Origin of the sequence: Congzhengia sp. (assembly GCF_037235575.1) — a bacterium.
GTDB classification, from domain to species: domain Bacteria; phylum Bacillota; class Clostridia; order UBA1381; family UBA9506; genus Congzhengia; species Congzhengia minquanensis.
Genome location: NZ_JAXUNN010000006.1, coordinates 1 through 94,475 on the forward strand (window position 1 = coordinate 1; position 94,475 = coordinate 94,475).

The 94,475-nt window shown below is 43.6% G+C and carries 78 protein-coding genes, 4 tRNA genes and 4 pseudogenes; 57 read left to right on the forward strand and 29 right to left on the reverse strand.

The features are described from left to right. Window positions 1-364: hypothetical protein (locus WIG73_RS00370; protein ID WP_337398786.1), on the reverse strand; the 364-nt coding region annotated here is incomplete at its 3' end. Between the two features lie 116 nt (window positions 365-480). Here WIG73_RS00370 and lexA point away from each other — a divergent pair. Both lexA and WIG73_RS00380 read left to right on the forward strand, forming a co-directional pair. Beyond that, the gene (lexA, locus tag WIG73_RS00375) at window positions 481-1,077 is read left to right on the forward strand and encodes a transcriptional repressor LexA (RefSeq protein WP_177678322.1); all 597 of its coding nucleotides are present in this window, start codon (window positions 481-483) and stop codon (window positions 1,075-1,077) included. 14 nt (window positions 1,078-1,091) lie between these two features. Further along, entirely contained in the window at window positions 1,092-2,264 is a 1,173-nt protein-coding gene (locus WIG73_RS00380) for an amidohydrolase (RefSeq protein ID WP_337398789.1), read from the forward strand. Here the strand turns inward: WIG73_RS00380 and WIG73_RS00385 are convergent. From WIG73_RS00385 to WIG73_RS00400, 4 genes are read right to left on the reverse strand one after another with little or no spacing between them, the layout of a single operon-like run. After that, window positions 2,251-3,081: a metal ABC transporter permease gene (locus WIG73_RS00385; RefSeq protein ID WP_337398791.1), complete on the reverse strand. Its 831-nt coding sequence runs from the start codon at window positions 3,079-3,081 to the stop codon at window positions 2,251-2,253. The two genes, WIG73_RS00380 and WIG73_RS00385, sit on opposite strands and share 14 nt — an antisense overlap. 2 nt (window positions 3,082-3,083) lie before the next feature. Continuing rightward, window positions 3,084-3,788 (reverse strand): ATP-binding cassette domain-containing protein, encoded by a 705-nt coding sequence (locus tag WIG73_RS00390; RefSeq protein ID WP_337398793.1) that lies wholly within the window; start codon window positions 3,786-3,788, stop codon window positions 3,084-3,086. Continuing rightward, complete coding sequence (locus WIG73_RS00395; protein WP_337398795.1) at window positions 3,788-4,762, reverse strand: metal ABC transporter substrate-binding protein; 975 nt, start codon at window positions 4,760-4,762, stop codon at window positions 3,788-3,790. Before WIG73_RS00395 ends, WIG73_RS00390 begins: the two co-directional genes overlap by 1 nt. Further along, entirely contained in the window at window positions 4,759-5,184 is a 426-nt protein-coding gene (locus WIG73_RS00400; protein ID WP_337398797.1) for a transcriptional repressor, read from the reverse strand. The genes WIG73_RS00395 and WIG73_RS00400 overlap by 4 nt, the downstream gene beginning before the upstream one ends. A gap of 187 nt (window positions 5,185-5,371) precedes the next feature. Between WIG73_RS00400 and WIG73_RS00405 the strand changes: the two genes are divergently transcribed. From WIG73_RS00405 to WIG73_RS00420, 4 genes are all read left to right on the forward strand, one after another. Beyond that, window positions 5,372-5,447 (forward strand) — tRNA-Val (locus WIG73_RS00405). A 12-nt stretch (window positions 5,448-5,459) separates the two neighbouring features. Then, a tRNA-Asp gene (locus WIG73_RS00410) sits at window positions 5,460-5,536 on the forward strand. 6 nt (window positions 5,537-5,542) lie between these two features. Next, a tRNA-Phe gene (locus WIG73_RS00415) sits at window positions 5,543-5,618 on the forward strand. Between the two features lie 26 nt (window positions 5,619-5,644). After that, window positions 5,645-5,719, forward strand: a tRNA-Gly gene (locus WIG73_RS00420). An 81-nt stretch (window positions 5,720-5,800) separates the two neighbouring features. On the opposite strand, the gene WIG73_RS00425 is transcribed toward WIG73_RS00420, so the two are convergent. Further along, a complete protein-coding gene (locus WIG73_RS00425) occupies window positions 5,801-6,478 on the reverse strand; it encodes a TrkA family potassium uptake protein (RefSeq protein ID WP_337398799.1) in 678 nt (225 codons plus the stop codon). Between the two features lie 25 nt (window positions 6,479-6,503). Continuing rightward, entirely contained in the window at window positions 6,504-7,802 is a 1,299-nt protein-coding gene (locus WIG73_RS00430; protein ID WP_337398801.1) for a potassium transporter TrkG, read from the reverse strand. A 243-nt stretch (window positions 7,803-8,045) separates the two neighbouring features. Between WIG73_RS00430 and WIG73_RS00435 the strand changes: the two genes are divergently transcribed. From WIG73_RS00435 to WIG73_RS00475, 9 genes are all read left to right on the forward strand, one after another. Next, a complete protein-coding gene (locus WIG73_RS00435; RefSeq protein WP_177678198.1) occupies window positions 8,046-9,098 on the forward strand; it encodes an inorganic phosphate transporter in 1,053 nt (350 codons plus the stop codon). A gap of 32 nt (window positions 9,099-9,130) precedes the next feature. Beyond that, window positions 9,131-9,751, forward strand: a complete 621-nt coding sequence (locus tag WIG73_RS00440) for a DUF47 family protein (RefSeq protein ID WP_337398802.1) — start codon at window positions 9,131-9,133, stop codon at window positions 9,749-9,751. 151 nt (window positions 9,752-9,902) lie between these two features. Continuing rightward, window positions 9,903-12,005, forward strand: a complete 2,103-nt coding sequence (locus WIG73_RS00445) for a hypothetical protein (protein ID WP_337398804.1) — start codon at window positions 9,903-9,905, stop codon at window positions 12,003-12,005. A 32-nt stretch (window positions 12,006-12,037) separates the two neighbouring features. Next, window positions 12,038-13,774, forward strand: a complete 1,737-nt coding sequence (locus WIG73_RS00450; RefSeq protein WP_337398805.1) for an S-layer homology domain-containing protein — start codon at window positions 12,038-12,040, stop codon at window positions 13,772-13,774. Then, on the forward strand, window positions 13,774-17,922 hold the full coding sequence (locus WIG73_RS00455; protein ID WP_337398806.1) for an S-layer homology domain-containing protein: 4,149 nt from the start codon (window positions 13,774-13,776) through the stop codon (window positions 17,920-17,922). Before WIG73_RS00450 ends, WIG73_RS00455 begins: the two co-directional genes overlap by 1 nt. A gap of 30 nt (window positions 17,923-17,952) precedes the next feature. Continuing rightward, window positions 17,953-20,460, forward strand: a complete 2,508-nt coding sequence (locus WIG73_RS00460; protein ID WP_337398808.1) for a hypothetical protein — start codon at window positions 17,953-17,955, stop codon at window positions 20,458-20,460. Window positions 20,461-20,567: 107 nt separating this feature from the next. Continuing rightward, window positions 20,568-22,013, forward strand: a complete 1,446-nt coding sequence (locus tag WIG73_RS00465; protein WP_337398810.1) for a GGDEF domain-containing protein — start codon at window positions 20,568-20,570, stop codon at window positions 22,011-22,013. Further along, the gene (locus WIG73_RS00470) at window positions 21,979-22,194 is read left to right on the forward strand and encodes a GGDEF domain-containing protein (RefSeq protein ID WP_337398812.1); all 216 of its coding nucleotides are present in this window, start codon (window positions 21,979-21,981) and stop codon (window positions 22,192-22,194) included. Before WIG73_RS00465 ends, WIG73_RS00470 begins: the two co-directional genes overlap by 35 nt. Window positions 22,195-22,200: 6 nt before the next feature. Then, window positions 22,201-22,707 (forward strand): topology modulation protein, encoded by a 507-nt coding sequence (locus WIG73_RS00475; protein WP_249311263.1) that lies wholly within the window; start codon window positions 22,201-22,203, stop codon window positions 22,705-22,707. A 119-nt stretch (window positions 22,708-22,826) separates the two neighbouring features. Here WIG73_RS00475 and WIG73_RS00480 read toward each other — a convergent pair whose 3' ends face one another. The 5 genes from WIG73_RS00480 to WIG73_RS00500 all read right to left on the reverse strand — a co-directional run bounded on the left by WIG73_RS00480 (window position 22,827) and on the right by WIG73_RS00500 (window position 26,997). Continuing rightward, window positions 22,827-23,177 carry a type II toxin-antitoxin system PemK/MazF family toxin gene (locus WIG73_RS00480; protein ID WP_177678215.1) on the reverse strand — a complete coding sequence of 117 codons (351 nt, stop codon included), beginning with the start codon at window positions 23,175-23,177 and terminating at the stop codon, window positions 22,827-22,829. 1 nt (window position 23,178) lies between these two features. After that, on the reverse strand, window positions 23,179-23,454 hold the full coding sequence (locus WIG73_RS00485; protein ID WP_249311262.1) for a ribbon-helix-helix protein, CopG family: 276 nt from the start codon (window positions 23,452-23,454) through the stop codon (window positions 23,179-23,181). A gap of 171 nt (window positions 23,455-23,625) precedes the next feature. Then, complete coding sequence (gene alr / locus WIG73_RS00490) at window positions 23,626-24,792, reverse strand: alanine racemase (RefSeq protein ID WP_249311261.1); 1,167 nt, start codon at window positions 24,790-24,792, stop codon at window positions 23,626-23,628. Between the two features lie 19 nt (window positions 24,793-24,811). Then, complete coding sequence (locus WIG73_RS00495; RefSeq protein ID WP_337398814.1) at window positions 24,812-25,450, reverse strand: hypothetical protein; 639 nt, start codon at window positions 25,448-25,450, stop codon at window positions 24,812-24,814. Between the two features lie 8 nt (window positions 25,451-25,458). Then, on the reverse strand, window positions 25,459-26,997 hold the full coding sequence (locus WIG73_RS00500) for an NAD(P)H-hydrate dehydratase (protein ID WP_337398815.1): 1,539 nt from the start codon (window positions 26,995-26,997) through the stop codon (window positions 25,459-25,461). 215 nt (window positions 26,998-27,212) lie between these two features. Between WIG73_RS00500 and WIG73_RS00505 the strand changes: the two genes are divergently transcribed. Next, on the forward strand, window positions 27,213-27,650 hold the full coding sequence (locus WIG73_RS00505) for a small multi-drug export protein (protein ID WP_337398816.1): 438 nt from the start codon (window positions 27,213-27,215) through the stop codon (window positions 27,648-27,650). Window positions 27,651-27,669: 19 nt separating this feature from the next. Next, on the forward strand, window positions 27,670-28,209 hold the full coding sequence (locus WIG73_RS00510) for a phosphatase PAP2 family protein (protein ID WP_337398819.1): 540 nt from the start codon (window positions 27,670-27,672) through the stop codon (window positions 28,207-28,209). Window positions 28,210-28,231: 22 nt separating this feature from the next. On the opposite strand, the gene WIG73_RS00515 is transcribed toward WIG73_RS00510, so the two are convergent. Next, entirely contained in the window at window positions 28,232-28,762 is a 531-nt protein-coding gene (locus WIG73_RS00515; protein WP_177678224.1) for a nucleoside recognition domain-containing protein, read from the reverse strand. Then, a complete protein-coding gene (locus tag WIG73_RS00520; RefSeq protein ID WP_249311256.1) occupies window positions 28,763-29,338 on the reverse strand; it encodes a nucleoside recognition domain-containing protein in 576 nt (191 codons plus the stop codon). A gap of 415 nt (window positions 29,339-29,753) precedes the next feature. Between WIG73_RS00520 and mgtE the strand changes: the two genes are divergently transcribed. The 8 genes from mgtE to WIG73_RS00560 all read left to right on the forward strand — a co-directional run bounded on the left by mgtE (window position 29,754) and on the right by WIG73_RS00560 (window position 39,911). Next, window positions 29,754-31,100, forward strand: coding sequence for a magnesium transporter (mgtE, locus tag WIG73_RS00525; RefSeq protein WP_177678241.1), 1,347 nt, complete (start codon window positions 29,754-29,756; stop codon window positions 31,098-31,100). A 13-nt stretch (window positions 31,101-31,113) separates the two neighbouring features. Then, entirely contained in the window at window positions 31,114-31,800 is a 687-nt protein-coding gene (locus WIG73_RS00530; protein ID WP_177678228.1) for a zinc metallopeptidase, read from the forward strand. A 2-nt stretch (window positions 31,801-31,802) separates the two neighbouring features. Next, entirely contained in the window at window positions 31,803-32,321 is a 519-nt protein-coding gene (locus WIG73_RS00535; RefSeq protein ID WP_337398820.1) for a cob(I)yrinic acid a,c-diamide adenosyltransferase, read from the forward strand. Window positions 32,322-32,470: 149 nt separating this feature from the next. Further along, complete coding sequence (locus WIG73_RS00540) at window positions 32,471-34,294, forward strand: S-layer homology domain-containing protein (protein ID WP_337398821.1); 1,824 nt, start codon at window positions 32,471-32,473, stop codon at window positions 34,292-34,294. Between the two features lie 64 nt (window positions 34,295-34,358). Then, the gene (locus WIG73_RS00545; protein WP_337398822.1) at window positions 34,359-35,177 is read left to right on the forward strand and encodes a histidinol-phosphatase HisJ family protein; all 819 of its coding nucleotides are present in this window, start codon (window positions 34,359-34,361) and stop codon (window positions 35,175-35,177) included. Between the two features lie 27 nt (window positions 35,178-35,204). Beyond that, window positions 35,205-36,809: a citramalate synthase gene (gene cimA, locus WIG73_RS00550; RefSeq protein WP_337398824.1), complete on the forward strand. Its 1,605-nt coding sequence runs from the start codon at window positions 35,205-35,207 to the stop codon at window positions 36,807-36,809. After that, on the forward strand, window positions 36,803-37,978 hold the full coding sequence (locus WIG73_RS00555; protein WP_337398826.1) for an iron-containing alcohol dehydrogenase: 1,176 nt from the start codon (window positions 36,803-36,805) through the stop codon (window positions 37,976-37,978). Before cimA ends, WIG73_RS00555 begins: the two co-directional genes overlap by 7 nt. Window positions 37,979-37,991: 13 nt before the next feature. Beyond that, on the forward strand, window positions 37,992-39,911 hold the full coding sequence (locus WIG73_RS00560) for a hypothetical protein (protein WP_337398828.1): 1,920 nt from the start codon (window positions 37,992-37,994) through the stop codon (window positions 39,909-39,911). A 33-nt stretch (window positions 39,912-39,944) separates the two neighbouring features. On the opposite strand, the gene WIG73_RS00565 is transcribed toward WIG73_RS00560, so the two are convergent. The 3 genes from WIG73_RS00565 to WIG73_RS00575 all read right to left on the reverse strand — a co-directional run bounded on the left by WIG73_RS00565 (window position 39,945) and on the right by WIG73_RS00575 (window position 41,998). Next, complete coding sequence (locus WIG73_RS00565) at window positions 39,945-40,622, reverse strand: D-lyxose/D-mannose family sugar isomerase (protein WP_249311247.1); 678 nt, start codon at window positions 40,620-40,622, stop codon at window positions 39,945-39,947. Further along, a complete protein-coding gene (locus WIG73_RS00570) occupies window positions 40,619-41,311 on the reverse strand; it encodes a GDSL-type esterase/lipase family protein (RefSeq protein ID WP_337398831.1) in 693 nt (230 codons plus the stop codon). Before WIG73_RS00570 ends, WIG73_RS00565 begins: the two co-directional genes overlap by 4 nt. 102 nt (window positions 41,312-41,413) lie before the next feature. Then, a complete protein-coding gene (locus WIG73_RS00575) occupies window positions 41,414-41,998 on the reverse strand; it encodes a DUF308 domain-containing protein (protein ID WP_337398833.1) in 585 nt (194 codons plus the stop codon). A 208-nt stretch (window positions 41,999-42,206) separates the two neighbouring features. Here WIG73_RS00575 and WIG73_RS00580 point away from each other — a divergent pair, with 208 nt between their 5' ends. Together WIG73_RS00580 and WIG73_RS00585 are read left to right on the forward strand one after the other, a co-directional pair. After that, complete coding sequence (locus WIG73_RS00580; RefSeq protein ID WP_337398835.1) at window positions 42,207-43,274, forward strand: hypothetical protein; 1,068 nt, start codon at window positions 42,207-42,209, stop codon at window positions 43,272-43,274. A 2-nt stretch (window positions 43,275-43,276) separates the two neighbouring features. Then, entirely contained in the window at window positions 43,277-46,126 is a 2,850-nt protein-coding gene (locus WIG73_RS00585) for a YhgE/Pip domain-containing protein (RefSeq protein ID WP_337398836.1), read from the forward strand. A 30-nt stretch (window positions 46,127-46,156) separates the two neighbouring features. Here the strand turns inward: WIG73_RS00585 and WIG73_RS00590 are convergent, their stop codons facing one another. Next, on the reverse strand, window positions 46,157-46,717 hold the full coding sequence (locus WIG73_RS00590) for a TetR/AcrR family transcriptional regulator (RefSeq protein ID WP_177679727.1): 561 nt from the start codon (window positions 46,715-46,717) through the stop codon (window positions 46,157-46,159). A 259-nt stretch (window positions 46,718-46,976) separates the two neighbouring features. Between WIG73_RS00590 and WIG73_RS00595 the strand changes: the two are divergent. The 3 genes and pseudogenes from WIG73_RS00595 to WIG73_RS00605 all read left to right on the forward strand — a co-directional run. Then, window positions 46,977-47,321, forward strand: a pseudogene (locus WIG73_RS00595) (TnpV protein); the annotation flags it as partial. A 76-nt stretch (window positions 47,322-47,397) separates the two neighbouring features. Further along, window positions 47,398-47,577 carry a hypothetical protein gene (locus tag WIG73_RS00600; protein ID WP_337398883.1) on the forward strand — a complete coding sequence of 60 codons (180 nt, stop codon included), beginning with the start codon at window positions 47,398-47,400 and terminating at the stop codon, window positions 47,575-47,577. Beyond that, window positions 47,570-49,114, forward strand: coding sequence for an N-6 DNA methylase (locus WIG73_RS00605; RefSeq protein ID WP_337398837.1), 1,545 nt, complete (start codon window positions 47,570-47,572; stop codon window positions 49,112-49,114). The genes WIG73_RS00600 and WIG73_RS00605 overlap by 8 nt, the downstream gene beginning before the upstream one ends. A 338-nt stretch (window positions 49,115-49,452) precedes the next feature. Here the strand turns inward: WIG73_RS00605 and WIG73_RS00610 are convergent, their stop codons facing one another. Further along, window positions 49,453-50,100 carry a hypothetical protein gene (locus WIG73_RS00610; protein ID WP_177679719.1) on the reverse strand — a complete coding sequence of 216 codons (648 nt, stop codon included), beginning with the start codon at window positions 50,098-50,100 and terminating at the stop codon, window positions 49,453-49,455. A gap of 22 nt (window positions 50,101-50,122) precedes the next feature. Next, on the reverse strand, window positions 50,123-50,332 hold the full coding sequence (locus WIG73_RS00615; protein WP_249311240.1) for a helix-turn-helix transcriptional regulator: 210 nt from the start codon (window positions 50,330-50,332) through the stop codon (window positions 50,123-50,125). Between the two features lie 1,132 nt (window positions 50,333-51,464). Between WIG73_RS00615 and mobC the strand changes: the two are divergent. The 5 genes and pseudogenes from mobC (at window position 51,465) to WIG73_RS00640 (ending at window position 54,266) form a co-directional block, all read left to right on the forward strand. After that, window positions 51,465-51,865: pseudogene (gene mobC, locus WIG73_RS00620) on the forward strand (plasmid mobilization relaxosome protein MobC). Continuing rightward, window positions 51,837-52,469: pseudogene (locus tag WIG73_RS00625) on the forward strand (relaxase/mobilization nuclease domain-containing protein); the annotation flags it as partial. The pseudogenes mobC and WIG73_RS00625, both read left to right, overlap by 29 nt. A gap of 67 nt (window positions 52,470-52,536) precedes the next feature. Next, complete coding sequence (locus WIG73_RS00630; RefSeq protein ID WP_337398840.1) at window positions 52,537-52,668, forward strand: hypothetical protein; 132 nt, start codon at window positions 52,537-52,539, stop codon at window positions 52,666-52,668. A 21-nt stretch (window positions 52,669-52,689) separates the two neighbouring features. Further along, window positions 52,690-52,905: pseudogene (locus tag WIG73_RS00635) on the forward strand (DUF4368 domain-containing protein); the annotation flags it as partial. 653 nt (window positions 52,906-53,558) lie between these two features. Continuing rightward, a complete protein-coding gene (locus WIG73_RS00640; RefSeq protein WP_337398842.1) occupies window positions 53,559-54,266 on the forward strand; it encodes a VTT domain-containing protein in 708 nt (235 codons plus the stop codon). A 32-nt stretch (window positions 54,267-54,298) separates the two neighbouring features. On the opposite strand, the gene WIG73_RS00645 is transcribed toward WIG73_RS00640, so the two are convergent. From WIG73_RS00645 to WIG73_RS00660, 4 genes are all read right to left on the reverse strand, one after another. Continuing rightward, window positions 54,299-55,063, reverse strand: a complete 765-nt coding sequence (locus tag WIG73_RS00645; RefSeq protein ID WP_337398844.1) for a M15 family metallopeptidase — start codon at window positions 55,061-55,063, stop codon at window positions 54,299-54,301. 73 nt (window positions 55,064-55,136) lie between these two features. Continuing rightward, entirely contained in the window at window positions 55,137-55,880 is a 744-nt protein-coding gene (locus WIG73_RS00650; protein ID WP_337398846.1) for a hypothetical protein, read from the reverse strand. Next, a complete protein-coding gene (locus WIG73_RS00655) occupies window positions 55,877-57,283 on the reverse strand; it encodes an ATP-binding protein (protein ID WP_337398848.1) in 1,407 nt (468 codons plus the stop codon). Before WIG73_RS00655 ends, WIG73_RS00650 begins: the two co-directional genes overlap by 4 nt. Further along, window positions 57,280-57,939, reverse strand: a complete 660-nt coding sequence (locus WIG73_RS00660) for a response regulator transcription factor (protein ID WP_177679702.1) — start codon at window positions 57,937-57,939, stop codon at window positions 57,280-57,282. Before WIG73_RS00660 ends, WIG73_RS00655 begins: the two co-directional genes overlap by 4 nt. A gap of 130 nt (window positions 57,940-58,069) precedes the next feature. On the opposite strand from WIG73_RS00660, the gene ytaF reads away from it, so the two are divergent. Continuing rightward, window positions 58,070-58,711: a sporulation membrane protein YtaF gene (ytaF, locus tag WIG73_RS00665; protein WP_177679700.1), complete on the forward strand. Its 642-nt coding sequence runs from the start codon at window positions 58,070-58,072 to the stop codon at window positions 58,709-58,711. Window positions 58,712-58,838: 127 nt separating this feature from the next. Here the strand turns inward: ytaF and WIG73_RS00670 are convergent, their stop codons facing one another. Further along, window positions 58,839-59,651 (reverse strand): GNAT family N-acetyltransferase, encoded by an 813-nt coding sequence (locus tag WIG73_RS00670; protein WP_337398852.1) that lies wholly within the window; start codon window positions 59,649-59,651, stop codon window positions 58,839-58,841. Between the two features lie 150 nt (window positions 59,652-59,801). Here WIG73_RS00670 and WIG73_RS00675 point away from each other — a divergent pair, with 150 nt between their 5' ends. Both WIG73_RS00675 and WIG73_RS00680 read left to right on the forward strand, forming a co-directional pair. Next, entirely contained in the window at window positions 59,802-61,709 is a 1,908-nt protein-coding gene (locus WIG73_RS00675; RefSeq protein WP_249311232.1) for a beta-glucoside-specific PTS transporter subunit IIABC, read from the forward strand. A 3-nt stretch (window positions 61,710-61,712) separates the two neighbouring features. Continuing rightward, window positions 61,713-63,125 carry a glycoside hydrolase family 1 protein gene (locus WIG73_RS00680; protein WP_337398855.1) on the forward strand — a complete coding sequence of 471 codons (1,413 nt, stop codon included), beginning with the start codon at window positions 61,713-61,715 and terminating at the stop codon, window positions 63,123-63,125. A 187-nt stretch (window positions 63,126-63,312) separates the two neighbouring features. Here the strand turns inward: WIG73_RS00680 and WIG73_RS00685 are convergent, their stop codons facing one another. Both WIG73_RS00685 and WIG73_RS00690 read right to left on the reverse strand, forming a co-directional pair. Continuing rightward, window positions 63,313-64,566 carry a Gfo/Idh/MocA family oxidoreductase gene (locus WIG73_RS00685; protein WP_337398857.1) on the reverse strand — a complete coding sequence of 418 codons (1,254 nt, stop codon included), beginning with the start codon at window positions 64,564-64,566 and terminating at the stop codon, window positions 63,313-63,315. A 14-nt stretch (window positions 64,567-64,580) separates the two neighbouring features. Then, on the reverse strand, window positions 64,581-65,438 hold the full coding sequence (locus WIG73_RS00690) for a hypothetical protein (protein ID WP_249311229.1): 858 nt from the start codon (window positions 65,436-65,438) through the stop codon (window positions 64,581-64,583). 154 nt (window positions 65,439-65,592) lie between these two features. On the opposite strand from WIG73_RS00690, the gene WIG73_RS00695 reads away from it, so the two are divergent. The 3 genes from WIG73_RS00695 (at window position 65,593) to WIG73_RS00705 (ending at window position 68,893) form a co-directional block, all read left to right on the forward strand. Next, on the forward strand, window positions 65,593-66,381 hold the full coding sequence (locus tag WIG73_RS00695; RefSeq protein WP_337398860.1) for a helix-turn-helix transcriptional regulator: 789 nt from the start codon (window positions 65,593-65,595) through the stop codon (window positions 66,379-66,381). A gap of 245 nt (window positions 66,382-66,626) precedes the next feature. After that, the gene (locus tag WIG73_RS00700) at window positions 66,627-67,643 is read left to right on the forward strand and encodes a Tim44-like domain-containing protein (RefSeq protein ID WP_337398862.1); all 1,017 of its coding nucleotides are present in this window, start codon (window positions 66,627-66,629) and stop codon (window positions 67,641-67,643) included. A gap of 20 nt (window positions 67,644-67,663) precedes the next feature. Continuing rightward, window positions 67,664-68,893, forward strand: coding sequence for an SPFH domain-containing protein (locus tag WIG73_RS00705; RefSeq protein ID WP_337398863.1), 1,230 nt, complete (start codon window positions 67,664-67,666; stop codon window positions 68,891-68,893). A gap of 203 nt (window positions 68,894-69,096) precedes the next feature. Here WIG73_RS00705 and WIG73_RS00710 read toward each other — a convergent pair whose 3' ends face one another. After that, window positions 69,097-70,206, reverse strand: a complete 1,110-nt coding sequence (locus tag WIG73_RS00710) for a GGDEF domain-containing protein (protein ID WP_337398864.1) — start codon at window positions 70,204-70,206, stop codon at window positions 69,097-69,099. Between the two features lie 455 nt (window positions 70,207-70,661). On the opposite strand from WIG73_RS00710, the gene WIG73_RS00715 reads away from it, so the two are divergent. The 13 genes from WIG73_RS00715 (at window position 70,662) to WIG73_RS00775 (ending at window position 91,011) form a co-directional block, all read left to right on the forward strand. Next, window positions 70,662-71,873, forward strand: coding sequence for an ATP-binding protein (locus WIG73_RS00715; RefSeq protein WP_337398865.1), 1,212 nt, complete (start codon window positions 70,662-70,664; stop codon window positions 71,871-71,873). A gap of 21 nt (window positions 71,874-71,894) precedes the next feature. After that, entirely contained in the window at window positions 71,895-75,512 is a 3,618-nt protein-coding gene (locus tag WIG73_RS00720) for a hypothetical protein (RefSeq protein WP_337398866.1), read from the forward strand. A 276-nt stretch (window positions 75,513-75,788) separates the two neighbouring features. Continuing rightward, window positions 75,789-76,583, forward strand: coding sequence for a helix-turn-helix domain-containing protein (locus WIG73_RS00725; RefSeq protein ID WP_337398867.1), 795 nt, complete (start codon window positions 75,789-75,791; stop codon window positions 76,581-76,583). 220 nt (window positions 76,584-76,803) lie between these two features. Further along, complete coding sequence (mobP3, locus tag WIG73_RS00730) at window positions 76,804-77,925, forward strand: MobP3 family relaxase (protein ID WP_337398869.1); 1,122 nt, start codon at window positions 76,804-76,806, stop codon at window positions 77,923-77,925. 24 nt (window positions 77,926-77,949) lie between these two features. Further along, window positions 77,950-78,306 carry a hypothetical protein gene (locus tag WIG73_RS00735; RefSeq protein ID WP_337398870.1) on the forward strand — a complete coding sequence of 119 codons (357 nt, stop codon included), beginning with the start codon at window positions 77,950-77,952 and terminating at the stop codon, window positions 78,304-78,306. Between the two features lie 78 nt (window positions 78,307-78,384). Then, window positions 78,385-79,002, forward strand: a complete 618-nt coding sequence (locus WIG73_RS00740) for a DUF6088 family protein (RefSeq protein ID WP_337398871.1) — start codon at window positions 78,385-78,387, stop codon at window positions 79,000-79,002. Continuing rightward, a complete protein-coding gene (locus tag WIG73_RS00745) occupies window positions 78,999-79,997 on the forward strand; it encodes a nucleotidyl transferase AbiEii/AbiGii toxin family protein (RefSeq protein WP_337398872.1) in 999 nt (332 codons plus the stop codon). Before WIG73_RS00740 ends, WIG73_RS00745 begins: the two co-directional genes overlap by 4 nt. A 50-nt stretch (window positions 79,998-80,047) precedes the next feature. Continuing rightward, complete coding sequence (locus WIG73_RS00750) at window positions 80,048-81,022, forward strand: restriction endonuclease subunit M (protein ID WP_337398873.1); 975 nt, start codon at window positions 80,048-80,050, stop codon at window positions 81,020-81,022. Between the two features lie 10 nt (window positions 81,023-81,032). After that, window positions 81,033-85,073 (forward strand): Eco57I restriction-modification methylase domain-containing protein, encoded by a 4,041-nt coding sequence (locus tag WIG73_RS00755; RefSeq protein WP_337398874.1) that lies wholly within the window; start codon window positions 81,033-81,035, stop codon window positions 85,071-85,073. A 35-nt stretch (window positions 85,074-85,108) separates the two neighbouring features. After that, window positions 85,109-88,099, forward strand: coding sequence for an N-6 DNA methylase (locus tag WIG73_RS00760; protein WP_337398875.1), 2,991 nt, complete (start codon window positions 85,109-85,111; stop codon window positions 88,097-88,099). Between the two features lie 7 nt (window positions 88,100-88,106). Further along, window positions 88,107-88,778, forward strand: a complete 672-nt coding sequence (locus tag WIG73_RS00765; protein ID WP_337398876.1) for a hypothetical protein — start codon at window positions 88,107-88,109, stop codon at window positions 88,776-88,778. A gap of 555 nt (window positions 88,779-89,333) precedes the next feature. Continuing rightward, window positions 89,334-89,504: a helix-turn-helix transcriptional regulator gene (locus tag WIG73_RS00770; protein ID WP_337398877.1), complete on the forward strand. Its 171-nt coding sequence runs from the start codon at window positions 89,334-89,336 to the stop codon at window positions 89,502-89,504. 520 nt (window positions 89,505-90,024) lie between these two features. Beyond that, a complete protein-coding gene (locus tag WIG73_RS00775; protein ID WP_337398878.1) occupies window positions 90,025-91,011 on the forward strand; it encodes an RES family NAD+ phosphorylase in 987 nt (328 codons plus the stop codon). A 296-nt stretch (window positions 91,012-91,307) separates the two neighbouring features. On the opposite strand, the gene WIG73_RS00780 is transcribed toward WIG73_RS00775, so the two are convergent. Then, window positions 91,308-92,012, reverse strand: coding sequence for a DUF6076 domain-containing protein (locus WIG73_RS00780; RefSeq protein ID WP_337398879.1), 705 nt, complete (start codon window positions 92,010-92,012; stop codon window positions 91,308-91,310). 337 nt (window positions 92,013-92,349) lie between these two features. Here WIG73_RS00780 and WIG73_RS00785 point away from each other — a divergent pair, with 337 nt between their 5' ends. From WIG73_RS00785 to WIG73_RS00795, 3 genes are all read left to right on the forward strand, one after another. Then, entirely contained in the window at window positions 92,350-92,508 is a 159-nt protein-coding gene (locus WIG73_RS00785; RefSeq protein ID WP_337398880.1) for a hypothetical protein, read from the forward strand. A gap of 81 nt (window positions 92,509-92,589) precedes the next feature. Further along, window positions 92,590-94,212 (forward strand): recombinase family protein, encoded by a 1,623-nt coding sequence (locus WIG73_RS00790; RefSeq protein WP_337398881.1) that lies wholly within the window; start codon window positions 92,590-92,592, stop codon window positions 94,210-94,212. A 4-nt stretch (window positions 94,213-94,216) separates the two neighbouring features. Then, the gene (locus WIG73_RS00795; protein ID WP_337398882.1) at window positions 94,217-94,366 is read left to right on the forward strand and encodes a hypothetical protein; all 150 of its coding nucleotides are present in this window, start codon (window positions 94,217-94,219) and stop codon (window positions 94,364-94,366) included. Window positions 94,367-94,475 lie beyond the last annotated feature (109 nt).

Below are 94,475 nucleotides of genomic sequence, written 5' to 3' on the forward strand. Positions count from 1 at the left end.
GGCCGGCGGATACGTCTGTCTGCACAACGGGGGAAAGCTGCACCTGGGCAAAAAAGTCCAGCGTGTTGCTTTCAGGATAGAAACACAAAACATTTGCATAGTGGTTTTCCATAGGCTTTTCATAGCCATAGTCCCCGCCGGGGCACACCGGCCCGGTTGCGGCAAAATTGCCGTTTACCCACAAACGGAATTTTGTGTCCCCGCTTACCGTAATACTGGCTTTTATCACGCGCTTTTGAAAGGTATATGTTCGGAAAAAATCCGCCACTGCGTATGAATAGCCGTCTTTATCACAAAATTGTGTGCAGAAAGTCGTTTGAATTTCCGGGTAATCTTGTTGATTGAGCCAAATCCATTTTGCCATATTTTCCCCTCCCTGATGGAGAATATTCTACCATAATTTGTGTAGAAAAGTCAATGAGAACAAATGTTTGATTTTTTGGAAGAAATGTGCTATACTGAAAAAAAGAGGTGATTGCCATGCCAAAAGAGAACAAAGAACAGCTTGTTTATGAATACATCCGCACCCAAATTGAGCAGATGGGCTATCCGCCCTCCATTCGAGAAATTTGTGCCGCGGTGGGGCTGTCTTCGCCGTCTACGGTGCACGGATATATCAAACGGCTGGCGGAAAAGGGCCTGATTTTGCAAAACGGCTCTAAAAAGCGCGCCATCAGCCTGCCGGAACGCAAGGAAACAGGCGGGGTGCTGTCTGTGCCCGTTGTGGGCACGGTGGCGGCGGGCACGCCTATTTTGGCCACCCAGAACATAACGGATGTGTTCCCCGTGCCGGAAGCGTTATTTAGCGGCGGCGAGCTGTTTATGCTAAAGGTGAAAGGAGACAGCATGATAAACGCCGGTATTTTAGACGGCGATTTTGTCATTGTAAAACGGCAGGCAACCGCAGAAAACGGGCAGATGGTGGTGGCGCTGCTTGCCGACAGCGCCACGGTGAAAACCTTTTACCGGGAAAACGGGCATATCCGCCTCCAGCCGGAGAACGACGCGCTGTCACCCATCATTACAAACGACGCCGTTATTTTGGGCGTTGTTTCCGGTGTTTTCAGAAAATATTAAGGGGGCGTTTTAAAATGGAACTTTCAATCAAACAACTGTCAGAGGAAATCAGCGCCGAGGCGATTATGCTTCGCCGCAGGCTGCACCAAATGGCGGAGCTTTCGTTTTGCGAAGAAAAAACCGCGGCGTTTATAAAAAAATATTTGGAGAACTTAGGGCTATCGGTAAAATCCGGCATAGCGGGAACGGGCGTTACCGGCTTTTTAAACGCGGGCAAAAAAAACACGCTGCTGATTCGGGCAGACATGGACGCGCTTCCCCTTGACGAACCCCATGATTTTGACTATAAGTCGGCAACCCCCGGCGTTATGCACGCCTGCGGGCACGATGCACATATGGCGGTGGCGCTGTGCAGTGCAAAACTTTTAGCGCAGCTGAAAGAGGAGCTTTCTGTTAACGTTTTGTTTGTGTTCCAGCCCGGGGAGGAAACCGAGGGCGGCGCAGAACCCATGATAAAGACGGGAATTTTAGAAGAATACCACGTGACAAACGCGGTGGGGCTTCATGTGATGAACGACGTGGAGACCGGAAAAATTCTGCTGAAAAAGGGAGCGTTAATGGCCTCGCCGGACGATTTTGATTTATATATCCACGGCCGGGGCGGCCACGGGGCATATCCCCATGAGTGCATTGACCCCATTGCGCTGTCGGCGCGGATCATTGCAGCGTTCGACATGATTGGCGCGCGTTTTATTTCGCCCTTTGCACAAAAGGTGATTTCCGTCTGTGCAATCAACGGCGGCACCTTTTACAATATCATTCCCGACACGGTGCACATGCGTGGCACGGTACGGTCGTATGAGGAGACTGTCCGCAGAAAGGTACCGGAGCTGATGGAAAAAGCTGTGGACGGAATTTGCAATATTGCCGGCGCAAGCTATGATTTTCAATATAACTTCCGTTATCCGCCTTTAATCAACAATGATGCGGCGGCAGACCGATTCGAGCAGGCCGTCACCGGTGTTCTTGGAAAAGACAGTGTGGTGCATGGCAGCGAGCCCTCCATGGCGGGGGACGACTTTTCTTATTTTGCACAAGCTGTGCCCTCGGTTTATTTTTACCTGGGCTCGGGAAACAAAAAAAGAGGCATTACAATGCCTCTTCACAGCTCAAACTTTGATATTGATGAAGATTGTTTAAAAACCGGCGTCGCAGCCATGACGGCCTATGCTGTCAGCGTGGGCTGAAGCGGTTTAACACGGCTCCGGCAACAGAAAACAGCAAAAAGGCGGCCATGTGCACCATAACCACGCTGGCGCCTGTTGGCGCCGCGTAAAAGTAAGACGCCAAAATTCCGATAAAAAAGCATATGACGGAGAGAATGACAGAGCACACCGTAACCCCTGCAAAGGATTTGAACACCCGCATGGCGGAAAGGGCGGGAAAAATCACCAAAGCGGAAATGAGCAAAGCGCCCATCATGCGCATGCCCAGCACAATGGTCACCGCGGTTAGGGCGGCAATCACCGTGTTATAGAGGGACGTTTTTTTGCCCGTTGCCTTTGCAAAGGTTTCATCAAAGGTAACGGCAAAAATTTTGTTGTAGAAAAATAAGTAAAGCACCAGCACGGCAAGGCTTAAACAAATGCTCAGCACTACGTCGCCGGTGCTCATGGCTAAAATGCTTCCGAACATATAATTTAATAAATCGGTATTGGCGCCGCGGCTAAGTGAAATAATCAGCACGCCGGCGGCCAGTGCACCGGTGGAGATGAACGCGATTGCGGCATCTCCTTTTATTTTGCCGGATTCGCTTAAGCGCAGCAATAAAATTGCTGCGGCCACCACAATGGGAATGGCAAGCGTAAGCGGCGCAACCCCGGCCACCTGCGCGCAGGCCAAAGCGCCAAACCCCACATGGGAGAGTCCGTCGCCAATCATGGAATAGCGCTTTAAAACCAGGCTCACGCCAAGCAGCGCCGCGCAGAGAGAAACCAGTGTGCCCACAATCAGAGCGCGGGTAATAAACGGGTATTGAAACAGTTCCATCAGTTGTTCAAGCATTGCTATCTTGCCTCCGAATATATATTTGCATAGCCGCTGTTTACATAATCCTGTTTTGTGCCGAAAAAACAGTGGCTGTTCCCGCGGGTAATGTGCAGCACCCGCTCACTGACGGACAGCGCCCCCGCAGTGTCGTGAGAAACCATGATAATTCCCATGCCGTCTTCTGATTTCAGCTTCGTTATTAGCGCATACATCTCCCGGGCCGCGGCGGGATCAAGACCAGATGCGGGCTCGTCCAAAATTAAAAGCCTTTGTGCGCAGCACAGAGCACGGGCCAAAAGCACGCGCTGCTGCTGTCCGCCGGAAAGCTCTGAAAAGCTCCTTTTTTTCAAGTCTGCCGCTTCCATTTTATTCAGGTTCCGAATTGCAACATCTTTTTCCCGGCGGGAATAAAAGGGTTTAGCGCCGCGCATGTTCAAACAGCCCGACAGCACCACCTCAAACACAGAAGCGGGAAAGTCCCGCTTAACCTCCGCCTGCTGGGGCAAATACCCCACCTGAGAAAGGGTAAACCCTTCGGTTTTAATCACCCCTGCGTCTGGCTTTTTAAGCCCCAGCAGACATTTTAAAAGGGTGGACTTGCCGGCGCCGTTTTCGCCCAAAATGCTTAAACACGCGCCGCTCTCCGCAAAAAAGGACAGGTCGGACAACACCTGATTCGCGCCGTAAGACACGCTTAAATTGTCGCAGGTTAAAATGCGCATTACGAAAGCGCCTCCTTCAACACATCTACGTTGTTTTTCATCAGGGACACATAGGTTTCTCCCCGGTCGAACTCGTCTTTTGTCACGCCGTGACAGGAGTGAAACAGTGCTTTTTTCGCTCCTGTTGCCTCACAAATGGCGTCTGCAATTTTCTGGTTGGAAAGCTCAACGTGCAGCACAACAGGAATGTTTTCTTCGCTTACTTTATCAATCAAAAATTTCAAGGTGGCGGCATCAGGCTCGGTTTCGCCGGAGCAGCCCGGAAACGCCGCAAAGTACGTCAGGCCATAGCGGTCCGCAAAATAGCGAAAGGGGAACCGGTCGCCGAAAACCAGCGTTTTCCGTACGCCGTGTTCCACCGCCGCGGCGAAACTTTCGTCAAGCTCTTCAAGCTGGGCATGATAGCGGTTTAAATTCTCTGTGTAAGCCTGTTCGTGGGCTTTGTCCGCGGCAATCAGCTTTTCTGTCAGTTTCCTGCAAATTTCCATGGCGTTTACAGGCGACGTCCACACATGCTCGTCATATTCATAAAATCCGCTGTGGTCTTCGTCTGCGTGTTCTTCGTGATTGTGGTTCATTCCCTCGGTAAGTTCTTCGGGAACGGTTTCCACGCAGTCCATCATGAAAAGTGTTTTCCCCTCGTCAAGCTGGGAGGAGGAAATCAGTTTTTTTGCCCATTGGTCAGATTCGCCGCCGCCCATGATAAAAATGTCTGCCTGCTGAATTTTAATAATATCTTGGGGCGTTGGTTCAAAGGTGTGGCTCTCTTGGCCGGGAGAGAGCAGCATGGTAACGTCTGCCAATTCGCCGGCAAGCTGCCGCGCAAAGTCAAAGGGCGGAAAGTTTGTGGCGACAATTTTTAGTTTTTTATCCCCGCCGCCGGAAGGGGGTTCCGCCGGGCCGCACCCAAACAGGGAGAGAACCGCAGAAAATATCAGTGCCAGGGCCATTAATTTTTTATATGGTTGTTTCATGTTTTTATCTCCTTTTTGTTTGCGCAGTTGGCGCAGGTGCCATATATAATGGTCTTTAAATGGTCAATGGAAAAGCCGTGGTGGCTGGTCATGTGCGCCTCAAACTCCTTCACCAGTCCGCAGTTTAAATGAATCAGCTCTCCGCAGCCGGTACATTTTAAGTGAAAATGCTCATGGCAGTGCTCGCTTTGGTTGGCAAACTGATAAACCACCGCTTTCACGTCTTTTCCGCTGAATCGGCGGATTTCACCGTCCTCCGTCAGCTTTTTTATCAAGCGGTAAACGGTGCTTTCCCCAATTTTTGCCTGCTGCTTCACGCTGTTTGAAACTTCTTTGGCGGAAAACTGCCGGTCTGGATTTGCCGCAAAAAAGTCATAAATCAATTGTTTTTGTTTCGTGTTGTAGCTGTTTCTGTCGTTCATTGTATCCTCCTGAATTTGAGAATTACTCTCATATTATACCCCGGTTTTGAAAAAAAGTCAAGGAATAGAACAAAAAAGTTGCGCTATTGCTTATATTTTTATAAAAAGTAAAAATAAAAAAATTTTACTTGACAAACCGATTATTTTATAGTATAATATTTTTGTCGCTGAGACGACGGACAAAATTGGGCGCTTAGCTCAGCTGGGAGAGCATCTGCCTTACAAGCAGAGGGTCACAGGTTCGAGCCCTGTAGCGCCCACCAATTTGTCTTTATGGCTCGGTAGTTCAGTTGGTTAGAATGCCAGCCTGTCACGCTGGAGGTCGTGGGTTCGAACCCCATCCGAGTCGCCAACCCATGCCTCTGTAGCTCAGTCGGTAGAGCAAGGGACTGAAAATCCCTGTGTCGGTGGTTCGATTCCGCCCGGAGGCACCACCGTGTTATTTTTTAGATGTTATTGTGCGGGAGTGGCTCAGTGGTAGAGCGTCACCTTGCCAAGGTGAACGTCGCGAGTTCGAATCTCGTCTTCCGCTCCATTTCGGAACAAGCAAAGCTTGTTCCGATTTTTTTATCCGAAATTAGACATAAAAAAAGACCGGTAACGGTCTTTTTTTCTATTAATAACATTTCGCTTCCAATGCATTAATTTTCTCCCTGTCGCCAATAACGACAATGGCGTCCTCCTCGGTAAAACGGTAGTCTGAAGTCAGCTCCGTCATTACTCCGGCAGGATTCTCCACCGCAATGATGTTTAAGCCAAACTTTTTTCTCACATCAACAGAACCGATTGTTTCGCCGATAAATGCCTCTGGAATACAGAGAGTGGAAATGTCGACCTTTTCGCTCAGCTCGATATAATTAATCATTTTAGAGGTTTCAAGCCGCCTTGCAAGACGCACAGCCATATCGTGCTCGGGGAAAACCACCTCGGCGCCCAGCTTTTTTAAAATTTCGCCGTGTTCTTCGCTGTTGGCTTTTGCGATTACGCGTTGAATTCCCAGGGCGTTTAAATAGAGCACAGTTAAAATGCAAACGTCCATTTTTTCTCCAATACACACCACCACCGTGTCGCAGTTTTGAATGCCGGTGTCGGAAAGGGATTCTTTGTCCAGCGTCTTAACTACAAAGGCATTTTCCGTATATTCTCTGAGCTGACGGATTTTATCTTCGTCTGCGTCAATTACCAAAAGTTCGTGTCCGCTGGCTGCCAGCGCAAGGGACAGGGCTTTTCCAAACCGTCCCAGCCCAATAACGCCATAGGAGTGGCTTTGTTCTGCTTTTCTCATAAAATTCATGGTTTTCCTCCAATAAAATTCAATATTAACCAATTGCAATGTTGCCTTCCGGATAACGCACCTGCTGTTCATCAGCAAAATACCACACAGAAGCAATTGTCAGCGGCCCTAAGCGCCCGATGAACATAATCAACACAGAGAGCAGTTTGCTGGGAACCGAAAGACCCGGCGTAATTCCTGTGGAAAGCCCCACCGTGCCAAAGGCGCTGGTGACTTCAAACAAAATGTCCATCAAATTGAGCTGCGGCTCAAACACCGACATTAAATATGTACCAAGACAAACAGTTCCTGCGGCCAAAATGGTAATGACTGTGGCCTTTTTCAAGCTGTCCGACGGAACACTGTAGTGAAAAGCCGCGCTGCTTTTGTTGGTGGCAGCAGACTTTACTCCCTGCATCAGAACAAACAGCGTGCTGGTTTTTATGCCGCCGCCGGTTGAACCGGGGGAAGCGCCGATAAACATTAAAACCGTCAGCACAATCAGCCCCGCGTTGGAAAACTTGCCCAGCGGAAAGGTGGAAAACCCGGCCGTTCTTGCGGAAACACTGTTAAAAAAAGCGCCGAGCCAGGTAATGTTTTCGGTGAGCTTTATTAAAATTGTGCCGGCAGCGATTAAAAACAGACTGACGGTAATAACGACTTTCGCGTGCATATGCAGCTTTTTAAAACGAAATTTGCAGTCCCAAATGTCTTTGATGACCAAAAAGCCAATGCCGCCAAATATAATCAGTCCGCAGGTTACAAGGTTTAACAAAATGTTGTCCTGATAAGGAATGAGATTTTGAAGACCGCCTAAAATGTCGAAGCCGGAGTTGTTAAACGCCGCCACGGCGTGAAACACGCTGATGCCCAGCGCTTGCCATGCCGGATAATCCTGAACGAATACAACAAAACTGAGCACTGCTCCCAAAAGCTCGAACACAAAGGTAGTGAGCAAAACGCCCTTTATAAACCGAATCATGCCTTTCCCGGAATCTAAATTCATGGCCTCCTTAATCAGGCGGCGGCCTTTTAGGTTTATTTTTTTGCCGATGGCCAGAATAATGCCGGCGCCAACGACCGTGACGCCCAAACCGCCTATCTGAATTAAAAGCGCCACAACAGTCCGGCCAAACACGGTGAAGGTGTCGGCGGTGTCCACCGCAATGAGTCCGGTTACGCAAACCGCGCTGGTTGACGTATAAAGCGCGTCCATATAGTTTAAATCAACCCCCTCGTTTACGCTGATGGGCAGCATGAGCAAAGCAGAGCCCAGCAGGATAATGAGTGCAAACCCCAATGAAAAAATACGTGCAGGGGATTGATTTTTAAGCACTTGAAACATAGTTAAACCTCCAATTGGCGAATGAACTTATTTTAGCACCCCTGAAAGCGCCTTGCAATATGCAGATTCGATTTTTAACGCAGTATTAACAATAACCTACAACAAAATAAAAAATAAACAGAACAATTAACAGTTTCTTTACATTTTTTTTGAAAATTTAGCAGCCAAATGATTTGCCAAAACACACAGAGTGTGATACAATCTGCTTGTGACTTTTTAAAACAAAAAAGTTAGGAGAACGAAATGACAACGGATATCTTTCATTATTTTGACTATCTTGCGGGCAACCCGCTTGCCGCGGTAACGGCGGTTTTAACTCTGGGCGTGATTTTGGTCAACGGCTGGACAGACGCGCCCAACGCCATTGCAACCTGCGTTTCCACACGCTCCATTAAGCCCAGGGCAGCCATTGTCATGGCAGCGGTGTTTAATTTTCTGGGCGTGCTCGTAATGACGGTGATTAACGCAAAGGTCGCCTCTACCATTTATAATATGGTAGATTTCGGAACAAATACCATTGACGCGGCAACAGCCCTTTGCGCCGCGCTGTTTGCAATTGTGGTTTGGGCAACGGCAGCTTGGGTGTTTGGCATTCCCACCAGCGAAAGCCATGCGCTGATTGCCGGACTTTCTGGGGCGGCAATTGCAATTCACGGCAACTTTTCCGGCATTAACGGGCACGAGTGGATTAAGGTAATTTACGGGCTGGTGCTATCCACCGGGCTGGGGTTTGTGTTTGGGTTTGTCACGGTTCGGATTGTTGAAAAGCTGTGCGCCGGCTGCGACCGGGTAAAAACCAACAGGGCTTTTCGGGCAGCCCAGAATTGCGGCGGCGCGTTTATGGCATTTATGCACGGCGCCCAGGACGGGCAGAAGTTCATGGGCGTGTTTTTGCTGGGCTCTGCGTTAAGCGCAGGGCAGGGTGGCGTAAATGAGTTCGAAATTCCCATCTGGCTCATGGTAATGTGCTCGCTCATTATGGCGCTGGGAACCTCCATGGGCGGATACCGAATTATTAAATCCGTGGGAATGGACATGGTGAAGCTGCAGACCTATCAGGGCTTTGCGGCAGACACCGGTGCAGCCCTGTGTTTGCTCACTGCGTCTTTAACAGGAATTCCAGTCAGCACGACCCACACGAAAACTTCCTCCATTATGGGCGTGGGCTTCTCAAAGCGCGCATCTGCAGTGAATTGGAAAATCGTAAAGGAAATGGTGCTCACATGGGTTTTGACGTTTCCGGGGTGCGGAATTCTGGCGTTTTTCATGGTGAAATTATTTATACGAATTTTTTAATACAGATTTGATTTGCAGAGGAGAGCAAAATTATGGCCAAAAAAAAGTTTGACTATTTTCATTATTTTAAACAGATTTCTGAAATTATTTGCGAGGCGGCGGAATTTTTACATCGCGTTCTGCGGGATTTTGACGGCAATGCCTTGCAGAAGAGCATTGACTACATGCACGAAATAGAGCACAGGGCCGACTGCGCCAAGCATGAGATGACACAGCTTCTTGCTCACGAATTTATAACCCCCATTGAGCGGGAAGACATTGTGGCCCTAGCCCAGGAGCTGGACAACGTGGTGGATAAGCTGGAGGACGTTTTGCTGCGCATTTACATGTTCGGCGTGAAAGCCATTCGAGAGGAAGCTGTTGCTTTTTCAGGCGTTATTGTTAAGTGCTCCGGGGAATTAGACAAAGTTATGGCGGAATTTAAAAATTTTAAAAACTCCGCTACAATCCGCGACGGCATTGTTGCTGTGAATCATTATGAAAGCGACGGCGACGCTCTTTTGGTGGAGAATATCCGAATGCTGTCTGCGTCCGCGGTTCCCGACCGGGAATTTTATATATGGACAGATATATATGAGCATTTAGAGGAATGTCTCGACGCCTGTGAAGACGTGGCGGATATTATTGAAAGCGTAATTATGAAAAATACATAAAAAAGGAATAAATGAAAAGCTTTTCTATTATAATGATATAAATTTTGTGCAGCCGATTCGGGGGCGCTTATGAATATCAGAACATTTAAAAGCTTTTTTTTACCAATTTTTGTGATTTTGTCTGCAGCCGTCCTCTTTTTTTGTTCGCAGGGTGTCTGAAACAGAGACATTTTTAAGCGACACTTACGACATCACCGAATATAAAGGTATCGTAACGGGGAATGAAAACACACGTCTTACGTCTACGCTTTCCAACTTAACGGACGAGCAGATTGAAATCGACAACGTGGTTTACGACACACCAGGATATGTATATGCCACATCCTTAGGCCGTTCCGTTACATATTATTTAAGGAAGACGGCTGACAGTGACTTTGAAATTGCTTTTGTGGAAGAAAACACAAAAGTAAATAACCTCACTAAAGTTGACAGCAAAGATCTGGTTCCGGACAAAACAACGTCGAACCGCATCTATTACACAGATGAAAATGACAGAGAACGCCATATCAGTCTTGCGAACAACATAGACGTAATTTATAACGGCAAATGTTACAGCGGATATGGAAAAATTGAAAACGTGCTTCCTGAAGAAGGTTACATTGAAGCGCTGGACAACACCGGCGACAATACGGCCGAAATCCTTTTTGTTTACGCTTACAAAGACATTGTGGTAAATTCGATTGATACCTATGATGAAACCTTTACGGCAATGTATACAAACGAAAAGTTTGCATATGACTTCCAGGAGGATAAGGTACAGTTCTATCTGATGCCGGAAAACAAGAGAATTGGCCTTTCCAGCTTGAAACAGTGGGACGTTGCAACCATTATGGAAAGCAAAGGCTCTCCGAAATTGATTACGGTTTATGTTTCCAGGCAGACCGTAACCGGAATGGTTGACGAGGTATCCACCGATTTGGGTTATTTAATCGGCGGCGAATATTATAAAACATCAAACGACTACCAGGGCGGCGAAATCAAAGCCGGAATGAGTGCGGTGTTCTATTTAAACATCAACGGCAAGATTGTTGCTTCAGACCGCGGCGGCGTTACAGGAACACAAAACTATGCAGTTGTTGCCGGCTTGGATTATAACGAACAATCTGTCGTATCAGAGATTCAATTAAAACTGTTCACACAGGATGGTACCTTTATTACAGCACCGCTGAAGAGCACCGTGAATATTGACGGCAACAGATACACAACATCTGGAAGCGGGTTTGAAAACATATTGAAAGTGCTTTCAAACGGCTCGAAGAACAGCGAGGGAAATTATTATATTCATTCCGCTTATGTGGTGAGATACACCATTTCAGACGGAAAAATCAGCTATCTGGATACCGGCAAGACAGGTGAAGAAGGAAAACTCCGTGAGTTTGCAGCCGGAACCAGCTTTTTGTTAAGAGACAATGGTATCATGAGACTTACAACAAATGATGCCGGAACAAAATATGCAAGATATGTTCCGAACGAAGCATATATCTTCTTAACGCCTGGCGAAGGAAAATTGGACGAAACGGAGAATTATAAAGTTCAAAGAAATTTAAAAGCGAATTATTATTACAGACAGAGCGGCAATTATACGCAGGTTATTGAAGATTATGTTGTGTATGATTTGAATTCAAGTGATATCAATGTGGCCGATGTTGTCCTGCTTCGCGGATGCAGCGTTTCAGAAGGCATTAGCAGTAACACGTCTAAATTCAATGTGGTAACAAAGATTACAAATGCAGTTGATGCCGAAGGTAACGCAACCAAGAAAATTTACATGAATGAATCGGAATCAGTGATTGTATCTGATAAGGTTGAATACAGAAAAGGCAATGATGCAAAGTACACAGAAATCAAACCCGATGAAATTTCAGGTATCATTAAACCTGGTTATGTTATCCAGTATGGTACAGATGAAAACGGTTATATTGACGCCATTGACATTATGACAGAGTATAACGCCGAAACGGGAGCGATCACGCCGTTATTTAGCAGCAGCCCCATTGGTGACGGAACAGATGGTTACAATAAAGTTATGGGTGTGGTTTCTAATAACGCAACGGATAAAAACCTGATAACATTTATTGACGGAAGCGGTACGGAGAATATGGTCTACACCGACTCACCCAGTGTTGTAATCTACAGACCTAAAACAGAAAAAGCAACAACAGGCGACATTAATTCTATTACTGTCGGTGACACCATTGTGGTACGTCTTCAAAAATATGTAAATGCAGCAGAAATTATTGTATTTAAACAGTAGGCTTAAAGCTGCGGAAGGAGGAAAACATGACAATGAAAAAGTTTCTATCGGTTATTTTATCTGCGCTTTTCATGTTTGTTTCCATGCTCTCTGTTTCAGCCGCACAAGCAACGGCGGAAATTGGCATCAGCCTGGACCTGTTCAAGGTTGATGTAACGGTTACGGCAGATGCTGCTGCAACCGGCGAGGTCACGGCACAAATAACAGATACAAAGGAAAGCACCGGCGCTAAGGTGCTGGGAGGTATGGACCAGACCCATGAATATACCCTCACAGACGATGGGAAATATCAATATCAGTTCCATTTTAAAATGCAGCCTACTCATGAAACGGGTACTTATTGGGTTCATGTAGGCGGTGGTGTTGAAAATATCATTAAAGAGTTTCTGTTCATTAACGTTTTCGACAAAATTGATTTTTATAACAAGCTTGATCAGGCAGTAAAGGAAAACGACGGGATTTATAATCTCATTACGGGCGAGGACAGCAAGCTGACATATGACCTTACCGAATATAAGGCGCTGTCTAAAGAAGTTCGCCTCTTAGTGGATGAAAAAATTGAGGCGATTGACCTTGCGGCCACAGAAGCAAATATTGAAGAAATAGAAACCCGTTTTACACAAGAAATGGACACAGAAATGCTGCTTGCCAAAATTGCTGATGCAAACGCGGTTAATTGGGACGCAACGGTGAAAACAGCCATTGAAAAGAAGTTATTAGACGGAACATATTATGATAAATTAACTTCTGCTGTTGTAATGACCTATTTTAAGAGCGAAGGCAAACCAACCTTGGAGCAGGAGGAACTTTCTCTTGCCTTTGATAAGGCTTGTATGCTTGCTGTAGAAGAGGAGCTCGACTACATTTCACTTAAGGATGCATTTGACTATTACCTGGAAAAAGACATTATCAGCATCAATGAGTCCAATTACAAAGAAATTTTTGATAAAAAATTAGAAAACGACCTGTTTAAAAGTCTTAAAAACAAAGAAAGCAAATCAATCAGCGCATTGGAAAAGGATGCTGACGACATTATGAAAGACTTGCTTGACGGTTATGAAGAAGATGACGGCAATACCGGCGGCGGAGGCAGCGGTGGCGGTAGCAGCGGTTCCCGTCCCTCCGGTTCGGGTTCTAAGAACAACAATCCCGGTTCCGGCGTTGTTGTTGATGGAGATGCGAACAACACCAATACGAACGACAAACCGTCTTATAACACAAACTTCTCTGATTTAGACTCTGCTCAGTGGGCAGAATCCAGCGTGAAGTACCTGGCTGGGAAAGGTGTGGTATCCGGCAGGGGAGACGGCAAGTTCTATCCCAACGATGTTATGACAAGAGAAGAATTTGTAAAACTGATTGTTTTAGCATTCGATGTTTATGATGCCGGCACAGAATGCGAATTTACAGATGTGAGCGCAGATGGCTGGAGTTACCGCTACATTGCTTCTGCAGCAAGACTTGGCCTTGTCACGGGCAATGAAAATAATGAATTCAATCCTTCCGGCAGCATTACCAGAGAGGATATGGCGGTTATCATGCACCGCGTATATAGCTTATCCGGCTTAAACAGCCAGGCTCAAGCGCTTGACTTTTCAGATGCAGACAGCATCTCTGGCTATGCCAAAGAAGCAGTGGGCGTTTTAACAGGCGCACAGATTATCAATGGTATGGGAGACGGCACCTTTGCGCCTAAGAACGCTGTTACACGTGCGCAGGCCTCAAAGGTCGTTTATGAACTCCTCATGTTAATCGGAGGTGGAAATTAATGAAAAAGAAGTTACTGAGCGCACTTTTAGCGGCAGCCATGGTAGTGACGGCAATTCCGTCGGCAATGGCTGCAAAAAAAGACCCAACAGCATCCGGCGGCGAACAGGTCAACATATACCCCTGGGGTACATTTGATTCCGCAGAAGAAGTTGCAAAAACAACAAAAACCGGAAACGCCACAATTTCTTTTCAAGATGGAGGCGCCGGGGGCAGCAAGGGCTGCGCAAAGGTTGAAGTAAAGGGAACCTACGGCGGTATTAGAATCCCTGCTCCCTTTGTTGTGGGCGAAACCTATGATATTTCGTTCGATTTAAAGGCAGACAAGGCAGCTGCAATGAACCTGATTTTTCAGTTCAGCGATGGCGGCTGGTATTACATCACCCGCAGCGGACAGTTTAATACAAGTTGGAGCAAATTTAAAATTACATGGACCAACGCAGGTATCAACACACAAAATGTACAGACGTCGGGGGCGGGACAGTTTGAAATCCGTTACGGCGACGGCACACAGCTGGAAACCTATTATATTGACAACTTTACCTGTGTGCCCCACGGCGATGTTCCGGCGGACTACAGCAGCGTAATGGGCGGCAGTTCAAACAAACCCACACAGCCCAGCAAGCCAGTTGTGCAGGAGCCGGTTTCTGTGACACAAGTGAACTTTGAAGACATGCAGAACCACTGGGCAAAAGACACGGTAAACACATTGGCAACCTATGGTTATATTGAAGGAATCGGCAACAACCAGTATGCGCCGAATTCCGACCTGACAAGAGCGCAGTTTGTAAAAATGATTACAGACACATATCATCTTACCGCCCCGAAATATGACGGCGCGTTCTCCGACGTTAAGGGGGATGAGTGGTTTGCATCCAGTGTGACCATTGCTAACAAGCTCGGCCTTTTGGATACGGCACTGACCGTTGGCGGCACCTTTAAGCCCGACCAGGCAATCACCAGGGAAGAAGCGGCGTCTATTGCCGCAAAGGCCGCAGTTTCAAAAGAAGCGGAGAAAACAGCAGAGGTTTCGGGCTTCACAGACGATGCAGACATTACTGTTTGGGCGAAAACGGCAGTAAAAGATGCGGCGGAATATGGCCTCATTAAAGGCTATGACGATGGTTCCTATAAGCCGAAAAACCACATTACAAGAGCAGAAGCAGCACAGATTTTAATGAGAGTTGCAGAATTTTCTACCAAATTTAATGTATATGTTGACGCAGACAGCGGCAACGACAATAACGACGGAACGGCAGAAGCTCCGCTGAAAACAGTTTATGCCGCCCGCGACATGATTCGTAAAATTACCGATACCATGTCAAACGACATTAAGGTTTTTATCCGCGGTGAACATTATTTGGATAGAACCTTTGAACTGACGGCAGAAGATTCCGGTAACAACGGTTACAGCATTATTTACACCTCTTGGGGTGACGAAAAGCCGGTTCTGTCTATGGGGCAGAAATATAAAGGCTTTGAACTCCACGATGCAAGCAAAAATATTTATAAAGTATATGTAGGAAAAGGAACAGTAACAAGACAGGCATACTTTAACAACGTTAAGGGCATTCGCGCCAGAAGCGTTGCCGGCCTTACCAATCCGGAATACATTGACAAAACATATTATACCTCGGAAGACACAGAATTTTTAGACTTTGCGTATCCAGATGAGCTGGAATTTGTGTTCCATGTAAGCTGGTGTAACCCCCGCGCAATTATGGAAAGCATCACCGACATGGGCAACGGAAAAGTGAAATTTACACCGGTTCAGGACGAGTGGAAATATGTTCAGGTCAGGGTTAACACAAAACTTGGCCAGGATCAGCAGTTCCCGTCTTATGTTGAAAACGCATATGAGCTCTTAGACCAAGAGGGCGAGTGGTACATGAACAGTCACGACGGTTATATGTACTATATTCCCAAAGCAAACGAAGACATTAAAAATGTAGAACTGACCGTTCCCCAGGGCGAAGTTCTGCTGAAAGCAACAGGGAAATCTGCAAAAGAGCCTGTTCACAACATTAAATTCAACAACATTGAGTTTGCAGACACAACCTGGCTCCGCCCGACACAGGTCGGCGGTCACGCAGACGCGCAGAACAACCACATTCGTGAGAACGGCGACAAAATGCCCGGAACGGCAATGTTGGTTGAAAACGGCCAGTATATTGACTTTACAAACAATAAGTTTACCAGAATGGGCATTACCGGCCTCCAGCTGTTAAAGTCCATCAAGCATTGTAACGTAATTGGCAACGAGTTCTTTGATATTGCAGGAACGGCAGTATCCCTGGGCGGAATTAACGATGGGGCAAACCCCTCTACGCCGGAAGAATTCAATGAATACAACAAGGTGAACAGCAACTATGTTCATAATGTGGCAACGGAATATATGTCTGCTGCGGCAATTTCCGCGGCTTGGCCGAGATATACGGAGCTGAACCACAACGAAATCGTAAGCGTTCCTTACTCTGGCTATCACATTGGTTACGGCTGGGCAACTTACGCTGACACCGGCACAGCAATGTATGATTTAGAGGTTGGCTACAACTATATTCACGAGGTTAACAACGACAGAGTTTATGACGGCGCACCAATTTATACCCTTGGCGCTTCGTCTTTAGAATCGAAGAACTTAAACAACCGCATGGTGGGCAACTACATTGAAAACCCCAGAAACCCATATGGCGCGTTGTATCCGGATGAAGGTTCCACCTATTGGCACCTTTACGACAACGTAACCGACATGAGCGACATCGATCAATGGGAGTTTAACTTTGTTGAATCCCCCTGGGGCAAAGACCAGTATACCTGGCTGCACATTCACACAGGCAGCATTCAGCACAACACGGTTGAAAACAACTATGCAACAACCGACAAGTACAGAGAAAACGGAACAGATAATATTGTAAGAGACAACATCACCGTTCCGGATGCCGAATGGCCGGAAGAAGCACAGGAAATCATCAATAACGCCGGAATTGAGCCGGAATATGCAGATAACTTCCCCGACGGTCCGCAGTCGTTCGTTGCAAAGAAAAGGGCATATACGCTGGGCAAGGGCGAAACTGCCAAACTCGACGTGAAGGTTACCGGCCGTCATCAGAAAGAATATCCGCTTTCTGATTTCTACACAAAATTTTATTCCAGCGACCCGTCTGTTCTTACAGTGGACGATGAAGGCAACATGAAAGTAGTTGGTTCGGGCGTTGTTTGGGTTATGGGTGTAGCAGAGGTTGACGGCAGACTCCAGACCAAACAGTTCCAGGTATTTGCAGGCGATGACTTTGATTCCATCGGTATAAATGTCAATGCGCTGAACATGATTAAGGACTATACAACTACCGTATCGGTAACAGGAAAAACTACCTTCGGTAAAGACGTTACCATACCGAGCGAAAGCATCACAATGACCTCGGCGGACGAATCGGTTGCAACCGTTGCTGCGGGAGGCAAAGTAACCGCTGTCGGTACAGGTGAAACCACAGTTCACGTTAAGGTTACTTATGGCGAAAAAACGTTGGAAAAGGATATTCCTGTAAAGGTAATTACCTATACGCAGGAAGATTCCTTAGAACTTCCCTATGAAAAAGCTCCGTCAAACTTCTTTACCACCGCAGGGTGGAGAGGCACCGGCACTGTTTCGGGCGGCAGTATTAAGATTTCGGGCAGTCCGTCGTTCTACACCGGAAGCAAAATTGATAATAAGCTGATTGCATTTGATATGCAAATCAACAATCCGAACTCATGGCCTTCTCTTACATTCTGTGCGCAGGATTCGATGGGAAGCTATAAGACAGATTCAACCTATATGATTGGTTTTAAAGCGGATCATATTGAGCTTCAGCGGTTTAATAAGGGCGAACGTACCATGATATTCGGCAACGACCCGGCATTTACTCCAGTGGGTGGTCCCGGCATTCCGAATCCGGAAGATGATCCGGTATATGAATACGGCAAAACCTGCAGCGTTATTGTCGGCGCGCTTGATACCGAAGAAGGAACCAGAGTTGTTCTTACAATTAATGGTGAAAACATGTTCGACTTCCTCGATACGGACGAAAATGCGCTTCCTGCAAGCGGTTACTTCGGCATTTACAACCCGGGTGACTTCACATTCTCGCCTTACAGCGGTAAAACAAATTAATTTTGTAAAGAACAGGAGGATGCATAAGATATGAAAAAGTATATATCACTCGCGTTGGTCCTCGGAATGTTGCTCACAGTTGTGGGCATCATTCCGGCTGAGGCCAAAGCATATGAGGCTTATCCCTATATCTACTCGGATTTTGAAGACCCTTCATCTTTGAGTGATCTGAAATCGACTCAAAATGATATGGAGTGGGTTGAAGGCGGCGCCGGCGGTTCAGCAGGGGCGTTGCATATTACCCAGAAGGCAGCAGGCACGGATGGCAAAGGTGCTATGTCGGACCATTATTTTTTCGTTCCTGACGCACATTTTATGGTAAACGGCAAGTTTAAAATGTCTGCATGGGTAAAGCTGGATACAGCAAAAACAAAGCTGGCAAAAACAAATTTTGGATTTGCTTTCTGGGGACCGGCATACGACAAAAGTGGTCAGAAAAATCCTACTCGCTGGATGACCGGCTGGACGGTTGACAATGAAAAGTTTAACAGCGGCGAATGGGTTTATGTGGAAAAAATTATTGACTGGGACGGCGCAATGAACAGCGGTTGGACTTTGGATCTTGATGCGCAGGGGGAGTTTAAGTTCAGCCCCCGTTTGGGAGACGTAGGCGCTAATGTTTTCGGAAACGCTGTGGCGAAGGATACTCCCACGCAGGAACTTTCCTGGTATCTGGATGACTTTATTATTGAACCGGTTTTAGACCCCTACGAAGCAGGTTCAGAGCCGGAAGAACCTGAAGTTCCGGAAGAACCGGAGGAAAAAGACCCCAATGTTTTAGTTGATGTGGACTTTTCTAAGCAATTAAGTGACTATGGTGGTGTTGTCTCAGTTCCTGCCGGATTTGGCACGTGGAACGAGGGTGCAGGCAGCGATGGCAAGCCTGGCTACGCAAGCATCAAAAAGCCGAACTCTGAGGGTAATAGCTATGTACAAATACAAACCGGCAGTTTGCCTATTCGGTATAACAAACTGTATAAAATTTCGTTTGATGCAAAAGCGGATGATGATGCAACCGTTGGCAGCTATATGAAAGCCGTTGCAGACAGGGCTTCAACCATAGATCCCTACGATCCGTATTACAAATACCAGTTTATTAAAACACCTGTTAAACTGACAAAAGACTGGCAGCATCATGAGGTTTATATGACCCGTCAGGTAAAAGCGTTTGTAGAAAAGGATACTGCCTTTATCTTCCGTTGCTGCAATGACGCATTTAAAGACCTTGGTGCTACGGATAATGGCAGACAGGCTGCAAGCTTTTCCATTGACAACATCAGAATTGAAAGCTTTGACGCACCGGCAAACGGTGATTTTGAATGGTTGAAGGGAGATATTCCTACAACAGATGAAGATCGTGATCCGAATAATGACAGCAAAAAATATGGCACGTTTTACAGCTGGTTCCAGAGTGGTGCTACAGTAGAAGCCTCTTCTGACGTTCCGGCAGAATCTGTCGGAACAAGAAGCGCAAAAATTACGGTAAATGAAGCAAATGGCGGCGTAAACCAGGGTGTGTACATTGCAAACAACACAGAAAATGAAATTTCGTTCTGGGCAAAAGGTGAAGGCGCATCTGTTGGCAAAAATATTCAGGTGAAGCTCGACCGTGCGGTTGAAACAAAAGATACAACAGACTTGTATGACGTTCCTGATACAGAGCTTTTGGGCACAGACCTGAAGCTTACAGATACGTGGACGAAATATACCATTCCTTACAGCCCGAAGTTCACCACTACCGGCACAGATTCGACCTTAGGTCCAAGACAGCCGTTTATGTCCTTTGTAGTTGACGGAGGTGCTTCCGGTTTAACCTATTATTTAGACGATGTTGCTATTAATAAAAAAGCTGCAGCAGAACCTGAGCCCGATCCTGAGCCAACAGGTTATACACTTCCTTATGCAACAGACCTGTCCCTCGAGTCAACAAATGTTGTGGGCGGAACAGCCACATTCCGGTATGAATTCCAGACAGAATTAGAAAATGTGTTTGAAGGGAACTCTGTTGTTCGCGTTATGAAGGAATTGGCTGACGGAACAAGCGTAACTTTAGCACAGCTTTCTGCTGCAACAAATGTTTATGAGTATCTCATTCCCGAAACGGCAATCGGTGGCACATTACGGTTTGAAATTATGCCGTTCACAGATGGCGGCGTTGCAGGCGCAGTATATAAAATCAGCGCAGACGATATGGTAAAAACAGCATTTACCATTACGCCGACACTGGGCGAGTTTGATGCGGCAAGCGGCTCTATCACAGGTTCACTTTTTGTTGAAAACAACAAGGCAGACGATTCTGATATGAATATGTTCCTGGCCATCGTTTTATATGATGAGGATGATGGTATTATCCGCTTCGATTCAAAACCGATTTCCGTTACAAAAGGAAACAGCGATACAATCACATTGTCTGTTACAACGGCAGACGATCCGGAGCTGAAACCAATCGTAAAGGCAAAAGCTTTTGTTTGGGGCGGTACCGGCATATTCGACACGGATATGGTGTCTTACGCAGATGTAATTGAGGTAACAAAATAAAGAATTTTCCAATAAAAGACCCGCGCTTAAGCGCGGGTCTTTTTTTATGTATTGCAAAGGGAGCTTCCTTTTGTTATAATAAATATAATAAAAGGGATCGATGGTGAATGGATATGAAGAAGTCCTTAAAGAGAATCAATGTGTTTTTAATATTTTCCCTGCTAATTTCCACCGTCACAGTGTTTTATTTTTTCTACAATGCAGACCAGAACAAAACCGGACTTGTGGAGGATGTCACTGCAGACTTCAGCGAGGGATGGCAGGTGACGGAGCGGCAAACAAACAAAATCACCGTCCGGCGCGTGTTGCCGCAGACCTTGCAGGAGAGCGGTGTGTTCAGTTTAAAGGCCAATAGCATGGCGGTGCAGGTGCGTGTGGGCGGCCGTGTGATAAAAGAGCATGGTGATATAAACAAAACCGGCTTTGAACTTCCCTTTGGGAACGTTCTTCTGTTTGCGCCGCTGGCACCGGAGGACGCGGGCAGTGAACTTGAAATCACCTTTGCTGCGAGGGAGCCAATTAACGAAACACAGCTGTTTTTTGATATGTACATAGGGCCAAAGGCTGGTGTGTCGGCATTGCTGCTTCGAGAAAACCTGTCCGTTTCGCTTTACAGTATATCCTGTGTGATTTTATGCGTTTTGTTTGTTGCGTTCTCCTGTGCTCTGTTGGCCAGAACGGGAAACAGAGGTTACCGCAGCTTTCTTTATTTTAGCCTGTTTGTGCTGCTGTCGGGCATTTGGATGGAAACGGACACCGATATTTTGCAATGGATAACGGGAAGGACAACGGCCATATTTTTTGCGTCTTATTTGTCCTTTATGCTGCTGCCGCCGATGATATTTTTGTTTTTGGGCGAAATGAAGCTTCACTGCACAAAGGTATTGCATATCCTTTGCTGGATTCACTTGGCAAATCTTTTAATCTGCTTGCTTCTGCACTTATGCAAGGTTGTTCCGCTGACACATATGATTGTGGAAATTCATGCGCTGATGCTTGTTTCTATTGTTGTAATGACAGTCACGCTGGCGCGGGAGCGTTGGCTGTATCGAAGCAGAGAGTCAATGGTGAGCTTTGCTGGAATGGGCATTTTGGGGCTGTCTGTGGTTATATCGGTAATTCAGTATTACCTGTCGGAGGGCAACGGCAGCAACTCTGCCATTTTCCGGTTTGGACTGTTCCTGTTTGTTCTGTTGTTCAGCGCGGAAACGTTTCAGCAAATGGCATATATTTTGCGGGAAAATGAAAAGGCGGAACGGTATCGGCAATATGCTTATCTCGACGCGCTTACGGGCCTTTTTAACCGGCGTTCCTTTGAGGAGGAGCTAAAGCGTCTGCAGGAAGCTGCTGAAGAGTCGTTTACTATCTTGATGTTCGACATTAACGGGCTGAAAGAAGCCAACGACCATTTCGGCCACAGCGAGGGCGATCTTTTAATTATTAACGGTGCAAAATGCATTCAGGAGGCGTTTGTAAACATTGGCTTATGTTTCCCGCATTGGCGGAGACGAATTTGCTGTGGTTGCAGCAGGGAAAACGAAAAACATCATTGACGCCGCGCTGTCAGTTTTCCGCAGCCAGGCGGAGGCATATAACGGTGAGGAGCACCGGGTTCCGCTGAAAGTTGCCTGCGGTGTGGCGTGTAAAAATCCGGGGGATACAATCCAGCCGGAGCAGGTGTTTCATAATGCAGACGCGGCGATGTACCGCGACAAAGCGGGAAGCAGGAGGTAAGACCCCATGTCAATGCAGCGGATTTTGGTAATCGGCGGAAGCGGAGCGGGAAAATCAACGCTTTCCGTGGAACTGGCTAAAAAATTAAATCTTCCGCTGGTGCATTTGGATAGGCTTTTCTGGCGCGCCGGCTGGCAGCATGTGTCACGAGAAGAATTTGACAACCGACTTTTAAAGGAACTGATGCAGCCAGCATGGATTATTGACGGTGAATATAGCAGAACACTGAAAACAAGGCTTTCTTACTGCGACACTGTAATCTTTCTGGACTATTCTCGCTTCGTCTGTTTGATGGGAGTGCTGAAAAGAATCCTTACGGGATACGGCAAAACCCGGCCCGACATGGGCGAGGGATGCCCGGAACGGTTCGACTGGGAGTTTTTAAAATACGTTTGGAATTTTAACAAAAACAACAGACAAAAAACGTATCACCTGCTGGAAACAGAAAAAAATAAAAACATCATCATTTTGAAAAGCAGAAGAGAGGCGGCGCGCCTTTTGCAGACATTTTAAAAAAAAAATTACATAAAAACTGCCTTACAGACTACTGTAAGGCAGTTTCGTTTTGGACAAAAACACAGTTTTAGCCCATTTCTCCGCTTATGGTGCGGATTACCGACCAAATATCAAATTTATAGCTCTGCTATTCCGAAACTGATCACCAATGCCTCGTTCACACTGTCCATAAGCTCATCATCTAATTTCCCAATTTTCTCACGCAGGCGCTTTTTATCAATGGTGCGTACCTGCTCTAATAAAATCACGGAATCCTTGGCAAGGCCAAAATCATTTGCACTTATTTCAATGTGAGTGGGAAGCTTGGCTTTATTAATCTGCGACGTAATAGCCGCAATAATAATGGTTGGGGAAAACTTGTTTCCAATGTCGTTCTGCACGACTAAAACAGGCCTTATCCCGCCTTGTTCCGAACCGACCACAGGGCTTAAATCAGCGTAAAAAATATCTCCTCGTTTTACAACCACACTATTCACACTCCGCCAGTTTTTCCTCATACGCGGCAAGCTCCTGCTCATCCGCGTCAAAACACATCATGGCGATATTTAAATTAATATCTGCCATTTCCTGATAACCCTTTTTCATTTGTTCTGCTACCGACTGCTTTTTCTTTTCACGAAGGTACATTTTCATAGCTTCGCGGACAAATTCACTTCTGTTGATATTTTCACTGCTGGCAACAGAATCAACTTGCGCAAGCAACGCGTCGGGAACGGTTATCAGAACCTTCTTGAGTTGCGACAAAATAGTCAAGCCCCCATTCGTTTGTTATTACGCTGGTAAATAGCGTGTGTTTTGAAAACATAAACGTCAGAACGCGAAAGTAAATTAAGAGTGATTTTTAGCGTTTACGCCACACTAATATTATATAATGAAAGGTCAAGCTAAGTCAATACACAAATATTAGCAATTCTATTACAAATAGGTAAGTACGTCAATAATTTCGCCGTTCCTGACATAAATTCTGGGGGTTCTGTTCCCGACTGCGCACAGGATTTCGTAGTTAATTGTCCCAGCACGTGCAGCTAAGGATGTTGCTGTTTCACTGTTATCTCCTCCGTTTCCAAATACGGTTACTTCGTCGCCGACAGTAATATTATTGACAGAGGAAACGTCTATCATACATTGATCCATACAAATTCTTCCCACAACAGGAACTTTTACCCCTGAAACGCTCATATATGCGTTATCTGATAGGCTGCGGAAGTATCCGTCGGCATATCCGATGGACACCGTTGCAATTTTTTCTTCTTGCTTTGTTGTATAGGTTGCGCCGTAACTCACCTTGGTTCCGGCGGGCTTTGTGTCGATTCTTGTAATTCTTGCTTTCACCGTCATGGCGGGCCTTAAGGAAAGCCGCTCCTTGTGAACCGCCTCAGACGGGTAGCAGCCGTATAAAATAATGCCCGGCCGCACCATGGTAAGGTGATATGCGGGAAATTCCATAATCCCTGCACTGTTGCAGATATGGGCATATTCAAAATGAATTCCCCGCACGTTTAATGCGTGAATCATAGACTGAAACGCTGAAAACTGTTTTTCAGACATTTTACTGTCCGGTTCGTCCGCACATGCAAAATGCGAAAAAATTCCTTCGGCAATCATGTTCGGCATGGAGCAGATTTTCGTAATTTTTTCCACGTCGTCCGCTTCGCAGTCGAACCCGATTCTCGACATCCCAGTATCCAATTTTATGTGAATACGGGCCTTTTTATTCATGGAAACTGCAGCGTCAGACAAAGCTTTTGCAAATTCTTCGTCACAAACCGTGGCGCTGATCCCTAAATTTATCATGTCTTTTGCAAAAATTTCATCCACTCGGCCCAAAATTAAAATCACTTCGTCAAACCCTTTGTCGCGCAATAGCTTTGCCTCTTCAAAGGTGGCAACGGCAAAGGCGTCGGCGCCGTTTTCGTGCATTGTTTTTGCCGCTTCAAAAAATCCGTGGCCATAGGCGTCTGCTTTCACCACACACATAATTTTTGCCGCGGGGCTGGTGATGCTGCGTATATTTTTCATATTAAACGCAATGGCGTCTAAGTCAATCTCGGCCCATGTTCTGGTTGTATATAGGTTGTTCAACTTGTGGTCGTTCCTTTCGTTAATCTGTTGTAAAATCTGAATCGGTAACCGATTTGTCGTTATATTGAAAATTCGAAAATTCAGCAGACAGAACAACTTTTCCGCCCATGTCGTAAACCGTGAGGTTTACCGGCGCCAGGGTTTTGTTGTTAATGGAAAGCGAAACCTTTGCGCTGTTTGCGCTCTTAGGCGAAATATCCGTTTCCAGAACGGTTACGTTTCCTTTGCCTGCCCCGTTTACGGCAAGATAGGTTTCTTCTGAGGAATAGTAGGTCTTAAAAAAGCTGTTTACAAACAGCAGGTTTGTTGTGTCTGCCGTGGGAACGGTGACAGAATAGTCCGTTCCGTCGGTAAGCGTTTTTGTTTTTGCGCCGTTGGCAATGGTGGTAACGGACAGGGTGCTGTCGGGATTTGACACTTTAATAAAAAACTTGTCGTTACCCATGGCCTTTTGCTCTGCCGTATATTTGTTTTCCGTTTTGTTTGAAAAACAGGAAAACGTGACGTTTGCGCTGTAGCTTTCCATCTTGCTGTAATACGTGTGGATTTTTTCATAAATGTCCATATCGCTGTCGCTTAAACGGCTGCCGCCGCAGGCGGATAACGCGAAAACGCTTATCATTAGTGTAAGAAAAACGGAAATCAGTTTCTTACACATCTTTTTTGTTACCACTCCTTTATGTCAGGTGCTATGTCAATTTCCTCCATAAAGGCGGCTGGCACGGAAGAAAGCAAATCCTCCGACGTCATGCCATATTCGCCTTTTGCTTTTCTTGCGATATTTCCCGCGGCCAGGTGAAGATAAACGCCGCCGACTGCCGCGTGCTCAGGCCTTGCCCCCTGGGACAGGAGCCCTGTGATAATTCCCGCCAAAACGTCGCCGCTGCCCGCCGTGGCCAGCCCCGAGTTAGAGCTGGGGCTAATGAATACCGTTCCATCCTTTGCGGCAACCACCGTGACCGCATCCTTTAAAACCAGCGTTACCTGAAATTTCTGCGCAAATTCGCGGGCGGCTAAAATGGGATTTTCTTTAATTTTTAAAACTGTAAGACCTGTGAGCCTGGAAAATTCCACAATATGCGGCGTTAGAATCAGCTCACATTTTTTCTCAAGCAGTAATTCAGTACAGCCAGACACGGCGTTTAACCCGTCTGCGTCTAACACCATTGGCTTTTCGTTTTCTGTTACCAAACGGCAAATGGTTTTTTTCGCAGCATCAGACGTGCCAATGCCGCAGCCGGCCAGCAAAACGTCTTGATGCTTCAGCTTTTCCAAAAGCAAATCGGCGGCAGGTTCGGCTAAACTTCCATTTTCACAGGGAAGCGGAACGGTCATCACCGAGGTGAGATGAGCGCAAACCGCGCCCAAAACCGTTTCCGGCACGGCGGCGGTGGCCATGCCCGCGCCGCTTTTCAAAATGGCGGAGGATGACAAAACCGCCGCGCCGCTCATTCCTGCCGATCCCACAAACGCCAAGGCCTTGCCAAAACTCCCCTTGTGGGAATTGGTTTCCCGCTTTGGAATTAGCTCTCTTTTGGAGTTATCTATTACATCATATCCGCTTCGCAGTTCGTTTATGACTTCTCTTGGCACAGAAATGTTTCCTTTTATCAGTTTCTGAAAGTGACCGCGGCCGGGAAATAACAGATGCCCGGGCTTTAAAGCTGCAAAGGTCACGCAAAGGTCTGCAAAAACAGAAGAGGCGGATGCGTGTCCGGTATCCGCCGAAACACCGCTGGGAATGTCCACAGAGGCGACGAACGCGCCGCTGTTGTTTATTGCATCAATACACGATTTCGCGTTTCCCTCAATTTCACCGTGAAAACCGGTTCCGAAAATGGCGTCCACAATAATGTCGCAGGAAATACCGCCGCCGGCAGCGGAAAAGGGAATTCCCATTTTTTTTACGATTTTTAAATTGGTCTTCGCATCACCTTCCGCCAAGGCCTCGTCAAACAGCAGGGTTATGGTAACGTCTGCATGCAAGTTGTGGGCCATGCGCGCAATGGCGAACCCGTCGCCGCCGTTGTTGCCCCTGCCGCAAAAAACGTGAATTTTTTTGCCCGCAACCGACCCTGCTTCACTCTCAAGAGCCATTAAAAATCCTGCCGCGGCATTTTCCATTAACAGCAGGGAGGGAACGCCGCAGTCCTCTATTGCGGCCTGCTCCAGGCCGCGCATCTGCGACACATTCACAACTTTCATAACAGCACCTACTTTCGTTATATTTAAGATTATTTTATAATAAAATGGGGAAAAAGTCAATGAGGGGGGTATAAAATGATATATTTACACAGAATTAACACTTTATTGGTTGTACTGGAAAAATTTTTATGGTAAAATATATAAATAGAGAATATATAAAAGTAAGGAGAATGACTTTGTCTTTTTTATGGAATAGCTTACCCGGTAAAATTTTAATGACGATGATTGTTGCGATGACGCCGGTTTTAGAGCTGCGCGGCGCAATTCCATTTGCCACAGCCAACGGGCTGAATTTGTGGGTGGCAATCGGCATCTCTATTATTGGCAACATGATTCCCGTTCCGTTTATTATCATTTTCATCCGCAAAATTTTTGAATGGATGCGTAAAAAAAGCGACGGGTTAAACAGATTGGTGACGCGGTTCGAACAAAAGGCGGAAAAACATAAGAAAACCGTTTTAAAGTATGAATTTTGGGGCCTTTTTATTTTGGTGGCCATTCCGCTGCCCGGTACCGGCGCGTGGACCGGGGCCTTGGTTGCGGCAATGATGGATATGCGCCTGAAAAGTGCGCTGCCGGCAATTTTTTTGGGTGTTACAGCGGCAGGGGCAATTATTGCGTTTTTAACCTACGGCGTTACGGTTATGGCCTGATTGGAAGGATTTTTTATTGATGGTTGAGCAAATCACGAATATCGATTTTTGCGTGCTTGATTTTATTCAGTCGCACGTTCGGTGCGCATTTTTAGACTTTTTTATGCCCCTTGTTTCAAGCCTGGGCAACGGCGGACTGATTTGGCTTTTCCTCGTGGCGGTAATGCTGCTTAGGGAAAAATGCCGCAAGCAGGGGTTTGTGCTGTTGGTTGGCCTTGCGGCAGGGTTTGTTTTGGGAAACCTCTTGCTAAAGCCCCTAATTGCCCGCCCGCGCCCCAACTGGGTGAACCTGGGGGTGGAGCTTTTAATTGACAATCCGTTAGACTTTTCGTTTCCGTCGGGGCACACGCTGTCTTCCTTTGTGGCGGCGTTTCTGATTTCAATGGACAATCACAAATTTGGTTACGCAGCCATTCCTTTCGCTGCGCTCATGGCGTTTTCAAGGCTTTACCTCTATGTGCACTATCCCAGCGACGTTTTAGCGGCGGTGGTATTAGCGTTTTTCATTGCCCTTGCGGTGCACAGGCTGTTTTACCGAAAGAAACAAATACAAAAATAAAACCTCCGAAACGGAGGTTTTTTTAATGGCTGTATATCATGCCGCAGAGGAAGACCGCGGCGAACACGCCCACCAAATCTGCAATGACGGCGGCGCTCACGGTGTAGCGGGAGTCTTTAATTTTCACCGCGCCGTAGTACACAGCTAAGGTGTAGAATGTGGTTTCCGAGGAGCCCAGCATAACAGAAGCAACTTTTCCGGCAAAAGAGTCCGGCCCGTTTGCGTCGAAAATGTCCTTCACCATGGCCAGTGCACCGCTCCCGGACACGGGCTTTAGAAGCGCCAAGGGAAGAACGTCCGGCGGCATGCCGATTTTTGAGAGCAGGGGCGACAAAAGGGTTTCCAAAAAGTCCAGCGCACCGGAGGCCCGGAGCATGGAAATGGCGCAAATCAGGCCAACCAGCGCCGGCAAAATGCTTACCGCCGAGCGCAGACCATTTGAAGCGCCGTTTAAAAACACGTCGAAAACACGCACCTTTTTAAAAAGGGCATAGCCCAAAATAGAAATGAAAATGAACGGCATAATAAGAATAGAAATCTTTTGGGCTAGCATTTATGGGCACCTCCGGGCAAGTAATTTTGCGGCAATAATTCCGCTTGCAACGGACAAAATGGAACAAATCCAAACCGGCACCATAATTTCAAAAGGGGCGGCAGAGCCGGCAGCCGTGCGCAGGGTGAGCAGGGTTGTGGGAATCAGCGTAATCGACGCGGTGTTAATGACCACAAACATGCACATGTCGTCGGTGGCAACGCCGGGGGTCAGGCTGCGGGCCTCCAGCTTGTTCATGGCGGCAAGGCCTAAGGGCGTTGCCGCGTTTGAAAGGCCCAAAAGGTTTGCCGTCATACTCATAACAATGGCGCTTTTTGCCTCGGAACCGTCGGGCAGGGAGGGAAACAGAATTCTGGTTATGGGCGAAAGCAAACGCTCAATTTTTTTGGTAATCCCCGCGTGCTCGGCTACCTCCAACAGTCCCGTCCACAGACACATCATGCCCATGAGAGATATCACCATTTGGGTGGCTTTGTCAGCACCGGAAAATACGCTGGCCGTTACTGCTTCAGTGGTGCCGGCAAAAAAGGAATATATGTAAGAAAAAAGAATCAGAAAAACCCAGATATAGTTCATCAATGGCAAAACACCTCCGCTTAAAGCTTATTCAAGACGGTTCTTATTTATGTTTTGCCTCTCGGACAAAAGGAATAAAAAATTTTATGCAGATTTCACGTGGTTAGCGGTTGCATTTTTTGGGAATTTGTAGTAAAATGAAAAGGCAGGAATTTTTTGCTTGCCGCAAAACGCGGTTTAATTTCAATTAAATGCACAAAATACAAAAAAAGGAGATGAGCTTATGGATAACAAACCGAAACCCCGAAGTAACGAAACAGGAATTTTTCATAAGCTTAAGTTGTATTGTGTGCTTCATTTTTATCAATAGTCTTATGTTTATGAAACTTCCCTGTTTCTTTCCCACGCCCATTTTACGCAAAAATTAGAAAGGGGGAAGTGAACTATGGACTTCAAAGAAACTTTAAAAGATGATATGGAAACTATCATCGATTTAATCGAGGACGGGAAATTAATTAAGGCCCGTGAAAAAATTATTACCATGGACGCTGTGGACATTGAGCTTTTGCTGGACGAAATACCCCGTGAAAAAATGCTTCGGGTGTTCCGCATGCTGCCCAAAACGCTGGCGGCAGACACGTTTGCCTACATGAAAAGCGACCAGCAGCAGTATATCATTGAATCCATCACCGACAACGAAATTAACAATATTATGGACGAAATGTTCATGGACGACACCGTGGACTTTTTGGAGGAAATGCCGGCCAATGTGGTGAAACGGGTGCTAAAAACCACCGACGCAAAAACGAGGCACACCATAAACCAGCTTCTTCGCTATCCTGACGGCAGCGCCGGTTCCATTATGACCACAGAGTATGTGGATTTAAAGAAAGAAATGACCGCCCGGGAGGCGCTGCGTCATATCCGCATAACCGGGGTAGACAGCGAAACCATTAACACCTGCTACGTAATTGACAAAGAGCGGAAGCTGGAGGGTGCAATCTCCATCCGCAAAATTATATTAAGCGCGCCGGAAACCCTGGTTTCTGATATGATGACCACGGAAGTGAAATATTTATACACATATGACGACCAGGAAACCAGCGCTTTCCGGTTTAAAAAATATGACCTTTTGTCCATGCCGGTAGTAGACGGTGAGAACAGGCTTGTTGGAATTATCACCATAGACGACATTGTAGACGTTATTGAGCAGGAGGCAACGGAGGACATTGAAATCATGGCGGCCATCACGCCTACCGACAAACCCTATACCGAAACAGGTGCGCTGGGAACGTTCCAAAAGCGAATCCCCTGGCTGCTGCTGTTAATGATTTCTGCAACTTTTACGGGGGGAATCCTCTCGTCTTATGAAACTTCGCTGGCGATTTATCCGGCTCTGGTGGCGTTTATTCCCATGTTTATGGACACGGGCGGCAACGCCGGCGGCCAGGCGTCTGTTGCGGTTATCAGAAGCCTTGCGCTGAACGAAGTAGAATTTAAAGATATTTTTAAAATTGTTTGGAAAGAGCTTCGCGTAGCGCTTTTGTGCGGCCTGATTATGGCAGTTGTGTGCTTTTTGAAGGCAATGGTGATTGACGCGCGGTTTACCGACGGCGTAAACTTTGTAACGGCGCTGATTGTAAGCATTACCATATTTTTAACCATTGTAATTGCAAAATTGGTGGGCTGTGTGATGCCGCTTTTGGCAAAGCGGGTGGGGTTCGACCCGGCGGTGATGGCAAGCCCGTTTATCACAACCATTGTAGACGCGCTGTCGCTGATTATCTATTTTCAAATTGTGCGGCTGTTTTTGCCGATGTAGAAGGAGCAATGCTATGTTTTGGTTTTATGACTATTATTATATCGTGCTGGTTGTGCCTGCAATTTTAATTTCGCTTTTTGCGCAGTTTAAAGTGCAAAGCACCTATCGGAAATATGCTCAGGTGATGTCTTTCAGAAACCGCACGGCGGCGGAAATCACCCGGCAGATTTTAGACCGCAACGGGCTTTCAAATGTTGCGGTGGAGGGCGTTCGCGGAAGCCTGACCGACCACTATGACCCGCGGACCAATGTAATCCGCCTGTCCGATTCTGTCCGGGGCGACGTGTCGGTTGCGTCCATCGGCGTTGCGGCTCACGAAGCGGGCCACGCCGTGCAATATGCCACCGGTTATTTCCCCATTAAATTGAGAAATGCGGTGCTGCCTGTGGCAAACATTGGGTCTACGCTGTCTGTCCCGCTGATATTCATTGGCTTTTTGTTTTCCATGCAGCCGCTGGTAACCTTTGGAATTTTGCTGTTTTCCTGCGTGCTTTTGTTTCAGCTTGTAACGCTCCCTGTGGAGTTTGACGCAAGCAGGCGCGCTATAAAAACGCTGGATGAGGGCGGCATATTGTCGTCTGAAGAGCTTACAGGAGCCAAAAAGGTGTTGGGCGCCGCCGCCATGACCTATGTTGCTGCGGCGCTGACCTCTGCCGCACAGCTTTTGCGGCTGGTGCTCATTTCAAGGAGAAGGGACTGAACATGGTTCACATTTACACAGGGGACGGAAAAGGAAAAACCACCGCCGCTTTGGGGCTTTCGTTCCGGGCCGCCGGCCGGGGACTTAGGGTGGCGTTTTTGGAATTTTTAAAGGACGGAAACAGCGGCGAAGTTTTGCTGGCAAAATCTGTGCCCAATATGAACATTCGGTGTTTTCAAACCACGGTGAACGGCTTTTTTTGGAACATGACGGAACCGGAGCGGGAGGAATTGAAGGCCGAAACCCAGGCGGGCTTTGCGTTTGCCGCAAACTGCGCGGCAAACCGGCTGTGCGACATGCTGGTGTTAGACGAAATTGCCGGCTGCATTGCAAATGGAATTCTTTCAGAAAACGACGTGCTGGCGCTTTTAAAGAATTATGGAAAGACGCTGGAAATTGTTTTAACCGGGCGGGATTTTTCGCAGGAAATGTGTTTGGCGGCAGACTATGTGTCTGAAATCCAGGCGGTGAAACATCCTTTTGATACAGGCACAGCGCCCCGGGAGGGAATTGAATTTTAAACGGGAAAGCGTTTTACCGCTATCCCGTTTTTTTTTTATATTATTTTTTTGTGACATGAAAATCATCTATTGCTTTTTTTCTCTGAATGTTGTATAATAATATCGTGTATTTATATTTGTATGAAAAAACGATACAGGAGGATAAAAATATGAAAAAAGTACTCTCATTGGTCTTGTCACTGGTACTGGTATTGTCAACCGCGGCTGTCGCGTTCGCGGCTGGATTTCCTGACGTAAACAGCAATTATTCCTGGGCACAGGAAGCAATAAATTCCCTGTCAGAAAGCGGTGTTATCACCGGCTATGACGACGGGACGTTTAAACCCGGAAAAAGCATTACCCGGCAGGAGGCCATTACCTTGTTTTCAAAAGCCCTGGGCGCCAGCGAAAAAATGAACGAGCCCATTGTGAATTTGGCCTATGGCATTTATGAAGCGGACCTTGCGGGCTGTGAAGACTCCTATGCTGTGAAGCAGGGCGCTTACATGGTTTACAGAAAAGTTTTGACCATCGATGAAGTGAAAGAATATTTGTCAAAAGAAAAGCGTGACGTTGAGCTGAAGCGCTATGAGGCGGCAACCTTAATTGCCAAAGCTCTGGGCGCAGACGCATGGATGAAAACAAACCCCGAGATTGACGTGACCTTTGCCGATAAAGACGATATTCCCGCAATGGCTTTGGGCTATGTGTTCTATGCCACAGAGCTGGGCATTATGAACGGCATGGGAGACAACAAGTTCGGCCCGAACGAAACCGTTACCCGGGCACAGATTGCCGTTATGATTCGCAGAATTTTAGACACTATGGATTTTGAATATATCCGCGGCATGATTTCAAGCGTAGACACTTTAATGAACAATTTGAGCATTAAAACAGAGGAAGGCGAAACCGTGAAATTTGGCGTGGGTAACTCCAGCGCGATTTTCTTAGACGGCGAAAAGGTTACGCTGACCGACCTGGAAGTGGGCATGGAATGTGTGTTCACATTCTCGAAAGAAAGCCTTTATCAGATTGATGCAATTACATATGAGGGAGAAGAAACCGTTTCCGGCGCGTTCCGCGGCAAAGTGACCACGAACGCTGGAACCACTGTAAAGCTGGCGGACATTACGAAAGAGGAAGAAACGGTTACAAGCTATAAGCTGGCGTCAAATGTGGTAATTAAAATTAACGGAGGTTCCGGCGCCATTACAGACATTAAAAACGGCGACTATGTTACCATTAAAATGTCCGGCGGCTTGGGCGTGTCGTTAAGCGCAGAGCCAAAAACAAGAAAAATCTCCAGCGTGAAGATTGAAAATATCGACACCTCCTCAAACGGCGTTGTGATTACCGTGTTGACAAGCGACGAAGAATCTGTGGAATATACGCTGGCAGACAATGCGACCATAACGCGCAACGGCAAAAAGGCAGACTTTTCTGAGCTTGCTATTGGCGACAACGCCGAGCTCACATTGGATTACGGTGAAATTTCCGACATTATGGCAACCGGCAAGGCAAAGAGCATTGAAGGCACCATTGATGAAATTACCGTTTCCAGCTCCACCTCGTATATCACCATTTCCTCAGGCGGAAACAAATCGAAATATCCCATGGCACGGGACTGCACCATTACAATTGAGGGCAAGGAAGCCACCATTTACGACTTAAAGCTGGGTTCCTATGTTAAGCTTGAAGTTTCCAGCGAAACCGTAACGGAAATTGCTTCTGAGGCGGCCTCTGAAGCGCTGACAGTGACGGGAACCATTAAAACCATTAACACCTCTTATGGCTTGGTTGTGATTACCTATGAGGGATTAAACGGCCAGGAGCTTGAAAAACAGCTGTTCTTGAAAGACAGCACAAAGATTTTAGATACCAAGTCCGGAAAACTTTTAACCATTAAAAATTTAAATGTCGGCAACGTGATTACGGCCGCCGGCACAGAGAAGCTGGGCGTTTATGAGGTATCGTCGCTCATGGTTCTTCAGTAACGCATTATGCGGCCTGCCGGTATTACCGGCAGGCCTATTTTTATGGAAAGGAAGCGGTATTCGTTTGAAACTTTACGACATGCATACGCACACAAACAATTCACACGACTCGAAAGCAGATATCATCACGCAGACAAAGGCACAAATTGCAGCGGGCGCGGCGGGGTTTGCCGTTACCGACCACTGCGACGTGCAGTTTTATGAGCGTGACCATGTGTTTGAAAGAATTCAAAATTCTGTAGAAGACGCCCTCGCCGCCCAAAAACGTTTTTCCGGCCAGATTGAAGTTTTAACAGGGGTTGAAATTGGCGAGGGCATTTGGGACGAAGCCCGCGCTGCAAAGATGTGCCGCGCATTCGACTATGATGTGGTTCTTTCTTCTGTTCACGCGGTGCGGTATCCGGGGCTGACAGCACCCTTTTCCACAATTGATTTTGGCAAACTGCCGAGGGAGACGCTGGAGCAATATATAGACCAATATTACACCGATATGATTGAAATGACAGAAAAGCTGGACTTTGACGTTTTGCCGCACATCACCTGCCCGCTGCGTTATGTAAACCGGAAATATGGCCGGGACATTGATTTTTTAACCCCCTACCGGGATAAGGTTGAAACCGTGCTGAAACAAATCATTGAACGGGGAATTGCCTTAGAGGTGAACACGGCTTACGCCAATTGCACCCAGGAGTGTTTGCCGAGCTATGACATTCTTTCCCTTTATAAAGAAAAGGGCGGCAAATTTGTTACCATTGGTTCTGACGCCCACGCTCCGGAAAATGCCGCCCGTCTGCTGTTTGATGCGGCGGAAATGCTGCGGCAGTGCGGGTTTACGGGATATTACTACTATAAAAACAGAAAACCCATTTTTATTCGCTTTTAAATTCCTGAAAGAAACGGAGTTTTTATCATGGCTAAAATCGACGTATATGATACCACCCTGCGGGACGGCACCCAGGGCGAGGGGATTTCGTTTTCCCTGGCCGACAAAATAAAAATCGTGAAACTTTTAGATGAGCTGGGCGTGTCTTATATTGAAGCCGGCATTCCGGCTTCAAATCCCAAAGACGCAGAGCTGTTTGCCTGCCTTGCGGAAATAAAACTGAAGCACGCAAAAATCGCGGCTTTTGGCAGCACCCACCGGATTGGCGTGCCCGTAGAACAAGACAGCGCGGTGAAGGCGTTAATCGACGCAGGCACTCCTGTGGTGACCATTTTTGGCAAAGCGTGGGACTTGCATGTGAAAGAGGTGTTCCATGCCCGCCTGTCTGAGAATTTAGACATTATCCGCGAAACGGTTTGCTATGTAAAGTCCTTCGGCAAAGAAGTAATTTTCGACGCGGAGCATTTTTTTGACGGATATAAACAAAACCGGGAATATGCGCTGTCAAGTTTGAATGCGGCAAAAAGCGCCGGGGCGGACATCATCTGCCTGTGTGACACCAACGGCGCCGCGTTTCCTGACGAAATTTCTTCCATTGTGGCAGAGGTGAAAGCGTATTTGGGCGGAACAAAGCTTGCAATTCACTGCCACAACGATGTTGGCGTGGCGGTTTCAAACACCCTTTTGGGCGTGTTTGCCGGGGCAGAGCAGGTGCAGGGCACCATGAACGGATTCGGCGAACGGTGCGGCAACGCAAACCTCTGCACCATCATTCCCAATTTGCAGCTAAAGCGCGGATATGACCTGGTGCCGAAAGAGTCACTGAAAAAGCTGAAGAGCATTTCCCGCCACATTTATGAGCTGGCAAACATTGTCCCTGACGAACGCAAGCCCTATGTAGGCGGCATGGCCTTTGCCCACAAGGGCGGCATGCACATCGACGCGGTTTTGAAAAATCCCGTCACGTTTGAGCACATCTCGCCGGAGAACGTGGGGAACGAGCGCAAGCTGTTAATGTCTGAAATGTCTGGCAGGGCGCTGGTGTATGACATTATCAGAAAGTTTGAGCCGGACACAAAAAAAGACGCGCCGGTAATTTCGGAAATTTTAGACGAGATAAAGCGGCTGGAAAATGAGGGGTATCAGTTTGAGGGAGCGGAAAGCTCTTTTGAGCTGATGGTTTTAAAAAAGCTGGGTTTTTACAAGCCCCAGTTTCAATTGGAGCAGTTTCAGGTGATTGCCGCGGCGCCGGCAAAGTCTCAATATACCGCCACTGCCATGATTAAAATCTGTGTGGGAGACACCGCAGAAATTACGGCGGCGGAGGGCGAAGGCCCGGTGAACGCGCTGGATAAAGCACTTAGAAAGGCGCTTTACCGGTTTTATCCCGAACTGAAAAACACGCGTCTGATTGACTTTAAGGTCCGCGTGTTAGATGGCAGCAAAACCGGCACGGCGGCTTTAACGCGGGTGTTAATGGAATCGACCGACGGCAGGACAAACTGGAGCACCGTGGGCGTTTCAGAGGATATTTTAGAGGCCAGCTGGCGCGCGCTGGTAGACTCGGTGGACTATTACATGCTGGACATTAAACGAAACAAACATACCGAAAGGAGCAAAGCGACATGCTAAATTTTGAGTTTTTCACCCCAACAAAAATGATTTTCGGAAAAGATACCCACAAGCGAGTGGGAGAAGTGATAAAAAGCTATGGGTTTCACAAAATTATGCTCCATTACGGCGGCGGCAGCATTCAGAAAAACGGCGTTTATGAGCAGGTTACCGCATCTTTAAAGGACGCGGGCATAGACTTTTTAGACTTTGGCGGCGCAGAACCGAACCCCAAGCTGGAATTGGTGGAAAAGGGCGCACAGCTTTGCAAAGATCACGGCGTTGAACTGGTTTTGGCTGTGGGCGGCGGAAGCGCAATTGACTCGGCAAAGGAAATTGCCGTGGGCGCATGCTATGACGGCAGCACGTGGGATTTTTCTACAAAGGCAAAAACGCCGCGGGCAGCGCTGCCTGTGGGCGTAATTTTAACCCTTGCCGCATCGGGCAGCGAAATGAGCGCGTCTGCGGTAATTACCAACGAAAAGCTGGGGCTAAAGCGCGGATATAATTCAGAGCTTCACAGGCCGCTGTTTTCCATTTGCAACCCGGAGCTTACTTTCACCGTGAATAAGTTCCAAACGGGCTGCGGCATTGTGGACATTTCAATGCACACCTTGGAACGCTATTTTTCAAAATCGCCGGATACACCCCTAACCGACGCAATTGCAGAATCGGTGGTAAGGCAAACCATTGCGGCCGGCCGGCGGGCCATTAAAAACCCCGAGGACTATGACGCCCGGGCGGATTTGATGTGGGCTTCAAGCCTTTCCCACAACGATTTAACAGGCTGCGGCAGGGAAACGTTTATGGCCTGCCATCAGATAGAGCACGAGCTCAGCGGGAAATATGATTTTGTGGCCCACGGCGCAGGCCTTTCTGTGATTTTTCCCGCCTGGGCAAAATATGTTTACAAACACAACGTGCCGCGCTTTGTGCAGTTTGCAAACAAAGTGTGGGACATCCCCGTAAGTCAGGAAAATCCGGAGGAAACGGCCCTGGCAGGCATTTTGGCAACGGAACGCTATTTTGCTGAAATTGGCATGCCGGTGCGGCTTTCTCAGTTGAACGTGGGAGACGAAGCGTTTTACGAAATGGCGGAGAAGTGCACCGAAAGTGGCGGGCGCACGCTGCCCGGCTGGCTGCCCTTGAACACGAAAGAAATTGTAGACATATTTGAGCTTGCAAAATAAAGGAGAACGGAAAATGGAACTGATGAAGCTTCACGCAGACAGGGAGAAAGTTTTTCAAGAAATTACCGCAATTGTGCAAAAGGGTAAAATTTCCACAGAAGGCGGGCTGAAATTTAACGGTGAAGAGCTGGGAAGCCGGACTTGGTACCGGCTGTGCGACATTTTATATGCAACGGGCATTGCAGAAAATTTTCAGGTGGCTGAAACGATTATTGCAAATTATAATCCGCGCATGTGCCACTTTACGCCGGCCATTGTGTCACTGCTTTACCGCAAGTACGAAACCGTGATGTCTCAGCAGGCAAAAGAAAAAATAAAAGACTATTTGCTGTCTGTGCGGGACGAATTTATGGGCCACGATTTGGATTTTATCGGCGTGAACGACAATTTTCCCATGATGAGCACGCTGACGGCCATGAATATGGCGGTAATGTTTGACGATGACGTGATGCAGAAAGAGGCAGAGCGCAGGATCTTGCAGCTTGAGCGTCTGTTGAAGCGCAGAGGCGTTTTGAGTGAATATACCAGCGTTGTCTATTCCGCATTGCAGATTAACGTGCTGGCAAGGCTGACGGAATATGCCACCTGTGAGGCGTTTAAAACCATTGCCCAAAATGCGCAAATCCGCGTGTGGGCAGACTTAATCAGCCACTACCACCCATTCATTGGCAGGTTTGCAGGCCCCAATTCCCGGGCCTATATCGGCGACACCAACGGCGCGACAATTTTTGAAACAAAATGGTTTACCAACCTGCTGAACACAGAGAAACAGTTCTTTCCCGACGAGCTGAAGGATATGGAGTCTATTGTCAGCTATGGCTACTATAATTTAGAGGAATTTACGCTGACAAAAGAGCTGTTCGACTTTGTGCACAAAAAAGAGTTTCCCATGCGCTTTTTGGCAAAGTCGGAGTTTTCCGCTTCTACCGATTCCACGCCGGAGGAGGCTTTCCGCGACTACACCAAAGAGGACGATTTTTATGAATATCCCGCCGGCGTGACAGACGTTGAAACTTATATGACGCGGGATTACGCGGTGGGCACCGCCACGAAGGACTTTCACAACGGCGTGCAAACCAATAGCTTTACCTTAATTTACAAACGGACAGAAACCGCGGAAAGCGCAAAAGACGTGCGGAACGTATTCTGCCGGTATCTGATTAACGACGCGCCTGCCGATAAGCCGAAGCCCTTTGTGGAGCAGGGCAGAAAAACAGCCTTTCAAAAGGACGGCACCGCAATGGTGCTGTATAAGCCGAAAATAAAGGGAAATCCGCCGACCTATTTAGGGCTTTCCAAAGCGGAAACAGAGCACTACAAAAAGCAGGAAATTCCAGGAAATGTTGATGTTTCCTCGTTAAAGCTCTCCATTTTCTTTCCCCTGCGGGAGGGAAACGAGCCGGACGAAATTCGCATTGGCGATAAGGTTTTAAGCGGAAACGTGGGCGCGTCTGTCGATTTGGCGCCGGTGTTTGTGAAAGACGGCGGGGTTTATCTTTCGTTCCAGCCACTTTTCGTAACAGACAAGGGCCGCAAAGCGGCGGTTACGGTGACAAAGGAAGAGCACTACATTATGATTTCATTCTATAACTATGAGGGCGAAGTGAAAGACTTTAAAAAGCGGGATTTTCTGCACATTCGAAACGGGTTTGTGTTCTCCGTGAAAACCAATGAGGAGTGCCCCTCGTTTGACGCGTTTGTAGATGGCGTTAAAAAAACCAAAATTACGGACAGGCTGGAAACCAGCATGCATCAGAGGCAAACCTATATCAGAGCGGTAACGTATGAATCGGAAAACATGAAGCTGAGCTGTGAATATTCCCCTGCCAGCGAGGGAATTAAGCACATGGCGTGCAACGACTTTTGCTTTGACGCGCCCAAGCTATATATTTCAAATTTTGATTATATGGATTTGCCGTATATGAAAGAATAAAAAAAACCGGGAGCGAAACCGCTCCCGGTTTTTTTATTTCGCCGGATATTCGTTGCTTAAAAGGTAGAGGGGCAAAACGTCTTCCTCAATTTCGGGAAAACGGCCCGTCTTTTCAAAAAAGCGGTTGTCCACCCGGTCGTCGTTCACCTTAGACACCTCGCCCAGCAGGATTTTTCCCGTGCCCTTTTCGCCCCAAAACTTGTGATACTGTCCGCTGGGGAGGGTGATGCTTTCTCCCGGCGTTATGCGCACGGTGCCGCCTGCTTCAATTTGAAAATGACGCCCGTCCACCATAATTTCCACGGGAGTGTCAGCAAACTGCTCGTCTTCTGTGGAGTTATACACCTGCACAATCAGGTTGCCGCCGCCGCGGTTTATAATGTCTTCCATTTTGCTCCAGTGAAAATGGAATGGGGTAATTTGTTCCTCCTCTACAATTAAAAGCTTTTCCGCATAGGGTTTTACATATTTTTTGTCGCTGAAGTTTCCGTTCCGCAGGGTAAACATTAAAAGGCCGATTTTTTTATAATCTCCATATCCAAAATCGGTAATGTCCCAGCCCAGCATATTGTCCCGGATTTCGTCATATTCTTTGCCCTTGTCCTTCCAGTCCTCCGGCGTCCAAAAGGCAAAGGGGGGCAGCTTAAAGTTCATTTCGTCAATAAAGGCCACCGCGTCCCGCATAATGGCGTTTAGTTCAGACCGTTTCATTTTTCCATCTCCTTCTGAAAATCAATTTCCTGTTTTAACACATTTGCCATAATTTCATAGCAGGCTCCGTTGGGGTGAATGCCGTCGTGGGTGAGCCCGTCTTTCATGGTTTTTTTGTCTTCCCGGCAGAGAGCGCTGTGATAATCCACATAAGGCACACCGTGCTTACTGCAAAGGACTTTTATGCCGTCGTTCGCCTCTTGCACCATTTGATTTATGCCAGCTTTGTCAAAAGGCGGGCAGATGTCCGTTGGCAAAATGGAGCACTGGTAAAGCCTTTTGCCGTCGCAAAGGCGCATTACTTCTTCAATGTTTGCCAGGAGCTGCGCTAAAACGCGGTTTTTGTCTGCCCCCGGTTTGCGCCACCAAAGGTCCGGCGCGGTGGTTAAAATGTCGTTGGTGCCAATCATGTAGACAATGGCGCTGGGATTTAACTGCAAACAGTCCGCCCGGAACCGTTTCAGGGCTATAGCTGAAACGTCGCCCCCAATCCCGCGGTTTACAAAAAAAGCGCCTGGACCAAAATACAAATTTAAGTCCCACATCCAGGTAATGGAGTCGCCGATAAACAAAAAATCAATTTTTTTCTGTTTACAAAGAAGCTGTTCGTTTTGAATGTCAAACAAAATCCGGTTGTCGTCCGCAGCCACAGATTTACTAAAAAAGCCCGGTTTAATTTGCTCTGCCATGGAATTCCTCCTGTCGTTCCTTTTTACCACCATTATAGCGGAAAACCGCTGACAGGAAAAGAGTTATGTGTACAAAAAATTGTAAATTCGTCCGCGTGCTGTTTATTGCTCATCTTCAAAATCGAATCCGTCAGGAATCTGGTTTTTCATAATTCGTACCGTGAGAAGCGCCACAAGAAAGTTTAAAATGCCCTCTAAAATAAGGGAGACACCCAGCAAAACCATGATAAATCCTGCCGTTTTCACCGGATTTAATACCAACACAAGTCCCAGCAGGGCGGAAGCCACCGCAAACAGCAAAATGGCCCACCACTTATTGATGCCGAATTTTTTCGCTTCAAATGCCGTTTGAATTTTAAAAAGCCCGTCAGCCAGAACAATAATGCCAATTATTGTGTAGATAACGGTTAAGGCCCCCTCGGGGAACAAAAACATTAAAAGCCCAACCAGGCACAAAAGCATGCCGAAGGCAAAATCAAACTGAAACGCCAAACGATATAAATCCTTAGAAAAATAGCCCACAATTTTAATTGCCCCATAAACCATGAGCAAACCGCCCAAAATGTAACAGAGCAGCTTTGCCGAAAACAGCGGACAGGCAATTAACACCACGCCGAGCACGCATAACAGCAGGGACAAGAGAATATAACCGGATTTTGCGAGTTTCACAGGCCAAAGAGAACGCATAAAATTCACTCCTTTTTTTACTTTATCCCTATTGTACCGCATAAAATGGTAAAAGAAAATAGTCATACAAAGGAATGTGTCTTAAATTTAGGCAATCGGCATGAAATGACCAAAAAACAGACACGGGACATAAATTTGTCTGTTGTGCCAAAAGGGCCGGCCTGATAAAATAAAGAATGAAAAAACAACAAGGGGGCTTAAAAACACTGTGGGGAAAAAAACAAAGTTTATTGCAGGAGGCGCTGCGGCCGCAGCACTGATGTTTTTGTTGTGTCATGTTTGCTCCCAAATATTATTTCCCGCGCTGTCCCCCAAGGCCTATACGGTTTCGTGCTTTGCCAACACGTATGACCAAATGCAGAGCGATGTAGACTTCCTTTTGCACAGCGTTGGGCTAAAGGGAAAGTTCCGTTCCTTTCACATGGAGCAAGAGGGCGTGGACTTTAACCTCAACACCGATTTCGATAAAGTGCACATTCAAACAGACGCAAAGGTAAACGACGCCATTCAGGAGCAACTCAAAAACGCCGAAGCCGTCCGCAGGTTTTACGATAAGCTTACAGTGAGAAAGCAGGACTCAAAAACGATTGTCTTAGGCAGCGAAAGCGTGCGGTGCACGGTTTACCACACCACGCTTTCACACAAGCTGCTTTCCGAGTTTTTCGACGAGTTTCATCTGTCTTCTACCTACGAATTTACGAAAGACGAGGTGCTTGAAACGGCGAAACGCTTAGAACAGGAGCTTGGCCTCAAGCTGGATTACGACACCGTCAATTTTTCGTTAGACAAGATGCTGATTGACCCGGAGGACATTACGAAACATTTAAAGGACAACGTGGAGGTTTTTATTTATATCAATAAAAATATTATCCGCCGAATTGACTTGAAAGCGGCTTTCCGCAGCATTGCGTTAAGCGACGTGAACATGAGCGTGACCTTTGGAAACGGCAGCGGAAAACAGGTGCTAAACGACGCAAAAGTCTATTATACCAGTACCCTGGCGGACAGAAAAATTATTTTAAAGGGAAACGTCGGCTTAAAGAAGCAAACAGCAGAGGCCGGGCTGAATTTGGTTTACGACCAGCTGAACATTCTTTCTGCTTCGGTTCATTTTAAAGACAGCGGCGGCCGGTTTCAAATTGCAGGCGAGAGCAAAACCGTGTCCGGGGGCAACACGTTTGCAATTGCGGGCAGCAAGGAGCCGGCGGAGCACGGCCTTACGTTTCAATATACGCTGGGCGAATTAGCGGGAACCGGCGAAGTTTTGATGAAATAAGAATGGAAAGGGCTGAAACAATGAAGTTTATGACGGTGTGCGGCAAAATATTTACGTCAGACCTAAAAAAGCTGGCGCGCAACTGGGTGGCAATGGTAATTGCGGCGGGCATTGCAATTTTGCCGTCTTTATACGGATGGGTGAACATCTTGGTTTCGTGGGACCCCTACGGAAACACAGGCGGCGTGAAGGTGGCAGTGGTGAACGACGATGCAGGAACGGCCATTGAAAACATGAACATTGACATTGGCGCGGAGGTGGAGTCGAACCTTCACGAAAATAGCAAGCTGGGCTGGGTGTTCTGCGACACGGAGGACGAGGCAGTGGAGCTTTGCAGAACCGGTAAGGTATATGCCGCGGTGGTTGTTCCCTCCGATTTTTCGGAAAAAATGGTCAGCTTTCTCACCGAGGACATGGAAAAGCCCACCATGCGGTATTATGTAAATGAAAAAATCAATGCCATTGCGCCAAAAATGACCGACAGCGGCATGAATACACTTCAAAACCAAATTACCTCGTCTTTTGCAAAAACCATTGTAGACAAGGTTTTTGAGGTGCTCAACAGCCTCGGCGTGGATTTTGACAGCCACTACGACAAAATCGCAATGTTAAAGGGTTTTGTCAGCTTTGCCGAGGGCGACTTAAAAAGTGTGGACGGCCGTTTAGATAACATGATTTCCAACGCGAAAGACGGCGTAATCTACCTAGATGACTGTAAGGAAGACGCCGACAGGCTGGCGGAAATTTTAGACAAATGTGTCTATTATTCCGAAACCGTAGGGGACAACGCCATGGCGCTTTCTGACCGGCTTCAAAACGTTTCGGTGAATGTGCGGGACGATTTGGTTTCTGCCCGGGACATTCTTACAGACATTCAAACAGCGGCGGCCGACGCAGGCAGCGACGCTGCCGCCACAAAGACAGATGCGGCGGCCGGCATTTTAAAGGCGGAGAACCATTTAGACGACTTTATTTCCACTTTAGAGTCGGTGAACAAAACCTTTGGCGACGCGGCAGACACGATAAATAACGACATTTTGTCGCAGGAGACGAGAGACCAGGTTATTTCAATGAACAAAGGTCTCATTGAAACCGCCGAAGGGCTGAAAGACACACTTTCAGAATTAAATTCCCTGTCCGGCGCAATGTCTTACGGCATGACGGCGTTTGATAACTTGTCGGCTGCGTTTAACGGCTTGAGCGACGGGCTGGACAAGGTGGAAAGTGTGATAAACAAGGCCTATCAAAACGCCGGAGCCGTGGTAAAAAAGGGGTATGAGCTGTCTGCGGCCATTGAAAATAAAGAACCCGTGCAGGCAATTGCCGCAAAGGTGCGGGAGCTTGATGCGCTGCTCTCCGACAATCCCATTTATGCGTCGCTGAAAACCGTTTGCGAAACCATTTTAAAACACATTGACAGCGACGCAGACCTGACCCTTGACTCGCTGAAACTAAGCGCACAACTCACCAGGCTGGAAACCCGCATGGACGCAAGCCGAAACAGCACGGTTTCTTCCATCAGTGCGGCGCAGACCGCCGCCAGGGCCGGTGCAAGGGCCAGCAAGGCCCTTTATAAAACGTTGAAAAATTTAAGAGCCGCGCCTGGGAACACAATCTCCTCGCTGCAGTCGTCGCTTGACGGAATGATCAGCACCTTAAACGACACCAGCGCCATTATAGAAGACGCCGGCGATGCGGACATCAGCAATTTTCAAAAGGATTTAAACCGGTTTATCGGCACTTTAAAAGAGGTTTCAAACGGGCTGGCTAACGTTTCGAACAAGGTTTCAGACAGCGACACGGTTGAAAAGCTGTTAAACGACGCGGCGAAAACCGCCCGCAAGGGCGCAGACCTGGCAAACGACTTAACCGGTCAAATTGACAATTCGGAAATGATGCCCAAAATTTATGAAATGCTGAACAATACCAAAACTGCAGCGTCGGACATTGCATCTGTTCTGTTGGAAAAGAGTGTGGACATTGGGGAATTAAAGAGCTTTGTTGACAAGCTGAAGGACAAAAGCACCATTGCATTAGATGATGTGCAAAGCTTTAAAGACAAGGTAGAGGAGCGGCTTTCACCCTTTTACGACGCCGCCGAAAAGCTGAAAAATGTGATGAACGTGGTGAGCATGTCGGACGTTTCAAAGCTCTTGAACATGGACGGCAGCGGCGAGAGTGATTTTATTTCCGCCCCGGTGAAGGTGGATTCTACCAAGCTGTTCCCCATGGAAAACTACGGCGCGGGGCTGACGCCGTTTTATACCACCCTGTGCCTGTGGGTGGGCGCGGTGTTAATGTGCGCGCTGTTTTCAACCAAAGCGCACAATGTTCCGTTCCCGGTGACTCCCAGACAAGAATATGTGGGAAAGCTGATGTTCTTTGCATTTTTCGGCGTCCTGCAAGGCCTGATTGCAGGCCTGGGAGATGTGGTGCTGTTAAACGTGCGGATGGAGCACCCGGCCCTGTTCGTTCTGCTGTCCATGTTTTACAGCCTGGTGTTCACTACCATTGTTTATACGTTGGTTTCGCTGTTTGACAATGTGGGCAAGGCGCTGGCCGTGGTATTTTTGGTGTTCCAGATTGGCGGCACCGGCGGCACGTTCCCCATTGAGGTTACACCGGCATTTTTCCAAATGATTTATAAAATCATGCCCTTTACCTATGGCATTATGGGTATGCGGGAGTGCGTAGGCGGCATTGTGGCGGCAAATTTGCTGAAAGACATTTGTGTACTTACGGTTTACAGCATTACGTTTTTCCTGATTGGATTTTTCTTAAAATCGTTCCTTGCAAGGAAAATGGCGCCGCTGTCAAAAAAGTTGGGCGAGTCGAACATTTGCGGACATTAAAAACGGCCGGCATTTTGCCGGCCGTTTCGTTTATTCGTTTTCCGCACTGCGCAGAAACGCGGTTTGGGTTGCGCCGCTAAACAGCTCACAAAGGCGCTTTATGTTCTGCTGAATGTCATAATTCATGCCGGAGTTCAGCCAGTCTAACACAAAGCCGATTAACTGGCACTTGTAGTAATGGATGATAATCTCTTTGTCAGCGGAGGAAACGTCATATCCCCGGGCAATTTTGTGAATATATTCTTTTGCAGTAAATTCCGCAATTTTGTTTAAATACCGCTCAAAGGATTCCCGGCTTTGAGACTGGTAAAGGTGCATTACGGCCCTTTTGTTTTTCAGCGCCATATCCAGGGCAATGGTCAGGCAGTCTTCAAACGAGGTCAGGTCTTTGGCCTGTTCAACGATTTTTGCCGCGTCTTCCATCAAAACGGCCTCCGCCAGGCTGGGGAGGTCTTCAAAATGGTAGTAAAACGAATTGCGGTTTATTCCGCAGTCCTCCACAATATCCTTCACGGTGATTTTAGACAGGGGCTTTTCATTTAAAAACTTTAAAAACGAGGCGATAATTGCCTTTTTCGTAAACGACGCCATGAACATTCACGCCCTTTCAAATTACTTGCTGTAATGAAACACCTCTATTATACCACAATTGGCATGCTTTTTCAAGAAAGGGCTTAAAATGAAAAAACCAGACAATATGGCGGGTGTCCGTAAATAGTTAAATGACAAATTTAACTATTTACGGCATCTGTCAGATGGGGTTGGTAAACAACAACGAAAAATGAGTGATGCCAGGTCGAAAGACCGAGCATCACTCATTTTTTATCTCAACACATTTTCTTTTGATATTATGGAGGTATATATTATACAAGAACTGAACTATCTTCGTTGTGGTGATTACTACATTCCGGACATTCGATTGGAAAGGCCGAATATCCGTCTCGGCAAGTGGGGACGGATGCGTAGAGAGTATCTGCGACTGGCACACCCTGTCCTATTCTCCGAACTGGTACTGTCCGAAAAGCTCTACGAGCGTTGTGCCAAAATCGAATCAACAGCCAAGAGCCGTATGGAGATTATCGTGCCACAGCTCATGAAGCACTACGGCGTGGTGGAGAAACTGAAAGCGAGTAATCAGCTTGAATGGGTACGCCAGATGAATTCTTGTGTTGCACAGGCTGAGGAAGCTATAAGGCTATATTATCACAGGATATTGATTCTGGACTGGTTTTGTGCTATAATTAGACTAAAATTAGTCTGGAGGGATTGGAATGTCGAAAGAACTTATTTACTTAGACACTTATATTTTGCAAAAAGATATGCGAATTAGGTTGCCCAAAAGCATATTAGCAAACCTTAATGCAGAAAAAGGGGTGACACAATTTAAGATTTATTATGACCAATCCGAAAATCATATTGTGTTAATAAAGGATGATAACGATAATGAATAAAACCGTAATGCGTAAAGAAGTTGATTATACAAAATCAGTAACACAACAACACATTAAGTCATTAGGACAATACTTCACTAACCCTGCAATTGCTCGTTTTATGTGCGATTGGGCATGCAGAAATGCTAAGACTGTTCTTGACCCTGCGGTGGGCAATAGTATTTTTTTGCAATATGCAGCTGATATTAGCCCTAATTGTGAATTAACTGGTTATGAAATCGACAAGAAAATCTTGGACTTCTTTGGAAATCCAACATCTGCCAACATATATAACTCTGATTATTTATTAAATGGCTGGGATTTACAATTTGATGCCATTGTATGCAATCCTCCATATAATAGATTTCAAGCCGTCTCAAACAGAACGGAAATACTCGAAAATATATGTTCCCATACTGGAATTGAATACAGTAGTTATACAAATTTATATGTATTATTTCTTATTAAGAGTATCTTTCAAATGTCTAACAATGGTCGCTTGGCATATATTATTCCGAGCGAATTCCTTAATTCTAAATATGGTGTTGCAATAAAGAAACTCATGATTGAAAAAAGATTGCTAAAAGCAATCATCAATTTTAGTAACGATAAAGACTTGTTCTTCAATGCAACCACCACTTGTTGTATTCTGCTACTTGACAAGGAAGAGAAAGATGAGGTTCTATTCTATAATCTTGACTCGGTTAGTCAACTGGAAAAATCAACAGCTATACTATTGGAAAACCAAGAGCATCTTAGCGTTAAGTATGGAGAGATTAACCCTAATGAAAAATGGAGAAGTTACCTTTATCGCGAAGAAACAGTATCCTATAGCAATCTTTTGAATCTATCTAACTTCTGTGGAGTTTCAAGAGGAATAGCGACAGGAGCAAATGATTTTTACTGTTTTAACAAAAGTAAGATGCGAGAAAATGATATTGAGGACAGTTATTTCTCAAAGTGTATTTGTAGATCAGCAGATGTCAAATCGATTATCTTCACGGAAAAAGATTTCAGCTCCTTGGCAGAACAAGACAAAACTGTCTACTTGTTGGATGTCCAAGGGGAATTGACGGAAAGCATAAAAAAATATATTAAACATGGCGAAGAAGAAGGCGTTAATAAAAAATATTTACCGGCTGGTCGAACTCCTTGGTATTCTATGGAGCAAAAAAAGCCAGCTCCTATATGGGTAAGTTCTGCATGTAGAGATAAAATTAAGTTTGTAAGGAATATTATGGGAATCAAGGCACTAACTACATTTCACTCTATTTATGTAAGAGAGGAATACGAAAAATATACAGATTTGATTTTTTGTTACTTTCTTACACCAATTGCCCAAACGATACTGAGGGAAAATAGAAAGAAATTGGGAAATGGATTGGAAAAGTTTCAGCCAAACGATTTGAATTCTGCGTTGATGCTGGATGTAACATTGATTACGCCTGAAGATTGTGATCGAATAATGGACATTTATCATTCGCTGACAACAACAATAACAGATGCGGAACTTGATATGTTAAACGGTATATTTCTAAAATATTTAAGTGATTGCTAATAGAAAGAGCGAAGGCAAAACCTTCGCTCTTTCGTTATTCCTCAATATAGTTAGACAAGGATACTGCCACATCTGAAGGAACTCTTTTTACATCAATGCGGATGTTCTCTGGAATTGAAGCTTTTAGTTCCTTTTGCAGTTGTCCAGTCTGGAGAGAATATCTGGAAACATTGAAAATGATTTTGTCATTATAGCGTTCAGCAATGGGTGTGCTATAATGAATAAGTTGATTTCCAGAAATTTTCTAAGTGCCGGGATTAGATTGTGAGCCCGATACTCCCTCTGTCTCTCCAGAAAGGAAAGAGTCAATCAGTTGCTGAAATGTAATTGTCACAAAATCACCTCCCGCTTTTTCTTTTCTTTTTTTCAAGTGCTACTTGGTTTGCTTCCTCCAACACCAGAAGGAACTCTTGCGGTGTGCGTTTGACAGCAGTACTCAGATTTTTGTACATAGAAGATTGAAGATTTCCGTTATTGCTTGGATTCACATAAACATCCGGTATCCATGCTGTCGGGAATACAATGCATTTGTTCAAGCCTATTGTCATGTCATCGTTGAAACTTATCACAAACGTCGCTACATACAAATTGGCTGAAGGATTTTCTTTATAAAAATCAATTAACCCTACCGCTTTTGATATATCGTCCTTATTGGTTCTACCACCTAATACAGCAGACTTGATATTAACATATGATTCCTTGTTGCCATCGTAACAAAATCTAAAGTCAAAGACACCAACTTCAGAGTCTGCGGTGTGTACGCTATCAAAGCCCAGTTGCTTAACACGACTTTCAAGACCTTGGCTAATTACTTCTTCGACAATTCGCCACACGGTACGCCCTTTTGCTGCTTTGCGCCAACCATATGGCATAATATCGGTATTAGCAATTGGAATGTTGCCGATGTGTTTAATTAGTTGATTAAGCTTTTCTTCGAGGTGCTTTCGTTCAACCTCAACAGATGCTAATTGTTCATTACGAGTCATTTACTAATAACCTCCCCAAATGTTATAAATCTCGAAACAAGTCACTCAAAGATATTTCCAATCCATCAGCAATCTTCTTGATGTTCTGGAGTGCAGGATTTCTTTTACCTGCCTCAATCGAAGCAAGATAGGTTCTGTCCATATCAATAGACAGAGCAAATTTTTCTTGACTCTTTCCGGTTGCTTTTCGTAATTGTTGTATCCTCAGACCAAACTCTTTTTGAATATTCAAATGAAGTCCACCTCCATGATTAAACATTATATATTAAAATTTTACTCAATTGTTGCAAATAAGACAACGGATTATAAGTAACAAAATAATAAATCCTAATCAAATTCAATAAATGACCAAGCCAAAAGGCACAAATCGTAAAAAAGTTTGTGCCTTGCTTTTTGGTTTGTAGCGAAAATCACTTCTACGCAGATTGCATAGAAGTAATTCTTAACTTCGACACAGGCTGTGTACAAGTTGGATTTTCCACTTCTGTCCAAGTTGGTCAGAAGTTCGATTTTGAAAATCTGTGCCACGCTGACACGAATTTGGGAAATAGCAGAGCCGACCACCCGTGTCAACGGTCAAAATGAACGGGCTTTGCCCGCCGTTGACAAGTGTGCCCGACTCCGCTTATGGGCAATCAAGGGGCGACGGCAAAAAGTGCTGCCGCTCCTATTCATAGAAAAGATACAATTACGATGGCAATAATTTTATATGTAAATCTTGACAGCAATGGTCGTTTTCTGTATAATGATGTCGTGCAAAGTTTATTCACATACAACTGAATAGCGAAATGTTCATTTATTGAATACGTCGGGATTGCCCGACACGGTATCGGTACACCTGAAGTGCCGAGCTGCTCCACCACGCCATAGGTTCTGTTGGCAGGAGCAGTACGAACACAGAACCCGACTTTGATTTTTCAGAGCCGATTACATAGAACATCATTTGAAGCGAGAGCATTGCTCCCGCCGATTCTTGGTGTTTTGTGTAATCGGCTCTTTTGTTTTGCCCATTTTCAAAAATATGCAGGATGCGTCAAAGTATCAAAATGAGACTTTGAAGAAAGGGCAAAAACGATATAGCTGGGTAGCGTAGAGCAAGATTCTACCAAGGGTCCAAATTTCGCCTACTGCTCATTTTGCCCTCTTGGAATCTTGTTGGGGAGTGCCTTCCCCAAACCCTGCTCACGTCCTCACGGACTTCATATCCCTCGCTTCCGCTTGGGAGCGAAAGCTCGTACATTCCGTCGCTCGTCCTTTCCCCACACAACCCACTTCGTTGGGCTTGTGCGGGGACCCCAAAAGCAAATCGGAAGCGTTACGGCTGCCGCCGATTTTGAATTTTCAAAAATCAAAGGAGGAACCGAATGACCAAAACCAACAACACGCCAAAACGCAACAACATCGTCAAGACTCGTTTGGACGATGAAGAACACGCCGAGTTTATGCGGCAACTAAAAATTTACGATATGAACCAATCAGAGTTTATTCGTGAAGCCATTTCCGGTGCAACCATCCGTCCGGTCATTGTGGCATCCGTCATCAATGACGAGCTGCTGTCTGCCATCGGCAAGCTGACCGCTGAATATGGCAGAGTCGGAAATAATCTCAATCAGATTGCCCGACACCTCAATGAATGGCCTTCCCCCTATCCAGATATGGCTAATGAATTGCGGGATGCCGCCGCTGACCTTGCTACGCTGAAATTTGAAGTTATGAAAAAAAGGTAGGTGATGCTGTTGGCGACATTCAAGCATATAAGCTCTAAAAATGCGGACTACTCCGCGGCCGAGCTTTATCTCACTTTTGAGCATGATGAGTTTACCATGAAAGCCACCCTGGATGAAAACGGCAGGCTTATCCAAAGAGAGGATTATCGTATTGCCACCCTCAACTGCGGGGATGAAGATTTTGCGATTGCCTGTCTCCGAGCCAATCTCCGATACGGCAAAAACCAAAAACGAGAGGATGTCAAAAGCCATCACTACATCATCAGCTTTGACCCGAAGGATGTACTCGACCACGGTTTGACCGTGGATATGGCACAACAGCTTGGCGAGGACTTTTGCAAAAATCATTTCCCCGGTCATCAAGCAATCGTCTGTACCCACCCGGACGGACACAACGGCAGCAAGGTAAGAGTGACCGAGCGTGAGTATTGGGCGAAGAAAAAAGGGCAGTTTGCCTTGGATGAAGAAAATGCCGACCTCACAGAAAAGGGTGAATCCATCAAGCAGACAAAGTTTGAAACGGACAAGGATAAGCTCCGTGAGGAAATCCGTATGGCTCTTTCTGATGCCGTCAGCTTTGAGGACTTCGCTGAGAAGCTTCTCCGCCGTGGTATAGAGGTCAAGGAGAGTCGTGACAGACTTGGAGTCGGCAGAAAAATTGCAGACGAGCCGCAAGCAGCTTGAACGCAACGAACGCCGAATCTCAGAGTTGAAAAGGCTATTTATTCAGATTTACGAGGACAATGCCAAAGGCAATCTGAGTGATGAACGCTACGAGATGATGAGTCAGAACTACGAAGCGGAACAGAAACAGCTTGAAGCAGAGGTTATCGCTCTGTGACAGGAAACTGAAGTACAGGAAAGACAGAACGAAAATATTGATAGGTTCATCCGAACGGCAGATAAATATGTGGACATCGAGGAAATCGACCCATGTATGCTGCGAGAGCTGATAAAGGCAATCTATGTGGAAGCACCCGACAAGTCCAGCGGCAAACGCAGACAGAACGTCCACATCGAATATGACGGTATCGGCTTGATCCCTTTGGAAGAACTTGCGAAAAAGGAAACGGCATGACTTTCGTCACGCCGCCCCTTGAAAACAGTCGTTTTCAAGCATTTTTCAAAATAACTGTTTTACGAAGCCCCGGCTAATGTCTGGTTTTTTTATTATTGTTTTCTTTAGACGCACGAAAGAACACTTTCTACCCAGGTGCGCAATCGCGCACCTGAATAAAAAGCGGTTTGCAGTATGTTTTCTGCAAACAAAGTTGTGTGTGTCCCTTTAATCCCCATTAGGCACATAATCCAATTTCCGAACACAGACAGCGGTGTATATGTGGCCGCATGCAAGCAGGAGGCTTTTCCCGTGCCCCGGGGTGCGGCAACGCATATAAAAAAGACAGCATTGTCAAGTTTGCGTTACGTCTATAAATCCCTTTCCCCTTTTAAGGTGCGTGTGTTCGTTTGTGTGGTGTGTGATGTGTGTGTTGTGTGTAAGGACATGCTTTAACCCTTGCGCTGAGGGCGAAGCATAGCCAAAATCGCCGCCTGCATTGGATTGTGCGCCTAAAGAAAACAATAAATTTCTGCAACAAAAATTATTATACCAGCTTTTTCGCGGAATTTCAAGGAAAAAAGCAAGAAAAAAGTTCACATTTTGAAACACTTTGTTCTGCGTATGCCAAGCGTTCTGCAGGGGAATAGTAAAAGTGGAGTGTGATTGATTTTATGAACAAGAACAGAGGCAAAAACAGGATATGGCTTACAGCTGCAGTTTTTGTCATTGCAGCCGTTATAACTGCAGTTACGATATTTATTTTTCCATATATACAGAAATTATGTGACCCCGCGTCACGAAGAGACTTTCAAAACTGGGCAAGCGCTTTTGGCCCGGCGGCTTTTTTTGCGGTGCTGGGGCTTCAGATTCTTCAAATTGTCATTGCGTTTCTCCCGGGAGAGCCCATTGAAATTTTGTGCGGCGCCCTGTTTGGCACGTGGGGCGGGCTGTTTGTGTGCTTGCTGGGGAGTGTAATTGCCTCCGCATTTGTGTTCTGCATTTCCAGAAAGCTGGGAATGCCTCTTTTTAATAAGCTGTTTGGCGAAAAGATGAAACGGTTCCGTTTTTTAAACGACAGCAGTCAGATTGAAAGCGTAACGTTCTTTTTATTTTTCATTCCCGGAACGCCAAAAGACCCGCTGACATACCTTGCTGGTGTCAGTCCTATAAAGCTTTCGCGATTTTTGCTCATTTCCACCATTGCGCGGATTCCCTCCATCGTTACGTCCACCTTTGTTGGGGCGAATGTGCAGAATGGAAATTTTACCCAGTCTGCCGTTATGTTTCTCGTAACCGCTGCTGTTGGAATTATCTGTATTCGGTTTAAAGAAAATTTGCTTCAGTTTTGTAAAGCGCTGGGCAAAAAGAAAGCACAATAAAAACAGCCGAGTGCAATCACCCGGCTGGTTCATCATCTCGTTTTGTTTAAATATTCTTCCAGCGTTATGCCTTGATTGGTAATCTCCTTGGCCGCTTTTTTTCCCACATAACGGTAATGCCAGGGCTCGTATATAATGCCGGTGATGTCGCTTTTCCCGTTGGGATAGCGTAGGATAAACCCATATTTCCAGGAATTTTTCATCAGCCACTTTTGCACTTTTGTTTTTTCCTGGGAACTGTCTAAATTTTGGTTGTAAGCGTCGGTAACGTCCACCGCAAGGCCTAACTGATGCTCGCTGGTGCCGGGAACGGCAACCGATTTTGCTGCTTCTTTTCTTGCCGCATCTTCGGCATAGCCCTGTTTTTTCAGCCGTCTTACCTTGTCCTCAAAAAGCTGTGTCTGTTTCTCCTGGGTGCGGTATGCAGAACAAATTTTAGGGGACAGGCCTGCCTTTTCGCAGTCCTGCATCATTTTAAGCAAATCGGAATAGCAGCGCTCGTCAATGGAAAGTCCGTTGGGAAGCTGTTTCAACGTCACATCATAGCTGTCCGGCACCTTGTTCCAGGGATTTACCAAAATTAAATTCCAGTCGTCTTCTGCAGACACAGTGGTGGTGTTGGTGTTTAAAAAGGTGTTCACCGTGGCACCGATAGAGCCCATTTTCTCGCCCCAGAAATGGGATGCTGCGCCAAAAAACAGCGCCAGCAGCACCAAAACGGCCAAAAGTGCGCGAAACGGATGTCCGCCTGCTTGTCCTGTATTATGTTTTTGCTGTGTTTCTTTTGTATTTGTCATAGTTTTATCCTCCTGTTTTCTTTGGTGCTTCCATCATAACAGGCCGTTTCTTAAAAATGGCAATCAAATGGCATCAAAACAGCATACTTTCTTTTACATTGAAAGAACTGTTAAACATCATGTAATCACCCAGCGCAATAATAGGGACGGACACCGCAGCGCCGTCTTCATCTTCGTAGTTTACGGTAACAGTCAAAAGTCCATTTTTGTTATCCGCCGTTTTTGTGCTGATGCCTGTGAGTTTTAAGCCAAGATATTTGGCAAACAGCTCTGAAACGGTTTCAATTTGTCCGTTTGCCGGAGTTACCGACTCAGCCGAATCCACTGCCGTGCGCTGCGCAACATAGCCGGTAAAAGAAACCATTTTCCCGCTGTTATCATCCATGATAAAGCTCAGGCCGATGCTGGGATCCTCCTCGCTGTAAAGCACGCACTGCCACAGCACCGCCGTTGCTGAACCGTCGGAAGCAACGGCCAGAAACGGAATGGTTTGAAAGCTGTCATAGCCGTTTTCCGGTAAGGAAACTGCGCTGCCGGAAGCCAAAAACTCTGCTGCGTCTGTCGCTGCACGGTAAACGTCATCTTCGGTCAGTACCTTGCCGGATTCTAAATCCACCCGGGTATATTTGCCCGAAATGAGGCGGATAACGTCTGGCAGCAGAACGGGCGGCGCCAGCTGCGGATTTGTAATTTTATAAAAGTCAGCCAAATCGCCGGCGTTTTGGTCTTCCACCGTGGCGGTAATGCCGGGAAAGGACAGACCAAAAACAACGGCCAAAACAGACACCAAACCGAACAGCCAGTTTTTGTGTTTCATGAACTGCGGCCTCCTTTCAGCTCCACCGTTACCGTGGTTCCCTCGCCAGGTTTGCTGGCAAACCGAATTGTGCCGCCGTGAAGCTCGGCAATTTTGGCACATAAAGCAAGACCTAAACCAACGCCGCCCTGCTTTCTGGAACGGGACTTGTCAACGCGGTAAAACGCTTCCGTGATGTGGGCCAGGGCTTCCGGCGGAATTCCTTTGCCGTTGTCTGCCACCGCAATGCGGCAGCCGTCGGAGAGCATAGCAACCTCAATGCGGATGCTGCCTTCGCCCTCCATGGCTTTTTTTGCGTTATCCAAAAGATTTAACAAAAGCGAGGAAAACAAGTCCGGCTCTAAAAGGCACGTGCCCTCCTGGCAGCTGCAATTTAAGGCAACGCCTTCTTTTTGATAAATCGGTTTTAAAGAGGCAACGGTTTCCCGCACAATTTTTGCCGGCGAAAGGGAAGTCTTCACAAGGTTTTTCTTGTCTGTTACAAACAGGTCCAGCAGTTTAAACGAAAGACTTTCTAACCGTTTCCCTTCAGAAAATATATAGTTTGCGGCCTCCGCCTGCTCCTCTGCCGACAGGGTTTGCCCCCGCAGCAGGTCGGCGTAGCCAATAATAGACGTCATGGGCGTTTTCATTTCGTGGGCAAAGCTGCCGATAAACCTGTCCTGCCGTTCCATTGCGTCTTTTAAATCGTGCACGCTTTGTTCCACCTGCTCGGCCATTGCGTCAAAGTCTGAGGAGAGAGAGCCAACCTCGTCGTTTGTGAAGATTTCAGACCGGAAAGACAAATTTCCTGACGCAATTTCCTTCGACGCTTTGGACAACACGGAAAGGGGGCGGGTGAGCATATACGACATGCTGTAGGCTAAAACTGCGCACAGTAAAATCATAACGAAAAAGATGCGGTAATAGGTTGCCAAGTTCCGCGCCCGTGTGATGTAGATGGAGGAGATGTCGTAGGCCACGGTTAAATAAAGCTTGTCCGCACCGGCCGAAGTCTGTCCCGAAAGCTGCAGATATCGCTTATTCTGCGCGTCTTTAAAATTTGTTACCAGGCAGTGATCACCGGTGAGCCGCTCAGAAACGTCGGAAAAATATGTGGTGACGCTGCCCTGCTCGTAGAGGGTTTCCGTTTCAGACGACAAGTTAAGCCCCGCCCAGGAAAATAACCCCTGGGAGGTCATTTGCTTGAGCGTTTTGGGAATGGTTACACTGTCTGCCTGGGTGTTGGTGCCGTTTACAATTTGCAGTGCCCCCAGCATAAGCTGGTAGGACTTTAAGGCAGTTTCCTTCTCCTGATTTAAGGAGGTTTGAAACGACACGTTAATCAGCGCGCCGCCGCCAATGCCAATGAGAAACGACAAAAGGCAAATCATGCAAAGAGTTATTTTGAATCGGAATTTCATTTTGGTACCTCAAGTCTGTAGCCCACTTTGTTCACGGCTTTCAGTTCCTTTTGCAGGCTGGCCTTTTTTCGCAGCCGCTGCACATGCAGGTCAACGGTTTTGCTGCCAAATTCAAACTCGCCGCCCCACACCCGCTCATAAATGGTTTCCCGGTAAAGGGCTGTGTTTGGGTTGCGGATGAACAGCAGCAAAAGGTCATATTCTTTTCTGGTCAGCGGAATTTCGGTGTTCCCCCGGCGAACGCTCATGGAGCGCATATCTACGGTGAGACCTAAAATAGATATGGTGTCGTCGGTTTTTTGGTAACGGCGGAGCACAACATCAATCCGGGCTAAAAGCTCTAACACCTCAAAGGGTTTTACAATGTAGTCCTCCGCGCCCATGCGCAGGCCCTTCACCCGGTCTTCCACCGCGCTTTTTGCGGTGATGAATATTACCGGAATTCCTAAGGGGCGGATATATTCTAATAGCTCAAAGCCGTCTGCTTTGGGCAGCATAACGTCTAACAAAACAAGGTCATAGGCGGTTTCGTCAATTTTATCGGCGGCAGCCTCCCCGTCGAACACACAGTCGCAGAAATATCCCGCCTTTTTCAAGCTGAGCTTAATTAAATTGGAAATTGGCTGTTCGTCTTCGACGACCAGAATTTTAATCAAGACTGTCACTCCCTTTTTTATTACATTACATCATTTAAGCATCAAAACGGCATATTTTACACTGGGTTTGTAACGCAACCGTTTTCCGTTTCATAGGATACTATTAGCGATTGAAAAGAGGGGGAGCGCAGTGCATATATTTTTTTCAGGTTTTGAAGCGGTTGTTTTGGCTTTGGTTCTGTCGTTAGATGCGTTTGTTGTCAGCTTTGCATATGGTGCGGACAAAATTAAAATTCCCGCGGTGTCCGTGTTGATTATTAATGTTCTATGCAGCTTTATTTTGGGCGTATCCATGCTGGCGGGGGAATTTTTTAAACAGCTCATTCCGCAGTGGCTGGAAATTGCCATTTCCTTCACCATTTTATTTCTTTTGGGGCTTGCCACGCTTTTTGACAGTGTTACAAAAGCTATGATACGAAAGCACAATTCCATAAAAAAGCAAATTCATTTTAACATGTTTCAGTTCCGGTGCGTTTTAAGCATTTATGCCGATCCAGACAAGGCAGACAGCGACAGGTCGAAAACCATTTCGCCGGGAGAAGCGGCCTCGCTGGCCGCGGCGCTGTCATTAGACGGGGCGGCGGTGGGCTTTGGCGCGGCCTTAGGCAGCATAAGCCCCTGGGCGGTGGTTGCCTGCTCGCTGGTTACCAACGCGCTGGCAGTTATGCTTGGCTGGTTTTTTGGAAACAAAGCGGCCCAGAAAATACCCTTTAACCTGTCCTGGGTCAGCGGCGCCATTTTAATTATGCTGGCAATTTCGAAACTGTTTTAAGTTATATTATATCATAAAGCTTACAAAGCAAGATTCCTGCGTATATTATACCACAATTGATACATAAAAGAAAGGTAAAACAAAAAGGAAATAGTTGCCAGACACAAATAAACGCCCGAAAGGGCGTTTATTTGTTTTGGAAAAGCGTTACCTCGTCTACTTTGCCCCGCGGCGTAAAACCGGCTTTTAAATAGGCGCGGTTTGAACAGGGGTTGGACAAGTCGGCATACAGAATGGGTGTTTTTTTTCTGCTTATAATATCGCGGCTTAGCTGTGCGGCCAGAGCTGTGGCAAGGCCGCTCCCGCGATAGTTCGGCCTGGTGTAAACGCCGCTGATGGAAACATGGGTTTCGGTTTCTCTGGTGGTTCGCGCCATTGCCGCCACCGTTTCACCGTCTTTGATGATGAAAACACACGAATTTTGCACAAATTTTTTTGCGTTTTCCACGCAGTCGGCGGGCAAAACAGCTTTGCCATGGCAGGCAAATTCGAATGCTGCCATACATTCTGCAATTTGGTTTACGTCGCCGGATGAAGCTGTTTCAATGGAAAAAGAAACATTTTTTGGAAAAATAGGATGTTTATTTTCATAACTTTCCATGTGAATGCGCGTTTCACAAAACGTTTTGTGTTTGCGTAAGGGCTGCACAAGCATATCCGCAATTTCCGGCCGGGCGACAAACCGGAACGAAGTGCTGTTTTGAAACGTTTCATAAAAATAATCTGTGAGCAGCGCCGCCGATTCTGCGCTTAAGTCCGCCGCCGTCCAAATCCAAACAGGCGCCTCCGGCGACGCCATACCAAGGATAAAATCCGTTTCGTCGCTTACCAAAAGCAATGGGTTTTGTTTGATGCATTCCATCAATTGAAACGGAACAATATCCTGCAAATATCTGCAATCGAGAAAAATTGGGTGTGATTGGCTGATGTTTACGAGCATGGCTGACTCCTCCTTAAAAATTAAGAATATAACAAAAATTCAAAAAAGTCAACAGCGCAAAAAGAACGCGCACTGTGCCGAATAAAATTTATGCGCGGGCAAATACTAAAAGAAAATGCATGAAATGCGTTTTATGAGGAGTTGAAATTTATGGATTATAAAGCATTGGCAAAATCAATTTTACATGACATCGGCGGTGAGGAAAACGTTGTATCTTTTACACACTGCGCTACGCGCCTAAGGTTTAACTTAAAAGACGACAACAAGGTGGACAAAAAGCACTTAGACGCCACAAAAGGCGTTATGGGCGTTGTGAACAAGGGCGGCCAGTTTCAGGTGGTCATTGGCAGCGACGTGCCCAACGTTTACCGCGAGCTGAACATGATGGGCAGCTTTGGCGGCACAGAGGGAGAAAAAAACGAAACGGACGACAGGAACGTTTTTGTCCGAATTTTAGACACCATTGCGGGCATTTTTACGCCCATTATCCCCGCCATTACCGGCGCGGGTATTTTAAAGGCGTTTATGGCGCTGCTGGTGGCCTTTGGGTGGATTGACAACACCTCTCAGACCTACAGCATTTTAGCCGTGTTTTCCGACGCGGCGTTTTATTTTCTGCCGTTTTTAATTGCATATTCTGCGGCGCGCAAGTTTAATTGCAACGCCGTTATGGCAATGTCTATTGCAGGAATTTTGCTCCATCCGAATTTTGTAACTATGTTAAATAAGGTAAAAGAAACGGGGGACGCATTAAAGTTTATTGGAATACCTGTAACGCCGGCCACCTATTCGTCGTCGGTCATACCCATTATTTTGGCGATTTGGCTCATGTCATACATTGAGCCCATTGCGGACAAAATTTCGCCCAAACCGGTGAAGTTTTTTACAAAACCACTGATTACCCTGGTGGTAACAGGGGCAATTTCCATCACGGTTTTAGGGCCTCTGGGAACGATAATTGGTAACGGAATTGCCGCGGGAATTTCGTTCTTAAACAACTATGCAAGCTGGCTTGTTCCGCTGATTATCGGCGCGGTTTCACCGCTTTTGGTTATGACAGGCACGCATTACGGACTCATTCCCATCGGTATTAACAACATTGCCACAGCCGGATTCGACACCATTGTAGGCCCGGGTATGCTGGGTTCGAACATTGCCCAGGGCGGCGCGGCCTTTGCCGTGGCGCTGAGAACAAAAAGCAAAATCATGCGGCAGGAGGCATACTCCTCCGGCATTACGGCGGTTTGCGGAATTACAGAGCCTGCCCTTTACGGTGTGAATTTAAAACTGAAAAAACCGCTGATAGCGGCAATTATCGGCGGTGCGGCTTCCGGTCTTTATCTTGGAATTACAGGCGTTGGGCGCTACACCTCCGGTTCTCCTGGTCTATTGGCACTGCCGGGCTATATTGGAACAGAAGGCTTCACAAACATTACAAACGCCGTAATCGGAAGTGCAATTGCCTTGGTGGTGTCCTTTGTTGCGGCGTTGATTTTGGGCTTTGACGACGTAAAAGACGGTGAACTGGCAACCGCAGACGGCGGGAAACAACAATTTGGCGATATGCAGGCCGCAGGCGGCGAAGAAAAAAGCGCCGGAACCGAAATCCTCTGCGCTCCGGTGAAGGGTAAAATCATACCTATTGAAGAGGTGAAAGACGAAACCTTTGCCGAAAAGGTGCTGGGCGACGGCGCGGCGGTGCTGCCTGACACAGGGCTGGTGGTTTCACCGGCCGACGCAACGGTGGAAACAGTGTTCGGAACGAACCACGCGGTGAATCTGGTAACCGACGGCGGAGCGGAGCTTTTAATTCACATTGGAATTGACACCGTGAAGCTGAAAGGACGGCACTTTAAACCCATGGTAAAAGACGGCGAAAAGGTAAAACTGGGTCAGCCCTTAATTGAGTTTGACCTTGACAAAATTAAAGAAGAGGGCTACGATGTTACCACGTCGGTGGTGGTAACCAACTCCGGCGATTATGCCGCAATTGACAAAGAAAGCGGCGAAGCTGTGGAGAAAAAGCCGTTTTTAACGCTGACGGGAGGGAACGAATAGTTTATGAAAAGCAAATTCCCAAAGGATTTTTTGTGGGGCGGGGCAGTTGCCGCAAACCAGTGCGAAGGGGCCTATAACGAGGACGGAAAAGGCCTTTCCGTTCAGGACGTTTTGCCCCGGGGAATCCGGGGACAGCGGACAGACGTGCCAACGGAAGACAACTTGAAGCTAAAAGCAATTGATTTTTACCACCGTTATAAAGAAGACATTGCGCTGTTTGCCGAAATGGGGTTTAAGGTGTTTCGAACGTCGATTGCCTGGAGCAGAATTTTTCCCAACGGCGACGACGAGGAGCCCAACGAAAAAGGGCTTGCATTTTATGACGATTTGTTTGACGAGTGTTTAAAGCATGGAATTCAGCCGCTGGTTACGCTCTCTCACTATGAAATGCCGCTGGCGCTGGGGAAAAAATATAACGGCTGGATGGACCGGCGCACCATTTCGTTTTTTGAGCGGTTTGCCAAAACGGTGTTCGAGCGGTATCAAAACAAGGTAAAATATTGGCTTACGTTTAACGAAATTAACGCCATTTTAAAAGCGCCTTTTATGTGCGGCGCAATTATGACCGATAAAGAAAAACTCACAGAATCGCAGCTTTACACCGCCATGCATCACCAGCTTGTGGCCAGCGCGTCGGTGACGAAGCTGTGCCACGAAATCATTCCAGACGCCATGATAGGCTGCATGATTTTGGGCGTTACGGTGTATCCGCTTACGCCGTCGCCGGACGATGTAATCAAAACCATGCTCCGTGACCGGGAAACCTATCAGTTTGCCCACATTCATGCCCGGGGGGAATATCCCAGTTATCTGCTTCGGTATTTTGAGAAAAATAATATTGGGGTGGACATCACCGACGAAGACAAAGAAATTTTGAAAAACACCGTTGATTTTATTTCCTTCAGCTACTATTCCAGCATTTGCGAAAGCGCAAATGAATCTGCAAAAATGACCGGAGGAAATTTAAGCAAGGGGTTTATTAACCCCTATTTAAAGTCCACGGACTGGGGCTGGCAAATTGACCCTAAGGGCCTGCGGTACACGCTGACAAAGCTTTACGACCTGTATTCTTTGCCGTTGTTTATTGTGGAAAACGGCCTGGGGGCAGAGGATGTTTTAACAACCGGGGAAAATGGGGAGAAAACCGTAAACGACGACTACCGGATTGCATATTTAAACGACCATCTTGTTGAGGTGGAAAAGGCTATTGACGACGGAATTCCCGTAATGGGATATACCTCCTGGGGGTGCATCGACATTGTCAGCGCCTCTACGGCAGAAATGAAAAAGCGGTACGGCTATATTTATGTTGACCGGGACAACGACGGAAAAGGAAACCTGGAGCGGTATAAAAAGAAGTCGTTTTATTGGTATAAAAATGTAATTGAAACAAACGGAGAATCGCTTAAGCGGTAAGGAATAGCCAAACACTGATAAAAACCCGGCATTTATGTGAAAGTGCCGGGCTTTTTTGCGCTTTGCTCTGTCAAATTGTTAATATCTATAAAAAAATGTCTATTAAAGTAAAATTTTAAGACGGACAATTAACTCCTTACTTTTTATTTGTGCTTCCTTTCATCATTCTATAACAAAAAACATAAGATTATTCATCTATCTCAACAACCAACTTTTTAAAAAGCTCAACTTGTTCCTCAGTAGGCTTGAAGTCGGGATGCGAACAACAAGGAATGGATGGTTCTCTTCCATCGCTTGAATAAAATGGTGATAATGTATCATTTTCATATAATTTTACATCTTCAGGATTATCAAAATCAGGAATTTGATACGGCTTACCGCCTTCAAGCATAGAACGATTTGCTAAAATTGCAACAGACGACATTGCAATAGCAGATTTTAGGTTAAAAGGATGCTCCGGCTGGCGATTTTCGTTTATACATTCAATAAACATTCTCGCTGTAATGAAATCAGCTCCGCCATGGCCGGTTTTTTCTATCAAATCCTCGTCCTTATCATTCCATTGTGCGTCATAAAGATTGATTTCATCTTTGCCCTCAGGTTTTGTCCAATCATTATATCGAAGCATTATTTTGTTATCCATACCTCGCAGATTTTCCACCTGTCCCTCAGTTCCGCAAATACGATATGCATTATGATGACCGCCAAATGCCGCACATCCTGTGATTCTGAAGATTGAGCCATCATCATTTTGTGTAGTAATAATTGCTGCTTTGTCACCACTGTAAGAAGCAGTAGCTACATCCCCCTCGGTTGGAGCATATGCCGCAAATGCGGTTACAACCTGAGGGGTTGCTCCCGTTGCACACATAATGGGACCTAATGAATGCGTTATATAATATGTTCTCGGCAAAAAATTTCGCCAATGCTTTTCAAAGTAATTATAATCTTTTTTGAATTTAGTATCCTGAGGATTTCCCGGATGATTATATTCTCCCTCGGCATATAATATTTTGCCGAGAGTTCCGCTTTTACATACCTTTTGCATCTCTCGATTGAAAATCATCTGTGGATAATTTTCGGCAAGAAAATATATTGAATTTGTATTTTTAAATGCCTGGGCAAGCTGTACACCTTCCGCCATTGTACCATTGCTGATACATTCAGAGAACACATGAATTCCTTTTTCAAAACACTTTATAGCATAAGATGCATGCTCATGGAAATAGTTTGCCAAGATAACTGCATCTATACCCGAATTTAAAAATTCATCAAAATCGGAATAAAACGGAATATCTCCCAAGCTATCCTTTCCGTATTTAATTCTGTCGCTGTTTTTTTCACAGGCAGCAACAATTTCACAATTTAACAACATAAAAGACTTGACAAGGTCTACTCCGCGTATATTTGTTCCAAATACTCCTATTTTAATTTTTCTCATAATTAAACCTCCTGTTACTTAATTAAAAATAAACACATTAAACCTATAAACGAAATCAATACCGATAACATTTCGCATTTAGATACCTTCTTGCCAGTAAATAAACAAATCAGCGTTGAAATAATCATAACACCGCCTGTTACCATAGGATATTGAACCGAAGCATCCACAAAAAGAAGAGCTGCAACTAAAATATAGTTTGCTAATCTGTTTGCAATTCCGCTTCCCAAGCATGCAAAAACCACCTTCGAATTAGTTTTTGGAAGTTTTTCCTTCCTCGAAATAATAAAGAGCATAATAGCAGAAAGTGCAATTGAGCAAACAGATGTAAGAATTGAATATCCTGCTGGGCTTGTCTTGGTATAATCCGCCGCGGTGAAAATCTTTGTTAGAACGCCTGACATACCATTTAAAACAAAAACTCCCAAATAGTATTTTGTTCCTTTTTTGCTCTCACCCTTTTGTAATGTAAACAAAATAGCTATTAAAATGCAGACAAAGCATAATCCCTTTGATAATGTCATAGCCTCATTATAGAATATTATACCAATAGCAAACGGAAGTGCCATACCGCCAAGCATTGAAAACACAGAATATACCGAAAGATTTATTTTATCCAACGCTTTAAAAGAACATATTGTAAATAACAGTCCATTTACTGCTGCTATCATTGCTATTATAAATGTAAAGGGCGAAAATTCAAAAGAAAATTTGTTTATAATTAAAAGTGCGAGAAATCCGGCTATTCCGCTGTAAAAAGAAAATTCGAAGCTCGCCTTAAATGAACTGCCCTTTTGTTCCCTGTATATATCCTTAAACCAAAAGCACCCTGAAAAAATCAATGTCGAGAGCATTATAAGTCCATAATACATACTCTCACCCCCTTCCTGCGAAACGTGAAATGATTATATCATAAAAAAACACTGCAATAAATAGAAATTTTCTATATTTACATATAAAATAGTTTGATAATGTATTGAAAAATGCTTTTTTATGTGTTAATATGTGTCAGGGAGGGTGATATATATGAGTAAGAACATATGCAAATTTTCGGAATTTATTTCTCTTAATAGGCTAACTGTTTCCAATTTTGTACATGAAACAAATAAAAATGTTTATTCAAAGGAGTCTGTACTTGCTCAGAACAGGGCAATTCTGATTTCAACCGGACGAGGAGAAATTCACTTTTCAGGAAAAGTCTGTCCGTATACATCAGGAAATCTTATATTCGGCTTTAAGGGTGAAACGATGAAATGTGTGTCACAAGCGGATTCCGAATATATGTATTTAGATTTTGACGGTTTGCGTTGTGAAGAGCTTTTTCATCGTTTAAATATCAATCATTATTCAAGATGTTTTCAAAATTTTGAAAGTGTTGTCCCCCTTTGGTTCGAGAGTCTTGCCAGAGCGAAAAAAGAAACAATCGACCTGGTTAGTGAAAGCATGCTTCTGTATGCTCTTTCAAAAATTATAAGCAAACCTGATAAAAACAACTGTATATTAGAGCAGATATTTGAGCTGACCGATAAATCCTTTACCGACTCCAAACTTTCCATAGAATATATTTCTAAAGAATTATCATATAATTCAAAATATCTGTCACATTTATTTAAAAATAAAGTTGGAATGGGCTATAATGAGTATCTTCGGAATATGCGTATTAAATTTGCGATTTCTCTCTTTGACAGCGGTCTTGATAGCATAAAAAATGTAGCAGCTCTGTCGGGATATAATGATGCTTTGTATTTTTCATCTGTGTTCAAAAAGGTTGTTGGTATGACGCCAACACAATATTTAAATAAAAAAGACTGCTGACTTTTCTCTAATGGTAACACCTATCTCATATGCCTTTTCCCCAAGTTCAAGTAGTAAATCAATAGTAAATTCAAGTTTCATATTTGCCAAATGCCCCGTTTTCAAGTGATATTGTGAATTATCGTTTATTATCAAACAAAAAATTGCATATTAGAATTTTTTACAAAGATCAACAATTGACACATTATCAAAATCATGTTAAGATTAAATTAAAACAATAACTTGTGTGGTAAAGGAGAAGAAACATGAAAAAACATACGCGTAAAATGTTAAAAGTTTGTTCCTGTTTTGTAATACTCATAGTGTTAACATACTCCTGTTTGGCGGTTTATTCTGCTTTTGCCATGACAGAGGAACAGATTTTGGGCTATGGTTATCAAATTGTTCCAACCGGAGTTGGAAATCAAAACAGTTATTCCAGCGGTTCATCAGATTACAGCAGCTCATCAGGCTACGGTGGTTCATCAGATTATGGAAGTTCTTCAGGCAGATACAACAGTTCTTACACCGGATACGGCCATACATACAGCGGAAGCAGCAGCTCCTTTGGTTTTGTTGAGGGCGTCATTGTAATCGTCTTTATTATAATCGTGATTGTCTCAATTTACAGCGGCGTGAAAAAAGGTCAGGCGCAAACGAGACAAACAACATATGCCCCGCCGCAGCCAAAACCAAATCCGTTTATAAAGCCCGCTGTCAGCCCGGAAGCAGAAATTCGGCGCACAGACCCCAATTTTTCAGAAGAAGCCTTTCTGGCCTGGGCAAACGAGGTGTTTATTACGCTAAACGTCGCCTGGACGAAACAAGACTGGAAGATGATTCGCCCCTTTGAATCGGAAGAGCTTTTCCGGGAACATTCTATGCAATTGGACGAATATATCCGCAACGGCACGGTAAATTATCTGGAACGCGTTGCTGTGAAAGACAGCTTTATTGATCGCTATTATGTTGACCAAAATAAAGAATATATTGTGGTTAAAATGCGTACAAATATGATTGATTATGTAAAAGAAACCGAAACAGGCCGCATTTTAGCCGGCAGCACAACGCAGCTGTGGGAAATGGTTCATACGCTTACATTTATGCGCACAGCCGGCGTACAAACCGTAGAACATCCCGAAACACTTCATGTTACCAATTGCCCCAACTGCGGCGCGCCTACGGAAATTACCTCGGCCGGAGAATGCCCCTATTGTAAATCGGTTATTACGTCCGGAACATTTAACTGGGTACTTTGCAAATTCATCGGAGAAAATCTTTAATTTAGAAAGGAAGAATGATTATGGGACTGATAAAAGCCTTTACCGGCGCATTTCGTTCAGAACTGGCAGACCAGTGGAAAGAATACTTTATCTGTGAAAGCATGACCGGCAGCACATTAATGCAGCTCGGAAAAAAACGCATAAATGATACCAATTATCAATCCAGCAATACCAAAGGCAGCGAACACATTATTACCAAAGGCAGCTTGCTGGTGGTGAACGAAGGCCAGGCTATGATTGTAACGGAACAGGGTAAAATTATCGACTTTACCTGTGAGGCCGGGGCATATACCTTCGACAGCGGCACCGAACCTTCCATGCTCACCGGAACGTTCTCTGAAGGTTTAAAAGAGTCTTTCCGCAATTTGGGCAAACGGTTCACTTTCGGAGGCGACACCGGAAACGACCAGCGCGTATATTATATCAACACAAAAGAAATCCTGGGCAACAAATATGGTTCCGCACAGCCTATGCCCTATAACGACCCATACTATAAAACCGTGCTGTATATCCGCTATTTCGGCATGTTTACGTTTCAAATTACCGACCCGCTGGTGTTTTATCACAGCATCGCCGGAAATGTCAGTGACTCTTATGACAGCGACCAGCTTTTAGAGCAGTGCCGAGGCGAATTTTTAACTGCTCTTGACACCTCTATTAATCAGCTGTCTATGAAAGGCGTTAAATTCAGCGAAATCCCTTCACATCAAATGGAACTGGCTGATAGTATGAATAATGTTTTGGACAACACCTGGAAACGGCTGCGCGGTCTGGAAGTAACAGCGGTTAGTATAGAAAAAATTACACCCGACGATAAGTCGCGTTCCAGAATTGAAGATTTTGACAACGCTGTAATGCTGGGTACCAACCAGAGCGCCATGCAGGGCCGTATGACTGCGGCACAGGCGGCCATGTTCGAAAACATGGGAAAACAGCCCGGCGGCGCCGACAGCGGCAGTATAATGAATGCCATGGTTGGCATGATGGGAATGAACATGATGCAAAACATGACAAATGGTCAGACGGGAACCCCTGCCCAAAACCAGTCTGCCGCGCCTGCACCTGCGACAGCCGCTGTATGGGTATGCAAATGCGGAACTGCCAACAGCGGAAAATTCTGTATGGAGTGTGGAGCCAAACGTCCGTTTTATCAATGCGATAAATGTGGCTGGAAACCGGAAAATCCAAGTAATCCGCCGAAGTTCTGTCCTGAATGCGGCGACCCCATAAACGATGACGATTTAAAATAAATAAAAAGTAAACCACCGTTATAAAATGCACCTTCAAAACTGTCTTACTTTTGGAGGTGCATTTTATTGTACTCTAAAAACCAGGAGTTATGCGCGTAATTTACAGAATGCAACAAAAAAATGAGTGCCGTTCAGAACTTGCGCAAAACCCGGCACCTTATTATCCGTTTCGTCATAGGCAAACGAAAGAATCTGGTTCTCTTCTAATCCTGTGCCTTTTTTCCCTCGTACATCTGTTTGTCGGCAGCTGCAACCAGCAGATTCAAAGTTTGTGCATCCTCCGGATAGGACGCGCTGCCTACGCTAAAGCCCTTAAAGGGAATTCCATCGCAGTCGCGCATATTAAACTGTCCTACTTTTTGACAAATTAAGTGGTCATGCTTCCCGTTGATATGAAGGAAAACAAATTCGTCTCCTGAAATTCTGTAAACAGTTCCGAAAGATGAAAAACCGGCGGAGAAGCTGTCAGAAAATTGCTTTAAATACAGATCGCCCTTAACATGGCCATAGTCGTCATTTATAGATTTAAAATTATCTAAATCTATAAAAAAGAGCGTAAATGGAATGTGGCTGTCAATCAAAGCCTGGGCTTCTTCAAAAAAAGCCGTCCGATTTTTCAAACCGGTTAGAGCATCAAGCCTGAGCGCAATCCCAAATTCCAAAGCATTTTGGTTCTCGCGGCGAAAGGAATAAAAAATCTGATATGTCATAAGCGCATTTGCGGCGGATGCACACAGTGATAATATTTTTGTAATTTTTGCGCCGAAAGAAGGCATATCGAAAATCATCGTATAATTTAGCAGGATGGCAAATAAACACCAGGATACTCCAAGCCAAAGTAAAAGCTTTTTCGTCTTTTGGTCTGCGTTTTTTAAAATATACAAAAATTTTTGGGTGACGAACTTAGAAAACGGCCGTATTGTAAGCACGTACAGCCCTGTCTGTACCGCCAGTAAAGAAATCTTATAACTCCATTGGGGAAAAAGGCTTGAAACTTGGGCGGACAAAACAAAAATCAGCATAGTATAAATCCAGCAGGAGCACATAATAGAAACGCTGTAACTGACGGGCTGACGGTACAAAAATGTCAGCGGCACCAGATATACTACGCCTAATACCATAAAAGCCCCGCTGCCCAATATATTCAATTTACCAAGAAGCAAGCCAAATGTACTGAAGACCAAAACCGTAAAAATACCCATTACCAATATGACTGCAAAAGTGGAAACCCTTTTTGCAGAGCATTTATGAAACGTGTACATATTCACGCAGAGCATCTCTAACATGGCAAGCACAAAAAAAATATTTTCCACGGCCAGTCACCCATCCTGTCAAAACTGCTTTTTTCTTAATTATACTATATTTTATGATTGGATTCAAGTTAAATTTTAAAACTCAGTCCTGCGAAAAACAGTTATGCCATACTGTTTACTGGCTGACAGCTGTCTGGTGATATACAAGATAAGAAATGGTAAGAAAAGTGAAACCTTAATTTTTATAAAAATACGGCGAGCCTTATGGCTCGCCGTAACGTGGTGCGAGTGTTCTTACAGAACCTAATCAGAAATGCAGTAAAATCAAGGGTTTTGACAGTCGATAAACAGTATTAAACTATAAAAAGTGAACATCATTACTCTGAAATATCACGAAGATTGAAAATCGTGATATTTTTCTATTTTAAAGCGAAGAATGTTTTGCGGTTATATCCCAAAAAAACATTGATATTTCTAAAGAGATGCGGTATAATATTAAATAGGAGGTGTTTACCATGATTAACCGACCAATTTATATTAATAAGATAATGTCCTATGCGGATACTCCGTTTGTAAAAATCCTGACCGGAATACGTCGTTGCGGCAAATCGACCATTTTGAAGCTACTGATGGATGAGATGAAAAAACGTGGTATCCGTGACGAACAGGTTTTACACTACAGTTTTGATTCTTTGGAATATGAGGACATTAAGACAGCAAAGGCTCTGTTTGCCCACTTGAAACAGCATTTGTTTTCGCAGGGTAAGACCTACCTTTTCCTCGATGAGATTCAGGAAGTAAAGTCATGGGAAAAAGTTGTAAACTCTCTCATGACGGACTATGATGTGGACATTTATGTGACCGGCTCAAATTCCCGGATGATGTCCTCTGAGATATCCACCTACCTGACCGGCCGTTATATTTCATTCCGCGTCTATCCTTTGTCCTTTTCTGAATATATGATTTTCCGAAAGGAATACACGGAAGTTCTGGATTCTCACACAGAGCTTGCAAATTATGTGCGGCTTGGTGGGTTCCCCGCGGTTCATCTGCAAAAATATACGCCGGATGAGGTCTATACCATCGTTAAGGACATTTATAATTCCACGATCTTCACAGACATTGTCAGACGCAATCAAATCCGCAAGGTGGATCAGCTCGAGCGTATTGTAAAGTTCGCCTTTGACAATGTGGGACGGACTTTTTCCGCCGCTTCTATTTCCAAGTATCTGAAAAGCGAAAACCGAGCGATTGATAATGAAACGGTCTATAACTATCTCAGCAAGCTGGAAAGCGCCTATATCCTCCACCGTTGCTCCCGCTTTGACGTACAGGGTAAAGAAATCCTGAAAACGCAGGAAAAATTCTATCTGGCGGATACGGCGCTGCGTTACAGTGTGTTGGGATATTCGTCGGACAGCGTGGCCGCTATGCTGGAGAATGTCATTTATCTGGAATTGCTGCGCCGCGGATATAAAGTGTACGTTGGAAAGCTGGACAATGCGGAGATCGATTTCGTTGCTACCAGGCAGGAAAATAAGCTGTACATTCAAGTAGCTCAGGAGATCGGCTCTCCTGAAACAGAGAAACGTGAATACGGCAGACTGCTCGATATTCGAGATAACTACCCCAAATATGTATTGCGCACAGACGCATTCGCTGGGGGCAATCATGAGGGAATTAAGACCATGCACATTGCGGATTTTCTGCTGAGTGCTGAGTATTAAAAAGGAAAGGATGTGTTAGTGGTGGCAGAAAGAAAATATCAATTTGAACGGCTAACGCCAACCGACAATATTGATTTAGATGTATATGAAGATGCAATTAATTACGTATTTGAAAACCCTGATGTAAAAAATGTTGCAATCTCGGGTGCTTATAGTGCCGGAAAAAGCAGCGTTTTAGCGTCATACAAGAAAAAGCATGGTGACTTACGCTTTCTGCACATTTCGCTTGCACATTTCAAGTCGCCTGATCAAGATGAGGAAGCAGAAGTAAAAGAATCTGTCTTAGAGGGGAAAATACTCAACCAATTAATACACCAAATTCCAGCTGATAAAATTCCACAGACAAATTTTAGAGTGAAGAAAAAGGTTGGTTCTAAAAGTATTGTAAAAAACACTGCGATAATTGTTGTGGCGTTAATCACTACGTTATATCTTGCTTTCTTCAATTTGTGGAATAGCTATGTTTCAGCGTTACCAAATAATTGGTTGAAATCATTACTAGCGTTGTCCACCAATCCATATGCTCCGTTGGTAGGTGGTCTTGTTCTCGCATTGACACTATGCGTTTTTATATTTTGTTTGATTAAAATTCAAAAGAACAAAAATGTCTTCCGTAAGCTCAGTTTACAAGGTAATGAAATTGAGATATTTGAAGAAAGCGACGATTCGTATTTTGATAAATATCTCAATGAAGTCTTGTATCTCTTTGAAAATGCGGAGGCGGATGTTATTGTATTTGAGGATATGGATCGCTTTAATGCAAATAGAATTTTTGAACGCCTCCGTGAAGTGAATACCCTTGTTAATATCCAACATCAAAAAGAAGAAAAAAAGTCACTCCGGTTTTTCTATTTATTGCGCGATGATATATTTATTTCCAAGGACAGAACCAAATTTTTTGATTATATTATTCCTGTCATACCGGTTGTTGATAGTTCAAACTCTTATGACCAATTTATATCCCACTTCAAAAAGAGTGGGCTCTTTGAGAAATTTGAAGAGAGCTTTTTACAGGGGTTATCGCTCTATATTGATGATATGCGCCTCTTAAAAAACATATATAATGAATTTTTGATTTATTACAATAGACTCAATACAACGGAACTTGATTACAATAAGATGCTTGCCATTATTGCCTATAAAAATCTGTTTCCGAGAGATTTTAGCGATCTCCAGTTAAATCAAGGATTCGTATTTACGCTCTTTGATAAAAAAGATAGTTTTATTAAAGACAAAATTGAAAAGCTAAGGCAGCAAATTATTGAGAAAAAGCAAGAAATTGAGTTGGTGAAAAGTGAGCACCTGTATAGCATTAAGGAGTTAGATACCATTTATGATGGGAAAAAGCCTGTTGATTATTATGGGCGAAAACAAGAGCTTAACGATCCAGATAAAGCAGAGTATTTGAAACGTAGGAATGCAATAGATATTAGGTCACAAAATAAACTCCCGGAAGTTGAGGATGAATTATCATTTCTTGAGCATGAACTGGCTTTGACAGAAAGCAAGCAATTACACGAAATCATCACAAGGGATAACATCAATTTTATATTCAGCATAACAAACACAAACGAAATCGGGCAGATAACTTCTTTTAACGAAATTAAGGGAAGTGAATATTTCGATCTTCTGAAGTACCTTATCCGTAACGGATATATAGATGAAACCTATGCTGACTATATGACTTATTTTTACGAAAACAGCCTTAGCCGTATTGACAAGACTTTCCTGCGTAGCATTACAGATAAAAAGGCAAAGGGATATACATATCAATTAAAAAATCCCAGCTTAGTGGTTTCCAGGCTTAGGTTAGTGGATTTCGACCAAGAGGAAGTCCTCAATTTTGATTTGCTCACATATTTGTTGCAATCCCTATCTCCTGTTGAGTATCTTGAAAGATTTATCAATCAGCTTAAAGAAACAAAAAACTTTAAATTTATCGGTGCGTTTTTCGATGCCACATCTGAATTGCCTGCCTATATTAAATATTTGAATTCTCAATGGCCAGAAATGTTTATGATGGTACTTGAAACAAATGCTTTATCCGATAAGCAAATACGTGAATATTCTATTAGTACGCTTTACTATTCAGACGATGATATCATACAGATAATGAATAAGGATGGCTGTTTAAGCCGTTATATTTCCGGTGCGCCTGATTACCTTTCAATAAACAAACCAAATATAGAACAACTCATTCATGGGCTAAATTTGCTCGAAGTACGCTTCTCCAAGTTTGAGTATGAAAGCTCAAACAAAGCATTGTTTCGTGCTGTATATCAGAGTTCTTTGTATGAGCTCAATTTTGAAAATCTGAAACTTATGTTGCGGCAGATATTTGGAATTGAAAATGAGGATGATATCTCTCATAAAAACTACACTCAAATCTTAACACAACCCGATTCTCCTCTGACGCAATATGTGGACGAGAATATTAATGAATACTTAGACGTTATTCTGCAAGCAAGTGGTGGTGCAATTTCTGATGATGAGAGTATTGCTCTTAATATTCTAAATAATACAGATGTTTCTACCGAGCAAAAACACGCCTATATTGAAGCATTACAAATTACCATCGTGTCTATAAAGACGGTTAATGATACTTCATTGTGGGCCCTGTTGCTAAATACCGGCATTGCTATGTATTCAGAGGAAAACATCATGGAGTATTTTTGTGCAACAAAATCTTTGGATGAAAGTTTAATAGACTTCGTCAATAATTTTCCATCCGCTTTAGATTTTACAGAAGCCGTCACTGTTTATGGGAATGAAAAAGCGGAGGGGTTATTTGATGCGGTTGTTGTATGTAGTTTGCTTGAAAATCAGAAATACAGACAGATATTAGTTTCACTCGGCTTCACGTATGAGGATTTTGGCGTTCCAAATATCTCCGACGACAAGCTTGTTATTTTAATTAATGAGAATATTGTTAAAATGAACCCAGAAACTTTAGGGTTTATCCGTGAAAACTATTCAAATCAAGTTTCCTGTTTTATACAGAAACACATAGGTGAATATATTGAGATAATGACCACCGACCTCTTTTCAATTGAAGAATTGACGGAAATATTATCTTGGGACATTGCCGATGAACTTAAAATTGGATTGCTTGAATTTACAAACGAGAAGATTTCAATAATAGGAAAGAATTATACTCCTGCCGTTTGCACGTACATATTAAGCAATAACTTTTTGATAGATGATTTGGGCGAATTATTCTCTTCGTTTGACAAGTGGGATAATTCAATTCAAAGCATAATAGTTACATTTTCCATAGAGTATGTAACAGATATAATTAATAACCCCAAAGAGATTTCAGAAAGCTTGAAGGAAAAGCTAATGCAATCCGAAGCTTTAAGCAGAGATACAAAAATTGAACTACTTATAGCAATGTTACCTAATATGAAAGAGGATGCTATCAAAGAAAAGCTTATTTTACTGGATTTGTCTGATTATATAAAACTTTTTGAAATACGTAGTAGACCAAAATTCAAGATTAATACTACAAATGAAAATTTATTAACCGCATTCAAAGAAAGTAACTGGATTGATAATTATGAAGAAGATACTGAAAAAGGGGGATATTACAAAGTAATAAGAAAAAAACCGGCAAAGTCATTACCAAAAGAACTCCTTTAATTTCATGCCCATGGATTTCATGTAACCGATTACTTCATAAGATATTGAGTAAACAAAAAAATCCTGTTACTCACAAGTCGTTTGCGAGTGTTCTTACAGGACTTACCATTTGAAAACCCAGTAAAATCAGGGCAAAAAGAAACCGAAACAGTCAAATCCTACTGTTTCGGTATGGTGCGGATGACAGGACTTGAACCTGCACGGGAGTACCACTAGATCCTAATGCTTGATACACCTCGGTGAAGAAATAAAATTCTTCATCGGAGGTGTATTTTTATGAAACTATATACTGAAAACTTTACGATTATTTTAAATAAACACATCACGAATACGGACATTGACACATACGAATTCCGGGTACTTTGTTACCTCTTAATGCTTTCGGATGATGAGGGCGTATGCTTCCCGTCATACAACACGATTGCAGAAAAAATCGGCATAGGCGAAACCAAAGTCAAGAGTGCGATTAAGCGTCTGATTGAACTCGGAATTATCAATAAAACCAATCGCACAAAAGAAGACGGCAGTGCCGGTTCCAATCTCTATGTAGTGTGTGAAAAGACCACCATGCAGGTCGCAGAAAAACCTGATGTAGTCGTAGAAAGTACTACACCTCGTGTGCCGGACGACTCGCCTGTCGGTTGTGAAAAGCCCAAGGGTGGTGTGCAAGACGACCACAATAAATATATAAATAATAATACTAAATATTTTATAAATAATCATCTATCATCAATAGAGGATGTGATGGATAGAGCGGAAACATATGAACTTAGCGGAGAACTTAAAAAGAATTTTGAGTCTGCGATTGAGATTATGTATAACTCAAAATACATTAAAGTTGGTGGTTGTGAAATTCCTCAAGATGAGGTTAGAAACAGGCTTGAAAATATCAGTTATGAGCATATAGTTTATGTCTGTAACAATATGCCGAGAGAGGTTACACCAAACGGAATTGCGCTAAAAGTTTACAAAATGGTACCGTACATAGTGACCGCTCTGTATAACTCTCTGCGTTATACGGCAGAGGAAATTAAGGAAATAGAATACGGGGATTTTTACAATTCAACCTGAAAAGTGAAAAAATAAGAAAGAAGCGGGATAAAGCTTGGTGCGCTATTCGCCCCAAGCAAGCCTACATCGCCGTGCAAAGCCCGTCGGAGAGGTTGCAAAGTGCATCTCATAGTGCTGTTTTGGTGCTATAAAGCAGTTTTTCGCACGGTTGAGCCTTGAAATTGGTGCGTTGACGGTGCTATTGGTATTTTAACATTTTTTACGAAAGAAAGGAGATTTTATGAGCAAAGTTATTTTTAAATCGCCGTATGCCTCCACAGGCAAAAAAGTCGGCGGCAGGTATGTAAATTACATCGCAAAGCGTGACAGAGTTGACAAAAGCATCAACACTAAAAAAGTTGAAATAAACCTAAACTATATTGCAACAAGACCTCGTGTTGAGAAGGTTGGAGAGCATGGTTTATTCGGTCAAGATGACAATGTAAATCTCAAAAAAGTCGTGAATGATATACGAAATCATAACGGAATTGTGTGGATGCCTATCATATCTTTGAAACGAGAGGACGCGGATAGACTTGGGTATAATAACGCAGATGCATGGCGAAATTTAATTCGTTCCAAGCAGTTTGAAATCGCAGAAGCATACAATATTCCGTCAAAGGATTTGGTATGGTATGGAGCCTTCCACGACGAAGGTCATCCCCCTCATATACATATGATTGTGTATAACAAGAACCCCGGCAGTGAATATCTCTCAAAGAAAAGTTGCAATGACATAAGAGCTATGCTCACAAAAACCATTTTCAAAGATGACCTCAAACAAATTTATGGTGAAAAGCAAACGCTTCAAGATAAGATTATTGAGGAAGTGAAAGAGAAAATTAACAATTTTCAAATAGATATTGGCGGAGCGAGTGATGAATTTCTTGAAGCGTTCAATGAACTAAAATTCTCTATGAACGGCTACACAGGAAAGAAAAATTATCAATTCATATCTCGGGAGCAGAAAGAAAAAGTTAATGCGGTTGTGAAAATTGTTTGTAAGGACGAAAACCTACAAGAGTTATATAGGCAATGGTGTCGATTGCAACTTGCAAATCAAAGATATTATCGCAAGAACCCTGAGGAAAGTTTTGATGCGTTGGAGAAGAATAAAAACTTTGAAAGGCGTCTGCAAAACGCCGTGTTGAAATCCGTATTGAGGGACAATAGGAACGAACATATTTACACAAACAAGGCTGATATTTCTCACATATATAACGATATAATATTCAGCCTTTGTAAAATGTTTGAGCAGTCGATGCAGTACGAAATTGAGGAAGGTTTTACGAAATCCATTGTGGACTCAAAGGAAAAAATTAAGGAATATAAGCGAAATCACGGCATGGGACTGTCTATGTAAAATACAGAAAGGATGTGAAAAATTATGAAACGAGAAAAGATGACATTTAATGTTAATCCCGAAACAAGAGTAGCGATTAAAAATTATGTAAAACTGCTCGGATTTAAAAGCGAGAGTGATTTTTGCAATAAAGCTGTAAATGAATATCTTACTAAACTAAATTGCGAGGAAAACGGCGATTACATAAATAAGATTTTGGTTCAGGCGGTGGACTCAACTATCGGCATACACGCAGACCGAATATCCGATATGCTATTCAAGCTTGCGGTCAGTATTGAGAAACAAAATCTCATAAACTCCGGTGAGTATAGCGATTATTACGAGGAGTACATCGAAGAACTCGCAAGAGAGAATGTGCAGAAAAGGCATGGGCGGTTGTGAATGAAAAATATAAAATTTTCAGAAAACTATTGATATTTCGTAGAAAAAAGTGTATAATAATTTCTACGAGGTGATTGCATGAGCAGACCAAATTATTTGAGTGAAATAAAACAAAATATTTTGACCGCAAAAAACGGTACAGTTTTTGTTGCTGTTGACTTTGTAAATATTACGGATAAGAAAACCGTTAATATGGCTCTGTTGCGCCTTGAAGAAGAAAAACTTATTGTTCGTATTCTGCGTGGCGTATATTATAAAGCTGAATTTAATGATTTTTTACAAGAATATATTGCTCCAAATCCGGACAAGGTTGCACATGCTCTTGCTCGCAACTTCGGTTGGACTATTGTCCCTTGCGGAGATACTGCATTAAATATTCTTGGGCTTTCAACCCAGGTTCCTGCGATATGGTCGTATGTGAGTGACGGAACATACAAAGAATACACTTACGATAACATCACGATAAAATTCAAGCGGACAACTAATAAAGAAATTTCAAAATTATCATACAAGACAGCTTTGATTGTTCAGGCGTTAAAGGCTCTAGGAAAAGAGAATATTGATGATGCCGTTATCAGCAAATTAAAGAGTGATTTAACCGATGATGAAAAAACAGCTGCCTTGGATGAAGCAAAAGCCGCAACATCGTGGGTATATGAATATATAAAACAAATTTGCAGGAGTGAAAAAGAATGATTGATATAGCTAAAATCAATGAAAATGACCGAAAAGCATTGTTCCAGAACACCGCCGCTAAAATGGGATTGACAGATGCCATCATTGAAAAGGATTTCTGGGTGTGTTTTATGCTTGATTACCTTTTTCACAGATGCAAATGGAAGGATAAAATTGCGTTCAAGGGCGGTACAAGCCTTTCAAAATCCTATGGGCTTATTGAGCGTTTTTCGGAAGATATCGATTTAATTCTTGATTGGCGTGTCCTCGGATATAGCATTGACGAACCTTGGCAGGAGCGCAGTAATACAAAACAAGATATCTTTAATAAAGAGGCAAACAGCAGAACGGAAGAATTTTTGAGAGAGGTATTTATGCCTGGGATTGTGGCTGACCTTGAAAAAGAGCTTCCGTCGCCTATTAAGTGTTACATAGAAGAAAGTGACCCGCAGACTGTTGTTTTTGCATACAGCAGAAGTTTTGACGATTTTTCCATTCTGCCGGTTATACGCCTTGAAATCGGAGCACTTGCAGCATGGACTCCTGCGGCGGTAAAACCCATTACACCTTATGCCGCCACCCAATATCCGAGACTTTTCAAACAGCCCACAACGGATATTTTGACTGTTTTGCCGGAGAGAACATTTTGGGAAAAGGTTACAATACTTCATCGTGAAGCAAACAGACCGGAGGATAAAACTTTCCCGGCTCGTTATTCAAGACACTATTACGATTTGTATTGTATGGCAAATTCACCTGTTAAAGATGCCGCATTTAAAAATATAGAATTACTTGAAAAAGTTGTTCTTTTCAAAGAAAAGCTCTATCGTTGCCCTTGGGCAAAATATGAGGATGCCAAAATCGGCACAATGAAACTTATGCCGTCCGAAAGAAATCTGCAAGTCTTAAAAGATGACTACGAGCATATGCAGAATATGATATTCGGTAAAAAGATACCGTTTGATACAATTTTGGAGGGTATTGAGAATTTGGGAAAAGAGATGAATTCCCTGTAATTGTCCTGAAAATAAGATGGTTAATAAGCAATAGTAAAAAGAGGAACAATATGGATATAAATTCGATTGATGTAAAAGAAAACCATATATACAAACTAAATAAGGATTTATTAGCAACGCTTCTTATGGATAGAACATCCGGTAAAAACATTATTTGGGCTACAGATAATTATTCAGATAGAGGATATGGATATAGAAATACCGATTATATTACTGTCGAATCCATTACAGGATTTCACGGAAATGTTATTAAACCCCGTTCTGAAAAATCAAAAAAAGAACAATCTGATAGAATTCGTAAAAAGGCAGAGGTTTTTACACCATCATGGATCTGTAATAAACAAAACAATCTTGTTGATAATGCGTGGTTTGGAACAGATTTTGTATTCAACGAAGAAATAGACAGAACTTGGAAGGCAACTACAGAACCAATTATATTCCCAACTCAAACGGGCAAAAGTTGGCAAGATTATATAAACGATGTGCGATTGGAAATAACTTGTGGCGAAGCACCATATCTTGTAAGTCGTTATGACACTGTAAGTGGTGAAATGATTGATTTGTCGCAAAGAATTGGTCTTCTTGACAGAAAATTACGTGTTGTTAGTGAAAATGTTGATAGCAAAGACCAGTGGATAAAATGGGCAAAAAAATCATATCAAAATATTTATGGTTTCGATTGGCAAGGTGACAATGTTTTACTTGCAAGAGAAAACCTTTTATTCACATTCATAGATTATTATAAAGCTAAATTTGATGCAGATCCGGAAATTAAAGTTTTGAATGATATAGCAAAAATATTGTCATGGAATATATGGCAAATGGATGGGCTTAAATTTGTCATTCCGGACAGTTGTAGGGAGGTTGAAGAAAATCAATTAACTTTATTTGAAATTGATGATAAAAAGCCGTGTCCGGGATGTTCTAAAAACGATCCATATTCCCACACCGGAGAATACTGTATCATAAAAGACTGGAAGAAAAACAAAAAAGTACCATTTATATCAATACTAAGAAAAGAGTGAAGGTGACAAAATGAGTGATTTAAGTATCCTTGATAACTTAATAACCGGACGTGTAGAGCCACATATATATGCTTTTACCACAAATACAATTCCAAACTATTTAAAAGTTGGTGATACATATCGTCCGGTGTCTAAGAGACTTGGAGAATGGAAAGAATATTTTCCATATCTTGAAAAGAAATTTGAAGACAGTGCAAAAATTGCCGATGATGTATATTTCCGTGATTTTGCTGTACATTCTTTTTTAGAATCAGAAAAGCAGAAAGTTCGTCTTACGGCATCGGATATTCCTGTTGGGGTTTACTATTCAAAGGAATTCTTTAGAGAAACAACTGCGGATGATGTAGAGGAAGCTATAGCCGATATTCACGAAGATTATAATAGCAAATCCGGCAAATATCATTATTATGATGTTAAAACACAGCTGCCCACGACAGAAAAGTACGCTTCAACAGGTATGTGGGATCTTCGTCCAAATCAAGACAAAACTGTGAAAGCGTTTAAAAAGGCTATTGATAATGGTAGAACGCATCTGCTTATGTATGCTGTTATGCGTTTTGGAAAATCATTCACTTCTATGTGTTGCGCAAAAGAAATGGGAGCAAATCTTGTTGTCGTTGTGTCTGCAAAAGCTGATGTATGCGACGAGTGGCGTAAAACTGTAGAAAGTGCTGAAAATTTTAGAAACGATTATGAGTTTCTATCTTCCGCTGACTTAATCAACAACCATAATATCATAAACGATATTCTTGATCATCACACTGAGCAGAAGAAAGTAGTTTTGTTTTTAACTTTACAAGATCTTCAAGGCGAAAATGTCAAAGAGAAGCACGCTCAAATTTTCGGTCGCAAGATAGATCTCCTTATCGTTGACGAAACACACTTTGGCGCAAGAGCCGAGAAATACGGTGCGGTTCTCCGTGCAAGCCAAGGCGAGAAGTTGTCTAAAGAAGAAAAGTACGCCGTTGAGGATATCTTGGAAAGCACCAAGAAATTTGATGTCAATGTAACCTTGCATCTCTCCGGCACACCTTATCGTATCTTGATGAGTGATGAATTTGATAGAGAACAGGATCTGATAGCTTTTTATCAGTTTACTGATATTGTTCGTGAACAAGAGGAATGGGACAGAAATAACTTTGCTAAAGACGAACCAAAAGAAGAATGGGAAAATCCTTATTTTGGCTTTCCTCAAATGATAAGATTTGCTTTCAATCCGAATGAGTCTGCGCGAAAACGGATGGCAGCTTTGCGTGAAAGCGGTGTGTCTGATGCTTTTTCCGCACTCTTTAAACCTAAGTCTGTTGTAAAAGCCGAGGACGGAGGTCATAAGTTGTTCGTGCATGAACAAGAAATCCTTGAGTTACTTGAAGTCATCGATGGCAGCAAGGAAGATGAGGAACTGCTCGGCTTTCTCGATTATGATAAAATCAAAAATGGTAAAATGTGCCGTCATATCGTTGTTGTTCTTCCATATTGTGCTTCTTGTGATGCACTTGAATCTTTGATAAAAAATAACGCAGATGCGTTTAAGAATTTAAGTGAGTACGATATTATCAACATTTCCAGTGTTGACAACCCTAACCGCTATAAGAAGCCAAGCGATATTAAGAGAGCGATTAGTAAATGTGAATCTGAAGGGAAGAAAACTATTACACTTACGGTCAACCGTATGTTAACAGGTAGTACCGTTCCCGAATGGGATACAATGTTGTTTCTCAAGGACACGGCATCGCCACAAGAATATGATCAGGCAATCTTCCGTCTGCAAAATCAATACATAAAGACTTTCTTGGATGAAAACGGCGAAACGATTAAGTTCAATATGAAACCTCAAACCCTTCTCGTTGACTTTGATCCCGACCGTGTTTTCGTTATGCAGGAGCAGAAAGCACAGATTTATAATGTCAATACCGACGAAGCCGGTAACAGCAAGCTTCGGGAGCGTATTGAAGAAGAACTGCGTATCTCACCCGTAATCGTTATGAACAAAAATAAAATTGTTCAAATCACGGCAACAGATATACTAAAAGCTGTCAGCGAATATTCAAAAACACGTGGTGTTGCAGAAGAAACTGTTGAAATTCCTGTAGATATGTCTTTGCTGGACATTGATGTAATTCGTGTAGCTATTGAGCGTGAAAATGGACTGGGCTCCAAAGCAGGTCTTACTATCAAGGGTGCCGACGGAGATGGTGTTGATATGGACACGCCTGACAATACCGAGCCGACAGATACAACCGGAGGAACAAACATGACTACAGGAACGGAAACGCAGACCGATGAGCCAACCGATATTACACAGGAAGAAGAAAATGGTAAGGATGTAGTCAAGCAGTTCAGATCATACTATGCAAGAATTCTATTCTTTGCATTTCTTACGAAGAATGTAGTCATCTCAATAAATGACATTATCGATTGCATTGACGAATCGAATAATGCTCGTATTGCGAAAAATCTTGGCATCAGCAAGACTGTGCTCGAAGGTATGCTTACGCATGCTGACAAATTTGTTCTCAGCCGCTTGGATTATAAAATTCATAATCTCAATCAGCTTTCTCACGATGACAGTGTTGATCCAATTATTCGTGCGTCCGTATCTGTTCAGAAATTTGGAAAGCTCGGGGAATCTGAGGTTATCACACCTAAACATATCTGCAATGATATGATAGATATGATTGATGATGCCGATTTGATAGCAGTTGTAGATAATGGAAACAAGGTGCTTGATATTGCAGGAAAGGCAGGCGAATTTGCGCTTGCTGTGTTTGAAAAGTATACTGCCTTGGGATATGACGAAGAAGCCTTAAAGGATGCGATTTATACCATTCCGACATCGGGTATTACCTACGAGTTTACCCGTATGATATACGAGATTTTGGGATTGAATGTGGATAATATTGCTTCTAAGTTTACCTCGTACAGTCTTTTGGAGATTAAGGATAGGGACGGCAATATTGACTATGAACGCATAGCATTGTTGTTAAGGCAGAACAAACCTTTCAACAACATTACAATGAACGATGAAATTACAGAAGGAGCTGAGAAAGTGAATTTTGATGTAGTAGTGGGAAATCCACCATATCAAGTTAGCGACGGTGGCGCACAGGCAAGTGCTCGCCCTATTTACCATAACTTTGTAGATATTTCAAAGAAGATTGATCCGCCGTTTATGACTTTGATTATGCCTACACGTTGGTATGCAGGTGGCAAAGGGTTGGATGAATTTAGAAATAATATGCTCAATGATACGAGTATTGCCGAGCTTCACGACTTCTTGCATCCAGAGGAAGTCTTTCCCGACACAAACAATCGTGGCGGTGTATGTTATCTGCTGTGGGATCATAAGCATGGAAAGACCGACTCTACTGTTAGAATTGTTTCGCATGAGGGTAAGGGTGTTGTTACAACAACAACGAGAAAATTAAGATACAAAAATCTTGATATATTTATCCGAAACAGTGCAGCAATAAGCATCTTAAATAAAGTAATTATTGACGAAAATGTCGATACAATGGAGAGACACATATCTCCTCGTAGGCCTTTTGGCTTGGACGGAAACTTTATTAAAACTGCGGATTTTGAAAAAGCAGCGACAGGAATGAAGGATCCCGTAAAATGTTATGGAAAAGCAAAAACTGTTGGATATGTAGAACGCTCAAGCATCACTTCTCATTCAGAGTGGATTGACAAATGGAAAGTGTTTATGCCATACGCAAATAACATTGGTACAGAATTGAATGACGATAATCAAAACACTTTTATAGGTGCACCTAACTCCATCTGTACTGAAACCTTTTTAATTGCTGGAATAGATATGCCCTTAAATGAAGATTCGGCAACAAATCTTTCAAACTACTTGCGTACACGATTTGCTCGTTTCTTGTTAAGTATGGCAAAAATCAGCCAACACGGAACATCCAAAACATATCGTTTTGTGCCTGTTCAAGACTTTTCGAAAGCCTGGACGGATACCGATTTGTATGCAAAATACGGACTGACAGAGGAAGAAATTGCATTTATTGAATCTATGATTAAACCAATGGAGTGATATCTGTTGAAACTATACGAAAGTAGGAGTTCAATATGAATGAAAAACTAAATGGTATTTTTTCATACCTTGACATTAATGATAAAACAGGGTTGGCTTCTCAAAATAATGTAGAAAGTTTATCCGCCTTTCAAAAAATGTTTTACGAACAGGCAAGAAGTAAAATAGGCGTAGATGCAGTATATTTTTTGAGAGATGAAGAAGGCGTAGCAAAAATTCCATTGATATACTTTTCTGTGCTTGAAGATACTAATACAGCTAAGGCGGCTCAGCTTCATAGCTTGTCTTGGAACATGGGTGAAGCCCCTCTGCTTTTTGTGGTTTCGCCAACAGAACTAAAAATATATAATAATTACCAAACACCTCGAAAGAAGGACGGCAGTTTGGATCCGGAAGCCGGCTTGATAGATACTATCAGTTTGCTCTCAGATCTTGAAACCCAGAGGCAAGAACTTGCTCCGTATAACCGCATAATGTTAGAAAGTGGTGAGTATTGGAGGCGTACGGAGGGACGTTTTGATATTAATACAAGAATTGATACAACCTTGATGAATAATTTGCGTGTTATGAGAAGAAGATTAATCTTTCGGATCAAATCAAGAACAAACACCGTTCAGATTTCAACCGAAAATATAGTTTCAATTGTTCACGGATTGTTGAGCCGTTCTATCTTGATAAAGTATTTGGAGGAAAGAAAGGATTCTAACGGCGAATCTGTTTTTCCGAAAGACTTTTATGAGCAATTTTCCTTCGATACTACTGTGTGCAAACAGTATACGGATGTTCTTGAAAATAAAGAGGCTACATACAACCTATTTAGTGTATTAGAAAGTAAATTTAACGGTGATATGTTGCCGCTTATCGACAACGAACGTGCAATTATTACCGAAGGTGATTTGCAGGAATTGAAATCTTTTTTAATTGGTGATTCGGATTTGGAAAGCCAGCAGATGACATTATGGCCTTTGTATGACTTTAATATTATCCCAATTAAAATCATAAGTAGCATATACGAACTATTCTTTCATCTCTCTGATGTTGGAGATGATGACAAAGGTACGTATTACACTCCTTTGCATCTTGTTGATACATTGTTAGATGAAGTGTATCCTTGGGAGGGCAGCTATGAGCCTATTTCCATTATTGATCCATCTTGTGGGTCAGGTATCTTTTTGGTCGAGGCGTACCGCAGAATTGTGTGTCGATGGATGCGTACAAAAGATGTTTCTAAAATTAATAATGAACAACTGACAACTATATTAAAAGAATGCATATATGGTGTGGATTTAAATGAAGAAGCAGTAAGAGTTGCTTCGTTTAGTTTAAGTTTGGCATTATGTGATTTTTTGGATCCTCGTAGCATATGGAATGAATTATCTTTCCCAAAGTTGGTGAATACTAATTTGATTGTTAGCGATTTTTTTGACAATGCTTTGGAGTCTCGTTTGACAAAATATGATATTGTTATTGGAAATCCTCCGTGGCAAAGTCAACTTACGGAAAAAGCCGTTGAGTATATTAATACCAATAATTATATCGTTGGAGACAAACAAATCGCTCAAGCTTTTTCGATAAAATGTGCTACAATATGTAAGGCAAATGGCGTTGTATGTCTTCTTATGCCGAGTAAAGGATTGCTTTTTAATCGCTCACCCAAGAGCCGAGCATATAGAAAACGATTTTTTGATGAAAACACTGTGTCTGTCATTATCAACTTTTCTATTTACAGAAAGGTATTGTTTGATAATGCAACTGCACCTTGTTCGGCGATTATATATTACCCCCAAAAGCCTGATGAAAATAACACAACCATTTTCTATTGTACGCCAAAGCCGCAATATTCTCTGCAAGATACTAAAAAATTCTCTATTGATCCAACGGATATTTGCAGAATACCGAGTGACTTGGTATATGATGATCGCATTTGGAAAATTGCTATGTGGGGAAGTCCAAGAGATTTGGAATTGATTGACAGGCTTCAAAGTACTTACCCTTCATTAGAACAATTTCTATTGAATCATAATATGAAAAGTGCTGAAGGATTTAAGAGAGGCAACAGAAAACTGATATACGATGGTTTTGCTAATTTGCCAATTGTAGATGCTAAAAAATTCTATCCATTCAATATGGAAAAAGAAATGCTTCTCAATAATGAAGATAACACCTATGAGCGTATTTCCAATAACAATCTTGCTATTTTCAAAGCTCCACACTTAATTATGAAGCAAAGCCATAGGAAAGGAAGGTTCTATGCCGCGGTTCTTGATTATGATGCGGTTTTTAATCATAGTTTGTTGGGTGTTTCTGGTGATGAGCGTACGCTTAAATACTTATGTTTAATTATCAACTCAAAATTATTCTCCTATTACCATCTTTTAACAAGTAGAACATGGATGGTTGAACGTGATGCTTTGGAGGCAGGAGATATACGAACTATTCCAATCCCAGAACCTTCCGAGGATATGTTGGCAAGAGCAGTAGAGATCTATGACTACATCAAAATTTGTGGGGATGAATCTGTAATGGATGATTTTGTATTTGATGTTTATAGGCTGAAAGAATATGAAACATATTTGGTGTTAGATGCTTTAAATTATATCTATAACTATTTTGATAGAAAATCAAATTCCATTGCATTTAAGAAACCGTCAATAGAGGCATATCAAAAGTATTATTCTACTTTGATGGATGTACTGAATAATTCTTTAGGTCAAACATTTTCACCTGAAGCATCGTTTTATATTGGTGAATCTCCATTGTCTATATTAGTGTTATCGATTGACGGTAGCAATAGTGAAGGGTTACGATTCTTTAATAGCAACGAATCTACCGAGCAATGTCTTTCCAAATTAGATTCTTTACTGACAGAAGAGCGGCACAATATCTATATTCGAAGAAATGTTAGAGTGTATGGGAACGATGTCATTTACATCGTAAAACCGAAGCAAGAAAAGTATTGGAACTATTCATCGGCATGCAGGGACGCAGATGAATTGTTCGCCGACATTATGAACGCAAAGGGGTGAAATTAAAATGAGTAGCATTAGAAATATCAAATCCTCTACACCTATGCCTTATGATTTAGCAAAAAAAATAGGCGTTGGTGGTGTGAATGAAATTTTGTGTGTTTTCTGGCAAGGATATTATAAATTAAAAGACGACACTTCTTTCGTGGTTGATACATCCACAGCGGAAGATGATATAACTCAAAAGTGGTATGAAAAAGTTGTTGGTATTTGGGATTCAAGAAATAGAGCCACATCAATTGCTCTTAATGGACTTCGCCCCATTCATCAATATTCAGACAATACTATGAAAAAACGAAAAGGCTCTAAATCACCAACTATCGATTTTTGCTTCAAAGATTGGTCAACCGATAATAGTTATTTTGGAGCTGAAGCTAAGAACTTATATGAGAGCCGTCCAGATAAAATTGCACGATATGTATCCACAGGTGTTGATAATTATACGACAGGCAGATATGGTTCACAATCTTCTGAATCATCTATAATTGGATATGTGCTTTCGGGGAAAATCTCGGAAATTGCGAATGACCTAAAGACAGAAATGGCAAAAAGTGGACCAATTGCAAATCTCACTCGAAGCAAAAGTTCGGATCCACATTATAAAAGCATCCATTTGAGAATATTTGATGGGCAAGAAATTACCTTGCATCATTTGTTTTTCGACTTAGTTTCTGCGTAGTTAAAAAAACAAGAAGAATGAATATTATAAAGAAATAGAGGTACGCACAAAAAGTATGCGTAACCTCTAACTTTTGCAAAAAGTGCCGTTTTTGCGATTTTTCGAGTGTAAATCGACCGGTAACATCATCTGCAAGTTTTCTGTTCGATTGTACGGACTATGGTGGTAAAATGCACAAAAAACAAGACCTTGATGTTGGTATTATCCCACTTTCAAGGTCCTTTTCTGCCAATTACGCACATTCTCTTATTGCTTTTGACTGGGATTTTTTTAGCTGATTTTATATTGAAAAATCTGAATGACAAAATCTCATAATCTCCAGAGAGTATGAGTAATATTATAAGAAGTACATCTAAGAGGTTGCAAGAGAGAATGTGCAGAAAAGGCATGGTATAAAAACTTCGTAAAATCCTATTTTCTATACCTTAGATATTCTTAATCGCAAAAATAAATCTGTGTTCGCAGATATAAAATTTGTAAAAATGGTAGAAATTTTCACACTTTTGTGTTATTATATAGAAGATTAGTTGATTTGTTACAAGGAGAGCTTCCATTATGCCTATCAACTATAACAAACTCTGGGAAATGCTTACTGACAAAAATATAAAAAAGAGTGATTTGAAAGAAAAGGCCGACATCAGTTCTGCTTCACTTGTAAAACTCGGTAAGGGAGAGGACATTACCACAAATATTCTTCTTCGGGTTTGCAATATACTTGATTGCTAAATCGAAGATATTCTTGAAACTATTAGTGACTAACCAACAACAGAAATTACAGAGATTGACATTCCATTTGATATTCTAGAAAGTTGAAAGTGGTGCACTGGGGCGATTTATCTTTTCAATGCAAGACGGTAAAGTAATTTGGGAATCAGTTCCTTTTTGTGATATTAAGGACGGTGAAATTTCTACACATCTTTTGTCCACAAATGATATTTTATTTGTCAGAACTGGTGGAAAGTCGTATATTGTAAAGGAAATTCGAAAAGAAGCAATATATGCAGGATACCTTATCCGAACAAGATACAGTGAAAAGTTATGCTTCGAGTATTTGTATTATTTTGTGCAGACACAGTTGTATCGGATGCAATTAAGAAACGGGACGATAGCAACTACTCAATCGAATTGCAATGGACAAACATCGCTTAAATGGTCCTTCCTCTCCCAACCTTTGCCGAACAGAACGTATCGTTGCTAAACGGAAAGAACTACTGCCGATGTGCGAAAGATTGAAATGAGGTTAAAAATGGATAAACAATGGTTTGATGTGTTTTCTGATAGAAAGTATTGGGAGGAACTTGCACAAATATATATCAAAACAGGAACTGCTCCCGGGAAATTTCCTACATCACATATAGCAGACTTGTGGGACTATTTCAAATTTTGTCTGCTAACTGACAATCGTTTTTTCTTTAATCATGCGTTATTGGCTACGGTGAAGAAAAAAATTGGTGAACATGTAATTACATTGCCTATCGATAGCACTCTTTTTAGAGCAAGAATTGATACTAATGCTACACTTAGGGAGCGTGCTCGCAATTTAATGCATGTTGATATCTTGACGGAACTTAAGAAAAAAGAGTACATTCCAGGAAAAGATGAAGTAGATAAAATGATTGCACACTTTGCCGGAGATGAGGGTTACGATTCATATTATAAGCAATACAAAAATGGATTTGAGGGATTTCCGGCTTCTGAATGTATGTGTCCGCAGCCATATAAGGTTTCTAATGGAAGATGCAATATGCCATACTCTCCACATTTATATGGCGCTTCGGATATCCATACAGCCATAGCTGAAACTCGCCCGTTTATTAATGATACAGTTAGCGTTGCCTCTCTCCAAACCTTGAGAGATTTAATGATTGCTGATTTCTGTTATGATTTTGGCGATCAAGATACTTTGAGTGATTGGTTTTATATGGCTATGAGTTCGGATTTCTCTATGGTCAATAAAGGAAACGAGAATGATTATTTTGCAACACAGTATTTGACGATGTTGGTAAAAAGTATGGGCTATGACGGATTGAAGTTTAAAAGTTCTTTAGTTATGGACGGAGTAAACTATGTAATCTTCGATGAATCTGCCTGTAAACCACTTTCTTCAAAGTTGTATACGGTTGCACAAGCACGTTATGATGTGTCGCCCGTGTCCATTAATTCACACCTTAAAGATGCAAATGGCGAGGATATAGATAATCCTCCATTGTTATATCAAATCAATCATCGCTGAAACGATAAAATAACTTTGATAAGAGAATGAATAGGTACGAGCAGCTGATTCCCGTGCCTACGATATAATATTTGCAGATTTTCATCCCTATATTGAGAGGTCAGTTTTATGCTTGGCCTCTTGCTCTGTTTGAAATCAATTTTGAGGCTCCGTTACGACAGCGGACAAAGGGCTTTCAAGCATAAACTCACGCAGGTAGGGAAATTACACCCTACACCCTATCTGCTTTTTGTGTCCAACAAGAGCGAGAACAATGGCATTATAAAAGCCTAACAAAGCAATTACGATGTCCAAGGTTATTCCTCGAGAACCGATGTAAATTCGTCAGCGGTGATTTCCCCTTTTTTGTATTTCATGCGATAATCCATAAGTTGTTGTAATCTACGTTTAAGATATATTTTTTCTCGTTTTGCGGTACATTTTTTTTGCTTGTAGTAGATTGCCTGATAAACTTTATCGTAAAGCAAAAGAAGGCTATCTGCTTGTTTTGTTTCTTTAGAGCGCTTCTTTGCACCGTAATGTCTGCAAGCTTCGTTATTGCAATACTCCATAGTAGGATTATCCGCAAGAAAGAATTTTGAGCAGCTTCCGCATTTGACAATAGGCATATTGTTTGTCAGAGCATACATCATTTCCAAACGAAGAAAATCAAGAAAATCACTTAGATAATACATATCAACGAAGTTGATTTCGCCGCCTGCGTCAACATTCTCTATTGTTTTTGTTACGGAATATTTTGTTTTGCTTAATTTAAATTCTTCATCGCACAATAAATATCCCTCAACTCTTTTTCCTTTGTCTTTGCTTGAAAAACAACGCTCAAGCATTTTTGTCGCCTCAATCTTTGCTTTTTCCGTATCAAGGTCGGGTAAAATAGTTTTCAAATGTGTTCGATTACCCTCGGCAAGCGCACAAGCGATGCTGCCAATCGGCACAACATACGAACCCTTTTCGGTAATAATTTTTTCTTCACTTTGATTAAATACAACTTCAAAATCCATCTAAAATTCCTCACGATATTACAGAATAGTTGCACATTTTAAAATACTTGACAAAATATTTGAAATGTGTTAGAATACCCTTACAAGATACTTGATAGTATAAGAAATCCTGTAATTAGTATATCATAGAAAAGGATTGTTCGTCAAGAGTTTTGTATATTTCTTTTGGAAGGAGCGGTTAAAATGTGCAATCAAAATTAAATGACAGTCAATTTTGCATTTACTTATTATTTTAAATTTAAACAGAAAACTAACGTATCATCATATAGAAATCATCAGTAGGAGTATTTACAGAATTGATATATCAATGCCAAATACGATGGAAAGGAGCAGGACAATGGCAAGAAAAGAAAAGGAATTGCCCATAAATAATATTTCTTATCAATTTGTGGGAACGGAAGAAGACTTGATAAAATTTTTGAAGGCAATTACCTTTGAGTATTTGACGGCAAATTATCCTGATACAGAGGATGATATGCACAAAGAGAGTGCATAACTTTGGTTAGGTTTTACGGCTGGATATATCAAATTATTTGTGGTAATGTTGTCTTCGGAAAAACACCGGAGGTGATATTAAGTGAAAGGTTTAGCGTATGGTCGTCTGTCAAGAGACGAGGACAGTGAACAAGAATCCTTGAAAAATCAAGAAGACCTTGTTGTCGGGTATATGAATAAAAATAACCACACTGTTATCGAAATTGCAATGGACGACAATTATACCGGAATGAACTATGACAGACCGGGAATTAAGCGAATGTTTGAACTCGCAAGAGAGCGAATGATTGATGCAGTATTCGTAAAAGACCTGTCAAGGCTTGGCAGGCATCGAACACTAACCTTGGAATGTATAGATAAACTCAAACTTTTAGGAGTAAGAGTTATATCGGTAACAGAGAACATTGACAGTTTCAATGACGAGGATGATTTACTAATAGGCTTCAAGGGGCTCATCAATGACAGTTATTCAAAAGACATACAAAGAAAGGTTATATACGGTTTTAGACAAAAACAACAAAAGGGACTTGTGATGATTCCACCGATGGGATACTTCAAGGACAAGAATACAAATGAGGTTGTAATAGTTGAAGAGCCTGCCGAAATTGTTCGTACAATATTCAAGCTCTACCTTGAGGACTACGGCTTAAAGGCGGTAGCAAGGATATTAAATGAGAAAGGTATGAAATCTCCCGCATACTATCAACTAAAGCTGATTGGAAAAAAGCAAGGGTATAACAAACCGAAAATAACAAGTAGGTTCTTGTGGGACTACTCATCGGTAAAAAGGATTCTGCAAAATGAGTTCTACTGCGGAACGGTAGTAAATCATCAGAACGAGCGTAGCAGAATTACAAAAAAGCAAGTCGCAGTACCGGCAGAGGAGCAATATAGGCACGAGAATATGGTTCTTGCGATTGTCACCCGTGAAATGTGGGAACGAGTTCAAGAATTTCTAAATGCTAAAGTACGGAAAAATGTTAGGGCAAGCGAGAGTAAGCCTTGTCATAAATATGCGGGCTTGCTTGAATGTTCTGACTGTGGATGCTCATTCGTAGCAAAAATAAGAAAGACAAAAGGTAATCCGGATAGGGTTGAATATGTCTGCAATGGTTACCACAGATACAGCGATGTCAACTGTACTTCACACAGGATTCGTGAAGAGATGCTTGACAAAATTGTACAAGCCGAGCTTGAGGGGATTCGATTGGTATTCGATGACTTGTGGGAGAATGTAGAAGACGATGTCAAGAAATGGGCAGCGGGCAAATCTACAACAGAAAAAAGACTTGAAAATCTAAAGGACAAAATCGCCGGCACAGAGCTTGAAATACAAAAAATCCTTATGGAGAGAATTGAGGATAAGCAAAATGCTGATATGTACGACAAGATGATTGAAACAAGGCGAGATGACATTGAGAAATTCAAAAAGGAAGTTTACGAGATAGAAAACCTTGACAAAACCATCAAGGAAAGGAAATCTACTCTCAAACATTCCATAGAGCTTCTCGATGACATCATAGCCGAGAACAATATCAGCAATGCAAACTTGCATCTGATGTTCGACAAAATCATCATAGAGGAAACAGATGAAGGACTAAATCTTGATCTAAAATTGAAGTCACCATTCATCAGCAAGGCAAAAGAACCTTTACTCAAAAAATATATGATAGTAGACAATGAAGTCTTACAGGAAGGAGCGTGAGATTATGATAAGAAGAAATGATATGGCATACGATGTGACATCGGTATTCAGAGAGATAATAGACAAGATGTATCGTGAAGAGCTTGGGCGTAAAATTAAGCTTGGGAAAATGCGAAAAGCGAGCAAAGATTTAGAAACAAACATACGAAAATAATTGTTCGCAATTACGATACATAAACACTAAAACAACAAAACACTTATAGGAAATCCTATAAGTGTTTTGGGTGGTGGTGCGCCTGAAAGGACTTGAACCTTCACGTCGG

Coding starts and splice junctions, on each gene's coding strand:
- lexA (WP_177678322.1), top strand. CDS start 481: ATGCCAAAAGAGAACAAAGAACAGCTTGTTTATGAATACATCCGCACC.
- WIG73_RS00380 (WP_337398789.1), top strand. CDS start 1,092: ATGGAACTTTCAATCAAACAACTGTCAGAGGAAATCAGCGCCGAGGCG.
- WIG73_RS00385 (WP_337398791.1), bottom strand. CDS start 3,081: ATGCTTGAACAACTGATGGAACTGTTTCAATACCCGTTTATTACCCGC.
- WIG73_RS00390 (WP_337398793.1), bottom strand. CDS start 3,788: ATGCGCATTTTAACCTGCGACAATTTAAGCGTGTCTTACGGCGCGAAT.
- WIG73_RS00395 (WP_337398795.1), bottom strand. CDS start 4,762: ATGAAACAACCATATAAAAAATTAATGGCCCTGGCACTGATATTTTCT.
- WIG73_RS00400 (WP_337398797.1), bottom strand. CDS start 5,184: ATGAACGACAGAAACAGCTACAACACGAAACAAAAACAATTGATTTAT.
- WIG73_RS00425 (WP_337398799.1), bottom strand. CDS start 6,478: ATGAATTTTATGAGAAAAGCAGAACAAAGCCACTCCTATGGCGTTATT.
- WIG73_RS00430 (WP_337398801.1), bottom strand. CDS start 7,802: ATGTTTCAAGTGCTTAAAAATCAATCCCCTGCACGTATTTTTTCATTG.
- WIG73_RS00435 (WP_177678198.1), top strand. CDS start 8,046: ATGACAACGGATATCTTTCATTATTTTGACTATCTTGCGGGCAACCCG.
- WIG73_RS00440 (WP_337398802.1), top strand. CDS start 9,131: ATGGCCAAAAAAAAGTTTGACTATTTTCATTATTTTAAACAGATTTCT.
- WIG73_RS00450 (WP_337398805.1), top strand. CDS start 12,038: ATGAAAAAGTTTCTATCGGTTATTTTATCTGCGCTTTTCATGTTTGTT.
- WIG73_RS00455 (WP_337398806.1), top strand. CDS start 13,774: ATGAAAAAGAAGTTACTGAGCGCACTTTTAGCGGCAGCCATGGTAGTG.
- WIG73_RS00460 (WP_337398808.1), top strand. CDS start 17,953: ATGAAAAAGTATATATCACTCGCGTTGGTCCTCGGAATGTTGCTCACA.
- WIG73_RS00465 (WP_337398810.1), top strand. CDS start 20,568: ATGGATATGAAGAAGTCCTTAAAGAGAATCAATGTGTTTTTAATATTT.
- WIG73_RS00475 (WP_249311263.1), top strand. CDS start 22,201: ATGTCAATGCAGCGGATTTTGGTAATCGGCGGAAGCGGAGCGGGAAAA.
- WIG73_RS00495 (WP_337398814.1), bottom strand. CDS start 25,450: ATGTGTAAGAAACTGATTTCCGTTTTTCTTACACTAATGATAAGCGTT.
- WIG73_RS00500 (WP_337398815.1), bottom strand. CDS start 26,997: ATGAAAGTTGTGAATGTGTCGCAGATGCGCGGCCTGGAGCAGGCCGCA.
- WIG73_RS00505 (WP_337398816.1), top strand. CDS start 27,213: ATGACGATGATTGTTGCGATGACGCCGGTTTTAGAGCTGCGCGGCGCA.
- WIG73_RS00510 (WP_337398819.1), top strand. CDS start 27,670: ATGGTTGAGCAAATCACGAATATCGATTTTTGCGTGCTTGATTTTATT.
- WIG73_RS00515 (WP_177678224.1), bottom strand. CDS start 28,762: ATGCTAGCCCAAAAGATTTCTATTCTTATTATGCCGTTCATTTTCATT.
- WIG73_RS00520 (WP_249311256.1), bottom strand. CDS start 29,338: ATGAACTATATCTGGGTTTTTCTGATTCTTTTTTCTTACATATATTCC.
- mgtE (WP_177678241.1), top strand. CDS start 29,754: ATGGAAACTATCATCGATTTAATCGAGGACGGGAAATTAATTAAGGCC.
- WIG73_RS00530 (WP_177678228.1), top strand. CDS start 31,114: ATGTTTTGGTTTTATGACTATTATTATATCGTGCTGGTTGTGCCTGCA.
- WIG73_RS00535 (WP_337398820.1), top strand. CDS start 31,803: ATGGTTCACATTTACACAGGGGACGGAAAAGGAAAAACCACCGCCGCT.
- WIG73_RS00540 (WP_337398821.1), top strand. CDS start 32,471: ATGAAAAAAGTACTCTCATTGGTCTTGTCACTGGTACTGGTATTGTCA.
- cimA (WP_337398824.1), top strand. CDS start 35,205: ATGGCTAAAATCGACGTATATGATACCACCCTGCGGGACGGCACCCAG.
- WIG73_RS00555 (WP_337398826.1), top strand. CDS start 36,803: ATGCTAAATTTTGAGTTTTTCACCCCAACAAAAATGATTTTCGGAAAA.
- WIG73_RS00560 (WP_337398828.1), top strand. CDS start 37,992: ATGGAACTGATGAAGCTTCACGCAGACAGGGAGAAAGTTTTTCAAGAA.
- WIG73_RS00565 (WP_249311247.1), bottom strand. CDS start 40,622: ATGAAACGGTCTGAACTAAACGCCATTATGCGGGACGCGGTGGCCTTT.
- WIG73_RS00570 (WP_337398831.1), bottom strand. CDS start 41,311: ATGGCAGAGCAAATTAAACCGGGCTTTTTTAGTAAATCTGTGGCTGCG.
- WIG73_RS00575 (WP_337398833.1), bottom strand. CDS start 41,998: ATGCGTTCTCTTTGGCCTGTGAAACTCGCAAAATCCGGTTATATTCTC.
- WIG73_RS00585 (WP_337398836.1), top strand. CDS start 43,277: ATGGAAAGGGCTGAAACAATGAAGTTTATGACGGTGTGCGGCAAAATA.
- WIG73_RS00590 (WP_177679727.1), bottom strand. CDS start 46,717: ATGGCGTCGTTTACGAAAAAGGCAATTATCGCCTCGTTTTTAAAGTTT.
- WIG73_RS00600 (WP_337398883.1), top strand. CDS start 47,398: ATGTCGAAAGAACTTATTTACTTAGACACTTATATTTTGCAAAAAGAT.
- WIG73_RS00605 (WP_337398837.1), top strand. CDS start 47,570: ATGAATAAAACCGTAATGCGTAAAGAAGTTGATTATACAAAATCAGTA.
- WIG73_RS00610 (WP_177679719.1), bottom strand. CDS start 50,100: ATGACTCGTAATGAACAATTAGCATCTGTTGAGGTTGAACGAAAGCAC.
- WIG73_RS00640 (WP_337398842.1), top strand. CDS start 53,559: ATGAACAAGAACAGAGGCAAAAACAGGATATGGCTTACAGCTGCAGTT.
- WIG73_RS00645 (WP_337398844.1), bottom strand. CDS start 55,063: ATGACAAATACAAAAGAAACACAGCAAAAACATAATACAGGACAAGCA.
- WIG73_RS00650 (WP_337398846.1), bottom strand. CDS start 55,880: ATGAAACACAAAAACTGGCTGTTCGGTTTGGTGTCTGTTTTGGCCGTT.
- WIG73_RS00655 (WP_337398848.1), bottom strand. CDS start 57,283: ATGAAATTCCGATTCAAAATAACTCTTTGCATGATTTGCCTTTTGTCG.
- WIG73_RS00670 (WP_337398852.1), bottom strand. CDS start 59,651: ATGCTCGTAAACATCAGCCAATCACACCCAATTTTTCTCGATTGCAGA.
- WIG73_RS00675 (WP_249311232.1), top strand. CDS start 59,802: ATGGATTATAAAGCATTGGCAAAATCAATTTTACATGACATCGGCGGT.
- WIG73_RS00680 (WP_337398855.1), top strand. CDS start 61,713: ATGAAAAGCAAATTCCCAAAGGATTTTTTGTGGGGCGGGGCAGTTGCC.
- WIG73_RS00685 (WP_337398857.1), bottom strand. CDS start 64,566: ATGAGAAAAATTAAAATAGGAGTATTTGGAACAAATATACGCGGAGTA.
- WIG73_RS00690 (WP_249311229.1), bottom strand. CDS start 65,438: ATGTATTATGGACTTATAATGCTCTCGACATTGATTTTTTCAGGGTGC.
- WIG73_RS00695 (WP_337398860.1), top strand. CDS start 65,593: ATGAGTAAGAACATATGCAAATTTTCGGAATTTATTTCTCTTAATAGG.
- WIG73_RS00700 (WP_337398862.1), top strand. CDS start 66,627: ATGAAAAAACATACGCGTAAAATGTTAAAAGTTTGTTCCTGTTTTGTA.
- WIG73_RS00705 (WP_337398863.1), top strand. CDS start 67,664: ATGGGACTGATAAAAGCCTTTACCGGCGCATTTCGTTCAGAACTGGCA.
- WIG73_RS00715 (WP_337398865.1), top strand. CDS start 70,662: ATGATTAACCGACCAATTTATATTAATAAGATAATGTCCTATGCGGAT.
- WIG73_RS00725 (WP_337398867.1), top strand. CDS start 75,789: ATGAAACTATATACTGAAAACTTTACGATTATTTTAAATAAACACATC.
- mobP3 (WP_337398869.1), top strand. CDS start 76,804: ATGAGCAAAGTTATTTTTAAATCGCCGTATGCCTCCACAGGCAAAAAA.
- WIG73_RS00735 (WP_337398870.1), top strand. CDS start 77,950: ATGAAACGAGAAAAGATGACATTTAATGTTAATCCCGAAACAAGAGTA.
- WIG73_RS00740 (WP_337398871.1), top strand. CDS start 78,385: ATGAGCAGACCAAATTATTTGAGTGAAATAAAACAAAATATTTTGACC.
- WIG73_RS00745 (WP_337398872.1), top strand. CDS start 78,999: ATGATTGATATAGCTAAAATCAATGAAAATGACCGAAAAGCATTGTTC.
- WIG73_RS00750 (WP_337398873.1), top strand. CDS start 80,048: ATGGATATAAATTCGATTGATGTAAAAGAAAACCATATATACAAACTA.
- WIG73_RS00755 (WP_337398874.1), top strand. CDS start 81,033: ATGAGTGATTTAAGTATCCTTGATAACTTAATAACCGGACGTGTAGAG.
- WIG73_RS00760 (WP_337398875.1), top strand. CDS start 85,109: ATGAATGAAAAACTAAATGGTATTTTTTCATACCTTGACATTAATGAT.
- WIG73_RS00765 (WP_337398876.1), top strand. CDS start 88,107: ATGAGTAGCATTAGAAATATCAAATCCTCTACACCTATGCCTTATGAT.
- WIG73_RS00770 (WP_337398877.1), top strand. CDS start 89,334: ATGCCTATCAACTATAACAAACTCTGGGAAATGCTTACTGACAAAAAT.
- WIG73_RS00775 (WP_337398878.1), top strand. CDS start 90,025: ATGGATAAACAATGGTTTGATGTGTTTTCTGATAGAAAGTATTGGGAG.
- WIG73_RS00780 (WP_337398879.1), bottom strand. CDS start 92,012: ATGGATTTTGAAGTTGTATTTAATCAAAGTGAAGAAAAAATTATTACC.
- WIG73_RS00785 (WP_337398880.1), top strand. CDS start 92,350: ATGGCAAGAAAAGAAAAGGAATTGCCCATAAATAATATTTCTTATCAA.
- WIG73_RS00795 (WP_337398882.1), top strand. CDS start 94,217: ATGATAAGAAGAAATGATATGGCATACGATGTGACATCGGTATTCAGA.